General features: G+C 71.7%; 99 protein-coding genes and 3 pseudogenes (1 of these 102 cut by a window edge). 33 read left to right on the top strand and 69 right to left on the bottom strand.

What is annotated here, in order from left to right; all coding sequences use genetic code 11:
- Positions 1-41 precede the first annotated feature (41 nt).
- Both OHS71_RS14825 and OHS71_RS14830 read left to right on the top strand, forming a co-directional pair.
- Positions 42-1,172, top strand: coding sequence for a magnesium and cobalt transport protein CorA (locus tag OHS71_RS14825; RefSeq protein WP_328479850.1), 1,131 nt, complete (start codon positions 42-44; stop codon positions 1,170-1,172).
- A gap of 32 nt (positions 1,173-1,204) precedes the next feature.
- Positions 1,205-1,723 carry a hypothetical protein gene (locus tag OHS71_RS14830; RefSeq protein WP_328479851.1) on the top strand — a complete coding sequence of 173 codons (519 nt, stop codon included), beginning with the start codon at positions 1,205-1,207 and terminating at the stop codon, positions 1,721-1,723.
- Positions 1,724-1,799: 76 nt separating this feature from the next.
- Here OHS71_RS14830 and OHS71_RS14835 read toward each other — a convergent pair whose 3' ends face one another.
- Entirely contained in the window at positions 1,800-2,552 is a 753-nt protein-coding gene (locus OHS71_RS14835) for a hypothetical protein (protein WP_328479852.1), read from the bottom strand.
- A 202-nt stretch (positions 2,553-2,754) separates the two neighbouring features.
- Here OHS71_RS14835 and OHS71_RS14840 point away from each other — a divergent pair, with 202 nt between their 5' ends.
- The 3 genes from OHS71_RS14840 to OHS71_RS14850 are packed head-to-tail and all read left to right on the top strand — an operon-like array spanning position 2,755 to position 5,813.
- Positions 2,755-4,050, top strand: a complete 1,296-nt coding sequence (locus OHS71_RS14840) for a magnesium transporter MgtE N-terminal domain-containing protein (RefSeq protein WP_328479853.1) — start codon at positions 2,755-2,757, stop codon at positions 4,048-4,050.
- Positions 4,040-4,636 (top strand): DUF1003 domain-containing protein, encoded by a 597-nt coding sequence (locus OHS71_RS14845; RefSeq protein WP_328479854.1) that lies wholly within the window; start codon positions 4,040-4,042, stop codon positions 4,634-4,636. The genes OHS71_RS14840 and OHS71_RS14845 overlap by 11 nt, the downstream gene beginning before the upstream one ends.
- Before the next feature lie 43 nt (positions 4,637-4,679).
- Complete coding sequence (locus tag OHS71_RS14850) at positions 4,680-5,813, top strand: Mrp/NBP35 family ATP-binding protein (protein WP_328479855.1); 1,134 nt, start codon at positions 4,680-4,682, stop codon at positions 5,811-5,813.
- 122 nt (positions 5,814-5,935) lie between these two features.
- Here OHS71_RS14850 and OHS71_RS14855 read toward each other — a convergent pair whose 3' ends face one another.
- From OHS71_RS14855 to sigE, 5 genes are all read right to left on the bottom strand, one after another.
- Positions 5,936-6,595 (bottom strand): hypothetical protein, encoded by a 660-nt coding sequence (locus tag OHS71_RS14855; RefSeq protein WP_328479856.1) that lies wholly within the window; start codon positions 6,593-6,595, stop codon positions 5,936-5,938.
- 169 nt (positions 6,596-6,764) lie between these two features.
- Positions 6,765-7,208, bottom strand: coding sequence for a sec-independent translocase (locus tag OHS71_RS14860; protein ID WP_328479857.1), 444 nt, complete (start codon positions 7,206-7,208; stop codon positions 6,765-6,767).
- 278 nt (positions 7,209-7,486) lie between these two features.
- Positions 7,487-9,142 carry a trypsin-like peptidase domain-containing protein gene (locus OHS71_RS14865; protein WP_443047164.1) on the bottom strand — a complete coding sequence of 552 codons (1,656 nt, stop codon included), beginning with the start codon at positions 9,140-9,142 and terminating at the stop codon, positions 7,487-7,489.
- 1,043 nt (positions 9,143-10,185) lie between these two features.
- The gene (locus OHS71_RS14870; protein WP_328479858.1) at positions 10,186-11,136 is read right to left on the bottom strand and encodes an anti-sigma factor family protein; all 951 of its coding nucleotides are present in this window, start codon (positions 11,134-11,136) and stop codon (positions 10,186-10,188) included.
- Positions 11,133-11,849 (bottom strand): RNA polymerase sigma factor SigE, encoded by a 717-nt coding sequence (gene sigE / locus OHS71_RS14875; RefSeq protein WP_328484517.1) that lies wholly within the window; start codon positions 11,847-11,849, stop codon positions 11,133-11,135. The genes OHS71_RS14870 and sigE overlap by 4 nt, the downstream gene beginning before the upstream one ends.
- Before the next feature lie 238 nt (positions 11,850-12,087).
- Here sigE and OHS71_RS14880 point away from each other — a divergent pair, with 238 nt between their 5' ends.
- Positions 12,088-12,786, top strand: a complete 699-nt coding sequence (locus tag OHS71_RS14880; protein ID WP_328484518.1) for an O-methyltransferase — start codon at positions 12,088-12,090, stop codon at positions 12,784-12,786.
- Positions 12,787-12,946: 160 nt separating this feature from the next.
- Here the strand turns inward: OHS71_RS14880 and OHS71_RS14885 are convergent, their stop codons facing one another.
- Entirely contained in the window at positions 12,947-13,114 is a 168-nt protein-coding gene (locus tag OHS71_RS14885) for a DUF3117 domain-containing protein (protein ID WP_003966491.1), read from the bottom strand.
- Between the two features lie 378 nt (positions 13,115-13,492).
- Here OHS71_RS14885 and OHS71_RS14890 point away from each other — a divergent pair, with 378 nt between their 5' ends.
- The gene (locus OHS71_RS14890) at positions 13,493-14,284 is read left to right on the top strand and encodes an enoyl-CoA hydratase/isomerase family protein (protein ID WP_328479859.1); all 792 of its coding nucleotides are present in this window, start codon (positions 13,493-13,495) and stop codon (positions 14,282-14,284) included.
- 150 nt (positions 14,285-14,434) lie between these two features.
- On the opposite strand, the gene OHS71_RS14895 is transcribed toward OHS71_RS14890, so the two are convergent.
- Positions 14,435-15,019: a DNA-3-methyladenine glycosylase I gene (locus OHS71_RS14895; RefSeq protein WP_328479860.1), complete on the bottom strand. Its 585-nt coding sequence runs from the start codon at positions 15,017-15,019 to the stop codon at positions 14,435-14,437.
- A complete protein-coding gene (locus OHS71_RS14900) occupies positions 15,016-15,372 on the bottom strand; it encodes a DivIVA domain-containing protein (RefSeq protein ID WP_328484519.1) in 357 nt (118 codons plus the stop codon). Before OHS71_RS14900 ends, OHS71_RS14895 begins: the two co-directional genes overlap by 4 nt.
- A 130-nt stretch (positions 15,373-15,502) precedes the next feature.
- Between OHS71_RS14900 and folP the strand changes: the two genes are divergently transcribed.
- On the top strand, positions 15,503-16,363 hold the full coding sequence (folP, locus tag OHS71_RS14905) for a dihydropteroate synthase (RefSeq protein WP_328479861.1): 861 nt from the start codon (positions 15,503-15,505) through the stop codon (positions 16,361-16,363).
- A 360-nt stretch (positions 16,364-16,723) separates the two neighbouring features.
- On the opposite strand, the gene OHS71_RS14910 is transcribed toward folP, so the two are convergent.
- Complete coding sequence (locus OHS71_RS14910; protein WP_328479862.1) at positions 16,724-17,482, bottom strand: TIGR00730 family Rossman fold protein; 759 nt, start codon at positions 17,480-17,482, stop codon at positions 16,724-16,726.
- Between the two features lie 182 nt (positions 17,483-17,664).
- Positions 17,665-18,744, bottom strand: coding sequence for a succinyl-diaminopimelate desuccinylase (gene dapE / locus OHS71_RS14915; protein ID WP_328479863.1), 1,080 nt, complete (start codon positions 18,742-18,744; stop codon positions 17,665-17,667).
- Positions 18,745-18,839: 95 nt separating this feature from the next.
- On the opposite strand from dapE, the gene OHS71_RS14920 reads away from it, so the two are divergent.
- From OHS71_RS14920 to OHS71_RS14930, 3 genes are all read left to right on the top strand, one after another.
- Positions 18,840-19,877 carry a heavy metal transporter gene (locus OHS71_RS14920; protein ID WP_328479864.1) on the top strand — a complete coding sequence of 346 codons (1,038 nt, stop codon included), beginning with the start codon at positions 18,840-18,842 and terminating at the stop codon, positions 19,875-19,877.
- A gap of 308 nt (positions 19,878-20,185) precedes the next feature.
- Entirely contained in the window at positions 20,186-20,635 is a 450-nt protein-coding gene (locus OHS71_RS14925; RefSeq protein WP_328479865.1) for an ATP-binding protein, read from the top strand.
- Between the two features lie 380 nt (positions 20,636-21,015).
- Positions 21,016-21,144 (top strand): hypothetical protein, encoded by a 129-nt coding sequence (locus OHS71_RS14930; protein WP_328479866.1) that lies wholly within the window; start codon positions 21,016-21,018, stop codon positions 21,142-21,144.
- A gap of 182 nt (positions 21,145-21,326) precedes the next feature.
- On the opposite strand, the gene OHS71_RS14935 is transcribed toward OHS71_RS14930, so the two are convergent.
- A complete protein-coding gene (locus OHS71_RS14935; RefSeq protein WP_328479867.1) occupies positions 21,327-22,424 on the bottom strand; it encodes a bifunctional succinyldiaminopimelate transaminase/glutamate-prephenate aminotransferase in 1,098 nt (365 codons plus the stop codon).
- 119 nt (positions 22,425-22,543) lie between these two features.
- Positions 22,544-22,864, bottom strand: a complete 321-nt coding sequence (gene fdxA / locus OHS71_RS14940; RefSeq protein ID WP_030669097.1) for a ferredoxin — start codon at positions 22,862-22,864, stop codon at positions 22,544-22,546.
- A gap of 140 nt (positions 22,865-23,004) precedes the next feature.
- Between fdxA and OHS71_RS14945 the strand changes: the two are divergent.
- Both OHS71_RS14945 and OHS71_RS14950 read left to right on the top strand, forming a co-directional pair.
- Positions 23,005-24,033: pseudogene (locus OHS71_RS14945) on the top strand (GNAT family N-acetyltransferase); the annotation flags it as partial.
- Between the two features lie 311 nt (positions 24,034-24,344).
- Positions 24,345-25,187 (top strand): transglutaminase-like domain-containing protein, encoded by an 843-nt coding sequence (locus tag OHS71_RS14950; protein WP_328479868.1) that lies wholly within the window; start codon positions 24,345-24,347, stop codon positions 25,185-25,187.
- A gap of 315 nt (positions 25,188-25,502) precedes the next feature.
- Here the strand turns inward: OHS71_RS14950 and OHS71_RS14955 are convergent, their stop codons facing one another.
- The 8 genes from OHS71_RS14955 to OHS71_RS14990 form a co-directional block, all read right to left on the bottom strand.
- The gene (locus tag OHS71_RS14955; RefSeq protein WP_328479869.1) at positions 25,503-26,120 is read right to left on the bottom strand and encodes a response regulator transcription factor; all 618 of its coding nucleotides are present in this window, start codon (positions 26,118-26,120) and stop codon (positions 25,503-25,505) included.
- Positions 26,117-27,325, bottom strand: a complete 1,209-nt coding sequence (locus OHS71_RS14960) for a sensor histidine kinase (RefSeq protein ID WP_443046952.1) — start codon at positions 27,323-27,325, stop codon at positions 26,117-26,119. Before OHS71_RS14960 ends, OHS71_RS14955 begins: the two co-directional genes overlap by 4 nt.
- Positions 27,322-28,062, bottom strand: a complete 741-nt coding sequence (locus OHS71_RS14965) for an ABC transporter permease (RefSeq protein ID WP_328479870.1) — start codon at positions 28,060-28,062, stop codon at positions 27,322-27,324. The genes OHS71_RS14960 and OHS71_RS14965 overlap by 4 nt, the downstream gene beginning before the upstream one ends.
- Entirely contained in the window at positions 28,059-28,994 is a 936-nt protein-coding gene (locus OHS71_RS14970; protein WP_328479871.1) for an ABC transporter ATP-binding protein, read from the bottom strand. Before OHS71_RS14970 ends, OHS71_RS14965 begins: the two co-directional genes overlap by 4 nt.
- Positions 28,995-29,085: 91 nt before the next feature.
- Entirely contained in the window at positions 29,086-31,560 is a 2,475-nt protein-coding gene (locus tag OHS71_RS14975) for a hypothetical protein (RefSeq protein ID WP_328479872.1), read from the bottom strand.
- Positions 31,561-31,713: 153 nt separating this feature from the next.
- Positions 31,714-32,124 carry a DUF6113 family protein gene (locus tag OHS71_RS14980; protein WP_328479873.1) on the bottom strand — a complete coding sequence of 137 codons (411 nt, stop codon included), beginning with the start codon at positions 32,122-32,124 and terminating at the stop codon, positions 31,714-31,716.
- Positions 32,124-32,999 carry an N-acetyl-1-D-myo-inositol-2-amino-2-deoxy-alpha-D-glucopyranoside deacetylase gene (mshB, locus tag OHS71_RS14985; protein WP_328479874.1) on the bottom strand — a complete coding sequence of 292 codons (876 nt, stop codon included), beginning with the start codon at positions 32,997-32,999 and terminating at the stop codon, positions 32,124-32,126. The genes OHS71_RS14980 and mshB overlap by 1 nt, the downstream gene beginning before the upstream one ends.
- Positions 33,000-33,062: 63 nt before the next feature.
- Entirely contained in the window at positions 33,063-33,257 is a 195-nt protein-coding gene (locus OHS71_RS14990) for a hypothetical protein (RefSeq protein WP_020127941.1), read from the bottom strand.
- A gap of 181 nt (positions 33,258-33,438) precedes the next feature.
- Between OHS71_RS14990 and OHS71_RS14995 the strand changes: the two genes are divergently transcribed.
- Entirely contained in the window at positions 33,439-35,559 is a 2,121-nt protein-coding gene (locus OHS71_RS14995) for a S9 family peptidase (protein ID WP_328479875.1), read from the top strand.
- A gap of 148 nt (positions 35,560-35,707) precedes the next feature.
- Here the strand turns inward: OHS71_RS14995 and OHS71_RS15000 are convergent, their stop codons facing one another.
- From OHS71_RS15000 to OHS71_RS15020, 5 genes are read right to left on the bottom strand one after another with little or no spacing between them, the layout of a single operon-like run.
- Positions 35,708-36,793 (bottom strand): ABC transporter ATP-binding protein, encoded by a 1,086-nt coding sequence (locus OHS71_RS15000; protein ID WP_328479876.1) that lies wholly within the window; start codon positions 36,791-36,793, stop codon positions 35,708-35,710.
- Positions 36,786-37,805, bottom strand: a complete 1,020-nt coding sequence (locus OHS71_RS15005) for an ABC transporter ATP-binding protein (protein WP_328479877.1) — start codon at positions 37,803-37,805, stop codon at positions 36,786-36,788. Before OHS71_RS15005 ends, OHS71_RS15000 begins: the two co-directional genes overlap by 8 nt.
- Positions 37,806-37,812: 7 nt before the next feature.
- Positions 37,813-38,847 carry an ABC transporter permease gene (locus OHS71_RS15010; RefSeq protein WP_328479878.1) on the bottom strand — a complete coding sequence of 345 codons (1,035 nt, stop codon included), beginning with the start codon at positions 38,845-38,847 and terminating at the stop codon, positions 37,813-37,815.
- The gene (locus OHS71_RS15015) at positions 38,840-39,763 is read right to left on the bottom strand and encodes an ABC transporter permease (RefSeq protein WP_328479879.1); all 924 of its coding nucleotides are present in this window, start codon (positions 39,761-39,763) and stop codon (positions 38,840-38,842) included. Before OHS71_RS15015 ends, OHS71_RS15010 begins: the two co-directional genes overlap by 8 nt.
- 6 nt (positions 39,764-39,769) lie before the next feature.
- Positions 39,770-41,404: a peptide ABC transporter substrate-binding protein gene (locus OHS71_RS15020; RefSeq protein WP_328479880.1), complete on the bottom strand. Its 1,635-nt coding sequence runs from the start codon at positions 41,402-41,404 to the stop codon at positions 39,770-39,772.
- Positions 41,405-41,997: 593 nt separating this feature from the next.
- Here OHS71_RS15020 and OHS71_RS15025 point away from each other — a divergent pair.
- The 6 genes from OHS71_RS15025 to OHS71_RS15050 all read left to right on the top strand — a co-directional run bounded on the left by OHS71_RS15025 (position 41,998) and on the right by OHS71_RS15050 (position 49,290).
- On the top strand, positions 41,998-42,987 hold the full coding sequence (locus tag OHS71_RS15025) for an ABC transporter permease (protein WP_328479881.1): 990 nt from the start codon (positions 41,998-42,000) through the stop codon (positions 42,985-42,987).
- A gap of 86 nt (positions 42,988-43,073) precedes the next feature.
- The gene (locus tag OHS71_RS15030) at positions 43,074-44,834 is read left to right on the top strand and encodes an ABC transporter substrate-binding protein (RefSeq protein ID WP_328479882.1); all 1,761 of its coding nucleotides are present in this window, start codon (positions 43,074-43,076) and stop codon (positions 44,832-44,834) included.
- Positions 44,835-44,940: 106 nt separating this feature from the next.
- On the top strand, positions 44,941-45,921 hold the full coding sequence (locus tag OHS71_RS15035; RefSeq protein WP_328479883.1) for an ABC transporter permease: 981 nt from the start codon (positions 44,941-44,943) through the stop codon (positions 45,919-45,921).
- 48 nt (positions 45,922-45,969) lie between these two features.
- Positions 45,970-47,007: an ABC transporter ATP-binding protein gene (locus OHS71_RS15040; RefSeq protein WP_328479884.1), complete on the top strand. Its 1,038-nt coding sequence runs from the start codon at positions 45,970-45,972 to the stop codon at positions 47,005-47,007.
- Between the two features lie 26 nt (positions 47,008-47,033).
- Positions 47,034-48,095, top strand: a complete 1,062-nt coding sequence (locus OHS71_RS15045; protein WP_328479885.1) for an ABC transporter ATP-binding protein — start codon at positions 47,034-47,036, stop codon at positions 48,093-48,095.
- Between the two features lie 409 nt (positions 48,096-48,504).
- Positions 48,505-49,290, top strand: a complete 786-nt coding sequence (locus tag OHS71_RS15050) for an AfsR/SARP family transcriptional regulator (RefSeq protein ID WP_328479886.1) — start codon at positions 48,505-48,507, stop codon at positions 49,288-49,290.
- 65 nt (positions 49,291-49,355) lie between these two features.
- Here OHS71_RS15050 and OHS71_RS15055 read toward each other — a convergent pair whose 3' ends face one another.
- Together OHS71_RS15055 and OHS71_RS15060 are read right to left on the bottom strand one after the other, a co-directional pair.
- Positions 49,356-52,922 (bottom strand): AfsR/SARP family transcriptional regulator, encoded by a 3,567-nt coding sequence (locus OHS71_RS15055; protein WP_328479887.1) that lies wholly within the window; start codon positions 52,920-52,922, stop codon positions 49,356-49,358.
- A 354-nt stretch (positions 52,923-53,276) separates the two neighbouring features.
- A complete protein-coding gene (locus tag OHS71_RS15060) occupies positions 53,277-53,783 on the bottom strand; it encodes a DinB family protein (protein WP_328479888.1) in 507 nt (168 codons plus the stop codon).
- Between the two features lie 97 nt (positions 53,784-53,880).
- Here OHS71_RS15060 and OHS71_RS15065 point away from each other — a divergent pair, with 97 nt between their 5' ends.
- A complete protein-coding gene (locus OHS71_RS15065) occupies positions 53,881-54,621 on the top strand; it encodes a class I SAM-dependent methyltransferase (protein WP_328479889.1) in 741 nt (246 codons plus the stop codon).
- A 205-nt stretch (positions 54,622-54,826) separates the two neighbouring features.
- Here the strand turns inward: OHS71_RS15065 and OHS71_RS15070 are convergent, their stop codons facing one another.
- The 7 genes from OHS71_RS15070 to OHS71_RS15100 form a co-directional block, all read right to left on the bottom strand.
- A complete protein-coding gene (locus tag OHS71_RS15070; RefSeq protein WP_328479890.1) occupies positions 54,827-55,948 on the bottom strand; it encodes an ABC transporter ATP-binding protein in 1,122 nt (373 codons plus the stop codon).
- Positions 55,949-55,993: 45 nt separating this feature from the next.
- On the bottom strand, positions 55,994-57,055 hold the full coding sequence (locus tag OHS71_RS15075; protein WP_328479891.1) for an ABC transporter ATP-binding protein: 1,062 nt from the start codon (positions 57,053-57,055) through the stop codon (positions 55,994-55,996).
- A 34-nt stretch (positions 57,056-57,089) separates the two neighbouring features.
- A complete protein-coding gene (locus OHS71_RS15080; RefSeq protein WP_328479892.1) occupies positions 57,090-58,070 on the bottom strand; it encodes an ABC transporter permease in 981 nt (326 codons plus the stop codon).
- A gap of 123 nt (positions 58,071-58,193) precedes the next feature.
- Positions 58,194-59,999 carry an ABC transporter substrate-binding protein gene (locus OHS71_RS15085; RefSeq protein ID WP_328479893.1) on the bottom strand — a complete coding sequence of 602 codons (1,806 nt, stop codon included), beginning with the start codon at positions 59,997-59,999 and terminating at the stop codon, positions 58,194-58,196.
- A gap of 65 nt (positions 60,000-60,064) precedes the next feature.
- Positions 60,065-61,099, bottom strand: coding sequence for an ABC transporter permease (locus tag OHS71_RS15090; RefSeq protein ID WP_328479894.1), 1,035 nt, complete (start codon positions 61,097-61,099; stop codon positions 60,065-60,067).
- Positions 61,100-61,772: 673 nt separating this feature from the next.
- Positions 61,773-63,680, bottom strand: coding sequence for a translational GTPase TypA (gene typA / locus OHS71_RS15095; RefSeq protein WP_328479895.1), 1,908 nt, complete (start codon positions 63,678-63,680; stop codon positions 61,773-61,775).
- A gap of 163 nt (positions 63,681-63,843) precedes the next feature.
- Positions 63,844-66,087: an ABC transporter family substrate-binding protein gene (locus tag OHS71_RS15100; RefSeq protein ID WP_328479896.1), complete on the bottom strand. Its 2,244-nt coding sequence runs from the start codon at positions 66,085-66,087 to the stop codon at positions 63,844-63,846.
- A 319-nt stretch (positions 66,088-66,406) separates the two neighbouring features.
- Between OHS71_RS15100 and OHS71_RS15105 the strand changes: the two genes are divergently transcribed.
- The 4 genes from OHS71_RS15105 to OHS71_RS15120 are packed head-to-tail and all read left to right on the top strand — an operon-like array spanning position 66,407 to position 70,286.
- Entirely contained in the window at positions 66,407-66,697 is a 291-nt protein-coding gene (locus OHS71_RS15105) for a hypothetical protein (RefSeq protein ID WP_328479897.1), read from the top strand.
- 18 nt (positions 66,698-66,715) lie between these two features.
- Complete coding sequence (locus OHS71_RS15110; RefSeq protein WP_328479898.1) at positions 66,716-67,549, top strand: hypothetical protein; 834 nt, start codon at positions 66,716-66,718, stop codon at positions 67,547-67,549.
- A 32-nt stretch (positions 67,550-67,581) separates the two neighbouring features.
- Entirely contained in the window at positions 67,582-69,519 is a 1,938-nt protein-coding gene (locus OHS71_RS15115) for a fumarate reductase/succinate dehydrogenase flavoprotein subunit (protein ID WP_328479899.1), read from the top strand.
- Entirely contained in the window at positions 69,516-70,286 is a 771-nt protein-coding gene (locus OHS71_RS15120; protein ID WP_328479900.1) for a succinate dehydrogenase/fumarate reductase iron-sulfur subunit, read from the top strand. Before OHS71_RS15115 ends, OHS71_RS15120 begins: the two co-directional genes overlap by 4 nt.
- Here the strand turns inward: OHS71_RS15120 and OHS71_RS15125 are convergent.
- A complete protein-coding gene (locus OHS71_RS15125) occupies positions 70,267-70,599 on the bottom strand; it encodes a hypothetical protein (protein ID WP_328479901.1) in 333 nt (110 codons plus the stop codon). The two genes, OHS71_RS15120 and OHS71_RS15125, sit on opposite strands and share 20 nt — an antisense overlap.
- A 4-nt stretch (positions 70,600-70,603) precedes the next feature.
- Positions 70,604-71,869: a hypothetical protein gene (locus OHS71_RS15130; protein WP_328479902.1), complete on the bottom strand. Its 1,266-nt coding sequence runs from the start codon at positions 71,867-71,869 to the stop codon at positions 70,604-70,606.
- A 93-nt stretch (positions 71,870-71,962) separates the two neighbouring features.
- Between OHS71_RS15130 and OHS71_RS15135 the strand changes: the two genes are divergently transcribed.
- Positions 71,963-74,032 (top strand): hypothetical protein, encoded by a 2,070-nt coding sequence (locus OHS71_RS15135; RefSeq protein ID WP_443046953.1) that lies wholly within the window; start codon positions 71,963-71,965, stop codon positions 74,030-74,032.
- A 25-nt stretch (positions 74,033-74,057) separates the two neighbouring features.
- Here the strand turns inward: OHS71_RS15135 and OHS71_RS15140 are convergent, their stop codons facing one another.
- From OHS71_RS15140 to OHS71_RS15180, 9 genes are all read right to left on the bottom strand, one after another.
- Entirely contained in the window at positions 74,058-76,706 is a 2,649-nt protein-coding gene (locus OHS71_RS15140; RefSeq protein WP_328479903.1) for a SpoIIE family protein phosphatase, read from the bottom strand.
- Between the two features lie 270 nt (positions 76,707-76,976).
- On the bottom strand, positions 76,977-77,438 hold the full coding sequence (locus tag OHS71_RS15145; protein ID WP_443046954.1) for an ATP-binding protein: 462 nt from the start codon (positions 77,436-77,438) through the stop codon (positions 76,977-76,979).
- A gap of 98 nt (positions 77,439-77,536) precedes the next feature.
- Positions 77,537-77,947 carry a (deoxy)nucleoside triphosphate pyrophosphohydrolase gene (locus tag OHS71_RS15150; protein WP_328479904.1) on the bottom strand — a complete coding sequence of 137 codons (411 nt, stop codon included), beginning with the start codon at positions 77,945-77,947 and terminating at the stop codon, positions 77,537-77,539.
- A gap of 30 nt (positions 77,948-77,977) precedes the next feature.
- Positions 77,978-78,193: an SPOR domain-containing protein gene (locus tag OHS71_RS15155; RefSeq protein WP_328479905.1), complete on the bottom strand. Its 216-nt coding sequence runs from the start codon at positions 78,191-78,193 to the stop codon at positions 77,978-77,980.
- 461 nt (positions 78,194-78,654) lie between these two features.
- Complete coding sequence (locus OHS71_RS15160; RefSeq protein ID WP_328479906.1) at positions 78,655-79,407, bottom strand: GntR family transcriptional regulator; 753 nt, start codon at positions 79,405-79,407, stop codon at positions 78,655-78,657.
- A gap of 147 nt (positions 79,408-79,554) precedes the next feature.
- Complete coding sequence (locus OHS71_RS15165) at positions 79,555-80,913, bottom strand: DUF4190 domain-containing protein (protein WP_328479907.1); 1,359 nt, start codon at positions 80,911-80,913, stop codon at positions 79,555-79,557.
- A 222-nt stretch (positions 80,914-81,135) separates the two neighbouring features.
- Positions 81,136-83,025 (bottom strand): AfsR/SARP family transcriptional regulator, encoded by a 1,890-nt coding sequence (locus OHS71_RS15170; protein ID WP_328479908.1) that lies wholly within the window; start codon positions 83,023-83,025, stop codon positions 81,136-81,138.
- 55 nt (positions 83,026-83,080) lie between these two features.
- Complete coding sequence (locus tag OHS71_RS15175; protein WP_328479909.1) at positions 83,081-83,254, bottom strand: hypothetical protein; 174 nt, start codon at positions 83,252-83,254, stop codon at positions 83,081-83,083.
- A gap of 192 nt (positions 83,255-83,446) precedes the next feature.
- Entirely contained in the window at positions 83,447-83,746 is a 300-nt protein-coding gene (locus tag OHS71_RS15180) for a hypothetical protein (protein ID WP_328479910.1), read from the bottom strand.
- Positions 83,747-84,054: 308 nt separating this feature from the next.
- Here OHS71_RS15180 and OHS71_RS15185 point away from each other — a divergent pair, with 308 nt between their 5' ends.
- Positions 84,055-85,050, top strand: coding sequence for a helix-turn-helix transcriptional regulator (locus OHS71_RS15185; RefSeq protein ID WP_328479911.1), 996 nt, complete (start codon positions 84,055-84,057; stop codon positions 85,048-85,050).
- Positions 85,051-85,166: 116 nt separating this feature from the next.
- Here the strand turns inward: OHS71_RS15185 and OHS71_RS15190 are convergent, their stop codons facing one another.
- The 20 genes and pseudogenes from OHS71_RS15190 to OHS71_RS15285 form a co-directional block, all read right to left on the bottom strand.
- The gene (locus OHS71_RS15190; protein WP_328479912.1) at positions 85,167-86,612 is read right to left on the bottom strand and encodes a DHA2 family efflux MFS transporter permease subunit; all 1,446 of its coding nucleotides are present in this window, start codon (positions 86,610-86,612) and stop codon (positions 85,167-85,169) included.
- A gap of 50 nt (positions 86,613-86,662) precedes the next feature.
- Positions 86,663-87,820 (bottom strand): hypothetical protein, encoded by a 1,158-nt coding sequence (locus OHS71_RS15195; RefSeq protein ID WP_328479913.1) that lies wholly within the window; start codon positions 87,818-87,820, stop codon positions 86,663-86,665.
- Positions 87,817-88,464, bottom strand: a complete 648-nt coding sequence (locus tag OHS71_RS15200) for a hypothetical protein (protein ID WP_328479914.1) — start codon at positions 88,462-88,464, stop codon at positions 87,817-87,819. The genes OHS71_RS15195 and OHS71_RS15200 overlap by 4 nt, the downstream gene beginning before the upstream one ends.
- Positions 88,464-90,782, bottom strand: coding sequence for a beta-ketoacyl-[acyl-carrier-protein] synthase family protein (locus OHS71_RS15205; RefSeq protein ID WP_328479915.1), 2,319 nt, complete (start codon positions 90,780-90,782; stop codon positions 88,464-88,466). Before OHS71_RS15205 ends, OHS71_RS15200 begins: the two co-directional genes overlap by 1 nt.
- A complete protein-coding gene (locus tag OHS71_RS15210; RefSeq protein WP_328479916.1) occupies positions 90,782-91,825 on the bottom strand; it encodes an aminomethyl transferase family protein in 1,044 nt (347 codons plus the stop codon). Before OHS71_RS15210 ends, OHS71_RS15205 begins: the two co-directional genes overlap by 1 nt.
- A gap of 135 nt (positions 91,826-91,960) precedes the next feature.
- The gene (locus OHS71_RS15215) at positions 91,961-94,075 is read right to left on the bottom strand and encodes a GNAT family N-acetyltransferase (protein ID WP_328479917.1); all 2,115 of its coding nucleotides are present in this window, start codon (positions 94,073-94,075) and stop codon (positions 91,961-91,963) included.
- Positions 94,076-94,131: 56 nt separating this feature from the next.
- Positions 94,132-94,656 carry a 3-hydroxyacyl-ACP dehydratase FabZ gene (gene fabZ, locus OHS71_RS15220; protein ID WP_328479918.1) on the bottom strand — a complete coding sequence of 175 codons (525 nt, stop codon included), beginning with the start codon at positions 94,654-94,656 and terminating at the stop codon, positions 94,132-94,134.
- 2 nt (positions 94,657-94,658) lie between these two features.
- Complete coding sequence (locus tag OHS71_RS15225; RefSeq protein WP_328479919.1) at positions 94,659-94,949, bottom strand: acyl carrier protein; 291 nt, start codon at positions 94,947-94,949, stop codon at positions 94,659-94,661.
- Positions 94,950-95,004: 55 nt separating this feature from the next.
- The gene (gene fabG, locus OHS71_RS15230; RefSeq protein WP_328479920.1) at positions 95,005-95,757 is read right to left on the bottom strand and encodes a 3-oxoacyl-ACP reductase FabG; all 753 of its coding nucleotides are present in this window, start codon (positions 95,755-95,757) and stop codon (positions 95,005-95,007) included.
- On the bottom strand, positions 95,754-96,782 hold the full coding sequence (gene sbnB / locus OHS71_RS15235; protein ID WP_328479921.1) for a 2,3-diaminopropionate biosynthesis protein SbnB: 1,029 nt from the start codon (positions 96,780-96,782) through the stop codon (positions 95,754-95,756). Before sbnB ends, fabG begins: the two co-directional genes overlap by 4 nt.
- Positions 96,779-97,897, bottom strand: coding sequence for a 2,3-diaminopropionate biosynthesis protein SbnA (sbnA, locus tag OHS71_RS15240; protein WP_328479922.1), 1,119 nt, complete (start codon positions 97,895-97,897; stop codon positions 96,779-96,781). Before sbnA ends, sbnB begins: the two co-directional genes overlap by 4 nt.
- Positions 97,894-100,221 (bottom strand): lantibiotic dehydratase, encoded by a 2,328-nt coding sequence (locus OHS71_RS15245; RefSeq protein WP_328479923.1) that lies wholly within the window; start codon positions 100,219-100,221, stop codon positions 97,894-97,896. Before OHS71_RS15245 ends, sbnA begins: the two co-directional genes overlap by 4 nt.
- Complete coding sequence (locus OHS71_RS15250; RefSeq protein WP_328479924.1) at positions 100,218-101,408, bottom strand: aminotransferase-like domain-containing protein; 1,191 nt, start codon at positions 101,406-101,408, stop codon at positions 100,218-100,220. Before OHS71_RS15250 ends, OHS71_RS15245 begins: the two co-directional genes overlap by 4 nt.
- A 5-nt stretch (positions 101,409-101,413) precedes the next feature.
- On the bottom strand, positions 101,414-101,668 hold the full coding sequence (locus OHS71_RS15255) for an acyl carrier protein (RefSeq protein ID WP_328479925.1): 255 nt from the start codon (positions 101,666-101,668) through the stop codon (positions 101,414-101,416).
- Complete coding sequence (locus tag OHS71_RS15260) at positions 101,649-103,178, bottom strand: class I adenylate-forming enzyme family protein (protein ID WP_328479926.1); 1,530 nt, start codon at positions 103,176-103,178, stop codon at positions 101,649-101,651. The genes OHS71_RS15255 and OHS71_RS15260 overlap by 20 nt, the downstream gene beginning before the upstream one ends.
- Positions 103,165-104,115, bottom strand: a complete 951-nt coding sequence (locus tag OHS71_RS15265) for an ACP S-malonyltransferase (protein WP_328479927.1) — start codon at positions 104,113-104,115, stop codon at positions 103,165-103,167. Before OHS71_RS15265 ends, OHS71_RS15260 begins: the two co-directional genes overlap by 14 nt.
- Before the next feature lie 190 nt (positions 104,116-104,305).
- A complete protein-coding gene (locus tag OHS71_RS15270; protein ID WP_328479928.1) occupies positions 104,306-105,100 on the bottom strand; it encodes an ABC transporter permease in 795 nt (264 codons plus the stop codon).
- Positions 105,097-106,056: an ABC transporter ATP-binding protein gene (locus tag OHS71_RS15275; protein WP_328479929.1), complete on the bottom strand. Its 960-nt coding sequence runs from the start codon at positions 106,054-106,056 to the stop codon at positions 105,097-105,099. Before OHS71_RS15275 ends, OHS71_RS15270 begins: the two co-directional genes overlap by 4 nt.
- 402 nt (positions 106,057-106,458) lie before the next feature.
- A pseudogene (locus tag OHS71_RS15280) lies at positions 106,459-106,728 on the bottom strand (ATP-dependent helicase); the annotation flags it as partial.
- Positions 106,729-106,841: 113 nt separating this feature from the next.
- Entirely contained in the window at positions 106,842-107,708 is an 867-nt protein-coding gene (locus OHS71_RS15285; protein WP_328479930.1) for an IclR family transcriptional regulator, read from the bottom strand.
- A gap of 92 nt (positions 107,709-107,800) precedes the next feature.
- Between OHS71_RS15285 and OHS71_RS15290 the strand changes: the two genes are divergently transcribed.
- The 4 genes and pseudogenes from OHS71_RS15290 to OHS71_RS15305 all read left to right on the top strand — a co-directional run.
- On the top strand, positions 107,801-108,268 hold the full coding sequence (locus tag OHS71_RS15290; RefSeq protein WP_328479931.1) for a hypothetical protein: 468 nt from the start codon (positions 107,801-107,803) through the stop codon (positions 108,266-108,268).
- 77 nt (positions 108,269-108,345) lie between these two features.
- Positions 108,346-109,143, top strand: a complete 798-nt coding sequence (locus tag OHS71_RS15295) for a cyclase family protein (RefSeq protein WP_328479932.1) — start codon at positions 108,346-108,348, stop codon at positions 109,141-109,143.
- Positions 109,144-109,247: 104 nt separating this feature from the next.
- Positions 109,248-110,051, top strand: a complete 804-nt coding sequence (locus tag OHS71_RS15300) for an IclR family transcriptional regulator domain-containing protein (protein WP_328479933.1) — start codon at positions 109,248-109,250, stop codon at positions 110,049-110,051.
- A 22-nt stretch (positions 110,052-110,073) separates the two neighbouring features.
- Positions 110,074-110,328, top strand: a pseudogene (locus tag OHS71_RS15305) (DNA-binding protein); the annotation flags it as partial.
- 363 nt (positions 110,329-110,691) lie between these two features.
- Here OHS71_RS15305 and ychF read toward each other — a convergent pair.
- Positions 110,692-111,780: a redox-regulated ATPase YchF gene (gene ychF / locus OHS71_RS15310; RefSeq protein ID WP_328479934.1), complete on the bottom strand. Its 1,089-nt coding sequence runs from the start codon at positions 111,778-111,780 to the stop codon at positions 110,692-110,694.
- A gap of 461 nt (positions 111,781-112,241) precedes the next feature.
- On the opposite strand from ychF, the gene OHS71_RS41340 reads away from it, so the two are divergent.
- Positions 112,242-112,685 (top strand): DUF6542 domain-containing protein, encoded by a 444-nt coding sequence (locus OHS71_RS41340; protein WP_443046957.1) that lies wholly within the window; start codon positions 112,242-112,244, stop codon positions 112,683-112,685.
- Between the two features lie 31 nt (positions 112,686-112,716).
- Here OHS71_RS41340 and ppgK read toward each other — a convergent pair whose 3' ends face one another.
- Together ppgK and OHS71_RS15325 are read right to left on the bottom strand one after the other, a co-directional pair.
- Entirely contained in the window at positions 112,717-113,463 is a 747-nt protein-coding gene (ppgK, locus tag OHS71_RS15320; RefSeq protein ID WP_328479936.1) for a polyphosphate--glucose phosphotransferase, read from the bottom strand.
- A 49-nt stretch (positions 113,464-113,512) separates the two neighbouring features.
- The gene (locus tag OHS71_RS15325) at positions 113,513-114,562 is read right to left on the bottom strand and encodes a 4-hydroxy-3-methylbut-2-enyl diphosphate reductase (RefSeq protein ID WP_328479937.1); all 1,050 of its coding nucleotides are present in this window, start codon (positions 114,560-114,562) and stop codon (positions 113,513-113,515) included.
- Between the two features lie 252 nt (positions 114,563-114,814).
- Between OHS71_RS15325 and xseA the strand changes: the two genes are divergently transcribed.
- On the top strand, positions 114,815-115,343 hold the start of the coding sequence (xseA, locus tag OHS71_RS15330) for an exodeoxyribonuclease VII large subunit (protein ID WP_328479938.1). The gene runs 707 nt beyond the window's last position; the window shows 529 of its 1,236 coding nt (coding positions 1-529); the start codon lies at positions 114,815-114,817; its stop codon lies beyond the right edge, outside the window.

Raw genomic sequence — 115,343 nt, forward strand, 5'->3', positions numbered from 1 at the left:
GTCGTGGCGGTCTTTCTTTGCTCGTCGCGAAGGAGCCTGCCATGTCGATGATCCGTGACCTCCGTGCCGTTGTCCGCCCCGCCCGCCCCTCCCTGCGCAAGGGGGGCGGGCGTACGGACACCGGCGCCTACGACACCACCCGCGACCCCGCCACGCCGTCGGCCGTCGTCGACTGCGCGGTCTACCGCGACGGGGCACGCGTCTCCTACACGCAGCCGCCGACCCCGCAGCAGGCCATGCGCCGGGTGCGGCGCGACGGAGGCTTCGTGTGGATCGGCCTGCACGAGCCGACCGAGGCCGAATTCGCCGGTATCGCCAGCGAGTTCGGACTGCACCCGCTGGCCGTGGAGGACGCCGTGCAGGCGCACCAGCGGCCCAAGCTGGAGCGCTACGACGACTCCCTCTTCACCGTCTTCAAGACCATTCACTACATCGAGCACGACCGGCTCACGGCCAACAGCGAGGTCGTCGAGACCGGTGAGGTCATGTGCTTCACCGGCAAGGACTTCTTCATCACCGTCCGGCACGGCGGCCAGGGCTCGCTGCGCGCGCTGCGCCACCGCCTCCAGGACGACCCCGAACTGCTCGCCAAGGGCCCCTCGGCGGTCCTGCACGCCATCGCCGACCATGTCGTCGACGGTTACATCGCGGTCGCGGACGCCGTGCAGGACGACATCGACGAGGTCGAGACGGAGGTGTTCTCGCCGGGCCGCAAGGGCACTCCGCGTGGCACGGATGCCGGCCGGATCTACCAACTCAAGCGTGAGGTACTGGAGTTCAAGCGCGCGGTGTCGCCGCTGCTGCGTCCGATGCAGCTGCTGAGCGAGCGGCCGATGCGGCTGGTCGACCCCGACATCCAGAAGTACTTCCGGGATGTCGCCGACCACCTCGCCCGGGTGCAGGAGCAGGTCGTCGGCTTCGACGAGCTCCTCAACTCGATCCTCCAGGCCAACCTGGCGCAGGCGTCCGTCGCGCAGAACGAGGACATGCGGAAGATCACGTCCTGGGCGGCCATCATCGCCGTGCCGACGATGGTGTGCGGGGTGTACGGCATGAACTTCGACTACATGCCGGAACTGCACTGGAAGTTCGGCTACCCGGTGGTCATGTCGGCCATGGTGGCGCTCTGTGTGGGCATCCACCGCACGCTGAAGCGCAACGGCTGGCTGTAAGTGCCCCGCCGCCGTCTCGCTAGGGTGAGCCCATGACAAGAGAGCTGCCGCTCGACCGGGCCCTCGTCGAGGAGGCCACCAAGAAGTCCGGCCTCGTCTGGGTCCGCGGCGACGGTGAACCGGCCGCGCGTGCGCTGTGGCACGTGTGGCACGAGGGCGCGGTCTGTCTGGTCGGCGACGGGCCCGGCGAGCAGCCGCTGACCGGGCTGGCCGAGGGCGGTTCGGCCGAGGTCACCGTGCGCAGCAAGGACAAGGGCGGCCGGCTGGTCTCCTGGACGGCGCGGGTCGTACCGCTGGCACCGGGCTCGCAGGTGTGGGAGGCGGCCGTCGGCGAGCTCAAGGGGAAGCGGCTGAACGCGCCCGACGGCGAGGCGATGACCGAGCGTTGGGCCCGCGAGTGCCGGGTGCTCCGCCTGGAGCCGACGGGGGCGACACTGCCCCTGCCCGAAGGGGATCTGGCGGCACGTCCGGTGCCCTCGCCCGCCACCACCCGTGAGCCGGCGCCGGCGGGGCTGCCGAAGCTGCTGCTGCGAAAGCGCAGACGCGCGTAGCCACCGCCACTCGCAGCCGGTCAGCCGGTCAGCCGGTCAGCCGGTCAGCCGGTCAGCCGGTCAGCCGGTCAGCCGGTCAGGATGTCGGGAGCTGCTTGCCGTAGTCCACCGTCTCGTCCGTCCCGGGCTCCTTCAGGGCGAAGTCCTTGCCCCAGGCGGAGAAGCTCAGCGTTCCGGCCCCTCCGGCGCGCTCCAGGAGCAGCGGGTAGGGCCTGCCCTCCAGCGACACGTCCAGCTTGCCGCCGGACCCGCCGCCGCCGGTGATCCGGATCGTGCGGACGCCGGACTGCTCGTGGTGACCGTCGGTGGCCAGTGTGCCGTGCAGCGTCAGCAGACCGTCGAGGAGGAGGTCCTTGTCCGTGAAGCCGCTGAACTTCTTGTACGAGGGGTCGCCCGTCGGCACCTTGACGTACTTGCCGCCGAGTTTGTCGCCGGCCGCCGTGTCCGAGCCGCCGTCGCCGGACTTGCCGTCCTCCTTGTTCCAGAACGCCGCGTCGGCCTTCAGGTACAGCTGCTCGCCGACCCGCAGCAGATGGAAGGTGGCCCCCTCCGCGGTGACCGACCCGGTGCCGCCGTCCGCCTTCAGCCGCATGTCGAGCTTGTACGTGTGCCCGCTGGTGACCACGCTGCCGGACAGCCGCACCGTGTCCACGCCACCGGCCGCCGCCTTGGTCCTCGCCTGGATCTGCGCCGGGGGCAGCTTGCCCACCCCGTTGGTGCCGGCGTCCGGGTCCTCACCGCACCCCGTCAGTCCCATGCCCACGACCAGTGCGCACATCGCGCTCACCAGCGAGGCCCGGCGAGTTCGGAACTGGGGAATCGCAGTCACAGAGAACGCTGCCTTTCTGCGGGGGTGTGCTGAGCGGCGTACGGCAGCGTACCGGGGCCGCGGACGGCGAACGGAGCCAGTCCGTCCGGACCCCCCACCAGGGCGGATCCGATCGGGACGGGCTAGCCTGAAGCCCGCACGAACGGGCAATTGGGAAAAGAACATCACCGGTGACAGCACTGGCGGACAAGGAGGTGCGGTCATGGCAGCGGGCGCTCCGCGGATCTTCGTGTCGCATCTCTCCGGCGTTCCGGTCTTCGACCCCAACGGAGACCAGGTGGGGCGGGTGCGCGAGCTGGTCGTCGTGCTGCGGGTGGGGCGGCGGCCGCCGAGGGTGCTCGGGCTGGTCGTCGAACTGTCCACGCGCCGCCGCATCTTCCTGCCCATGACCCGGGTGACCGGCATCGAGTCCGGCCAGGTCATCACCACCGGTGTGCTCAACGTCCGCCGCTTCGAACAACGGCCCACCGAGCGACTCGTCTTCGGGGAGCTGCTCGACCGGCGCGTCACGCTCGTCGAGACCGGCGAGGAGGTCAGCGTCCTCGACGTGTCGGTGCAGCAGCTGCCCGCCCGCCGCGACTGGGAGATCGACCGGGTCTTCGTGCGCAAGGGGAAGAAGGCGAGCGCCTTCCGGCGGGCGAAGGGCGAGACACTGACCGTGGAGTGGTCGGCGGTCACCGGATTCTCGCTGGAGGAGCACGGACAGGGGGCGGAGAGCCTCCTCGCCACCTTCGAGCAGCTGCGCCCCGCCGACCTCGCCAACGTTCTGCACCACCTGTCGCCGAAGCGGCGCGCCGAGGTCGCCGCCGCGCTCGACGACGACCGTCTCGCCGACGTCCTGGAGGAGCTCCCCGAGGACGACCAGATCGAGATCCTCGGCAAGCTGAAGGAGGAGCGCGCGGCGGACGTCCTGGAGGCCATGGACCCCGACGACGCGGCCGACCTGCTGTCCGAGCTGCCCGAGCCGGACCAGGAGCGGCTGCTGAGCCTGATGCAGCCCGACGACGCGGCGGACATGCGGCGCCTGTTGTCGTACGAGGAGCACACCGCGGGCGGGCTGATGACCACCGAGCCGATCATCCTGCGACCCGACTCCACCGTCGCCGACGCCCTCGCACGGGTGCGCAACCGCGACCTCTCCCCCGCCCTGGCCGCCCAGGTCTACGTGTGCCGCCCGCCCGACGAGACCCCGACCGGCAAGTACCTCGGTACGGTCCACTTCCAGCGGCTGCTGCGCGACCCCCCGTACACGCTGGTCAGCTCGATGCTGGACGAGGACCTCCAGACCCTGGCGCCGGACGCGGCGCTGCCGGTCGTCGCCGGGTTCTTCGCGACGTACGACATGGTCGCGGCGCCCGTCGTGGATGAGGCGGGCTCGCTGCTGGGCGCGGTGACCGTGGACGACGTCCTGGACCACATGCTGCCGGAGGACTGGCGGGAGACGGAGTTCCACCTCGACGAGGGCGAGACGGAGGGGGTGGGCCCGCATGACTCCTGACCGCGAGACGGGGCGGACCGAGCGCACCCCGGCCGGCGCCACGGCGACGAGCCGCCCCCGGGCCCGTCTGGACCAGCCGCGGCCGCCCCGGCACCGGATCCTGCCCGAGTGGGACCCGGAGGCCTTCGGGCGGCTGTCGGAGCGCATCGCCCGCTTCCTGGGCACCGGGCGGTTCATCGTCTGGATGACGGTCGTCATCATCGCGTGGGTGCTGTGGAACATCTTCGCCCCGCGCGATCTGCGTTTCGACAACTATCCCTTCATCTTCCTGACCCTGATGCTGTCGTTGCAGGCCTCCTACGCGGCCCCGCTGATCCTGCTGGCGCAGAACCGGCAGGACGACCGCGACCGGGTCAACCTGGAGCAGGACCGCAAGCAGAACGAGCGGTCCATCGCCGACACCGAGTATCTGACCCGGGAGATCGCCGCCCTGCGGATCGGTCTGGGCGAGGTCGCCACCCGGGACTGGATCCGCTCAGAACTCCAGGACATGGTCAAGGAGCTGGAGGAGCGGCGGGACGGGCACCGCGAACACGCCGTATTCCCGGCAGAACGGTCGCGGGGACGTGACGTAGAAGACCGGTGACGGGCTTACCGGCGCCCCCACGGGTCGCCGTACCATCGTCCTTATGGCTAGCGAAGACGCGGTGCGCGAGGCACTGGCGACGGTGAACGACCCCGAGATCAACCGGCCCATCACCGAGCTCGGGATGGTGAAGTCGGTGGAGATCGGTGGCGACGGAGCGGTCGCGGTCACGGTGTACCTGACGGTCTCCGGCTGCCCGATGCGCGAGACGATCACCCAGCGGGTGACCGACGCGGTCTCCCGGGTGGACGGCGTCACCCGGGTCGACGTCACCCTCGACGTCATGAGCGACGAGCAGCGCAAGGAGCTGGCGAACGCCCTGCGCGGCGGCCAGACCGAGCGGGAGGTCCCGTTCGCCAAGCCGGGCTCGCTCACCCGGGTGTACGCGGTCGCGTCCGGCAAGGGCGGCGTCGGCAAGTCGTCGGTGACGGTGAACCTGGCGGCGGCGATGGCGGCCGACGGCCTGAAGGTGGGCGTGGTCGACGCCGACATCTACGGCCACAGCGTGCCGCGCATGCTGGGCGCGGACGGCCGTCCTACCCAGGTCGAGAACATGATCATGCCGCCGTCGGCGAACGGCGTGAAGGTCATCTCCATCGGCATGTTCACCCCGGGCAACGCCCCGGTCGTCTGGCGCGGCCCGATGCTCCACCGCGCGCTCCAGCAGTTCCTGGCGGACGTGTACTGGGGCGACCTGGACGTGCTGCTCCTCGACCTCCCGCCGGGCACCGGCGACATCGCGATCTCGGTGGCCCAGCTGGTCCCGAACGCCGAGATCCTGGTCGTGACGACCCCGCAGCAGGCGGCGGCCGAGGTCGCCGAGCGGGCGGGGTCCATCGCCGTGCAGACCCACCAGAAGATCGTCGGCGTGGTGGAGAACATGTCCGGCCTGCCCTGCCCGCACTGCGGGGAGATGGTCGACGTCTTCGGCACCGGCGGCGGACAGTCGGTCGCCGACGGGCTGACCCGCACGACCGGTGCCACCGTCCCGGTGCTCGGCTCCATCCCGATCGACGTCCGGCTGCGCGAGGGCGGCGACGAGGGCAAGCCGGTCGTCCTGACCGACCCCGAGTCCCCGGCGGGCTCCGCCCTGCGGGCCATCGCCGGCAAGCTGGGCGGCAGGCAGCGCGGCCTTTCGGGGCTGTCGCTGGGAATCACCCCGCGCAACAAGTTCTAGGCCGTTCCCGCGCCGGCAGCGGGTCCGGTCCCCCGAACCTCCGTCTCCCGTCTCTCCGTGTCCGTGTACGACAGTGGGGGCGCCGTCCGTGTCGGACGGCGCCCCCACTGTCGTACGGCCGGTCAGGCGTACGTCTCGATGTCCTTGATCATGGCGAAGCCGAGACCGTACGCGCTCATGCCCCGCCCGTACGCCCCCACGTGCACCCCTTGCGAGGTCGAGCCGGCCAGCACCCAGCCGAACTCGGACTCGCGGTAGTGGAAGGGGGTCGGCACGCCGTCGACCGGCAGGGAGAGCGTCGACCAGTCCGCTCCCGCGAGGTCGTCGGCGAGGACCCACGCCGTCTCCGTCTGCTGGTCCAGCCAGTCGTCGCGCAGACTGTGGTCCATCTGGCCCGGCCAGGTGAAGGACAACAGACCCACCCCGGCGAGCCAGGCGGCCGAGGACACGGAGGTGGCCTCCAGTACGCCCGTGCCGTCCGGGCTGCGCCGTACGGGGTTCCCGGCGACGGTCACGACGACCGCGAACTTCCCGCGGTCCTCACCGGCCGTCTCGTGCCGTACGGAGGGCTCGTCGCCGTGTCCGATGGAACCGTGCTCGACGGCTCCGTCGGCAGCGGTGCCCACCTGCATCAGCCAGCGCGGCCCCGTGAAGGCCTCGTCGAGGCCGTACCAGGGGAAGGGTGCCTCCAAGTAGCGGTCGACCGCACGCCGGGCGGGGGGGACCTGCTGTCCACCCTCCGCGGCCGGCGTCTGCGCGACTGCCCGACTCGTCGTCTCCATGTGCCCGGACGCCTCCTCGTTCTCGACGGAACGACCGGCCCGCCCCCCTTCGGGCGTACTCGTCCGCTCCGCACAACAACCAGGCAGCATAGCCACCCCGCTCCGGCCTGCCGGGCAGCCGCCCGGCGCGTGCGGCGTGCGCCCCCTCACACCGGGGGGCGCGAGTGGCTCAGGTGGCGTCCGCGTCGAAGGGCGGACGGTCGTCCTTGCCGGACTCCTCGGGCTTCTTGGTCATGTCGATACGACCGTCCCCGGAGGACACCGCCGAGCCCGAGGCGGAGGTCTCCGTGTCGCGGCTGTGGACCGCGTCGGTGACCTCGGCCATCTCCTTCTTCAGGTCGAAGCCGTTGCGGATCTCCTTCAGCCCCAGCTCGTCGTTGTCCAGCTGCTTGCGGATGAAGGCCTTGGGGTTGAGGTCCTCGAACTCGAAGTCCTTGAAATCCGGCCCCAGTTCGCTGCGGATGTCCGCCTTGGCGCTCTCCGAGAACTCACGGATCTTCCGGACGGTGCGCATCACGTCCTGGATGACCTTCGGGAGCTTGTCGGGACCGAAGACGAGCACAGCGAGGACGACGATCGTCACCACCTCGAGCGGTCCTATGTCATTGAACACCTGAAGCTCCTTGCGATGTCCGCGGTCCTCGGCCCTCGGCCCTCAGTGGTCAGTTCGGGTCTTCCGTGGTCCGGGCCGGGTCCACGGTACCTGTAGCACCTGTCGGACCGGTACCGTCCGAAGGCGTCCCGGTAGGTGTACGCGACCGGTTTTCCGCGTTGTTTGCCTTGTGGGCCCTGGTTTCGGCGCCCGACCTGTGACGTTTCTGTCAATCGCCGGGATCGGGCCGGGAGCCCCGGGAAGGCGCGTTTCGCGCCGCACCGCCCGGCCGCGTCACATCAGCCGCCGCCGGACGAGCCGAGGACCAGGCTGAGGGTGCGTTCCCTGCCGTCCCGTTCGACCGTCAGAGCCAGCCGCTCGCCGGGACGGTGGGCGCGGGTCCTGACGATCAGTTCCTCGCCGGAGTGGACCCTTCGGCCGTCGACCGCCGTGATGACGTCCCCGGCCCGGATGCCGGCCCGGTCGGCGGGCCCGCCCGAGGTGACCGGGGACCCCGCCGTGTCGTCCGCCGTTCCGACCCGGGCGCCGTCACCCGCGTAGTCCATGTCGAGCATGACGCCGATGACCGGGTGGGTGGCCCTGCCGGTGTTGATCAGCTCCTCGGCGACGCGCTTGCCCTGGTTGATGGGGATGGCGAACCCCAGGCCGATGGAGCCCGCCTCGGCGGTACCGGAGTCGGTGCCGTCGTCGGCGGACCGTATGGCGGAGTTGATGCCGATGACATGGCCCTCCGTGTCGAGCAGCGGCCCGCCGGAGTTGCCCGGGTTGATCGGCGCGTCGGTCTGGAGGGCGTCGACGTACGACACGTCGCTCCCGTCCCCGCTCCCGCCGCCGGCGGTGACGGGCCGTTCCTTGGCGCTGATGATGCCGGAGGTCACGGTGCCCTCGAGGTCGAAGGGGGCGCCGATGGCGACCACCGGGTCACCCACCCGGACGTTGTCGGAGTTGCCGAGGTAGAGGGGCTTCAGCCCCTTCACCCCGGTCACCCTCACCACGGCGAGGTCATAGCCGCTGTCCCGGCCTACGACCTCGGCCCGGGCGGTCTGACCCCCGTTGAAGACGACGGTTATCCCGCCGTCACCCCCGGCGGGCTGCACGACGTGGTTGTTGGTCAGGATGTAGCCGAGCGAGTCGAGCACGAATCCGGTGCCGGTGGCGGACGCCTCGCTGCCGCCGACGTGCAGCGTGACGACGCCGGGCAGGGCGCGCGCGGCGATCGCGGCCACGCTGTCCGCGGGCCGCCCGGTGGGCGCGGCGGAGGCCTGCGGAAGCTCCACAGGGCGCAGCCCGCCGTTGCGCTCCAGATAGGCGCCCACGGCTCCGCCGAGCCCTCCGGAGACGAGCGCGACGGCCAGGGCTCCTCCGAGCAGCCTGTTCCGCACCTGCCGGCGCCGCTGCTCCTCGGTGGGTGTTCCCATGCCCGGGTACTGGAGGGGGCCGTCGACGTGTGTCCCTGGGTGCGTGGGCGGTGCGTCGGCGGCTCCGGCGAGAGGGGTGACCGACCAGGGGTCGTAGCGCCGCCAGGGATCGGCCGGAAGCGTCGGGGCGGCGTCCACCGCTGCGGCCTGCCCAGGGACCGAGGCGGACGCCGCGGACACAGGAGACGCGGCAGATACGGAGGACGCCGCGGACACGCCGGGACCGGCGGATTCCACCGTCGTCGGCAGCGTGACAGAGGCGGATACGGCCGGCGCGGTGCCGTGTGCGGCCGGTGCCGACGCAGGGCCGTGTGCGGCCGGGAGCGGAGCAGTGCCGTGTGCGGCCGGGACCGGAGCAGTGCCATGCGCGGCCGGGACCGAGGCGGGCGTCTGTGTCACCGCCGAGGTCGGAGGGGTTGGCGGTGTCGCCGCCCGAGCCGCAGGGGGAGCGGGCATCGCTGGGACCGGTGCGGGCACAGCGGTCAGCGCCGCAGCCGGGGCGGGCGTCGCTGTCATCGCCGGGTGCTGGACGGGTGGTGCGGGCGCCCAGGGGCCCGGTTCCCCGTACGGCGGGGTGCTGTAGGGGTCGGGATCGTGCAGAGGCTTGGGCCGCTCGTCGGCCGTCACCGAGGGCATCCCGACGAGAGCCGCTCCCCCGGACGGAACGGCGTCGGCCCGCCCGACCCCGTCGACCGGGGGATCCGGATCCGCCGGACCGGCGTGGCCCTCGTGGGCCGCCTGCCCGGCCAGGACCGTCCGGTCCGCCTCATCCACCTGATGGGGGGCCGGATCCGCCCGGTCCTGTTCCCCCTCCCCCGCCCGCACCTCGTGGGCCCTCAGGGGGGCTGCGGGTGACAGGGGTACCGCTTCCCCGAGAGGACGGCTCAGTTCGTAGTCGCCGTCACCGCATGCGCCGCCGTCAGTGCTGTCAGCGCCGCCACCGCGGCCGGCGTCGTCACCGCTTGCGGCGCTTCCGGCGCTCTCAGCGCTCTGGGCGCGACCGCCCGGCACCTCGACGTCGGCATCCGCACCCGTGGCATCACTGGCGGGCGTCGGCCGTGAGGGCCGGGCCAGTTCGAAGTCGCCCTCGGGCCCGGTGCCGGTCGACGGCGCGCTGTCCGGGGTCTCCTCGGAGGCGGGCGCCTGGGTCGGCTCCTGCGCCGGAGCCGCGGGACTTCGTGGCCCGGGGGACGCCTGCGGTCGGGGCCGGCTCCACCACTTCGCCCTCGTGGGCTTCCCCTCGTCCATGCTCTCCCCCACTCGAGCCGCCTCACCCAAGGGCCGCAGCGCCGAACCGGCGACACTTCGCCACCGGCCGGCGAACGCCGCCGTCGCGCCCGGCTGCGGGCCGGGCGCGGTCCTTCAGGGATTCAACCAGGTTCCCGGCGGAGCGGTGCCGGGCCCGCGTCAGCGGGCGCTCCGCGCGGAGGGGGAGGCGGTGGCGGGGACGGGTGCGGCGAGCAGACCGGGCCCGGTGGCCACGGGGGTGGCGGTCAGGTCGATCGGCGGGGTGGTCAGGGATTCAACCAGGTTCCCGGCGGAGCGGTGCCGGGCCCGCGTCAGCGGGCGCTCCGCGCGGAGGGGGAGGCGGTGGCGGGGACGGGTGCGGCGAGCAGACCGGGCCCGGTGGCCACGGGGGTGGCGGTCAGGTCGATCGGCGGGGTGGTGCCGAGCGGACGTATCAGCGGGGACATGACCGCGGCGCCGGCCACCATGGGCGAGGTGAGCCGGTGCAGGGCCTGCTCGACCGGACCGGCCGGGGAGGGCACACCGGGCAGCAGTGGCGCGGACACCGCGGTCGGCGCGGCCGGGGTGTCGCCGAGCTGGCCGCCCTGGGAGAGCAGCGGGCCTGCGGAGCGGCGACGCTGGCTCTCCGGTGTCGCGGCCGAGCCCGTCCCCGGCGTGCGGGCCGGTGTCACATTGCTTCCGGAGCCCGAGCCCCCACGGCTGTCCGCGGTGGTGTCGATCGGAGCGACGGTCGTCATACCGCCCAGTGCGATCGCGGCCAGCGAGACCGCGCCGGCGGCGACGAACGCGAAACGCATACCGCGCGAGCGCTCGACGTCATGACGGTCGCCACGGCCGACGGGGTGGATACGGAAGCCCCGGTCCGAGGCCGGTGACAGTACGGAACCGTGGCCGTGGGCCGGTACGTAGCCGAACTCGAACGGCTCGTCCCGGCGCGTTCCTCTCACTGAGAAGACCCCGTCGGCGAACCCGCCCCCGGGAAGCGGCGTACCACCGCCGTCCGGGTCACCTCCCCCGGGAAGCCCTTGGAGGCGGGCCAGGAAACTCTCGGAGGGGGCGGGCGGGGCGACCTCCGCGAAGACGTTCTTCAGCCGGCGCTGCGCGTCGACCTCCGACTTGCACTTGGCGCAGGTCGCCACGTGCGCGAGTACGCGCTCACGGGTGTCGTGACCGAGTTCGCCGTCCACGAGGGCGGAGAGCCGGTCTCCGAGGTGCTGCTCCGCGAGGAGCCTCTCGGCGGCGTTGTGTCGGGATCCACTCACGCGGTCGCGCCCCTTCCTCCTCCCAGAGCGGGAACGCGGGGCACGAAGGAGCGGCGCTCGGCGCGCGCTTCGGGTGAGCGGTGCGCGAGTGCCTTGCGCAGCTGCGAACGGCCGCGGTGGATGCGCGAGCGGACCGTGCCCAGCTTGACGCCCAGGGTCGCGGCGATCTCCTCGTAGGACAGGCCTTCGATGTCGCACAGGACGACCGCGGCACGGAACTCCGGCGCGAGGGTGTCGAGGGCCTGCTGGACGTCCGCGTCGAAGTGGGCGTCGTTGAAGATCTGCTGCGGGGTGGGCTCCTTGCTGGGCAGCCGCTCGGCGGCGTCGTCGCCGAGCGCGTCGAAACGGATGCGCTGCTTGCGGCGCACCATGTCCAGGAAGAGGTTGGTGGTGATGCGGTGCAGCCAGCCCTCGAAGGTGCCGGGGGTGTACGTCGACAGGGAGCGGAAGACGCGGACGAAGACCTCCTGCGTGAGGTCCTCGGCGTCGTGCTGGTTGCCGGTCAGACGGTAGGCGAGCCGGTAGACCCGGCCGCTGTGCATGCTGACGATCTCCTCCCACGTGGGCGGAGTCCACGCCTGCCCGTCCGCGTCGGTGGAGAAGGTCGCGGTCTGGGCGGGGCCGGCGGCGGTGCCGGCGGCCTGGCTGTGGTCAGCAGCGGCGTCGTTCACGGATTTCGGCCTGCCTGCCGACCCGAGAAAGCGCCGCAGCACTCCTCCCCGATCCACAAGCGCGGCCGCACCTCCCCTGTCGGCTCTGGTGGTGATGTCCAGTGGAGCCCCTACCATAGCCACCTCGCCCGTTAGCTCCGGATAAGCGGTTTTACGAGAAATTGATCTGTGCTGACACGGCTCATGCGGCTGCGTCAGGACTTGCTCGGCACCTGGTCCTCCGTCGTGATCCAACCGTGTCCCCCCGTTGTCGTTCCCACCCCTTCAAACGCGCGGTCCCATCTGCGGGTTCCCGGCGGCAACGGATACAGTCACGCCCAGGCATCCACGGGGACAGGAGAGGGTCATTACCGGCAACCGGCAGGCAAGCTGGGCGTTCGCCGACGCCTATGCCGCCGAGGACGAAGCGCTGCACTGGGCCCGTGACCGGGCACGTGAGGCAGGGCTGCGCTCGGTGTCGCCCAGCACGGGCGCCGCGCTTCGGATGCTCGCTGCCACCGTGGACGCGAAGGCGGTCGCGGAGATCGGTACCGGGACCGGCGTCTCCGGTATCCACCTGCTGTACGGGATGCGCCCGGACGGCGTCCTGACGACCGTCGACCCCGAGCCGGAGCACCAGCAGTTCGCCCGGCAGGCCTTCCGCGCCTGCGGCTTCGCCAGCAACCGGGCCCGGTTCATCCCCGGCCGCGCGCTGGACGTCCTGCCGCGCCTCGCGGACGCCGGCTACGACCTGGTCTTCTGCGACGGTGACCGGCTGGAGTTGCTGGAGTACCTCGCTGAATCGTTGCGCCTGCTGCGCCCGGGCGGCCTCGTCGTCTTCGAGGGCGTCTTCGCCAACGGACGCACGGTCGATTCGGGGCCGCAGCCCACCGAGGTGATAAGGATCCGCGAGCTGCTGCGGGCGGTGCGCGAGAGCCAGGAGCTGGTGCCGTCGCTGCTCCCGGTGGGCGACGGACTGCTGTGCGCGGTCAAGCGCTGAGCCCCGCCTTGTGCCGTACACGCCTCACGGGCATTTCGTGGGCGGCTCTTGGGCCTTTCGGGGCGGGCGGCAGCGGCGGCTCCCGGGACGGCTGACCAGACAACCGCTCCGGCACCCAGAAGGATGCCGGAGCGGTCGCAAGAGTAGGGTCGCTTGCGCGTCAGCCGACGACCTTCTTGAGGGCGTCGCCGAGCGCGTCGGCCTCGTCAGGGGTCAGCTCGACGACGAGTCGACCGCCGCCTTCGAGCGGAACGCGCATGACGATGCCCCGCCCCTCCTTGGTCACCTCGAGCGGGCCATCACCCGTTCGCGGCTTCATGGCCGCCATGCTCGTTCCCCTTCCTGAAACCAGCTCATCGCCAAAGCCGACGGCCCCTGGAGGGCAGCCGCGATCCAGCGTGGGACTCGCGACACCGGCATCGAACACATTGCTTCCAGGCCATTATCCCGCATCTCAGGACCCGATGACCAACATCAGTCGGCATCGCTTGGGCAACGCGCGCGAGCAAAACCACTCAATTCGGCGATGTGACTGCGATACTGCACCGCCGCACGGACTTCCGCGCACCGGAATCCCTCCCGAATTCTTTGACGCAGGTCACACGTCGCGTCCGGTCCCCGGACCGTGATCTCCGCCATGCTGTCCTCGTACACCGGACGTACTGACCAGTAGTACGCCGGAGCCGCGACACGGAGGGGAAACGCCATGGCCGACACCGTGCTCTACGAGGTGAGCGACGGGCTCGCGACGATCACGCTGAACCGCCCCGAGGCGATGAACGCGCTGAACATCGCGGCCAAGGTCGCTCTCCGGGACGCGGTCCGGGACGCGGCCGCGGACGACGCCGTACGAGCCGTCCTGCTGACCGCGGCCGGTGAGCGGGCGTTCTGCGTGGGACAGGATCTCAAGGAACACATCGGGCTGCTGGCCGAGGGCTCGCAGCAGGTGATGAGCACGGTCGCGGAGCACTACAACCCGATCGTGCGGGCCCTGACCGAGGCGCCGAAGCCGGTCGTCGCCGCCGTGAACGGGGTCGCCGCCGGAGCCGGCCTCGGTTTCGCGCTGGCGGCGGACTACCGCCTGGTGGCCGACACCGCGTCCTTCAACACCTCGTTCGCGGGGGTCGCGCTCACCGCGGACTCCGGCGTCTCGTGGACGCTGCCCCGGGTCATCGGTCCGGGCCGGGCCGCCGACCTGCTGCTCTTCCCGCGCAGCATCACGGCCCAGGAGGCGTTCGAGCTGGGCATCGCCAACCGGATCGTCCCGGCGGCCTCGCTGCGCACTGCGGCCGAGCAGCTGGCGCGGATGCTGGCCGAAGGACCGACGGTCGCCTACGCGGCGATCAAGGAGGCCGTCGCGTACGGGTTCTCGCACTCGCTCGCCGAGACGCTGGACAAGGAGGACGTGTTGCAGACGCGGGCGGGGGCCTCGGAGGACCACTCGATCGCGGTGCGCGCGTTCGTCGAGAAGGGGACGCCGAAGTACCTGGGCCGCTGACTTTGAGGCCACCGGGTCGACGGGGCCACTGGCCGTCGGGGCCACTGGACGTCGGGGCGGCGAGTGGTGCCGGGGCCGCGGTCGGGTCGTGACCCGTCGCGTGCTCGCGACGAAGCCCCCGTCGCGCCGCCCCGCTCGGCCCCACACTGCTCAGGCGGCTCTGCTGACGCAGCTTTCCAGGTGGTCGTCCACCAGCCCGCACGCCTGCATCAGCGCGTACGCCGTCGTCGGGCCCACGAAGCGCAGGCCCCGCTTCTTGAGGGCCTTCGACAGGGCCGTCGACTCCTCCGTCACCGCCGGGACGTCGGCCAGGGTCCTCGGAGCCGGGCGCCCCGCCGGGTCGGGGGCGTGCGACCAGATCAGCTCGTCGAGGTCGCCCGGCGCCCAGCCGGCCAGCACGCGCGCGTTGGCGAGGGTGGCGTCGACCTTGGCGCGGTTGCGGATGATGCCCGGGTCGGCGAGGAGGCGTTCACGGTCCTCGTCGGTGAAGACGGCGACCGAGGCGATCTTGAAGTCGGCGAAGGCGGTGCGGAAACCGGAACGGCGGCGCAGGATCGTGATCCAGGACAGGCCGGACTGGAAGGCCTCCAGGCTGAGGCGTTCGAACAGGGCGTCGTCGCCGTGGACCGGGCGGCCCCACTCCTCGTCGTGGTAGGTCACGTAGTCCGGCGTGGACAGGGCCCAGGGGCAGCGCAGCGCGCCGTCCGCGCCGGCCAGGGCGCTCCCGTCGCTCACTGGTGGTCCTCCGGGGCCGGCTTCTCCATGGAGACATGGCCGCCGCCGGCCGGGGTCCGGGCGCCGGCGAGGGCGGACTCCAGGTCGGCGATGCGGGCGTCGCGCTCGGCGAGTTCGGCGGCGACGCGGTTGAGGGCGTCGTCCACGTCGGCCATCCGGTAGCCGCGGACGGCCAGCGGGAAGCGGAGGAGGTCGATGTCGGACCGGTCGACCGGGCGGTCCGCGGGCAGCGGGTCGTGCAGCCGCTCGGGGGCGACCTCGGGCAGCGGGCCGGTGCCCTCGCCGCCGCCCACCACGGCGAGTGTCACCGCGGCGACCACGACGGCGAGCGCGATGACCAGGAAGAAGAACATAACCATCGGTGGGTCCCCACGCTCGGTGTGCTCGGAGTGGATGTGCTGGAGTCCGATCGTGCCATGCGGGTCCGGCGGTTAGGGTCGCAGGCGGTGGATGTGCGGAACGTACTAGGAGAGGTCACAGGCGATGCTCAGGCTGGGCAGGCGTGAATTCGGCGCGCACGAGCCGGTGATCATGGCGATCGTGAACCGGACCCCCGACTCCTTCTACGACCAGGGGGCGACCTTCCGCGACGAGCCGGCCCTCGCGCGCGTGGAGCAGGCGGTGGCGGAGGGGGCGGCCGTCATCGACATCGGCGGCGTCAAGGCCGGGCCCGGAGAAGAGGTCACGGCACAGGAGGAGGCGCGGCGCACCGTCGGCTTCGTGGCCGAGGTGCGGCGGCGCTTCCCGGACGTGGTCATCAGCGTGGACACCTGGCGGGCCGAGGTCGGCGAGGCGGTCTGCGAGGCGGGGGCCGATCTGCTCAACGACGCCTGGGGCGGCGTCGATCCGCGACTGGCGGAGGTCGCGGCGCGGTACGGGGCCGGGCTGGTGTGCACGCACGCGGGAGGCGCCGAGCCGCGCACCCGTCCGCACCGGGTGACGTACGACGACGTCATGGCCGACATCCTGCGGGTGACGGTGGGGCTGGCGGAGCGGGCGGTGGCGCTGGGCGTGCGGAGGGAGTCGATCATGATCGATCCGGGGCACGACTTCGGGAAGAACACCCGGCACAGCCTGGAGGCGACCCGGCGGCTCGGAGAGATGGTCGAGACGGGGTGGCCGGTGCTGGTGTCCCTGTCCAACAAGGACTTCGTGGGCGAGACGCTGGACCGGCCGGTCAAGGAGCGGGTGGTGGGGACCCTGGCGACCACCGCGGTGTCGGCGTGGCTGGGGGCGCAGGTGTACCGGGTGCACGAGGTCGCGGAGACCCGGCAGGTGCTGGACATGGTGGCGTCGATCGCGGGGCAGCGGGCACCGGCGGTGGCAAGGCGGGGACTGGCGTAGGTGGCGTGCCGGGGGCCGGCGCGGGTGGTGTGCCGGGGACCGGCGTAGGTGGCGTGCCGGGAGCCGGCGCGGGTGGCGTGCCGGGGACCGGCGTAGATGGCACGGCGTGGCCGGCGTAGATGGCACGCGGGACCGGCGTAGGTGGCACGGCGTGGCCGGCGTAGATGGCACGCGGGACCGGCGTAGATGGCACGGCGGGACCGGCGTGGTTTTCCTCGGCCTCGCCGCCCCTTCCGTTCCCGGCCCTGGGGCCATGCCCCCGGACCCCCGCTCCCGGCCCCGAAGGGGCCTCGCCCTCGGACGCCGGACGCCGGGGCGCCGGACGGGCCGGTCGTACCGCCCGGCGCCCGGGAGACACCGCTAGCGGCCCGCCTCCTTCGACACCAGGGCCACCGCCTCCTCCACGTCGTCCGTGACGTGGAAGAGGAGGAGGTCCTTCTCGGCGGCCTTGCCCTGGGCGATCAGGGTGTTCTTCAGCCAGTCGATCAGACCGCCCCAGTACTCCGTGCCGAAGAGGACGATCGGGAAGCGGGTGACCTTCTGGGTCTGGACGAGGGTGAGGGCCTCGAAGAGTTCGTCCAGCGTGCCGAGGCCGCCGGGCAGGACCACGAAGCCCTGCGCGTACTTCACGAACATCATCTTCCGCACGAAGAAGTAACGGAAGTTCAGACCGATGTCGACGTACGGGTTGAGGCCCTGCTCGAAGGGGAGCTCGATACCCAGCCCCACCGAGACACCGCCCGCGTCGGACGCTCCCTTGTTGGCCGCCTCCATCGCGCCCGGGCCACCGCCCGTGATCACGGCCCACCCGGCGTCGACGAGGGCGCCGCCCAGCCGTACGCCCGCCTCGTACTCCGGGGAACCCACCTGTGTGCGGGCCGAGCCGAACACGCTGATGGCCGGGGGGAGTTCGGCGAGGGTGCCGAAGCCCTCGATGAACTCCGACTGGATGCGCAGGACCCGCCAGGGGTCCGTGTGCACCCAGTCCGAGGGGGCCCGCTCGTCCAGCAGCCGCTGGTCCGTCGTGCTCGCCTGCACCTGATCGCGCCTTCGGAGGACCGGTCCCAGGCGCTGTTCGTCCGGTGGCTGCTTCTTGCCCTCGGGGTTCCCTGTAGCCATGGTGAGCTCCCTCCGTGATTCGGCCTCCCCGGCTCCGGCGTGGCCGGGACCCGGGGAAGTTCGTTCTCCACCTCAGCGTAGATCTACGCGGGTTACGGAGGGGGGACGTCGGCGTGTCCGCCGTGCAGCGCCGAAGGACCGAGCCTCCCCTCGGGCGGCGGGTCGGGCCGTCAGCCGGGCACTCAGGCCGTCAGCCAGGCCCTCAGGCGCTCCTCGCCGGCCAGGATCTTGGCCGTCTCCACGCGTTCGTCCCGCTTGTGCGCCAAGTGCGGGTTGCCGGGGCCGTAGTTGACCGCGGGGACGCCCAGTGAGGAGAAGCGACTCACGTCCGTCCAGCCGTACTTGGGCATCGGGGTGCCGCCGACCGCCTCGATGAAGGCCGCCGCGGCCGGGTGGGAGAGGCCGGGGAGGGCGGCGGGACTGTGGTCGTCGACCACGAACTCCGCCACCCCGCAGTCGGCGAAGACCTCGCGGACGTGGGCGACCGCCTCCTCCTCGCTCCGGTCGGGCGCGTAGCGGAAGTTGACGGTGACGACGCACTCGTCGGGGATGACGTTGCCGGCCACCCCGCCCGTGATGCCGACCGCGTTGAGGCCCTCCCGGTACTCCAGGCCGTCGATGACCGGGTAGCGCGGCTCGTAGGCGGCCAGGCGGGCGAGGATCGGGGCCGCCGCGTGGATGGCGTTGGACCCCATCCAGCTGCGCGCCGAGTGGGACCGCTCGCCCTTCGTCCTCAGCAGGACCCGCAAGGTGCCCTGGCAGCCGCCCTCGACCTGGCCGTCGGACGGCTCGAGCAGGACCGCGAAGTCACCCGCCAGCCACTCCGGGCGGTGCTCGGCGACGTGCTTGAGACCGTTGAGATCGGCGGCGACCTCCTCGTTGTCGTAGAAGACGAACGTCAGGTCGCGGTTGGGCGCCGGGACCGTCGCCGCGATGCGCAGCTGGACCGCCACCCCCGACTTCATGTCACAGGTGCCGCAGCCCCACAGGACACCGTCCTCGTCGAGCCGCGACGGGACGTTGCCCGCGATCGGGACCGTGTCGATGTGGCCGGCGAGGACCACGCGCTCCGCGCGGCCCAGGTTCGTGCGCGCGATCACGTTGTTGCCGTAGCGGTCCACCGTCAGGTGGGACAGCTCGCGCAGGACGGTCTCGATCGCGTCCGCGAGGGGCTTCTCGGCGCCGCTCTCGGAACGGAAGTCGACGAGCCGCGCGGTGAGCGCGGCGGCGTCCAGAGTGAGGTCAAGCGGGGTGTCGGCCATGCCGTCGACCCTAACGCGCCGGTCGAGCGCCCCCGCTTTTCCGCGCTGGGCGCAGGGGACTCCTGCTCCTCCATACTCTCCAGTACCTTGTACCCGTGCCAGAGCCGTCCCCCTCTCCCAAGCGCCGCGGCCGCCTCCTCCGGTTCGGGGCGGCCTGCGTGGTCCTGTCCGCTGTCGCCGGTTATGTCGTGGTGCAGTACGTCTCCGGCGGCACGGGGGATCCGGGGTGCCGGGTCGTCTCCGGCGGCCGGAATGGGGCGACGTACGAGTTCACCCCGGAGCAGGCGGTGAACGCGGCCACGATCACCGCCGTCGGCACCGACCGGGCGATGCCCGAGCGGGCCGTGGCCATCGCGCTCGCGACCGCCCTCCAGGAGTCGGGGCTGCGCAACCTCACCCACGGCGACCGGGATTCGCTCGGCCTGTTCCAGCAGCGGCCCTCGCAGGGCTGGGGCACCGTGAAGCAGGTCACGGACCCGGCCTACGCGGCGAACATCTTCTACGAGCACCTCGCCAAGGTCCGGGACTACACCGAACTGCCGCTCACCGTCGCCGCGCAGCGCGTGCAGCGCAGCGGCTACCCGGAGGCGTACGCCAAGCACGAACCGGACGCCACGGTGCTGGCCGCCGCCCTGACGGGGACGTCGCCGGCCACGCTGACCTGCAACGGCCGCACGGACACCACGTCGAAGGCCACGGGTCCCGACGCGGTGCGGGCGGCGCTGGTCCGCGACTTCGGGCGGGACGCTCTCCGGCAGGCGGGCGGCACCGGATCCGCGGCGCGGGGAGCCTCGTCCTCCGCCGCCTCCTCGGGCGGCGCCGGCGCGCGGTCCGGCGCCGGCTCCGGCGCGCCGACGGCCGGAAGCGGAGGGCGGACCCTGACGCTGCCGGTGACCGAGGACACCACCGCCGGTGGGCGCAGCGCCGGCGAGCGCGGCTGGCAGCTGGCGCACTGGGCGGTGGCCAACGCCTCGGCGCTGCGTATCGAGCGCGTCTCGTACGCGGGCCGGGAGTGGGTCGCCGGCAACACCGACAGCCGGTGGCGGGCGACCGCTGCGACCACGGCGGAGGCCGCCGGGTCCACGGGGGCGGGCGGCGGCGCCGACAGCGTACGGATCGTCACCGCGCAGTAGTACGGGTCCTCACTCGGTCGGGTCACGTGCGGGTCCCCCCGACGGCCGAGTGCTCAGGTTTTCGCGCCGTCACCCCTGTGACCGGCGAGACCCTTGCGAACAAAGGGCTGTGAGGGTTTGACGGACTTTCACACCGGGCGGTTTTTGCCCGCTTTTATCCGCAGCCGATAATGCGACGCATTGCCAACTCTTTACGTCGGCCGTGCGCAACCTTCGCGGGCTTCGAGCGGTAGTCACTGCGTCCGGGCCCGGACAGACAGTCACAGCAGTCAAAGACAGTCCTTGTTCTCTCCCGTCGAAGGAGCATCATGACCCTCCCCCTGACCCGCCGGATCGCCCGTGCCGCGCTGCTCGTCGCAGCAGGAGCGGCCGCCGGGGTCGGTGCGGCCGGCTCCGCGAGTGCGGCTCCCAGCCTTCCCGCCGCTCCGAACCTCGGCGGTCTGACCGCCCTGGACGCGGCGGGCGTCGGCAACACCGTCGAAGGCGCGACGCAGAACGTCACCGGGCTCGCGGGTGAGGCCGGCGGCAAGGCCGTCGAGCAGGCGGTGCCGGCCGCGGGCAAGACCGGCGGCAAGGCCGTGAAGAAGGCGACGCCGACGGCTCAGAAGACGGCCGGCAAGGCGGCGGGCTCCGCCGGGAACCTCCTCGGCGACACGGCGTCCACCGCCACGAAGGGCGGACTGCCCACGGACTCGCTCACCAAGGGCGGGCTGCCCGGCGCCGAGACCCTGCCGGTGAAGGGCCTGCCGCTCGGCTGACGCCAGCGGCCCACCAGCCGGTGACGGGGTCCAGGGAATTCCCTGGACCCCGTCTCGCTGTGCGCGGTGCTGTGCGCCGGCCGGCGCGGCGGTCGCCCCGGTCGCCGCCGCGCGGCCTGCGTGAGGCCCCTGGGCCCCACCACGGAGATCGCCCAGGCCGGCGCCGCTGCCGGCCCTCTCCGGACCCGTAGGCCGCCGAGCCGACAGGGCCGCTGCCGCGGCACCCGCCGGGCACCGTCAGCGGCGCGCGGACCCTCGGCACGGCGGGCGCCGTCACCCCCGGTGACCGGCGTCGCCCGGTCGGCAGCATCGGCCGGGTCGGCAGCATCGGCCGGGTTGGCAGCATTGGCCGGGTTGGCAGCATCGGCCGGGTTGGCAGCATGGGCCGGGTCGGCGGCGTCGGCACGGCGGGCGCCGTCACCCCGGTGACCGGCGTCGCCCGGGTCGGCAGCATCGGCCGGGCCGGCCCGGCCGGCAGCGTCGGCACGGCGGGCGCCGTCAGCCGATGACCGGCGTCGGCCGGATCGGCAGCGTCAGCCCGGTCGGCAGCGGCGACCAGGTCGGCAGCATCGGCCAGACCGGCGACATCAGCCCGGTCGGCCGGGTTGGCAGCATCGGCCCGGCCGGCGGGGTCGGCCGGGCCGGCCCGGCAGCGTCGGCCCGGTCGGGGCCCGCGGCCGACTGCGGTCGGCTAACGGGCGAGTCTTGCGACCGCCGCTGCGATCCGCTCGTCGGTCGCCGTCAGGGCCACGCGGACGAAGGTGTCGCCCGCCTCGCCGTAGAAGTCGCCCGGGGCCACCAGGATGCCTCGGTCCGCCAGGTGGGCGACCGTGGTCCAGCAGGACTCGTCCCGGGTGGCCCACAGGTACAGGCTGGCCTCGCTGTGTTCGATGCGGAAGCCGTGGGACAGCAGCGCCTCGCGCAGCGCCGTGCGGCGGGCAGCGTAGCGTTCGCGCTGCTCACGGACGTGGACGTCGTCACCCAGGGCCGCGACCGCCGCCGCCTGCGTGGTCGCCGACGTCATCATGCCGCCGTGCTTGCGGATCTCCAGCAGCGGCGCCAGGACGGCCGGGTCGCCGGCCAGGAAGGCCGCCCGGTAGCCCGCCAGGTTCGACCGCTTCGACAGGGAGTGGACCGAGACGATGCCCTCGTAGGAGCCGCCGTTGACGTCCGGATGCAGGACCGAGACCGGATCGGCCTCCCAGCCGAGCTCCAGATAGCACTCGTCCGAGAACAGCAGGACGCCGTGCTCGCGGGCCCAGGCCACGATCCGGGTCAGCTCGTCCTTGGAGAGCACCCGGCCCGTGGGGTTGGACGGCGAGTTGAGCCAGAGGAGCTTCAGCCCCTCGGGGTCCAGGTCCGTCGGGTCGTCGTAGACCTCGTACGAGGCGCGGGCCAGACGGGCGCCGACCTCGTAGGTCGGATAGGCCAGGCGCGGGTGGGCGACCCGGTCGCCGGGGCCGAGGCCCAGCTGCGTGGGGAGCCAGGCGACCAGTTCCTTGGAGCCGACGATCGGCAGTACGTGCCGGTGGGTCACGCCACGGGCGCCGAGCCGCCGCTCCACCCAGCCGGTGATCGCGTCGCGCAGCTCGGGCGTGCCCCAGACCGTCGGGTAGCCGGGCGAGTCGGCCGCGTCGATCAGGGCCTTCTGGATCAGCTCGGGGACCGGGTCCACCGGGGTGCCGACGGACAGGTCGACGATGCCGTCCGGGTGGGCGGAGGCCGTCGCCTTGTACGGCGCCAGCTTGTCCCAGGGGAAGGTGGGGAGACGGTCGGAGACTGCGGACACGGCTTCTGGCTCACTTTCTGTACGGCAGCGGCCCCCAGCGGCGAAACGCCTCGGCCCCGCACGGCGATCTGAGGCGATCAGGCCGTACGGGACCGAGGAAGCGCGATCGCGGGCCGCGCTTACTGGTTCTGCGGCGGCAGCGCGGCGATGAAGGGGTGGTCGCGCTCGATCAGACCGAGCTTGCTTGCTCCGCCGGGCGAGCCGAGCTCGTCGAAGAACTCGACGTTCGCCTTGTAGTAGTCCTTCCACTCCTCCGGAGTGTCGTCCTCGTAGAAGATCGCCTCGACCGGGCAGACCGGCTCACAGGCACCACAGTCGACGCATTCGTCCGGGTGGATGTACAAGGACCGCTGGCCCTCGTAGATGCAGTCGACCGGGCACTCTTCGATGCACGCCTTGTCCTTGACGTCGACACAAGGCTGCGCGATGACGTAGGTCACGCTGTCGTTCCTCCTCGATAGGGCGCTGGCGGGCCTCTTCAGGCTCCGCCGCCTGGCGCGCGGGAGCGCGGCGTCGTCGATGCCCACCTCTAGTATCTCCGTTCCTGGGCATGATCCGAACAGGAGGGGTGAACTGACCTGTGGAAATCTCGGCCGCCGGACGCCTCGAGGTCCGCATCACCGCTGCTGACGTGGGCAAACGCGTCTCCGTGCGATGCTTGACCGAGGGTGGTGTCCCCGGGGGGAAATTCACCGACACGGTCGGTGTTCTCACATCATGGGACGACGATGTGCTGGTGATCACACGGAAGGGCGGGGAGAGCGTCCGCGTTGACGCATCCTCGCTGGTCGCCGGGAAGGTGGTCCCGCCCGCCCCCGCCCGCCGCCGGGGCCCGGCCGCCGGTTACGAGGAGCTGGCCCAGGTCGCCTCGCGGGCCTGGCGTCCGCTGGAGAGCGCGCGACTGGGCGGGTGGGAGCTGCGGGCATCGGCCGGGTTCACACGGCGGGCCAACTCGGTGCTGCCGCTCGGCGCGCCGGGCGTCCCGCTCGACGCGGCCCTGGACTTCGTACGGCAGTGGTACGGCGCGCGGGGGCTGCCCGCCTATGTGCAGACCGCGACGGGGGCCGAGGGCACCCAGGAACTGCTCTGCGCGGAGCTGGAGGTACGCGGTTGGGAGCGTGAGGTGACCGCCGAGCTGTGGGTCGGGGCGCTTGCGCCGCTGGCCGACCGGGCGGAGGCCGAGGAGGTGGTCCTTGCCCGGGAGGCCGACGAGGCGTGGCTGGCCCGGTATCAGCGCAAGGGGGTGAGCGAGGTCGCCCTCAAGGTGCTGGGAGGGGGGTCTCCCCGCTCGGGCGAGGCCGAGAGCGGGGGCGGGCCGTCGGTGTGGTTCGCGTCCGTGCCCGGGGGCTCCGGCGGCGCTCCCGCCGCCATCGGACGGTGTGTCGTGGACGGGCGGTGGGCCGGCTTCGCGGCGGTCGAGGTCGATCCGGCGCGGCGACGGCAGGGGCTGGCCGGCCTCGTGATGGCCGCGCTGGCCCGGCGGGCGCTGGCGGAGGGCGCTTCGGCGGCCTGGCTACAGGTCGAGGAGGACAACGCGGCTGCCCGGGCGCTGTACACGGGTCTGGGCTTCACAGCCCATCACGCGTACCACCACTACCGCGAGCCCGCGCCTGGGTCCCCGCCACGATCCACATCGGGATCCGCGTCGCGTTCTTCGCCGGAAACCGCGCCGGAGGCCGCCGCGCCTACCTCGCCCGGGGCCACGGCCGGGCCCGTGTCGGAACCTTCGCCGGAGGCGCCCGCGCCTCCCTCGCCCGGGGCTTCGCCGGTGTCCGCGTCGGAGCCTTCGCCCGAGGTCTCGTCGGAGGCAGGGTCGGAGCGTTCGCCGGGAGACTCCCGGGCGGATTCGACCCAGGCTTCGTCGGAGCCCTCGTCCGGTCCCTCACGGGAATCGTCGGCGGGTACCTCCACGGAGGTTGCGTGAGCGGGTTCGACGCCGGGGAGGTGCGGCTGCGGTTCGCCGAGGAGGCCCGGGCCGAGCGGCCCGATCTGGCGCTGCTGTGCCTGCTGATCGGCGCCGAGCCGGACCCGGAGCTGGACGAGGCCGCACTGGACGCCGCCCAGATCGAGCTGGACCGGCTGGCGGGACAGGTGCCGTACCGGCCCGGCGGGCCGCGGGCGTGGGCGGAGGCGTTGCGGGAGCTGCTCGGCGAACGACACGGGTTCCGCGGGTCGGCCGCGGACTACGAACGGCTGGAGTCGTCGCTGCTGCACCGGGTGCTGGTACGTCGGCGGGGCCTGCCGATCCTGCTGTCCGTGGTGTGGGTGGAGGTGGCGCGGCGGGCCGGGGCGCCGGTGTACGGGGTCGCCCTGCCCGGGCACTTCGTGGTGGGCTTCGGACCGCCCGCGGATCTCGAGCGGCAGGTGCTCGTCGATCCCTTCGACGGCGGCCGGATCCTGTCCGGCGATGACGCGGAGTCGCTGGTCACCGGCGCCACGGGAGCACGGCTCGAGCCGTCGATGCTGACCCCGGCGGAGCCGTTGGACGTGGTGATGCGGATCCTCAACAACATCCGCTCGTGGGCCGCGGCCCGGCCGGAGCGGTCGGATGTGGCCCTGTGGGCCGTGGAGTTGGGGTTGGCCGTGCCCTCGCATCCGGCCCGGTTGCGGTACGAGAAGGGGCAGTTGCTGGTGCGGCGCGGCGACTTCGTCGGCGGGGCGGCCGAGCTGGAGGAGTACGCGGGGCTGGTGGAGATCGTGGACGAGGCAGTCGCCGAGCGGGTGCGCAAGGAGGCGTTCGCCGCGCGGGCCATGCTGAACTGACCTGAGGAGAAGGGCCGTCGCCGTCCGGGCACGGTCCCCCCGCCCGCCTGCTGCTGTCGGCGTCGACGCCCGGCGGGACCGCCGGCGACGCCGACATCTGCACTTGGCACTGGCGCTGGCGCTGGCGCTGGCGAAGCGTGACCGGCCTGGCTGTCGGCGGTCCATCTGTCGGCGGCGGAACCGGCGGCGGCAGAACCGGCGGCGGACTGCCTGCCCCTCACGTGTGAGTGCGGCGCCGAACTCGTCCGCGTGGTGCGTGCGCAGGACGCTGTGGACGCCGTCACCGGCGACGACCGGCCCTTCACAGCCCGCCCCTCACAGCCAGCCCTTCTCCCTCGCGGTCCGCACCGCCTCAGCCCTGTTGCGTACGGCCAGTTTCTGTATCGCCGTCGAGAGGTAGTTGCGGACCGTGCCCTGGGACAGGTGCAGGGCCGCCGCGAGTTCCGCGTTGGTCGAGCCGTCGGCCGCCGCGCGCAGGATCTCCCGTTCACGGTCGGTGAGGGGGTTGGCGCCGCCGGCCAGGGCGGCAGCCGCGAGCGTGGGGTCGATGACCCGCTCGCCCGCCAGCACCTTGCGGACCGCCTCCGCGAGTTGGGCCGCGGGGGCGTCCTTGACGAGGAAGGCGTCGGCGCCGGCCTCCATGGCGCTGCGCAGATAGCCGGGGCGGCCGAAGGTGGTGAGGACGACCAGCTTCAACCGCGGGAGCTCCTTGTGGAGTTGCGCCGCGGCCTCGATGCCCGTCGCGCCCGGCATCTCGATGTCGAGGAGGGCCACGTCGACGTCGTGGGCGTGGGCGGCCGCGAGGACCTCGTCGCCGCGCGCCACCTGGGCAACCACCTCGATGTCGTCCTCCAGGCCGAGCAGGGCCGCCAGGGCCTCGCGGACCATCGACTGGTCCTCGGCCAGCAGGACCTTGATCGTGCCACCACTCATGAGCGGGATCCTACGTCCGGAAGCGGCCCGGCCGGGACCCGGGCGGTCAGCCGGAAGCCACGCCGGACGCGGCCCGCTTCCAGAGTGCCGCCGGCCTTCTCCAGGCGCTCGGTGAGACCCGTGAGGCCGTTTCCGGGGCCCTTGCCCGAGCCGCCGGAACCGTCGTCCTCGACGGAGAGTTCGAGGACGGGGCCGTCCAGGGTCTGACGCCGCACCAGATCGACCGTGCAGCGGGTGCCGCCGCTGTGCCGTACGACGTTGGTCACCGCCTCGCGCAGGGTCCAGGCGAGGGCTGCTTCGCTCTCCTCCGGTACGCCGTCGAGGTCCGGCTCGGCCGGGATCGCCGCGGTGATACCGGCCGCCGTCAACGCGACCTGGGTGCCCGCCAGTTCCGCGGCCAGGCGGGGGCGCCGGTAGCCGGTGACGGCCTCGCGGACGTCCACCAGGGCCTGGCGGCTGACCTGTTCGATGTCGGCGACCTGCTGGGCCGCCTTCTCGGGGTGACCGGGGAGCATACGGCCGGCCAGCTCGCTCTTGAGGGTGATCAGGGAGAGCGAGTGGCCCAGCAGATCGTGCAGGTCCCTGGCCAGGCGCAGCCGTTCCTCGTTGGCGGCGAGCTGGGCGACCGTGGCCCTGGCCTTGCGCAACTCGACGGTCGTGCGAACCAGTTGGCTCACTCCCGTCATCGCGAAGCCGATGAGCAGGACCAGGAGGAGCAGGTTCAGCGCCTCCTCCTCGTCGGTGCGCAGGCCGACGAGGAGCAGCATCGCGGCCGTGCCCGGGATCGTCCAGAACGCCACCCGCAGCGGGAGCACCATCCCGCAGGCCACGGAGACGTAGCAGTACAGGCCGAGCCAGGCGGAGCCGAGGGTGAGGCTGAGGACGGTGGCGAGCACCGCCATGGAGCCGATCAGCGCGGCGACGAGCCTGTCGGGGTAGGGCGCGGCACCCATGTCCCGGAACAGCAGCGACAGGTAGACGGTGACGAAGACCGCCAGCCCCAGCCAGCCGGCCACCGTACCGCCGGTGGTGTGGCCGCCGGTGACGAGGTCGTGGACCGGCGAGCTGAGGAAGACCAGCCAGACGCCGATCCACAGCAGCTTGCGCCGCCACAGCTCACGCGGGGTGCGGGCGGTCTCCCCCAGCGCGATCGGTGACCCCCGCCGGGTCTTCTCGGACAGCAGGTCGTCCGTCATGGCGCTCACGCTTTCAGCGTGTCCTTCCGGTACAGCCAGGCCGCGCCGCCCGTGAACAGGACGAAGAAGACGGCCAGGATGACGATGTCCTTGGCATGCGGGGCCTGACTCTGCTCGATGGACTGCCCCAGGGCAGCGTACGCGTGCGTCGGCACCCACTTGGCTATGTCCTGCAACCAGGTCGGGAAGGTCGTCGTCGGCATCCACAGGCCGCCGAGGATCGACAGGCCGAAGTAGGTGATCATCGTGATCGGGCGGACCGCGTCCCCGTTCGCGAGGTAGCCGATCGCGACGCCCAGGGCGGCGAAGACGAGGCTGCCGGCCCAGATCGCGCCGGTGAGGGCGACCCACTGCCAGGCGTCCAGCCGTACGCCCTTCACGGCCGCGGCCACGGCGAAAACGACGACGATGGAGGGCAGGCTGACCACGGCCGCGCTTGCCGTCTTCGCGAGGACGTAGCCGCGGCCCGGGAGCGTGGTCAGGCGCAACTGCCGTACCCAGCCGCTCTGGCGCTCCTTGGCGATCCGCTCGCTGTTGCCCATCAGGACGGCCGTGAGGGCGCCGAAGGAGGCCATCGAGACCATCATGTAGGTCGGCAGGGTCAGGCCCGTGCCGTCGATCTTCTCCGTGCTGTCGGCGCTGCCCGCGATGAGCAGGAACAGGACCGACGGATAGATGACCGAGAAGAACAGGAACTTGCGGTTGCGCAGGGCGCGGGTGAGTTCCAGCTTGATCAGGCCGTTCACTTGGTCTTCGCCTCCTCGGCGGTGGTGAGGGCGACGAAGGCCTGTTCCAGGCCGAGCCCGGCGACCTCGAGGTTGCGGGGGTAGAGGCCGAGGCCGTAGACCGCGTGGACGGTGGCGTCGGCGTCGGTGGACTGGATGCGCACGGTCCGGCCGGATCCCGCGGCGGAGCCGCTGTGGGACACGGTCAGCGTGGTGAGGAACGGCAGGGCGCGCAGGGCTGCTTCGTCGAAGCCGTCCTCCAGGTCGAAGGCGATCCTGCGGGCGCCCGCCTTCGCCTTGATCTCGGCCGCCGTGCCGTCGGCCAGCAGCCGCCCCCGGTGCAGGACCAGCACCCGGTCGGCGATCGCGTCGGCCTCTTCGAGGTAGTGGGTGGCGAACAGGACCGTGCGGCCCTGGTCGGCCTGCTCGCGCATGGTGGCCCAGAACGCCTGCCGGGTGGTCACGTCCATGCCGGTGGTGGGCTCGTCCAGGACGATCAGGTCGCTGTCACCGGCGGTGGCGAGGGCGAACCGGACGCGCTGGGCCTGGCCGCCGGAGAGTTTGTCGACCTTGCGGTCGGCGATCTGGGTGATGCCCGCGCGGGCGAGCACATCGGCGGTCCGGTACGGCTTCGGGTGCAGTCCGCAGGCCAGTGCGACCAGTTCGGCGACCGTGACCTCGTCCATCAGCCCGCCGCTCTGGAGCATCGCGCCGACCCGGCCTGCGACGATCGCCTCGCGCGGGCCGGTGCCGAAGACGCGGACCGTGCCGCTGTCCGGCTGCTTGAGGCCGAGGAGCAGATCGAGGGTGGTCGACTTGCCCGCCCCGTTGGGCCCGAGCAGTGCCACGGTCTCCCCCGGGCGCAGCGCGAGCGTCAGGCCGTCCACGGCCCGTACGTCCCCGAAGCTCTTGCTCACCTGGTCGAACCCGACCACCGGTGCTGTCGTTGTCATGACAGCAATCGTCCCCCCGGGGGCCGGGCGGGCGGCAGTGTCCGCCGTCCTCGGTGCCGCATGACATCTGTCATGCGGCACCGAGGCAGGGTCAGCTCGGGTCGGTGTCGATGACCCCGGTACGGTCCGTCCTGCTCTTGAGGGCCGGGCGCAGGGCGCTGATGACGTCCTGGACCGTGACGGCCGTCTTCTGACCGGTGCCGCGGCTGATCAGCACACCGTTGAAGGTGCCGCCGTACAGCTCCGTCAGCGCGGCCTGGTCGTAGCTCTCGACGAGCTTGCCGTTGACCGCCTTCACGCGGAGGAACTTCCACAGGGAGTTCTTCGGGCTGAAGGAGACCGAGTGCGCCCCGTCGGTCATGACGGTGACCTTGCCGGACATCGCCGGTTCGGCGAACTCCTTCATCATCCGGTCGACCTCGGCGTTGGAGATCGTCGGCTGCTTCTCGGTCGTCGGCACCTTCACCGCGGTGGCCGTGCCGGTCTCCACCTGGGTGCGGTAGGCCTCGACCACGGCCTCCTGGGCCTTCGCCGCGTCGATGCCCTTGCCGGCCTTGCCGTAGACGGCGACGGCCTTGCCGGACTCGAACTTGATCGTGCCGTCGCCGGCCGAGCCGGAGCCGCCCGCGGCGGACTCGAGGGCCGCCTGGAGCTTCTCCTCGTCGACCGGCATCGCGGGTTCGACCTCACGGTGCTGCCCGAACAGGGAGCCGATCACGGAGACGGGGTTGTAGTCGCTCTTGGCGGCGTCGTCGACCGTGGCCTGGAGGTCGAACTGGAGGCCCGCCTGGTCCGGCTTGAGGGTGACGGTGTCGCCGCCGACGTCCAGCTTCAGTGCCTGGGTGTCCCGCTTGCCGAAGGCGTCCTCGAGCTTCTTGACGGCGTCGTCGCTGGTGCCGCCGCCGATGTCGACGCCGAGCACGGTGGTGCCCTTGGGTACGTCGGAGTGGTTCATCAGCAGGCCCGCGCCATAGAGGCCGACTCCCGCGACGACCACCAGACCGCCCAGCAGGGGCAGCTTGCTGCGGCCCTTCTTCTTTTTCTTCTTCGCGTTCCTGGAGTCGCCCGCGGGCTTGCTCTGCGCGGCCGGCTCAGGCCCCTTCGGCGGGGTGGGCGGCAGGGGGCCGTCGGTGCGGGTGCCGCCGGGCACCACGGGGATGCCGCTGGTGACGGTGTGTCCGGAGACGTTGTCGACGGGACGCCCGCCGTAGCCGCCCGCGCCCGGTTCGGGGGCGGGCTTCTGCGGGGTGAGGATCGCGGTGTCGTCGCTCAGGCCGCCGCCGGGCAGCCGGCCGGTGCCGGGGCCGGCGGCACGCGGACCACCGGGGCCTGCCGGACCACCGGGACCCCCACGGCCGTTGAGCCCGCCGGGGCCGGACGGCGCACCGGGCCCGCCGGGGGCGCGGGTCGCACCGGGAGTGCCGGGCGGGCGCGTCACACCGGGAGTGCCGGCCACCGGGGGCACGATCGGGCCGTCGCCCGTGACGGGACCGCCGGTCGGGCCCGCGGGGCCGCCCTGCGGGCCGCCGCGGCCACCGGGACCGCCGGGGCCTTCCGGACCGTTGAAGTCGTAGGATCCGCCGGGGCCGGCCGGGAGACCGCCCTGGCCGCCCTGCCCGTGACCGCCGTTGGGTGCGCCGAAGCCGTTCTGGCCGTTGTCGGAGAAGTAAGGCAGGTTGTCGCGGCGCTGTTCGGCACCGCCGGCACCCTGACCCGGTCCCTGGCCCTGTGCCGGCCCCTGGCCCTGCACCGGTCCCGTGCCCTGGCCCGGACCCTGCCCCGGCCGCGGGCCGTTGCCGAGTGGGCCGGCGGCGAGCGCCTCGGTCACGTCGAAGGAGCCCGTGCCGCCGCCGTGTCCCGGAGCCACAGGACCGCCGGTGGCGCCGGGGAGTCCCGCGCCGTTGGTGCCGCCCGGACGGGTGCCGCCCGGCACGCTCATGGAGCCGACCACACCGCCCGGACGCCCGTTGCCCGGCCGCGCGCCACCGGGCGCGCCTGCCCCGGGGCCGGCGCCGGTCCCGGCAGCCGGTCCGGGCGTGCCCGCGGAGGGAGCGGGCGGGCCCGCGGGCGCGCCGGTCCCGGCGGCCGAACCGCCCGGCAGACCCGCACCGTTGGTGCCACCGCTGCCCTGACCGCCCTTGGCGGGGCCGGACTTGCGGGGCGCGAACCAGTTGCTCGTCTCCGCGGCGGGCCCGGGTTCGGCGGGCAGCTCGAACGAGCCCGTGTCGGACGAGGAGTGGCCGACGGCGGGCGCGGTGGGCGCCGACTGCGCGTCGGCACCGGCCCGGGCGTTGCCGTCGGCGCCGTCACCGCCCTTGCTCTCCGCGTCCGCGACGGGTGTACGCACCACGACCGGCGGAATCGGCCGCGAACCCGGGATGTTGATGCGGATCCGGGTCGTCAGCGTGGTCTCGGTCTTGCGTTCCTCCGGCTGCGCGGACGAACGGCCCGCGTCCGCGCCGCCCTCGGACACCACAGGGGTGCCGTACGGCGGCGTGCCCGAGGGGTATGCGGCTCCGCCGCGCCCGTTGGGCCCGGAGGACGGACTGTCAGTTTCACGACTCAAGGCAGGTTCTCCAGGTTGGCTCCGCCGCCCGCACGGCCTCACGGGCAGCTCGGCGGCGCGCACCACCATACTGGCCACTTCTGGCCCGTATCCCACGACCGTCGGGGAAACCCGCACGGGACTCGCACCGTCGCGCCACGGTGAAGTGGTACGTCACTTGCCAAGTCGGGCGTCGCCGCCGACCGGTTGCCGCCCCGAAACAATGGTGGCGCAGATCACAGCAAGTGCCATGCCGCCGAGCAGGAAGAGGTAGGAACCGCCTCCTGCGCCGAACAGGAAGTCGCCTTCGGGCCGGCCCGCGGTGCACAGGATGACGGAGATCATCCAGCCGGCGGCGGGTGCCACGGCCCCGGCACGGCTGCCGAGCGCGCGCGCCCCGCCGAGGAACAGCCCGGCCGCGCCGACGAGCGCGAGGAGCAGTCCGCCCGGGAACCAGCCGGCCTGGACGAGCGCTCCGGCGAGCCCGGTGAGTGCCCCGAGCAGGAGGAGTCCGACGTAAGCAACGATCCGCCCTGCGGAGGGCATCCGCGGCGGCTGGGCGAGCATCGATCCACGGTCGGACATCAGACCGCCTCCGCCGCGTCACCGGTGCCGGCGAACAGGTCGGTCTCCCTCTTCCCGGCGGGTTCCCCGCGGACGAGTTCGTAGTACTCGGTCGGGAACAGGGGCTGCGCGAGCTCGTTCGAGAGGGCGAAGTACCGCTCACCGGGCGCCACTTCCACCTGGGTGGCGTGCGCGCGCATCGCGGCGGCCTTGGCGGCGGTGTACCCGGGGCCGCCGTCGATCTCGGCGGTGACCCGCTCGTCGTCCACCACACCCGGCACGTCGGACACGTCGGCGCTCATGGCGAAGGGCAGCGCAGGCAGCTCCTCCCGGAGCCGGGCGAAGGCGGCCTCGGCGACGGAGCGCGGGACGCGGTTCCAGTACACCTTGGGGATGCGCCACCCGGCGTCCTCGGCCAGCTCCGCGGCCCGCATGGCGACGCGGTGGGCCTGGATGTGGTCGGGATGGCCGTAGCCGCCGTCGTCGTCGTAGGTGACGAGGACGTGGGGCCGTACCTCGAGGATGATCCGGACGAGGTACCCGGCGGCCTCGTCCGGGTCGGCCTGCCAGAAGCAGGCGGGGTCGTCGTTGTCGGGAAGGCCCATCATCCCGGAGTCGCCGTAGCGGCCCGCACCGCCGAGCAGGCGGAAGTCGTCGACGCCCAGTTCGGCCATCGCCGCCGCGAGTTCACCCTGCCGGTGCTCCCCCAGGGCGGCGCCGGTCAGGTGCCGCAACTCCGGCGGGATGACCTCACCGCGTTCGCCGAGGGTGCAGGTGACCAGGGTCACCCGGGCGCCCTCGGCCGCGTACCTGGCCATGGTCGCGCCGTTGTTGATCGACTCGTCGTCCGGGTGCGCGTGCACCAGCAGCAGACGCCGGGAGGACAGTTCCGTCATGTGCCAACCCTACGAGGCGGGCATACATCTCCCGCGCAGGGGCAGACGCAGGGTCGGCACGCGTCAGAACTTGATGCTGCCGATCATGCTGGCCACGCTCGTCGTCAGGTCACTGATCGTCGGTGCGATCGTCGAGGACGCGAGGTAGAAGCCGAGCAGGATGCAGACGACCGCGTGACCGCCTTTCAGCCCCGACTTCTTGACCAGCAAGAAGACGATGATCGCCAGCAGCACCACCGCCGAAATCGAGAGTGCCACGGCGGTTCACCTCCAAGGACCCGGGAACGTGGGGGCAAAAGCAGAACAAGGGAACGTGTAAATCCATACATCAGCCAGCAGGTTCATACCCACACAGCGCTAGTGATCATAACTATGTGTGGGCGCGCATCTCGCGGCGCACAGCCGCACAAGGGGGTCGCATGGCCAATATGGTCGGAGGATGACGACCGAGTCCGACTCCTTTCCCCGCAGGCACGCCCGCACCCAGCGCTTCACCCTCGGCGCGCCGCGTTCGTTCGCGGTGGCTCCCGACGGCTCCCGGGTCGTGTTCCTGCGTTCCGGCTCCGGCACGGACCGCGCGGGCGCGCTGTGGGTCCTCGATCCGGCGGACGGTACGGAGCGTCCCGCCGCCGATCCCCGCGCCCTGCTGGGAGGCGCCTCGGAGGACCTCTCGCCCGAGGAGCGCGCCCGTCGTGAGCGCAGCCGTGAGGGCGGCGCCGGGATCGTCGGCTACGCCACCGACGGGGCCGTCGAGCTGGCGTCTTTCGCCTTGTCAGGGCGGCTTTTCACGGCCGAACTGCGGGCCGGGACGGCGACCGAACTCCCGGTTCCGGGGCCGGTGATCGACCCCCGGCCGTCCCCCGACGGCCGACTCGTCGCCTACGTCGCCGGAGGCGCCCTGCGGGTGGTGGGCGCCGAGGGCGAGGACGACCGCGCGGTCGCGGAGCCGGAATCGGACCCGGTTTCCTATGGATTGGCCGAGTTCATCGCGGCTGAGGAGATGGACCGTTCGCGCGGCTTCTGGTGGTCTCCGCGATCGGACCGGCTGCTGGTCACACGCGTGGACGACACGCCGGTGGAGCAGTGGTGGATCTCCGATCCGGCCCAGCCGAAACGTGACCCACAACACGTGCGCTACCCGGCTGCCGGGACGGCCAACGCGGAGGTGCGGCTGTTCCTGTTCGGGCTCGACGGGGTGCGCACGGAGGTCGTCTGGGAGCGGGCGCGCTATCCGTATCTGGCGCGAGTGCACTGGTCAGGGGCGGGAGCGCCGCTGCTGCTCGTCCAGGCGCGCGACCAGCGCAGTCAGTTGTTCCTGGCGGTGGACACCGAATCCGGGGCGACCCGGATGGTGCACGCCGACGAAGATCGGATTTGGCTCGATCTTTTCCCCGGGGTGCCGTGCTGGAGCCCGTCGGGGCAGCTGGTCAGGATCGCCGACGAGGGCGGCGCCCGGGTGCTGGCGGTGGGCGAACGTCCACTGACGGGAGCTCAGCTGCACGTGCGGGCGGTCCTCGACGTGACGGCCGACGACGTGCTGGTCGCCGCCTCGGCCGGGGCGGACGCGGCGGCGCCGGAAACCGGTGAGGTGCACGTCTACCGCGTCAACGAACTCGGCGTCGAGCGCCTCTCCCAGGAGCCCGGGGTGCACTCGGCGGTGCGCGCGGGGAACGTGACCGTCCTGGTGTCGGCGGTGCTCGGCCGGCCGGGCAGCGTGACGCGGGTGCTGCGGGACGGGAAGCTCGCGGCGACCGTCCGTTCCCATGCGGAGGATCCCGGCCTTCCCCTGCGCGCAGTCCTCACCGAGGGGGGCGCACGGCGCATCCCGTGCGCCGTGCTCATGCCCTCGGACTACGTCGGTGACACCCCCCTGCCCGTCCTCATGGACCCCTACGGCGGCCCGCACGGGCAGCGGGTGCTGGCCGCGCACAACGCGCACCTGACCTCGCAGTGGTTCGCCGACCAGGGTTTCGCGGTGATCGTCGCCGACGGCCGGGGCACCCCGGGCCGCTCGCCCGCCTGGGAGAAGGCGATCCGGGACGAGGTGGCCGCGGTCACCCTGGAGGACCAGGTGGACGCCCTGCACGCGCTCGCCGAACGCTTCCCGCTCGATCTGACCCGGGTGGCCATCCGCGGCTGGTCCTTCGGCGGGTACCTGGCGGGACTCGCGGCGCTGCGCCGTCCCGACGTCTTCCACGCGGCGGTGGTGGGCGCCCCGGTCACCGATCTGCGCCTGTACGACACGCATTACCAGGAGCGCTATCTCGGCCACCCCGGGGAGCGGCCGGAGGTCTACCGGCGCAACTCGCTGATCGACGACGAGGGCCTGGTGGACGCCGTCGAGCCCGCCCGTCCGATGCTGATCGTCCACGGGCTGGCGGACGACAACGTGGTGGTCGCCCACTCTCTGCGGCTGTCCTCGGCCCTGCTCGCCGCCGGCCGCCCGCACGAGGTGCTGCCACTGTCCGGGGTGACCCACATGACCCCGCAGGAGCAGGTGGCGGAGAACCTGCTCCTGCTCCAGCTGGATTTCCTCAAGCGCGCCCTGGGCCTCGGCTAGGCGAAAAAACGGGCCGGGAGACATGGCGCTCCCGGCCCGTTTACGGCACCCGCACGGCCGTACGCTGTTCACCCTGACGCGTCCGTATATCGGAATCGGGTCGGTCAAGTTGCCTGCGTGTTAACGCGGTTGCTCAGCAAATATGCTCTTATACGCCGTCGTCGACATGATCACCCGGTGCTTCCTCCGGCGGGACCACCTGTTTCTCCTCCGCGAAGTGACATGCCGAGTCGTGTGCCGCGGGGCCGGTCACGAGCCGGAACTCCGCGGGGACCGCGAGCACCGGTACCTCCAGGGCGCACCGCTCCCGCGCCTTCCAGCAGCGGGTGCGGAAGCGGCAGCCGGAGGGGATGTTCGTCGGGGACGGGACGTCACCCGCCAGGATGATCCGCTCCCGGTGCTCCCGCGCCTCCGGGTCGGGAACGGGGACCGCGGAGAGCAGGGCCTGGGTGTACGGGTGCGTCGGATGGTCGTAGATCTCGGCGTCGCGGCCGATCTCCACGATCCGGCCGAGATACATCACCCCCACCCGGTCCGAGATGTGCCGGACGATCGACAGGTCGTGGGCGATGAAGAGGTAGGAGAGGTCGAACTCGCTCTGCAACCGGTCCAGCAGGTTGATCACCTGTGCCTGGACCGACACGTCCAGCGCGGACACCGGTTCGTCGGCGACGATCACCTCCGGGCGCAGGGCCAGCCCCCGCGCGATCCCGATGCGCTGCCGCTGGCCGCCGGAGAACTGGTGCGGGTAGCGGTTGATGTACTCGGGGTTGAGCCCGACGACGTCCAGCAGGTCCTGGACCTGTCTCCGCCGGTCGCCCTTGGGCGCCACCTCGGGGTGGATCTCGTACGGCTCCCCGATGATGTCGCCGACCGTCATGCGCGGGTTGAGGGAGGTGTACGGGTCCTGGAAGACCATCTGGATGTTGCGCCGCACCGCCTTGAGGGCCTTGCCGGACAGGCCGGTGATGTCCTCGCCCTTGTAGCGGATCTCCCCCGCTGTCGGCCGCTCCAGGTTGACCAGCATCTTGGCGACCGTGGACTTGCCGCAGCCTGACTCGCCGACGATGCCCAGGGTCTCGCCGCGGTGCAGGGCGAAGTCGACGCCGTCGACCGCCTTGACCGCTCCGATCTGCTTCCTGAACAGGATGCCCTGGGTGAGCGGGTAGTGCTTGACCAGCCCGTTCACCTCGAGGATCGGCTCGGCGGCCGAGGCCGTCGGGGAACTAGCCATGCAGGCACTCCCTCCAGAAGTGGCAGGCGCTCGTGCGGTCCGCCTCGGACGTGGCGACCCCGCGGGACCCGTCGGGCCCGTCGCCGGCGTCGGCCTCGTACAGCGGGGGCACGTCCGTACGGCAGACGTCCCGGGCCATCGGGCAGCGCGGGTTGAAGGCGCAGCCGGACGGGATGTTCATGAGGTTGGGCGGCAGGCCCTTGATGGCGTAGAGCTCCCGGCCCTTGTGGTCCAGGCGCGGAATGGAGTCGAGCAGGCCGCGCGTGTAGGGGTGGGCCGGGGCCTTGTAGATGTCGTGCACCGGCGCCGACTCGACGATCCGGCCGGCGTACATGACCGCGATCCGGTCGGCCACGTCGGCGACCACGCCCAGGTCGTGGGTGATGAGGATCAGCCCCATGTGGTACTCGCGCTGGAGCTCCGCGAGCAGGTCCATGACCTGGGCCTGGACGGTGACGTCCAGGGCGGTGGTGGGTTCGTCGGCGATGATGAGCGCCGGTTCCAGGGCCATCGCCATCGCGATCATGATGCGCTGGCGCATACCGCCCGAGAACTGGTGCGGATAGTCCCTGACCCGTTCCCGGGCGCCCGGGATGCGCACCCGGTCCATCAGCTCCACGGCCTTGGCCCGGGCGTCCTTCCTCGACATCCCCCGGTGCACGACGAACATCTCGCCCAGCTGGTCGCCGACCGTCAGCACGGGGTTCAGCGACGACAGGGCGTCCTGGAAGATCATCGCCATCTCGGCGCCGCGGACCTTCCTGCGCTCCTCCTCCTTGAGCCGCAGCAGGTCGTTACCCCGGAAGAGGATCTCGCCGCCGGTGATCCGGCCGGGCGGCATGTCGAGGATGCCCATGATCGCCTGGGCGGTGACGGACTTGCCGGAGCCGGACTCGCCCAGCACGGCGAGTGTCTCGCCCGCGTCCACGCCGTAGCTGACCCCGTTGACGGCTCGGGCGATCCCGTCCCGGGTGCGGAACTCCACGTGCAGGTCGCGTACTTCGAGCAGCATCCGGCCGTCACCTCAGCTTCGGGTCGAGGGCGTCGCGCACCGCGTCGCCGAGCATGATGAACGCCAGGACCGTGACGGCCAGGGCGCCCGAGGGCCACAGCAGGGCGTGCGGGGCGTTGCGGATGTAGGGCGAGGCGGCGGAGATGTCGATGCCCCAGGAGACGGTCGGCGGCTTCAGTCCGACGCCGAGGTAGGACAGGGTCGCCTCCAGCGCGATGAACGTGCCGAGCGCGATGGTCGCCACGACGATCACCGGGGCGACCGCGTTGGGCGCGATGTGCCGCAGCAGCAGCCGGGAGTGGGAGGCGCCCAGGGCCCGGGCCGCCTGGACGTAGTCGTTCTGTTTGGTGGTGATGACCGAACCCCGGGCGATCCGGGAGATCTGCGGCCAGCCGAGCAGGACCATGAACCCGATGACCGGCCAGACCGTGTTGCTGGTCACCACGGAGAGGAGGACCAGGCCGCCGAGGACGACCGGGATGGCGAAGAAGATGTCGGTGATCCGGGACAGGACCGAGTCCCCCGCCCCGCCGAAGAACCCGGCGAGACCGCCCAGCACGCTGCCCAGCAGGGCGACGCCGAGCGTGGCCAGGACGCCCACCGTGACGGACGTACGGGCGCCGTAGACGACGCGGGTGTACACGTCGCAGCCCTGACCGTCGAAGCCGAACGGGTGGCCGGGCTGGGAGCCCTCCTGGGCTTTGGCGAGGTCGCACTTGAGGGGGCTCAGCCAGGTGATGGACGAGGGCCACAGGGAGATGAAGACCAGGAAGAGGATGACCAGGCCGGCGATGATGAAGACGGGGTTGCGGCGCAGGTCCCGCCAGGCGTCCGACCAGAGGGAGCGGGCCCGTTCGGCCGAGGCGCCCCCCTCGGCCGGCCCCGCGCCCGGTGGCCCGCCCGGCGGCGGCGGCTCCAGGGTCTCCCCCTCTGCCGTGGCCAGGTCCATCGCCCCGCCCATGCCGGTGTCGGCGACGGCGCCGTCCTCCGGGGTGCGGCCCGCGCCCGGCAGGTGGTGCTCCGGCGGCGTCGGCTCAGGCATAGCGGATCCTCGGGTCGAGTACGGCGTACAGCAGGTCGACGAGCAGGTTGGCCACCAGGAAGACCAGGACGAGGACGGTCACGAAGCCCACCACGGTCTGGGTGTTCTGACGGAGGATCCCCTGGTACAGCTGGAAGCCGACGCCGTGGATGTTGAAGATGCGCTCGGTGACGATGGCGCCGCCCATCAGGGCGCCGATGTCGGTGCCGATGAAGGTCACCACGGGGATCAGGGAGTTGCGCAGCAGGTGCCGGGTGACGACCCGGCGGCGGGGCAGCCCCTTGGCCACGGCCGTCCGGACGTAGTCGGACCGTCTGTTCTCCGCGATGGAGGTACGGGTCAGGCGGGTGACGTACGCCAGCGAGACGGAGGCCAGCACCAGACCCGGCACGATCAGTTCGCCGAAGGTGGCGTCCGAGGAGACCGACGGTTTGATCCACCCCCATTCGACGCCGAGCAGCAGTTGGAGCAGCAGGCCGGTGACGAACGTGGGGACGGAGATCACGACCAGGGTGAGCAGCAGGACCCCGGAGTCGACGGGCCGGCCCCGGCGCAGACCCGTCACGACGCCGAGGGTGATGCCGATGACGATCTCGAAGAAGATCGCGACGAGGGTCAGCCGGATGGTGACCGGGAAGGCCGTCGCCATCAGCTCGGTGACCGGCTGGCCGTTGAACGCCGTACCGAAGTCTCCGGTGAAGACGTTCCCCATGTAGGTCAGGTACTGCTGCCAGACCGGCTTGTCGAGGCCGAACTCCTTCTTCAGCTGGGCGGCCGTGGCCGGATCGCACTGCCGGTCACCGCACAGGCCCGCGATGGGGTCGCCCATCACGTTCACCATCAGGAAGATCAGCAGCGTGGCGCCGATGAACACCGGGATCATCTGGAGCAGACGCCGGATCACATACCGGCCCATGGCGGGTCAGCTGACCTTGATCTCGTTGTAGACCGGGACGGAGAACGGGTTGAGCTTGACGTTCGAGAGCCGCTCCGAGAAGCCGGCGCTGCCGTTCTGGTACCAGAGCGGGATGGCGGCCATGTTGTCGCGGACGACCTCTTCGGCCTGCTGGAAGATCTGCACGGCCTTGGCGGTGTCGGTCTCGGCGTTGGCCTGGTCGACGAGCTTGTCGAAGTCCTTGTTCGACCACTTGCCGTCGTTGGAGGAGGCGTTCGTGTAGTAGAGCGGCTGGAGGAAGTTCTGGATGAGGGGGTAGTCCATCTGCCATCCGGCGCGGAAGGGGCCGCTCATCTTGCGGTCGCCGATCTGGGTGCGGAAGTCCGCGAACGTGCCGACCGGGTTGCCGACGCAGGCCTTGTCGTTGCCGAGTGCGTTGTTGATCGAGTTGCAGACCGCGTCGACCCACTGTTTGTGCGATCCGGTGTCCGCGTTGTATGTGATCTTGACCTGTCCGCCGGGCAGCCCGCCGCCCTCCTGGATGAGCTTCTTCGCGGCCGCGGGGTCGTACTCGCAGGCGTCCCCGCACAGGCCCTCCTTGAAGCCGCCCTCCTCGCCGAGCACCGGGGAGGTCCAGTCGGTGGCGGGGGTGCGGGTCTTCTGGAAGATCGTCTCGGTGATCTGCTCGCGGTCGATCGCACGGGACAGGCCGGTACGCACCTTGTCGGAACCGGTGGTGTTCCACTTCTTGTCGTAGAAGGGGAAGGCCAGGGTCTGGATGATGCCGGCGGGGGTGTTCAGATAGCGGTCGCCGAGGTCGTTCTTGACGTTCTTGAGCTGGGCCGCCGGCACGTCGTCGACGAGGTCGAGGTTGCCGGCCAGCAGGTCGGTGTAGGCGGTGTTGTTGTCGGTGTAGACCTTCAGGGTCACGCCGCCGTTCTGCGCCTTGTCGTCACCGGGGTAGCCGTCCCACTTCTTCAGGGCCATCTGGGAGCCCTTGGTGTAGGAGTCGATCGTGTACGGCCCGTTTCCGACGGGTTTCTTCAGCCAGCCCGCGTGGTCGGTGAAGAAGGCCTGGGGCAGCGGGGCGTAGGCGGGGTAGCCCAGGGTGTCGGGGAAGGTGGAGAACTTCTGCCGGAGCTTGACGGTGAAGGTCTTGTCGTCGACGACCTTGAGCCCGGAGAGGATGTCGGCGGTCTGCTTGCCGCCCTCGGCGGGGTGGGTCGCGGGGTAGCCGTCGATGTACTCGAAGAAGTAGGCGTTCTTCTGGTTGTTCTTGAGGCTCGCGCCGTAGTTCCAGGCGTCGACGAAGGATTTCGACGTCACTTTCTCGCCATTGCTGAACGTCCAGCCGTCCTTGACGGTGATGGTGAAGTTCTGGGAGTCCGTGGTCTCGATCTTCTCGGCCAGCATGTCCTCGGCCGCCCCGGTCTCCGGGTTGTACTTCTTCAGGCTCCGGAAGATCATGTCGAGGACCTTCCCGCCCTGCACCTCGTTGGTGTTGGCGGGCTCCAGCGGGTTCTGCGGGTCTCCCCAGGAGGAGCTGAGCACCGCGCCGCCGTCGCCGCTGCCGCCGCTGCTCCCCCCGCCCCCGCAGGCCGTCGCAGCGAGTGCTGCCGCCACCGCGCATGCGGCCCACTTGGCGTGCGTGGCTCCACGCATGGATGCCTCCTCATTGACCGCGCTTTACCCGAGCGCTGTGCCGTCAGCACCGAAGCACTGATCCATTACCGGCCAATATCAACGTAAAAATGCGCATACCGCACACGGGCCGCGCCCAACCGGAGGCCATCGGAGGGCTATTCGGGGGACGGCACAAGTTGCAGCGGACACCGACAGCAGCATCCTGGCGGGGGGTCGAAAAGGATCTTCTTCGCAGGCGACAATGGATCTCGGTGCAGCCTGCAACGGATCACCGGCTTCCGTTGCCGAACCGTTGGACTACGACCACGAGATGTACGCATTCCGACACCCAGGGGTCCGAATATCGAACTCCTTGCCCGTTTCGCCCAATTAGTCCGGATTCGGACACGGAACGATTACGGCGCGCTACACGCGTAGCTACGGTTCGGTCAAGCAGAGGCAAAGAAAGTAAAGAGAGGACCAAGGGAGACCAGATTTTATTGACCGTGAACGAATTGCGTTGAAAAAGTCCGGCGTAGCCCGTAGGGAGTGCCCTGCGGAGTCATCAGACCCTCCCTTGGGCCAGGAGCACCATGACCCCCCCAACTCCATCAGCGGCTGCCCCGCTTGAGGTGACCGACGAGAGCGTCGAGAAGTCGGCGGCTTCCGACGTCTCGAAGGCCAACGAGAGCCGTTCTCCCGGTCGACTGGCCTGGAAGCGATTCAAGCGCGACCGCACCGGTGTCATATCCGCCTATGTCGTGATCTTCTTCTTCGTGATCGCGATCGCTGCTCCGCTGATCGCCAAGCTGTACGGCAAGAACCCCTACACCACGTACGCGAGCCAGCGTCCGGAGCTGCTGAACGCCTTCGCGTACCCGTCCGGGCCGAACGGCGGCATGAGCCCCGAGTTCTGGTTCGGCATCGAGCCCCAGCTCGGCCGCGACGTCTTCACCTTCCTGCTCTACGGCATCCGGACCTCCCTGGGCATCGCGGTCGCGGCCACCCTGCTGACCACGATCCTCGGCGTCGTCATCGGCGTCACGGCCGGCTACCTGGGCGGCCGGACCGACTACCTCGTCGGCCGGATCATCGACATCCTGCTGTCGTTCCCGTCGACGCTGTTCTTCATCGCCTTCATGCCGGTGGTCTACGGACTGTTCGTCGCCGCCGACGAGGACGTGCCGACCTCGCTGCGCGCCACCTGCCTGATCCTCGTGCTCTCCGCCTTCGGCTGGGCCTCCATCGCCCGACTGCTGCGCGGTCAGGTGCTCGGGCTGCGCGAGCGGGAGTTCGTCGAGGCGGCCAAGGTCACGGGTGCATCACCGCGCCGCATCGTGTTCAAAGAGCTGCTGCCCAACCTGTGGACGCCGATCATCATCCAGTCCACGCTGATGCTTCCGGCCTACGTCACCGCGGAGGCGGGTCTCGCCTTCCTCGGGGTCGGCATCATCGACCCGACCCCGGACTGGGGCGTCATGATCCAGCGAGGTGCTCAGTTCTACACCGAGGACATCACGTTCATGCTCTTCCCGGGCCTGTCCATGGTGATCTTCGTCCTCGCCTTCAACCTGCTCGGCGACTCGGTGCGTGACGCACTCGACCCGAAGTCCAAGCGGTAGGCAACTCCAGCGCCATACTCCCGGCCAGGTTCAACGACGTCCGGCTGGTTCCCTCGTCCCGATTGACCTCGACAGGCAGGCTCACCATGTCTTTTTCCCGCAGAAACTTCATGATCGCCACCGGCGTGGCCGCGGCCTCGACCACGGTGCTGTCCGCCTGTAGCAGCAGCAGTTCCGGAAGTTCCTCGAAGGACGACGCTCCCAAGGTCAGCGGCTCGAAGACCACCGAGATCCCGGTCGGCACCAAGGCCGACTCCACCGGCCCGGCGCCCGAGGTCCCGGGTGCGGTCAAGGGCGGGACGATCTACTCGCTCGACCAGTTCGACATGGACCACCTGGACCCGGCGCAGATCTACGTGTCGACCGAGGGCGCCATCACCCGGCCGATCTCGCGCGGTCTGACCGGCTACAAGATCGACGAGAAGGGTGGCACCACCCTCGTCGGCGACGCCGCGACCGACCCCGGCACCATGAAGGACGGCGGCAAGACCTGGACCTTCACGCTGAAGGACGGTCTGAAGTGGGAGGACGGCACCGAGGTCACCGCGGCCGACGCCCGCCACACCTACGAGCGCCTCTTCGCCACCTTCGTCACCGAGGGTCCCCGCTACGTCCAGGACTTCCTCGAGGGCGGCGACAAGTACAAGGGTCCCTACGAGGGCAAGAGCCTCGCCTCCATCGAGGTCGACGGGAAGAACATCACCTTCCGTCTGAAGGAGCCCCGCACCGACTTCAACTACACGCTGGCGATGCCGGGTTACGGCCTGGTGGCCAAGGCCAAGGACACCAAGGAGAAGTACGACAAGCAGCCGTTCTCCTGCGGTCCTTACCGGATCGAGAGCCGCAGCATCGGCAAGTCGATGACCTACGTGCGCAACGAGCACTGGGACCCGAAGACCGACTCGATCCGTAACGCCTACCCGGACAAGTTCGTCTTCCAGTTCGGCTTCGAGCTGCTCGCCTCGACGGACCGCTACATCGCGGACTCGGGCAACGACAAGTACGCGATGTCGATCTTCAACGAGGTCGCGCCGGAGCGCATCGCCCAGGTGCTCACCAACGCCACGCTGAAGAAGCGCGTCCTCACCCAGGTCGACACGGTCACCTACTACTGGCCGATCAACATGACCCGGATCAAGGACCTCAAGGTCCGTCAGGCCATCAACTACGCCTGGCCGCACCAGCAGCTCCAGACCATCCGCGGCGGCGCCTCCACCAGCGAGCTGGCCACCACCATCCTCAGCCCGGTCACCCCCGGCTACACCAAGTTCGACCTCTACGGCGTGGACAAGAAGCCGGGCGGCGACGCCGCCAAGGCCAAGGCCCTGCTGAAGGAGGCCGGCAAGGTCGGCCAGAAGCTGGTCATCGCCTACCAGCAGTCCGACAACGCGGTGAAGAGCGCCGTGGCCATCAAGAACGCGCTGGAAGAGGCCGGCTTCACGGTCGTCAACAAGCAGGTCGACAAGTCGACCTTCTACACCCAGATCGGCAAGATCGACAACGACTTCGACCTGTTCGCCGCCGGCTGGAGCCCGGACTGGCCGGGCGGCTACTCCGTCTTCTACCCCTGCTGGAGCGGCAAGAACATCGGCGACGGCCGCAGCAACTACGCGCAGCTGAACGACCCGACCATCAACAAGGCGATCGACGCCGCCGCCAAGGTCGCGGACGTCAAGGAGGCCAACAAGGCCTGGGGCAACATCGACCGCATGATCATGGAGCAGGCTGCCGTGGTGCCCGACTACCACTCCATCCGCAACTGGATGCACGGTTCCAAGGTCGGCAACGTCGTGTACGACGGCGGCAACACCTGCATCGCGCTCTGCAAGCTCTACGTGATGAAGTAATCGCGGCACCACCCGTCCCAGGGGCGGCCATCTCGATGGCCGCCCCTGCGGCCCACCCCCCTCTCTGCCTCCCGGCGACGGCGCCCCGTCCGGAAAGTCACGCCTCATGCTCCGCTTCCTTGTCCGCCGAGTCATCGGCGCGCTGGTCATCCTCCTGATCATCAGCGCCGTCACCTTCTGGCTCTTCTACGCCGTGCCGCGTGACCCCGCCATGATGTCCTGCGGCAAGAACTGCACGCCCGACGTGCTCGCGCAGATCCGGCACAACCTGGGCATCGACAAGCCGATCCCGGTCCAGTACTGGCTGTGGCTCGTGGGCGTCTTCGCGGGACGCGACTACCCCGGCTACGACTACTGCAACGCGCCCTGCCTCGGCTACTCGTTCGCCAACCGCGAGCCGGTCTTCGGCACGATCATGGACCGGCTGCCGACGACCCTGTCGCTCGCCTTCGGCGCGGCCATCGTCTTCCTCGTCCTCGGCATCGGCGCGGGCATGATCGCGGCCCTCAAGCAGGGCAAGTTCCTGGACAAGTTCGCCAGCTCGGCCTCGCTGCTCGGCTCCTCGCTGCAGATCTACTTCGTCGGCTACATCGCGATGTTCTTCTTCGTCGCGAAGCTGGGCGTGCTCGACCAGCCGTCCTACACGCCGATCACCGACGACCCGATCGCCTGGTTCTCCGGACTGCTGCTCCCCTGGCTGGTCCTGGCGATCATCTTCACCGCGAACTACACCCGCATGACCCGCTCCCAGCTCGTGGAGCAACTCAGCGAGGACTACGTCCGTACGGCCCGCGCCAAGGGCCTGTCCCGGGCGAACGTGTTCTTCCGGTTCGCCTGGCGGGGCGCGATGGGCCCGATCGTCACGGTGTTCGGCATCGACCTGGGCACGCTCATCGGCGGTGCGATCATCACCGAGTCGACCTTCAGTCTCCAGGGCATCGGCCGGCTCGCGGTCAAGTCCGTGGACCAGAGCGACCTGCCCATGCTGCTGGGCGTGACTGTCCTGGCCGCCGGTGCGATCGTGTTCTTCAACATCGTCGTCGATGCCGTCTACGCTCTCATCGACCCGCGGATCCGGCTCGCCTGACCTCCGCCAAGCCCCCTACCTCTCGCATCACCCCCCAGGAGCGTCCCCGTGACGAGCACCGATCAGCAGCCCTTCCTCTCCGTCAGGGACCTGAAAGTCCATTTCTCCACCGAGGACGGCATCGTCAAGGCCGTCGACGGGCTCTCCTTCGATGTGCAGAAGGGCAAGACGCTCGGCATCGTCGGCGAGTCGGGCTCCGGCAAGTCGGTCACCAACCTGGCCATCCTGGGTCTGCACGACCGCGACCGCACGGCGATCGAGGGCGAGATCCTGCTGGACGACAAGGAGCTGCTGACCGCCTCCGAAAAGGAGCTGGAGCGGCTGCGCGGCAACAAGATGTCGATGATCTTCCAGGACGCGCTGGCCTCGCTGTCGCCGTACCACACGGTCGGACGGCAGATCGCCGAGACGTACCGCAAGCACACCGGCTCCTCCAAGAGCCAGTCGCGGGCCCGGGCGATCGAGATGCTGAAGCGGGTCGGGATCCCGCAGCCTGAGGTCCGGGTGGACGACTACCCGCACCAGTTCTCCGGCGGTATGCGCCAGCGCGCGATGATCGCGATGGCGCTGGTCTGCGACCCGGAGCTGCTGATCGCCGACGAGCCGACCACCGCTCTCGACGTCACCGTCCAGGCGCAGATCATGGACCTGCTCAAGGACCTCCAGCGGGAGTTCGGCACCGCGATCATCTTCATCACGCACGACCTGGGGGTCATCGCCGACATCGCCGACGACGTCCTGGTGATGTACGGCGGCCGGTGCGTGGAGCGGGGGACCAAGAAGGAGGTGCTGCGCAGCCCGCAGCACCCTTACACGCTGGGCCTGCTGAGCTCGATGCCGAGCCTGGACCACCCGGTGGACGTCCCGCTCAACCCGATCCCCGGTTCGCCGCCCTCGCTGCTGAACCCGCCGACGGGATGCCGCTTCCACCCCCGCTGCACCTTCGCCGAGAAGGTCGAGGGGGGCCTGTGCTCCACGGAGCAGCCGCCGCTGAAGATCGCCGACGGCCGGGGTTCCGCCTGCCACCTGACCGCCGACCAGCGGGCCGAGTATTTCTCCGACCTCGCCGGCAGCGCGGCGAACTGACGTACAGAAGACGGGATTTCACCACCATGAGCGACACCACCCCCCTCCTGGACGTCTCCGGGCTCACCAAGCACTTCCCGATCAAGGGCGGCTTCCCGATCCGGCGTACGGTCGGTGCCGTGCAGGCCGTCGACGGGCTGGACTTCCAGGTCCTCGAGGGCGAGAGCCTGGGCCTGGTCGGCGAGTCCGGCTGCGGCAAGTCGACGACGGGCCGGCTGATCACGCGGCTTCTCGAGCCGACGGGCGGCAGGATCTCCTATCGCGGCGAGGACATCACGCACGCGGGCCGCAAGCAGCTGGCGCCGATCCGCTCCGAGATTCAGATGATCTTCCAGGACCCGTACGCGTCGCTGAACCCGCGCCAGACGGTCGGCAAGATCATCTCCGGTCCGATGGAGATCAACGACATCCACCCGGCGGGCGGCCGCGAGGCCCGCGTGCGCGAGCTGCTGGAGATCGTGGGTCTCAACCCCGAGCACTACAACCGCTTCCCGCACGAGTTCTCCGGCGGTCAGCGCCAGCGCATCGGGGTCGCCCGCGCGCTGGCCCTGCAACCGAAGCTGATCGTGGCCGACGAGCCGGTCTCCGCGCTCGACGTGTCCATCCAGGCCCAGGTCGTCAACCTGCTCCAGAAGGTCCAGCAGGACCTGGGCATCGCGTTCGTCTTCATCGCCCACGACCTGGCCGTCGTACGGCACTTCTCGCAGCGGGTGGCGGTCATGTACCTCGGCCGCATCGTCGAGATCGCCGACCGCGACGACCTGTACGGCAACCCGCGCCACCCCTACACCCGGGCGCTGCTGTCCGCGGTGCCCGAGGCCACGGTGCAGGACGAGGGAGTCCCGGGCCGTGAGCGCATCCGCCTCGTCGGCGACGTGCCCTCGCCCATCAACCCGCCCTCCGGCTGCCGCTTCCGCACCCGCTGCTGGAAGGCGACGGAGAAGTGCGCGACGGAGGCGCCGCCGCTGGTGCAGGTCGAGGGCAACAAGCCCGGCCACCTGACGGCGTGCCACTACCCCGAGACGGCGGATGTCGTGGCCACCGTGCCGGCTCCCCGTCTCGCCAAGGACCCCGAGGCGGCGGCCTGACACACCCCTTTTCGTCAGCCGCCCCCTTCCGGAGCGGACTTTCTCGGCCCATTGACCCGAGCCCATGAACGTCCGGTCCAGGGGACGAAGGCCCGCGCTCACCCGGCGCGGGCCTTCACCGTTCCCGGCCCAGGGGGCCTGGGGGCCCGCAGGGCCTCCAGGGGCGCGGGGAACTGCGCGATCAGCACGACGCACCCGCACCTGAAACACAGACCGGAACCACCCCCCAGGGGCGCGGGGAACTGCGCGACCAGCCACGACGCACCCGCACCCGCCGACGCACCGCACCCCGCCCGCACAACCCGCCGCGTCCCCGCCCGGCCGGCGGCAGCCGTGCAGCATCCATGCGCCAGCCGAACACCCCGCGTGCACAGTGGTGACTCGAGTGGTTCGAGGCACGGGGGAGCACATGGAGATTCAGCTGCTGGGATGTGTCGAGGCGCGCGCCCGCTCCGGCGACAAGCTGCCGCTTCCGCACGGCACCAAGCTGCTGCTGGCGGCGCTGGCCTGGACCCCCGGCGCCTTCGTGGCCGACGAGACGCTGATCGAGCGGGTGTGGCAGGAGCGCCGGCCCCAGCATCCGCGGGACGCCCTGTACATCCAGGCCACCCGGCTGCGAAAGGCGCTGCGGGCCGATGGACAGCGGACCGACGGATTCGAACTGGTCCGCAAGCGGGGCGGCTACGTCCTCGCGATCGACGAGCGCTGCGTCGACACCGCGCGGTTCCGTGCCCTGGTCCGGCAGGCGCAGCACGACGCCCGCGCCGGGGACACCGAAGCGGCCCTCGACCTCTACGGGCGGGCCCTGGAGCTGTGGCGGGGCGAGCCGCTGTCCGACGTACGCACCGCCTGGGCCGAGACGGCGAGGGTGACGCTGCGGCGTGAGCACCGCGAGGCGCTGATCGGCAGCACCGAGCTGTACCTGCGGGCGGGGCGGCACGAGGAGTGCCTGCCTCAGCTGCACTGGCTGGCCGAGATGCACCCCTTCGACGAGAAGGTCACGGCCCTGCTGATGCTCGCCCTGCACCGCGGGGGACGGCAGGCGGACGCACTGCACTGCTTCCAGGCGCTGCGCCTGCGGATGGTCGACCTGCTGGGCTGCGAACCCGGGCCGGACCTGCGGTCGCTGCACGCACGCGTGCTGGCCCGCGACCCCCGGCTGCGGATCGGCAGCGCGTACGCCACGTCCGTCTGAGCGACGCCGGCCGGAGTGCCGGGGCCGTTGTTCCGACCGGCCGGCGGTGCAGCCGGCAGAGCGGTTCAGCCGGTCGGGCCGTCGAAGTGTTCGGTCAGGTACAGGGTGAGGCGGGACTCCGCGTCCGGAGGGAGCTCACGATGACGATGCCGGGGCAGCGGACGGTGCGGAACGGACGTGCCGGGAGGGGGCTGGATGCCCAGCGTCCCGAACAGCGTGGCCGCCTGCGTCCTGCTCTCCCGCGCCGACACGGTGTCACCGTGGGCCTCGTGGGCGCGGACCAGGGCCCCCACGGCACGGGCGTGCAGAAGTCGCTGGCCGGAGGCCCGGGCCAGGGCGGCCGCCCTGGTGGCCGCAGCGCGGGCCCGGGTGCGGGGCTCGTCGGTCCGGGCGTCCGCCGAGGCCTCGGCGCCGAGGCCGAGACCGGGCTCGGCACGGCTGTGCGGCCGGGTGCCGGTGCCCGGCCCGGTGTCCCCACCGGTGTCCGGCGTGGCGTCGGCGCCGGGCTCGGGGCCGGTGGCGGCAACGGTGTCCGGAGTGCCGGCGGTGCCCGCGTCGGTGGGGGTGTCGTCGTCGGTGACGGTTTCGGGCCCGGGTCGGGGCTCGGGCTCGGTGTCCAGGAGCGTGAGGGCGGTGGTGAGGTGGACGCGGGGGAGGTTGAGCGGGGTGCCGTCGGCCGCGAGCCGTTCGGCGCGCTCCAGGTGGCCCAGGGCGTCGGCCGGACGGCCCTGGGCGCGGGCGAGATCGGCGCGGGCCAGCAGGACCTCCACGAGACCCGCCCGGTGACCGGTGCGCTCGGCGATCTCGAAGGCGGCGTCCAGGTGTGCGGCCGTCTCCTCGGCGCGGCCCGCGCGCAGCTTCACCGAGGCGACCCCGACCAGGCTGTCGACCTGGCAGTTGCGGTTCTCCACCCGCCGGGAGACGGCGAGGGCGTCCTCGTACGCGAGGAGCGCGCGGTCGTCCTGGCCCGCGTCGGCGCGGACCCGGCCCAGCGCCTCCAGGGCCACGGCCTCCGTGTAGGTGGACCCGGAGTCGCGGGAGACCAGGAAGCAGGTGCGCAGCGCGGCCGTGGCCTCGTCGAACCGGGCCTGCTTCTGCCGGACCAGGGCGAGGTTGACGAGGGCCATCGCACGGTTGTGGTGGATCGTTTCGCCGATCAGGTCGAGGGCCGCGCACGCCGCCTCCTCGGCCGCGTCCAGGCGGCCCAGGGCGAGGTTCAGCGACGCCGTGTTGATCAGCATGATCTCCACGTTCTTGACGTTGTCCAGGGTCCGGTAGAGCGCGAGGGCACGGTCGTAGCAGGGCAGGGCGCGCCGCAGTTCGCCCAGGAGCTTGAGGGTGACGCCCTTGCCCTGGAGGCTGCCGGCCTCGCCGTAGGTCCAGCCGGCCCGGCGCGCCAGTTCCTCCGCCTCCTCGTACTCCGCCAGGGCGCCCCGCAGGTCGCCGTTGCGCCAGCGGGCGCTGCCCAGGGAGAGGCACATGGAGGCCTGGCCGACGTCGTCCCCGCCGCGGGCGGCCACCTCCCGGGCGAGGGTGGCGAGCCGCATCCAGTCGGAGAGCGGACGGCGGTGGTGGAAGAGGTCCTGGAGCGCGTCCACCAGCCACCACACGTACGGCGCCGGACCGTGCTCGGCGGCGTGTCCGATCGCGGCCGCGATGTCGTCCCACTCGCCGTCGAACCAGGCGTAGGCCTCCTCGGTCCCGGCGAACGTCCTGGGCAGGGAGCCCTCGACGGCGGCGGGGCGGGTGCGCATCACGTACAGGCCGGCCGTGGCGGCCGCGTTGACGACGCTCTGGAGGTAGTGGTCGAGGACGCGGGTGACGGCGGCGGCCCGCTCCTCGGGGGCGTCCTCGGCGGCCGTCCGGTCGCGGGCGTACTCGTGCACGAGGTCGTGCCAGGCCGGGCGGCCGTGCTCGACGTCGCGCAGCAGATGGACCCGCTGGGCCAGCCGCAGCAGGTCGGCCAGGCGACGTTCGCCGGTCCCGGCGGCAGCGGCGGCAGCCGGGACCGACCGGCCGGTGCCCGGCAGGACGCCCAGCGAGCGGAAGGCCCGCCGCGCCTCGTCCGGCAGCACCCCGTACGACAGGTCGAGGGCGGCCCGTACGGCGACGGACTCCTCGCCCTCGACGTGCAGCCGGGCCAGACGCCCCCGGTCCGCGAGGTCACGGACGTAAGCCCGGATACTGCCTGGCCGGTCGCCGATCCAGGAGCCCGCGACGCACAGGGCGAGCGGCAGACGGTCGCAGAGTTCGACGAGGCGTGCCGCGGCCTGCGGATCGGCGGCGACGGCCTCCGCGCCGACGGCGCCGCTGATCAGTTCCAGTGCCGCGGCGCTGTCGAGGACGTCGCAGGTCACCCGGTAGGCCCCGTCCAGGGTGACCAGGCCGCTCAGCTTGTCCCGGCTCGTCACCAGCGTCAGCGAGCCGGCCGAGGCGGGCAGCAACCGCCGTACGGACGACGCGTCGGCCACGTCGTCGAGGACGACGAGCACCCGGCGGTCCACCAGCAGCGTCCGGTACAGCGCGGTCTGCGCCTCGGCGCCCAGCGGGATGTCGCGCGGGGCGCAGCCCAGTCCCTGGAGGAGCAGCGGCAGGGCCTCACCGGGGGTCATCGGCTCGGCGTTGTCGAAGCCCCGCATGTCCAGGAAGAGCTGGCCGTCGGGGAAGCGGTCGGCCACCCGGTGGGCCCAGTTCAGCGCTAGGGCGCTCTTGCCGACGCCCGCCGGCCCCACGATCAGGGCTAGCGGTTCGCCGTTGCGCAGACAGGAGTCGAGGCGGTCCAGTTCGCTTTCCCGGCCCACGAAACGGCGTGGTGTGGGCGGTAGTTGGCGCGGCACGGGGCGCTCGGGCACGGGTGCGGGCGCCGGCCGCTCGGGCGGGGCGCCGCCCCCTCCCAGCAGCCGCCGGTGCAGATCCCTCAGGTCGGCCGAGGGCTCCATGCCGAGTTCGTCCACCATGCGCCGGCGCAGCGCGGTGTACAGCTCCAGGCCCTCGGCGCTGCGGCCGTCCCGGTGCAGGGCGCGCATCAGCAGGCCGTGCGGGCGTTCGCGCAGCGGGTGGGCGGCGGTCAGCCGGAGCAGTTCGGCGATGGCCTCCCGGTGCCGGCCGGTCTCGATCCCCGCCTCGGCCACACCCTCCCGGGCCACGAGGTGCAGTTCGGCCAGGCGTTGGCGCTCGGCCTCACGCGTCGCGACGTCCGACAGGTCGGACAGCGGCTCGTCCCGCCACAGCGCGAGGGCCTGTTCGCCACAGCGCCGGGCCGTGCGCCACTCGCCGTCGGCGGCGGCCCGCGAGGCGTCCCTGATGAGGTTCTCGAAGGCCAGCAGGTCGAGTTCGTCGGGTCCGGCGTGCATGACGTAGCCGGGCCGCCGGGTGGTCAGCAGTTCCGTCCCCGCCGGGCCGAGCGCGCGCCGCACCTCCGCGACCAGGGCCCGCACCCGTGCCGCGCCGGCGCCGGGCGGCCGGTCGTCCCACAGGCACTGGATCAGCCGTTCGACGGAGACGACCTGGTTGGCGTGCAGCAGGAGCACGGCACACAGCGCGCGTTGCCGGCCGGTGAGTGCGACGGCCCGTCCGTCGATCTCGACGTCCAGCGGTCCGAGCAGGCGGAACCGGGGCCGTGGGGTGAGCATTCACAGAACGTAGTCCAGGGGCGACGGCCGGGCAACGCCGACCTTCACGAACGGGAACGGCCCCGCGCCCGGACGTCGGTATCCGGCCAATCGCGTCGAGCGCACGGAGGGCGACGCGGCCGCGGCCGGCAGCGGCCCGGGTGCGGACGTCCGCGCCGGTCCGGCTCCGGCTCCGCAGCCGGAGCGGGGCGGGCGCGCCGCAAGTCCCCCGTCGGTCGCCCGCCCCGCATCCGAAGTCTCGCCGTGCCGCCTTTCCGGGCCCTTTCGGCGATCTTTCATCGGTCTTTCAACCGTCCCGACCGGCGCAAACTCGCCCCAGGCGACGGGGCCGTCGGCCGCAGCCGGGGAACGCGGTCAGACGCCGGTGCGACCGTCGATCAGTTCGCGGAGGACGTCCAGGTGGCCGTTGTGCCGGGCCGTCTCCTCGATCAGGTGGAGGAGGATCCAGCGCAGGTCGACATGACGGCCGCCGCTCGACGCTCGCTGCGCCCTGGTGCCGAGGTCCTGCCCGGCGACCAACTCGCGGTGCCGCCGCGCGTGTTCGGCGTACTCGTCGAGCACCTGCGCCAGCGGGAGGTCGACGGCGATGCGCATCTCACGGTCGGGGTCCTCGTCGGTCCACGGTCCCTCGTCCTCCTCTCCGAGGAACACGACCCGGAACCAGTAGTACTCGACCCAGCGCAGATGGTTGACCAGACCGCTGGGGGTCATCAGCGGCGAACCCGGCAGCGGCGCCTTGCGGGCGTCCGCGTCCGAGAGGCCCTCGCACTTGGCGCGGGCGGTGTCGCGGGCGTAGTCGAGGAAGGTGGTGAGCTGCGTGCGCTCGTCCCACGCGGGGGGCATGTCGTCAGTTCTCGTCATCGCGGGGAAGCATGTCCGGCCGTCGGCAGGCTTGTCGAGGGAATTGAGAAGTTCTGGATCTTGTCCTGGGCCGCACCCGGTGTGGCAGACTGCCGCGGTGGTCGATCATTCGTTCGCGGATCTGACACTCGCCGCGCTGTACGACAGCATCAATCCGTGGGGGCCGGACGACGACTTCTATCTAAGCCTGGTGCGTTCCGCCGACGCGGTGCTCGACGTCGGCTGCGGCACGGGACGGCTTCTCGCACGGGCGGCGGCGGACGGACACCCGGGACGGCTGACGGGCCTCGACCCCGCGGCCGCGATGCTGGTCCAGGCCCGGCGCCGGGCGCCCGGCGTGGAATGGCTGCTGGGAGATCTCCACGCCCGTCTGTGGCAGGGCGACTTCGACCTCGTCGTCATGACGGGCCACGCCTTTCAGGTGCTTCTCGGCGACGAGGAACTGCGCACCGCTCTACGGGCCGTGCGGTCCGCCCTGGGCGACGGTGGGCGGTTCGTGTTCGAGACCCGCAACCCGGCCGCGCGGGCCTGGGAGCGCTGGACGCCTGACCGTGTCCGCGAGGTCACCGACGCCGACGGCCGGGCCGTACGCGTCTGGCACGAGGTCGAGGGCGAACCGTCCGGCGACCGGGTCACGTTCACCGAGACCTTCGCCTGCCCGGACTGGCCCCGCCCCCACACCAGCCGCGCCACCCTCCGCTTCCTCACCGCGGGGCGCCTGACCGGATTCCTGACGGAGGCGGGGCTGCGGGTCGAGGAGCGGTACGGCGACTGGGACCGCAGCCCCCTGACCTCCACGAGCCCGGAAATCATCACGGTGGCAACCCCGGTCGGATGACACCGACCAGCACTTCACCGCCCCGGCCCCCGGGTCCCCGACAAGCAGCCCTCCGCAGAAGCCGGGGCGCCCCGGAAACCGCCGGAACCAGGGCCTGTCGTTTGGATCACCCCGCAGACGCGGGGGCCGGCACACGCAGCTGCCCCCGCTCACCGGCATCGACAAGTCCCGCCGATGCCCTGCGAGCTGATCCGAACGACAAGCCCTACCCGCTGCCTTCTTCCAGCGCCGCCAGCGCCGGATCCAGCACGATGTCCTCCTCGCGTGCCTCGATCGTCGGCTCCTCCGGGAAGTGGCAGGCCGTCAGGTGACCCTCGTGGTTACCGGAGATCCGGGTCAGCGGCGGCTCCTCGGCCGCGCACTTGTCCTGCGCCTTCCAGCACCGCGTCCGGAACCGGCAGCCCGAGGGCGGGGCGATCGGCGACGGCACGTCCCCGGCGAGCCGGATCCGCTCACGGGCCGCCGTCTCCCCGCCGGACACGTTCACCTCGGGGACCGCGGAGAGCAGCGCGTGGGTGTACGGGTGACGCGGCCGGGTGTAGATCGAGTCGCGGTCGCCCACCTCGATGATCTTCCCGAGGTACATGACGGCCACCCGCTGCGAGAAGTGCCGTACGACGGCCAGGTCGTGGGCGATGAACAGGAACGCGATGCCGAGCTCCCGCCGGACCTGCTGGAGCAGGTTGACCACCTGGGCCTGGATGGACACGTCGAGCGCGGAGACCGGCTCGTCGGCCACGATCAGCTTCGGCTCGAGCGCCAGCGCGCGGGCGACCCCGATGCGCTGGCGCTGGCCGCCGGAGAACTCGTGCGGGAAGCGGTTGTAGTGCTCGGGGTTGAGGCCCACGATCTCCAGCAGCTCGCGCACCCGTTTCTCACGGCCGCCCTCCGGTTCGATCCCGTTGACCTCCATCGGCCCGGAGATGATCTTGCCGACGGTCTGCCGGGGATTGAGCGAGGAGTAGGGGTCCTGGAAAATCATCTGGATCTCGGACCGGATGGGCGCCAGCTCCCGGCGCGAGGCGTGCGAGATGTCCTGCCCGCGGTACCTGATCGTTCCGGCCGTGGGCTCCATCAGCCGGGTGATCAGCCGACCGGTCGTGGATTTGCCGCACCCCGATTCCCCCACCAGGCCGAAGCTCTCGCCCGCCCGCACGTTCAGGTCGATGCCGTCCACGGCCTGCACCTGACCGACCGTACGCCGGATCGGGAAGCCGCCCTTGACCGGGAAGTGCTTGGTCAGCCCCTCCACGACGAGCAGCTGTTCCGCCGCGCCGTCGGCGTCCGCCTCGCGCGGGGCGGGGAGAACGGGTTCCTCTTTCTTCACGTGCTCCTCCTGGCCTTCTTCACGTGCTTGCTCCTCAGGTCCTGCCTACCCCAGTCCGGGCTTGATCTCGTCCACGAAGATGGTCCGTTTCTGTTCCGCCGTGAGGTGACAGGCGGAGGCCCGGTCGGGGGCGAGCGCGGGACGTTCGGTGACACAGCGGTCGCCGCCGACCCGGTCGCGGAAGGTGCAGCGGGGATGGAAACGGCAGCCCGAGGGCGGGTTGAGCAGCGACGGCGGGGCGCCGGGGATGGGGGCGAGCGGGGTGTCAAGGTCCGAGTCCAGCCGGGGCATGGAGTTCAGCAGACCCCAGGTGTAGGGGTGCTGCGGTGAGCGCAGCACCTGCTCGGTCGTCCCTCGCTCGACCGCGCCGCCCGCGTACATCACCATGATGTCGTCGGCCATGTCGGCGATGACCCCCAGGTCGTGCGTGATGAAGATGATCGCGGTGCCGAACTCCCGCTGGAGGTCCTTGAGCAGGTCGAGGATCTGTGCCTGGACGGTGACGTCGAGAGCGGTGGTCGGTTCGTCGGCGATCAGCAGGTCGGGGTCGCAGACCAGCGCCATCGCGATCATGGCCCGCTGCCGCATGCCGCCGGAGAACTGGTGGGGGTAGTCCTTCGCCCGTTCCCGGGGGTTGGGGATGCCGACCTTGCCGAGCATCTCCACCGTGCGTTCCCAGGCGGCCTTCTTCGAGGCGCCCCGGTGCTTCATGTACGGCTCGGCGATCTGCCGGCCGACGGTGTAGTACGGGGAGAGCGCGGTGAGCGGGTCCTGGAAGATCATCGCGACCTTGTTGCCGCGCAGTTTCTCCAGTTCCGCCTCCCGGGCCGTGGTCAGCTCCTGGCCCTCCAGCAGGATCTCGCCCTCGACGGTGGTGAACATCGGGTTGTGCAGACCGAGAACGGTCAGGTTGGTGACGGACTTCCCGGACCCCGACTCGCCGACGATACCGAGGGTGCGACCGCGTTCGAGGTCGAAGGAGAGCCCGTCCACGGCCCGGACGACACCGTCCTCGGTGGTGAAACTGACGTGCAGGTCGCGCACCGAGAGGAACGCGCCCGCGCCGGCCGGGACGGGCGCCCCGGCCTCCTTGGTCACAGTGGTCACGACAGAGCTCCTGACGACAGTCCGGGGAAACGGCCTAGGACAGCCGTACGCGCGGGTCGATGAAGGCGTAACAGGCGTCGACGACGATGTTGCACAGCAGGATCACCGCGGCGGCGAAGAGCATCACGCCCAGCAGCAGCGGCAGGTCGCTGAACTGCACGGACTCCACGGCGAGATGCCCGAGTCCGGGCAGTCCGAAGGTGTACTCGGTGATGATGGCGCCGCCGAGCATCGAGGAGAGGTCGATGCCGAGGATCGTGACGATCGGGATGAGGGAGCCGCGCCAGGCGTACCGGAAGAAGACGTACCGTCGGCTCATCCCCTTGGCGCGGGCGGTGCGGATGTGCTCCTCCTGGAGCTGTTCGATCATGGAGGAGCGCGCCATACGGGTGTACTGCGCCGCGAAGATCGTGGACAGCACGACCCAGGGGATCATCAGCCCGGAGAACCAGGCGACGGGGTCCTGGGTGAGTTCGGTGTACCGGGGTTCGTCGAAGAGGTGGGTCTGGTACACCAGCACGGCGAGGGCGAGCGGTCCCAGGAAGTAGATCTGCATCGAACTGAGCACCATGGAGCCCGCGGTGAACGACTTGTCGATGAGCGTGCCGCGGCGCCAGGCGGCCAGCATGCCGGTGCCGAGTCCGACGAACAGGAAGACGACGGTGGCGCCCAGCGCGAGGGAGACGGTGAGCGGCAGCCGGTCCATCAGGGTCGACCAGACCTGCTCGTTGGTGTGGTACGAGTAGCCGAAACAGGGGGCGGGGCAGGGGCCCTGGGCGAAGTCGCTGCGGCCCGCGATCAGCCCGTGCAGAAAGATCCAGAACTGCTCGGGGATCGACTTGTCGATGCCGAGCGTGCGATGGATGTTCTCCAGCGCGTCGGGGGTGCACGTCTTGCCGCACATCAGCAGCGCCGGGTCCCGGGGCATGCCGAAGAACAGCAGGAAGGCGACGACGGTCAGCAGGATCAGGATGACCAGCGAGCCGAGGGTCCGGCGAAGAAGGAAGCGCAGCATCTCAGTGGCAGCTTTCGGGCTCGTAAGGCCGGCTCAAAGGGCCGTCTCGAAGGGCCGTGCGGGCCGGTGCGCCCCGTCGCGGAAGGGGGACGGGACGCACCGGGCGCCGCGCTCAGGACGGGGCTACTTCACGAACAGCCTGCGCGGGTCGATGCCACCGATGACGTCGTCGTACACGAGGCCGCCGATCTTCGAACCGGCGATCTGGGTCTGCTTGTAGTACGCCGTCGGGATGTTGGAGACGACGTCCTTCACGATGTACTCGTTGATCTTGTTCCAGGCCTCGGCGGCCTTGACCGGGTCGGTGATGGTGCTCGCCTCGTCGATGTCGGCGTTGACCTTCGGGTCGTTGATGTGCGAGTAGTTCGCGGCGCCGTCCTGGATCTGGCGTCCGTCGTAGAGCGGCGGGATGACGGTCGAGGAACTCGGCCAGTCGGCGCCCCACGCGGTGTGGTAGATGTCGAAGTTGTTGCTGACCTTGCCGACCTGGTCGTAGTACGTCTCCGCCGGGATCTCCTGGCGCTGGACGTCGAAGCCGGCCTTCTCCAGACCGGCCGCCATGGCGGTGGAGTACTGCTGGCCCTCGGGGGTGTTGATGTAGCCGAAGGTCAGCTTCAGACCGACCTTGCCGGCCTTCTCCAGGAGCTCCTTGGCCTTGGCCGGGTCACCGGCCGGCTTCTTCTTCTTGCCGAACGGGTCGAAGTTCGGGTTGTAGCCGGAGACGGTCGGACTGATCAGACCGCCGGCGACCTCGCGGGCAGCCGTGCCGCCGAAGGCGCGCACGAACGGGGTGATCGGCAGGGCGTAGGCGATGGCCTCACGGACCCTCTTGTCCTGCATCTCCTTCTGCGACATGTTGATGTCGATCTGGCCCACGTAGGGCTGGTAGCCGGAGACGGTACGGGACTTCAGCTTCGCGTCGGCGAGGATCTTGGACAGGTTCCCCGCGTCGACCTCGTTGTTGAAGCTGACCGCGGTGGCGTTGGCCCCCGAGTCGTCGAGGATGGCCTTGGTCGAGTCCTCGAACTGCTTGTTGAACGCGAAGTTGAACCGGTCGATGTACTGGTGCCGGATCGGGTCGGTCTTCGCGTCCCAGTTGGTGTTCTTCACCAGGACCATCGACTTGCCGGACTTGAAGTCCTGGATCTTGTACGGGCCCGACGTCATCGGGGCCTTGTCGTACTTCTCCTTGGTGTCCTTCTTCTGCGAGACGAGCGAGTAGCCGGCCATGGCCAGCGCGTACGGCAGATCCGGCTTGGGCTTCTTGAACTTGAAGACGACCGTCTTCGCGTCCGGCGTCTCCAGGACGGTGTCCGGCAGGTGCTTGCCGCCGTACGGGCCGCCCTTCAGCAGGTCGCGGTATGCCGTGCCCGGTGTGTCGGCGAGCCACTGCTGGATGAAGGTCGGGCCGTTGGCGACGAACGGCGCGAACAGCCGCTCGAAGGTGTGACGCACGTCGGTGGCGGTGATCGCGGAGCCGTCGGCCCACTTGACCCCGTCCTTCAGCGTGTACTTCCAGGTCTTGCCGCCGTCGGTGGTGGTTCCGCTGTCGGTGGCCAGGTCGCCGACGACCTCGTGCTTCTTGCCGTCCTCGCCGGTCGCCTTGTAGCCGGTCAGACCGCGGTGGATGAGCTGCGACAGCGCCATCTCGTCGGAGACGTAGATCTGTGCGGGGTCGAGATGCGCGTAGCTGTCTCTCTGGAGAACGGAGACCGCGCCTCCGGGCTTCGCTCCGGGGACCTCGGCGGCCGGGCCGGTCGAGGCCTTCGCGTCGCCGAAGTCGATGGAGGACTGCTGCCGTTGGGCGTTTTTCTTGTCGTCCTTGTTGCTGCCTTCCTTGCTGCCGCCCTCGCTGCAACCGGAGAGCACGAGCGCTCCCGCAGCGGCCAGCGAGAGCGCGGCGTACGCGCGGCGTCCACCCATACCCATCACTCGTTTCCCACCCATCTCTGTGAGTCCAGCAGTCTGTGAGGCCAAAGAGCGTGATGTGCGGATCAGCGCGCCGTCTTGGGGTCGAAGGCGTCCCTGACCGAGTCCCCGAGCAGGTTGAACGCCACGATGAAGATGATCATCGAGATGCCGGGGAAGAACATGTAGGTGATGTCGTTCTGCATCACGAGTTCGGTCGCCGCCTTGGAGAACATCTGCCCCCAGTCCGGCGTCGGTTCGACCAGTCCCACGCCGAGGAAGGACAGACCGGCCTCGGCGGTCACGAAGTTGGGCAGCATGTAGGTCGCCTGCACCAGGATCGGCGTGACCACGTTGGGCAGGATCTCCTTGCGGATGATCCGCCCCGGTGGAGCCCCGCTCACCTTCGCCGCCTCGATGAACTCCCGTTCCCGCAGGGCGAGACTGGTGCCGCGCAGGATGCGGCCGAGGCTCATCCAGCCGAGGAACCACTGCACCGAGATCAGCGCGACGACCCGGACGTAGACGGGCGTCTCGTCGCGCGGGCTGACGAACAGGGAGACCACGACCGGCATGCTCGCGATGAAGAACAGCTGGGCCGGGATGGCGAGCAGGAAGTCGATCACCCGGCTGATCAGGAAGTCCGTGCGGCCGCCGAGATAGCCGGCCGCCACACCGAGGACGATGCCGGTCAGCACGGTGGCGACGGTGACCGCGAGGGAGATGCCCAGGGAGTTGCGGATGCCGTAGAGCAGCTTGGTGAAGACGTCGTAGCCGTTGCCGGGTTCGAGGCCGAACCAGAACTCGCCGCTGATCCCGCCGTTGGGCTGCACCGGCACACCCGCGCTGTCGAACAACTCCGGGCGTTCGTCCGCGAACACGGTGTACGGGTTCTTGCCGTAGAGCTTCGCGATCAGCGGGGCGAGAACGCCGATCAGGAAGAAGAACAGCACGACGTAGGCCGAGATCACGCCCGTGCGGTCCCGCTTGAAGCGGAGCCACATGAGCTGACCGGGAGACCGGCCCACGGGCGCCTCGGCCTCGGTCGCCGCCGCCGGCTCACGGTCGCCGTCGACCACGACCGACGTACCGCCGCCCTCGATGTCGGTAGGACTTGTCACAGTTCGCCCATTTCACTTCACGGGTGTGGGTGTGCCGAGCCGGCGGCGGGCGTGCGAAGTGCGCGCGGACGCCGGTCGGTTCATGAAGGGACGCCGGAGCGCGCCGGACGGGCGGCACGGAAGAAGCCGCAGCCGGACGCGCGTAGCCGGACGGCCGCGGTCGGCGGCCGGACGCTAGGTCAGTGACACTCGCCGCGGGCGGGGGCGGGCAGACCGGCGAGGGACCGCTTGGGCCGCTTGAGTGGCATGGGGATCCTCCTTGTGACTCCACGTGTTCACCGACAGGAGGGGGCGCTCGTCCGACCTCCGACACCCCTGACGGAGGGTCAGACACCCCCTGGTGCTCGCGAGTCGGCGCTGTCCCCACAGCGCGAGACCCATTGACCCGAGCGTTACGCGGCTAACTATCTGGCATGCGTCAGGTGCCGACCACCGTCTTTAAATCTCAATTCAGTCACGGCTGAGGCCTAGATCTTCCAAAATCCGGACAAAGTCTCTGCCGCGAGAAGGCCGCGAAACGGACTTGTTACATGGCTATCGGGCGAGGATCACCGCATTACGGACAGCTGTCGCCGTCCGGGTCCCGGAAAACGGGTTGCGAAAAGCCCGGGCGCCCCCACGAATGGGGACGCCCGGGCTCCGGAGTGCGCTGCGGTGGCGAACTACCCGCGGATCAGCCGTGCTTGGCGCGGCTGGCGGTACGGGCGCGGTCGCGCTGGTCGAGCACGACCTTGCGGATGCGAACCGCTTCCGGGGTCACCTCGACGCACTCGTCGTCGCGGCAGAACTCCAGCGACTGCTCGAGCGACAGCTTGCGCGGCGGCACGATCGCCTCGAACGAGTCGGCCGACGACGACCGCATGTTCGTGAGCTTCTTCTCCTTGGTGATGTTCACGTCCATGTCGTCGGAGCGCGAGTTCTCGCCGACGATCATGCCCTCGTACACCTCGGTGCCGGGGTCGGTGAACAGCACACCGCGCTCCTGGAGGTTCGTCATCGCGAACGCGGTGACGGCGCCCGAGCGGTCGGCGACCAGCGAGCCGTTGTTACGGGTCGTCAGCGTGCCGAACCACGGCTCGTGGCCCTCGTGGATGGAGTGGGCGATACCCGTACCGCGCGTACCGGTCAGGAACTCGGTACGGAAGCCGATGAGACCGCGCGAGGGCACGACGAACTCCATGCGGACCCAGCCCGAGCCGTGGTTGGACATGTTGTCCATCCGGCCCTTGCGGACACCCATGAGCTGCGTGACCGCGCCCATGTGCTCCTCGGGCACGTCGATCGTCATGCGCTCGACGGGCTCGTAGACCTTGCCGTCGACGTCCTTCGTGACGACCTGCGGCTTGCCGATGGTCAGCTCGAAGCCCTCACGGCGCATCTGCTCGACCAGGATGGCCAGCGCCAGCTCGCCGCGGCCCTGCACCTCCCAGGCGTCGGGACGCTCGGTGTCCAGGACGCGCAGCGAGACGTTACCGACCAGCTCACGGTCGAGGCGGTCCTTGACCTGACGGGCCGTGACCTTGCGGTCCTTGACCGCGGCCTTGTTCTCCGCGCCCTTGCCGGTGCCACCGCGGCCGACCAGCGGCGAGGTGTTGGTGCCGATGGTCATGGAGATGGCCGGCTCGTCGACCGTGATGAGCGGCAGCGCGATCGGGTTCTCCGGGTCGGCGAGGGTCTCGCCGATCATGATCTCCGGGATACCGGCGACGGCACAGATGTCACCGGGGCCGGCCTTCTCGGCGGGCTTGCGGGTGAGCGCCTCGGTCATCAGCAGCTCGGTGATGCGCACGTTGGACATCGTGCCGTCGCGCCTGATCCACGTGACCGTCTGGCCCTTGCGCAGCTCGCCCTGCTCGACGCGGAGCAGCGCGATACGGCCGAGGAAGTTGTCGGCGTCCAGGTTGGTGACGTGCGCCTGGAGCGGGGCCTCCACGTCGTACTCGGGGGCCGGGACGTGGGACAGGATCGTGGAGAAGAACGGCTCCAGGCTGTCGCTGTCGGCCGGGACCGTGCCGTCCTCCGGCTTGGTCAGCGAGGCGACGCCGTCACGCGCACAGGCGTAGACGATCGGGAACTCGATCTGGTCCTCGTCGGCGTCGAGGTCGAGGAAGAGGTCGTACGCCTCGTTCACGACCTCGTCGATGCGCGAGTCCGGGCGGTCCGTCTTGTTGATGCACAGGATGACGGGCAGGCGGGCCTGGAGCGCCTTGCGCAGCACGAAGCGGGTCTGCGGCAGCGGGCCCTCGGAGGCGTCCACCAGCAGCACGACGGCGTCGACCATCGACAGGCCGCGCTCCACCTCGCCGCCGAAGTCGGCGTGACCGGGGGTGTCGATGATGTTGATGGTGATGACGTCCCCCCCGTCCTTGGGGTGGTACTTCACCGCCGTGTTCTTGGCGAGGATCGTGATGCCCTTCTCACGCTCCAGGTCGTTCGAGTCCATCATGCGGTCGTCGAGCGACTCGGCGGCGTGCGCGGCGAAGGCGCCGGCCTGCTTGAGCATGGCGTCGACCAGAGTCGTCTTGCCGTGGTCGACGTGGGCGACGATGGCTACGTTGCGAATGTCGTGGCGCGTGGCCATAAAGCGGCGTTCTCCCGGAGTGTGAGGGCGACCCTGCTGCGTACGTCTGTGTTACGCGGGCCCTGCCGGGCTTTGACACGCCACGGCCTCACCCCATGGTACGTGGCCCGGCGGGGGACGGCCTCCGCAGGGCCACCCGGCTCACTTCGCACGCACCCCGCGCTCAGTTTCCGGACGGGCTCGCGGAGGCCTTCGCACCCTTCTCCGAGCCCTTCTTCAGGAAGCCGATGTCCTGGTAGACGGGGGTCTGGAAGCCGAAGGCGCCCGCGTTGACCACCGTCTTCCGTACGGCCGTGAGCTGAGGGCGCTGATAGAGAGGAATCGATCCGGCAGCCGCCCAGATCCGGGAGTCGGCCTTGCGGATCAGGGACCGCTGCTCGTCCTTGTCGAGGGTCGAGGCCGCCTGTTCGAACAACTGATCGACCTGATCGGTGCCGATCCGGGTGTAGTTCTGCTCGACGCTCAGCGAGCCGTCGGCGGCCGGCACCGGCTTCGCGTAGATCGGCCGGGCGTCGGTGGCGGGGAAGGCGGACGCCGGCCACGAGTACAGGGCCAGGTCGTACTCACCGGAGGCGACGTGGTCCTTGAAGTAGCTCTCGTCCGGGACCTTGGTGATGTCCGTGCCGATACCGACCTTCGCCAGCATCCTGGTGATCCGCTCGGCGACCGCGGCCAGGGGTTCGGACCCGGGACCGGAGGGCAGCACGAACCGCAGGGTGAGCGCCTTGCCGTCCTTCGCCAGCGCCTTGGCCGGGACGCCGACCGGTGCGGCGGTGCCCTTCGGGGCGGCCGTGCCCTTCGGGGCGTAGGCGCCGGCGGCCCCGCCCCGGCTGATCTGCTGGTACTGCTTGCCCTCCTGGGCGAGCTGCTGTCCGTCGCCGCTCCTGCGCGCGTTATCGCCCCGCGCGGCCTGCCGCCTCTCCTCGCGGCTCACACCGGCGGGCGCCTTGTCGTCCTCGCCGACGACGTACGTGCCGTCGTCGTCCGAGGAGTCCTCGTCCTTGCCGGCCTTCTTCCCCGCCGATCCGGCCGCCTTCTCGCCCTTCTCCTGCTTCTTGACCGGACCCCCGGGCACCCATCCGGCGTCGGCGAGCAGCGCCTGCGCCTCGGCGGTGTCCTGGCCGCCCAGCGCCCCGCTGTTGTCGGCGTACGCGTCCTGCCCGGCCAGCGCCAGGTGGCTGCCCACGGGCTCCGCGGGCAGCCCCAGCGGCTTCAGCACCACCTTGGCCAGTTCCCTGCGGTCCAGCGCCCGGGCGACCGCCCGGCGCACGCGCTCGTCCGCCAGCGGCCCGTCGGCGCCGTTCAGGGCGAGCTGGGTGTACGCCGGCTCCAGCGATCTGCGCACCTCGAACGCGCGCAGCGCCTTCTGCTGCCGTTCCCACTTGGCGACGGCCTTGCGCAGCTCGGCGCGGGCCTCGACCTCGTCCTCGGCCGTGTCCTCGTCCGAGCCGTGGGCGAGGGCCCAGGAACGCAGCTCCTTGGCGGCGGTGCGCCCGGAGCCGGGACCGGCGAGCGGCCCGGCCGTGCCGTTCGCGGCGCCGTCGACGCGCTGTGCGGCGGCCGGGTCGATCTCGGCCAGATCGATCTTCCCGGCGGCCAGTGCGGACGCCCGCTCGGTCCTCGGGACCGCCGTCAGGACGATCTCGGAGAGCTTGGCCGGCCGGCCCCACCAGCGTGTGTTGCGGGCAAGACGCACCTCGTGGTTCTTGCGGTCGACCTTCTTCACCACGAACGGCCCGGCGGTCACGTTCAGCTTGCGGCGCGCCCCGTCGTTGAAGGCGTCGGGCGTGCCCATGACGTCCTTCGGGTACAGCGGCGAGAACAGCGACCGCCAGTCGGCGTACGTCCGCTTGAAGGTGACCCTGACTTCCAGGTCGTTGTCCCCGCGCTCGATCTTCTCGATGCGGTCGTAGCCGGCGTTGCGGGCCGTCCAGTAGGCGCTGTCCTTGCCCGACAGGGCACGCCACTGGGCGGCGAAGTCGGCGGCGCCGATCTCCCGGCCGTCGCTCCACACGGCCTGCTGGTCGAGTTTGTACAGGACGACCTGCTTGGGTTCGGTCTCGACGACCTTCGCGGACTCCAGGTAGTCGGCGTCGCGCTGCGGCCGCCCGCTCGCGTCGAGCCGGTACATCGAGGGCAGCACGGCCTGGGCGACCCGGGTGGTCGTGGCGTCGGCGTCGGACTGGAAGGTGTTGAAGGTCTCCGGCACCGTGTCCACGGCCCAGCGCAGGGTGCCGCCCTCGGCGACCCGGGCGCGGGCGGCCGGGGCGATGTCCTGGCGGGCCAGGGGCTTGCCCGCCTCGTCCGCGGAGCCGCAGCCGGAGAGCAGGGGCACCGCGAGCGCGCCCGCGGTGAGGAAGGCGACCGAGCGCATGACCGCGCGCGGGCCGACGCCGTCGTGGGACATCTCTGCTACCTCCGGTGAGCCGCTGCCGCCGGTGACCCGGACACCCCTGGACACATGGACGCGAATGCGCCGACGCGGGTGCGTTTTGATCACGTTTGGCGGTATTTTGGAGTTGATCAGATCTACTGCTCACTGAAGAGGAAAGGGTTCGCCTGCCGTGGGCGACACGGCGGCGGGGCCGGCCAAGGCCACTCGTGCGGAGCAACGCACCCGCCAATCGCTGCACACGCCTTCACATCCACCGGTGTGACGCGCAACACTCGCAGGCGCATGAACGTTGCCGTCCAGGGCCCAGCCCCCACGGAAGCGAGGACTTCTCATGTCCGTGCACGACGACCTGACCACGGCCCAGCGCTGCCTCGACGACCTCTCCCGGTCCGTCGGCCGACTGGAGCAGCAGCTCGGCAGTTCCGGCCTGGAGATGCGCCGGGTCCGTACCGACGCCGAACACCTGAGGGAGAGCGTCGCGCTGCTGCGCGATGCCGCCTCCCACCCCGGCTCGTCGCGCGGGCCCGAGCTCGTCACCATCCCCGACACCCCGTACGACGACTCCCTGTGGATCGACACGGACGACGAGGGACTCGGCGCCCGGGGCCGGCACGCCCCCTGACCCGACCGGAGTCCTGAGTTGGCCACTGGTACGGAACCCTCACCCACCGACCACCGTCCCCCGAGCGGCGTACGCGGCGCCGGACGCGCCGCGATCGCCGCTCCCCATCTACGGACCGACCGCTGGTGGCTCGCCCCCGCGGCCACCGCCGCCGGGCTGCTGGCGTTCGTCGTCTACTCGACCTGGCGCGCCTTCGCGAACGCGCACTACTACGCGGCGCCGTACGTCTCGCCGTTCTACTCCCCGTGTCTGGCGGACAACTGCGAGACGATGCGGCACGGCCCCAACGCGGAGATCTTCGGCGCCTGGTGGGGCCTCTCGCCCGCGATCCTGATCCTCGTCTTCCCGCTCGGCTTCCGCCTGACCTGCTACTACTACCGCAAGGCCTACTACCGCGGCTTCTGGGCGTCCCCGCCCGCCTGCGCGGTGGCCGAGCCGCACCGCAAGTACACCGGCGAGACCCGCTTCCCGCTGATCCTCCAGAACATCCACCGGTACTTCTTCTACGCGGCGATCGTCGTCGCCGGGATCCTCACCTACGACACCGTGCTCACCTTCCGCGACGAGCACTACGCGTGGGGCCACATGGGCCTGGGGACCCTGGTCTTCCTGCTGAACGTCGCGCTGATCTGGGCGTACACGATCTCCTGCCACTCCTGCCGGCACATCGTCGGCGGTCAGCTGAAGCACTTCTCCAGGCACCCCGTGCGCTACCGGGCATGGCGGCTGGTGGGGAAGCTGAACGCCCGTCACATGCTGCTGGCGTGGGCGTCGCTGGTGAGCGTGGCGCTCGCCGACTTCTACGTCTATCTCGTCGCGTCCGGTGTCTTCGACGATCCGAGGTTTTTCTAGATGCTGCCGAACCTGATGAGTGGGGCCTGCTGATGTCCGTGGTCGACCGCCAGGAGTGGGACGTGGTCGTGGTCGGCGCGGGAGGCGCCGGACTGCGCGCCGCCATCGAGGCCCGCGAGCGCGGCGCCCGCACCGCCGTCATCTGCAAGTCGCTGTTCGGCAAGGCGCACACCGTGATGGCCGAGGGCGGCATCGCGGCGGCGATGGCCAACGCCAACGAGCACGACAGCTGGCAGGTCCACTTCCGCGACACCCTGCGCGGCGGCAAGTTCCTGAACCAGTGGCGGATGGCCGAACTGCACGCCCAGGAGGCCCCGGACCGGGTCTGGGAGCTGGAGACCTGGGGCGCGCTCTTCGACCGCACCAAGGACGGCCGGATCTCCCAGCGCAACTTCGGCGGCCACGAGTACCCGCGCCTCGCACACGTCGGCGACCGTACGGGCCTGGAGCTGATCCGCACGCTCCAGCAGAAGATCGTCTCGCTCCAGCAGGAGGACCACCGCGAGACCGGTGACTACGAGTCCCGGCTGAAGGTCTTCCAGGAGTGCACGGTCACCCGCGTCCTCAAGGACGGCTCCCGGGTGAGCGGCGTCTTCGCCTACGAGCGCGAGACCGGCCGGTTCTTCGTCCTCCAGGCGCCCGCCGTGGTGATCGCGACGGGCGGCATCGGCAAGTCCTTCAAGGTGACGTCGAACTCGTGGGAGTACACGGGCGACGGCCACGCGCTGGCCCTGCTCGCCGGTGCTCCCCTGCTGAACATGGAGTTCGTGCAGTTCCACCCGACGGGCATGGTCTGGCCGCCGTCGGTGAAGGGCATCCTCGTCACCGAGTCGGTGCGCGGCGACGGCGGGGTGCTCAGGAACTCCGACGGAAAACGCTTCATGTTCGACTACGTCCCCGACGTCTTCAAGGAGAAGTACGCCGAGTCGGAGGAGGAGGGCGACCGCTGGTACGAGGACCCGGACCACAACCGGCGTCCGCCGGAGCTGCTCCCCCGTGACGAGGTGGCACGGGCGATCAACTCGGAAGTGAAGGCGGGCCGCGGCTCCCCGCACGGAGGGGTCTTCCTGGACGTGTCGACGCGGATGCCGGCCGAGGTCATCAAACGCCGGCTGCCTTCCATGTACCACCAGTTCAAGGAGCTGGCGGACGTCGACATCACCGCGGAGGCCATGGAGGTCGGACCGACCTGTCACTACGTGATGGGCGGCATCGCCGTCGACTCCGACACGGCCGCCGCCCGCGGGGTGCCGGGGCTGTTCGCGGCCGGCGAGGTGGCCGGCGGCATGCACGGCTCCAACCGGCTGGGCGGGAACTCCCTCTCCGACCTGCTGGTGTTCGGCCGCCGGGCGGGACTGCACGCCGCCCGCCACGCGGCGGACCCGGCCGAGAGCCGCCCGGCGGTGGACGACGAGCAGGTCGCCGCGGCGGCCGCCGAGGCACTGCGGCCGTTCTCCGCGGAGGGCGCCGGCGACCCCGGCGGCCGGCCGCCCGAGAACCCGTACACCCTCCACCAGGAACTCCAGCAGACCATGAACGACCTGGTCGGCATCATCCGCCGCGAGGGCGAGATGGAGCACGCCCTGGAGAAGCTGGCCGAGCTGCGCGTACGGGCCTGGCGGGCCGGGGTGGAGGGGCACCGGCAGTTCAACCCCGGCTGGCACCTCGCGCTCGACCTGCGGAACATGCTGCTGGTCAGCGAGTGCGTGGCCCGGGCCGCCCTGGAACGCACCGAGTCGCGCGGCGGGCACACCCGTGAGGACCACCCGGCGATGGACCGCGCGTGGCGCAACGTCAACCTGCTGTGCGCGCCGGCCGGCCCCGGTGACGGCCCGGCGGAGGCGGACCCCCTGCGCGGCCGGATCACCCTCACCCGCGAGACCACCGAGCCCATCCGCCCCGACCTGCTCGCCCTCTTCGAGAAGGAGGAGCTGGTCAAGTACCTCACCGAAGAGGAGCTGTACGAATGAGCAGCTACGACGCCCACTTCAAGGTGTGGCGGGGTGATGTGCGGGGCGGCGGACTGGACGACTTCGACGTCGAGGTGAACGACGGTGAGGTGGTGCTCGACATCATCCACCGCCTCCAGTCCACCCAGGCGCCCGACCTGGCCGTCCGCTGGAACTGCAAGGCGGGCAAGTGCGGTTCGTGTTCCGCGGAGATCAACGGGCGGCCCCGGCTGCTGTGCATGACCCGTATGTCGGTGTTCGACCGGGAGGAGACGATCACCGTCACGCCCCTTCGTGCCTTCCCCGTGATCCGTGATCTCGTCACGGACGTCGGCTTCAACTACCGCAAGGCGCGGGAGGTCCCGGCGTTCGTGCCGCCCGAGGGGGTCGGCCCCGGCGAGTACCGGATGTTCCAGGAGGACGTGGACCGCTCACAGGAGTTCCGCAAGTGCATCGAGTGCTTCCTGTGTCAGGACACCTGCCATGTCGTGCGTGACCACGAGGAGAACAAGACGGCGTTCGCGGGCCCGCGCTTCCTCATGCGGGTCGCCGAACTGGACATGCACCCGCTGGACGCGGCCGAGGAGAGCGGCCTGGACCGGCGGCGCACGGCCCAGGACGAACACGGCCTCGGCTACTGCAACATCACCAAGTGCTGCACGGAGGTCTGCCCCGAAGGCATCAAGATCACGGACAACGCGCTCATCCCGCTGAAGGAACGCGCCGTCGACCGCAAGTACGACCCGCTGGTGTGGCTGGGCTCGAAGATCAGGAGGCGGTCTTCGTAGACGCCGGGGGCAGCCCGGGCGTGCGGCCGGGCCGCCGGGCGAGCGCCTGCACGCCGAGCCCGGCGAGGTTGAGGGCCATCCCGGCCGGCGGGACGTAGAAGTCCACCGTCCGGCCCTCGGGGGCCAGCGGGCCCAGGAAGAGGAAGACGCCGATACCCAGGGCGCTCATCAGGGCGCCCGCCCCCCACAGCCGCGGCCGCGTCACCAGGCCGCGGCTGCGCGGCGGCACCCACTCCAGGGTGACGGCCGCGATGCCGAACGCAGCCATGATCGTCACGCAGACGACACCCGTACCCACCAGTGCCCAGTACATGCGCTCATGGTCCCGCCGTCTGCGGTGCACGCAAAGGGATTTGACCCCGTGATGGCCCTGTTTCCCCAAACGACATGCCCTGACGGACCCAGCCCTTCTCGTACGACGTCCAGTCCTGCTCGGTGGCCGCGAAGTCCACGTAGGCCGCGACGCCGAAGTTCTCACGGTGGGCGTCGGTGCGGGACAGACCCAGCCGGACACCCCGGACGGCGGCGGCGACGGTCTCGGCATGGTTCCAGTGGCCGAACCGGTTCTCGTGGTAGAAGGGCAGGCCCATCAGCAGATCGGTGGAGCGCGGGGTGACCTCCAGGGCGAGGGACGTCTGCTGGGCGACGTATCCGCCGTAGGTGCTCTCCAGGGGCTGCATGGTGTCGTACGACATCACGGCGATCTGGTCGACGCGGCGGGCGACCTGGCCGAAGAACTTCTGCGACCACCACTTGGGGTGGCCGGCGGTCGTGCCCCAGAAGGAGTGGAAGCCGGGGATCGGGTCGATCTGGTGGGCCGCGACGGAGAGCTGGGCGCCGCGGGCACGGGTGACGGCCCGCAGGGAGTCGAGGAGGGTGAGGTAGTCGCCGTCGTCGGAGTGCAGCGGCTCGAGGTCGAAGTGGGCGCCCTGGAAGCCGGCGGCGAGGATCTCGCGGGTGGACCGCACGACCGCGGCGCGGGTCTGCGCCCGCTCCAGCCGCATGCCGTCCGGGCTCTCGGTGGCGAGGACGTCGCCCAGCCAGGCCTGGACGCGGAGCGTCGGCGCCTCCCGGTGGACAGCGGCGATGAACGGCCCCGCGTCGGCGTACGCGGACGCCGGGAGCGTGCCGTCGTGCTCCAGAGGGCCGGCGTGGACGTAGAGGTCGCGGATGCCGGTGTCCCGGAGCCGGGCGGCCAGGGCCTTGACGTCGGCGTCGGTTTTGCGGCCGTCGACCCAGGCGTGGCCCAGCCAGATGGCGTCCTTGCCGCGGGAGTACGTGCCGTCGGCCGGGTCGCCCAGGTAGTTCAGACGAAGGGCGGTCTCGGCGGCGAGGACCGGGGCGAGGAGGAGCAGCACGAGGGCGAGGGCACACCGACGCACCAGCCGCCGACGGCGCCTCTTGGCCTGCGCCGCGGGCGACTCGGTCCGCGCGCTCGCCGTCACCGCCGCGGTCGCCTCTCCCGGCTCCGGCCCCGCCGCGGTCTCCGTATCCGTCTCCGAATCCGTGTCCCTCGCGGCCCCCGCCCCCGTCCCTGACCCGGTCTCCGTCTCGGTCTCCGTCTGGCCCGGTGGCCGTTCCATCGCGGTTCCCCCTCGCGTGTGTTCCGCCCCACGGTCCCCACCTCGGGTGTATCCCGGTCGCGGGCCCGTTTGCACGGCCATACGCTCCCGAATGTGACCTCTTCCTTGCTCCGGGGCCGGCGGCGGCGTGCGACCTCGCACATATCCGTGCGGGTGGCCCACGCCGTGCTGGGCGGTGCGGTCGGGGTCGTGTGGCTGGTGTTGCCAGGGATGACGTCCGGTGACGACGCTCCGGTTGCGATCAAGAACCCGGTGCACGGCGCGCGTGCCGCCGCGGCCGAGGACGACGAGCGGTCCACCGTCGACCTGGTGCTGCCGCTCGTGGCGGTCGGCGCGGCCGGCGCGGTCGCCGGTTACGGGTACGTCCGGCGCGTACGGCGCGCCCGCGTCCGGACGACTCCCGGGGACGCCGGCAGCCCGCCGCCGAGGATCTCGCCGCCCCTCACCGCCCCCGACGAGCAGGCCTGCGCGGCACTGGTCGAGGCGGACAACCGGGTCCGGGCGGCGCGCGACGAACTCGGTTTCGCGCAGGCGCTGTGCCCGGCGGAGGAACTGGAGGACGTCCGCCGGGCCGTGCGCGAGGCGGAGACCGAACTCGCCGCCGCGTTCCGGATGCGGCAGCGGTACGACGAGGGGGTGCCGGCCGAGGAGGACGCCCGGGGGCACGCGCTCGCCGGGATCGTGGGACGCTGCGACGAGGTCGGGCATCGGCTGGACGCCGTGTCCGACGGGTTCGGACGGCTGCGGGGGCTGGACCGGGGCGTGGGTGAGGCGTTGGCCGTCGCCGAGGGCCGGTTCCGGGAACTGGCGGGGCGTACGGGGGCCTCGGAGGCAGTCCTCGCCGAGCTTCGGGCCCGGTACGCGCCGACCGCCACCGCGTCCGTCACCGGAAGCGTCGAACAGGCCAAGGACCGCCTGCTGTTCGCCACGGTCCGGCTCAACCGGGCACGCCAGTCGGCCGACGCGGGACGACCGGAGCCGGCGGTCCGGCATCTGCGCGCCGCCGAGGGCGCCGTGAACCAGGCCGCCGTCTTCGTCGAGGGCGTCGACCGGCTGGCCGCCGAACTGAAGGAGGCGGAGCGGACGGTGCCGGCCGCCCTCACGGGCGCGGAGGCGGAACTGGCCCGGGCGAGACAGCAGCTGTCCCCGCCCCCCACGCCCTCACTCCCACCGGGGCCCCGCGCCGACGCCCCGCACACCGGCGGCCCCCGCCCGGGCGGCCCGCACACCCGCGGCCCGCACACCGGCGGGGAGGACGGACACCGGCCGACTCCCGACCCGACCGGCCCGGCACCGGCCGACCCGTCACAGGTCGAACCGCGGCCCGGCGCTACGGCGCACGCCTCAGGTGTGGACCGCCCGACCCCCCACCCGGCCGACCCGCACCCGGCCGAACCGTCCCGCCCGTCAGCACAGCCCTCGGACCGACACCCGCCGACACCCCGTCCCGCCGACCCGACCCCCGCGCAACCGCACCCCACCCCATCGCCGCCCGCCTCAGATGTAGACCGGCCGACCCCCCACCCGGCCGGACCGCACTCCGGCCCGTCGCCACAGCCGTCGGGGCGACACCGGCGCACCCCCCACCCCGTCGGCCCGAGCCCGGTGCCGGCCCCGGGTCCGGTGTCACCGCACCTCACGGCCGAGGCGCGGGCGGTGGCGGTGACGCATGCCGATGCCGTGCTCGGGTCCGTGCGGCAGGAGTTGACGGGAGGGCGGGCCTGGGATCCCGTCGAGGTGTTGCGTCGGGTCGTGCGGGCGGCCGCGCCGGTCGCCTCGGGGCGGGCCGGGGTGCTGCCGGCCGCCGCCCTGATCACCGCCCGCATCTCCACCGCGGCCGCTGCCGACTTCGTCGCGACGCACCGGGGTGTCGTCGGAGCCGCCGCACGGACGCGGCTCGCGGAGGCGGAACGGCTTCTCGCGACGGGAGACCCGGCGGACCGCCCGCCCGCCGACATCCTCGCCCTGGAGGCTCGAGAGCTGGCCGAGCTCGATGTGCGGGCGCACGGGAACCCGTACGCGGGCGCCGAAGGCACGGCGGGCACCGGCGGGGCCGTGCTCGGTGGCATCGTCCCGGCCGAGAATCCCGAGAACGGGACGCCCGCGGGCTTCGACGGCGGGGCCGGGCCCGCCCGCACGCTTCAGGCCCCCGAACCCGGGTGACCGTCCGCCGGAGCCGGGAGCGGGGTCAGAACAGGCTCAGCAACGCCTCCGCCGGGTCGGCAAGACCCGTCTGGCCGTCCGGCAGGGGCAGTTCGAACCACACCGTCTTCCCGCGCGGGGTGCGGCGCGAGCCCCAGGCCGCCGACAGCAGGCCCACGAGCTGGAGGCCCCGGCCGCCCTCGTCGGTGTCCCGGGCCCGGCGGCGGCGCGGCTGGACGAGCCCCGCGTCCCAGACCTCGCAGACCAGCGTGCGGTCGAGGAGCAGCCGGAGCCTGATCTCGCCCTCGCCGTACCGCAGCGCGTTGGTGACCAGCTCGCTGACGAGCAACTCCGTCGTGTCGACGAGGGGTTCGAGGCCCCAGGAGAGCAACTGGCCGCGCGCGTACTCGCGCGCGCGCCCCACGCTGCGCGGCTCGCGCGGCAGGGTCCAGTCGCCGACGGAGTCGGCGGGCAGGCCCTGCACACGGGCCATCAGCAGGGCGATGTCGTCCTCGCCGTGGTGCGAGTCGAGGGTGTTGAGGACGTGGTCGCAGACGTCCTCCAGGGGGGCGGAGGGATCGGTGAGGGCCCCGACGAACGCGTTGAGGCCCTCGTCCAGCGGATGGTCGCGCGATTCGACCAGTCCATCCGTGTAGAGCGCGAGCAGGGCGCCCTCGGGGAGTTCGACCTCCACCTCCTCGAAGGGTTCGCCGCCCACGCCGAGCGGCATGCCCGGCGGCACGTCGAGCATCAGCGCCGGCTCACCGGGTTCGACGAGCACCGGGGGCAGGTGACCGGCGTTGGCGAACGTACAGCGCCGGGTCACCGAGTCGTAGACCGCGTACACGCAGGTCGCGAGGTACACCTCGGACAGGTCGGCCTCACGGGGGCGCCGGGCCGCCCGGGTGGCCTGCTGGACGCCTCCGGGGGTGCCGAGGCCGCGGGCGATCTCGTCCAGCGCGGAGAGCACCTCGGCCGGTTCCAGGTCCAGCAGCGCCAGCGTCCTGACCGCCGTGCGGAGTTCACCCATCGCGACCGCCGCCCGCAGACCGCGGCCCATCACGTCGCCCACCACCAGCGCCGTACGGTGCCCGGGCAGTTCGATGACGTCGAACCAGTCGCCGCCGACCTCGCTGGGGCGGCCCATGGAGACGTTGCCCGGCAGGTATCGGCAGGCGATGTCCAGACCGGACGCCACCGGGTCGCCGGGCGGCAGCAGCGACCGTTGCAGTATCAGCGCCCGTTCGTGCTCGCGCCGGTACAGGCGCGCGTTGTCGATGCAGACCGCCGCCCGCGCCGCCAGCTCGACGGCCAGATCGCGGTCCCGGTCGCCGAACGGCTCGCTGCCCTTCGTCCGTGAGAACTGCGCGAGGCCGACGACGGTGTCGTGGGCGACCATCGGGACGGCGAGGGTGGACTGCACGAGGCCGCCGTCCTCGCCGGGGACGGCCTGCGGGCGGGCGGTGCGCAGGGCGTCCGCGCAGGGCGAGTTGAACGGGAAGTGGTGGACCGCGCCGACCGCGACGGCCGGGCCGGAGCCGGGGAAGGGGGCGTCGGAGACGGCGGAGGAGAAGGCGACCCGGCGCAGTTCGGCGCTGCCGTCGGCGAGGCCGGGCGGGGTCTCGTCGCCGGCCAGGAGACCCTGGTAGAGGTCCACGGTGGCGAGATCGCAGAAGCCGGGCACGACGACGTCGAGGAGTTCGCGCGCGGTCGTCTCCAGGTCGAGGGAGTTCCCTATGCGGGCGCCCGCGTCGTTCAGAAGGGCGAGATTGCGCCGGGCCGCGGCGGCCTCGCGGGCGGCGGCGCGGCGGGCGGTGATGTCGGTGCCGAGCCAGGCGATGCCGATGGGGCGGCCGGTGCCGCTGTGCACGCGGTACAGGTTGATCGACCAGTGCCGGCGCTCGTCGGAACCCGGCACGAAGCCGGTGACGTGCATGTCCGTGATGGAGTCGCCGGTCTGGAGGACCCTGCGCAGCGTCGCGCTGACCCGGTCGGCCTCGGACCGGGGCAGGTAGTCGTGGACGCCCTTGCCGCGGTGGTCGTCGGGGGTGCCGCCGAAGATGGAGGCGAACCGATGGTTGGCCCGGCGGACCCGCAGGTCGGGGTCGATCAGCAGGAAGCCGAACGGGGATTGGCCGAAAATGGCCTGCGAGGCGGCGAGGTCGGTCTCGATGCTGCGGAGCGTGCGGACGTCGACGACGATGCAGACGGCGGCCTTGTCGCCGTCCAGAGTGCGGGTCGGCATGACGTACACCTCGGCGAGGCCCTTCTCGCCGCGGCCGCCGCCGGGCACCGGGTCCGGCATCCGGAACGGCACCACACCGGTCCACTCCCGCCCGTCGAGGATCTCGGCCATCTTGCGCTGACCGCGTTCGCGCAGGTCGGGGTCGATGAAGGCGTCGATGGGGTCCATGCCGACGGCCCGGTCCGCGGAGATGCCGAAGATCTGCTCCGCGCGCAGACTCCACTGGTCGACGAGGCCGTCGGGACCGATCGAGAACGAGGCGACCTTGATGTAGTCGTAGATCGAACCGGGCGGACTGCTCTGCCACATGGCGTCACCCGGCGTCGCCGACTCGTCCGGGCCGTCGGCGAGGCCGTGCGCGGCGCCGGCGGCGAGCGCACTCGCGGCCCTCGCCCTCGCGCCGCCCGACGGGTCCTCGGACTCCGTGGCCTTCGCTGGTATCTCGCTCACGCGAACCGTCCCCTCCAGCTCACCGCGTCCGGCACCGGTCACCGGCGGCGGCTGCCCGCAGTATCCAGCACTACGGGTCCGCACGACACGGTGTTCACGATCACAGCACGGTCCAGGTGCTTTTCGGACCGTCCCGCGACAACACTTCCAGTCTTCTAACCAGCGGACACGCCCTCGAACCACCTCTTCCTCGACCGGTCGGCGACCGGAACCGAACGGGCGACACCGCAGGCCCCGCTGTACACCGGCTCATCCCCGCGGAACGCCCCCTCAACCCGGCACCGCCAGTTCGAACCAGACCGTCTTCCCGGTGTCCCCGGGCCGCGTGCCCCAGCGGTGCGCGGAGGAGGCCACCAGTTGCAGTCCGCGCCCGGTCTCGTCCTCGGGTCGGGCGACCCGCTCGCGGGGCGGGTCCGGCAGCGGGTCGGAGACCTCGACCCGCAGGATGCCCGCCAGGGCGGCGGGCCGGACCAGACGGACGCCGATGGGGCCGGTCGCGTGGCGCAGGGCGTTGGTGACCAGCTCACTGACCAGCAGCGCGGTGATGTCGCCCAGGCTGTCGAGGCCCCAGTCGTGCAGCTGGCCGCGGACGGCGCGGCGGGCGGTGCGCACCGCACCCGGGTCCGCGGGGAACGTCCACTCGACGCAGTCGCCGTCGGTGTCGATCACGCCGATCACTTCCCGGGCCAGCGAGTACACCCATGTCCGGTTTCGTGGGGTTAGTTGCCCCATACCCGATATTGCCTGGGTGGTACCGCGGGACAGGGCGCACGGTGGCACGAACGGCGTACGGACCGGACCTCCCCGGCCCGCCGTGCTCTGCGCATGCCTCAGCCGGCGTCGGCGCCGAGCTTCGGGAGGGCCTCGCGGACCGCGGGCACGTCCTGGTCCAGCCAGTCGACGTCCCAGATCTCGGCCGGGGTGAGCCAGCGCAGCGCGTCATGGTCCTGGAGGGGCTCGGGCGGGGTAGAGCCCGGGCGCAGACGGGCGGTCCACACCTGAAGGACGTACGGCGACCGAAGGGGCCACTCCCCCGGGACGCGTTCGACGGTCTCGGTCTCGACGCCGAGCTCCTCGCGCAGTTCGCGCACGAGTGCCGCCTCGGGCGCCTCGCCCTCCTCGACCTTTCCGCCGGGCAGTTCCCAGCGGCCCGCGAGTTCCGGGGGTGCGCTGCGGCGCGCGGCGAGGAGGCGGCCGGCGTCGAGCAGGGCGGCTCCCACCACCACGATCCGTTCCGTCATGCGCCGGAGCCTACGGGACCCGGCGGCACGTCAGTTCCGGGAGCCGTCGCCGTTCTGCGCCTGGGCCTGGCTCTGCCCCTGGCCGATGCGCTCGACCCAGTAGAGCTGCTTGTGGCCGCGGCTGTCGAGGCTGTCTGCGATCTTCTGCGCCTCGTCCCGGCTCGCGTATCTGCCCACCCGGTAGCGGTTGCCGTTGTCGTCCTGGCGTATGACCAGCCAGGGCAGGGAGATGGTGCTGTCGTTCATCGCACCCCACGCCCCCTTCTCGCCCCGGCCCGCCCGGACCCCGTCCGCGGCGCGTCCTGCGCGCCGCCTTCTGAGGAAACCGCAATCCGCATATGCCCGAGCGTACGCCTTACCTTTACGCACCGAACACGACTTTGCACAAAGAGGTACGCAACCAGCCAAGACGCAGGGGGCGCACGGGACCGAACGCGCCGTGCGTGCGCCGCGATGCATCCGGTCGGCGGGGTTGCGGGCACCTGGTGGGCGACCTGCGGGAACAACCGGAAACGACCGGATTCCGACGGCCCTCGGGCCGCCCGGTGGCCGGGCGATACCGGGGGCAACTGCCGGAAGGGTGTGCGCCGCCCCGGCGGATGCGCTACCGCCCCGAGCGGCTCCCTCCGCCTCCACCGCTCCACCCCCGCCGACGGAAGGCGGCGGCCCCGCCCTCCACGCCGGACGGCCCCCGGCCGCCGTGGCGGTCACTTCACCGGCAGGTGGTACGCGACCCGGTAGCGATCGGCGGGAATCACCACGTCGGCCGTCTCGACCGGGCGGCCCGAGGCGAAATAGGTGCGCTGGACGACGAGGACGACATGCCCCGGGACGCCGCCGAGGGAGAGAAGCTCCTCGGCCAGGCCGGGCCGGGCGCCGACCTCCTCCGTGACGTTGTCCACGATGACGTCGATGGCGCGCATCCGCTCCACCACGCCCATGCCGCCCAACGGGCCCTCCTCGGGCAGCATCACGGGCGTGCGGCCGGTGACGGCGAGGGGTTCCCACGAGGTGGAGAGCATCATCGCCTCGCCGGCCTCCCGGAAGACGTACCTGGTGCACATCACGCGGTCGCCGGACGCGATGCCCAGCCGCTCGGCGACACAGACGCTCGCCTCGACCTGCGCACTGCTGGACTCCCAGGTACCCCGCGTGTGCGCCTCGGCCTGCTCCTGACGGAACGGCGTGGCGCCGCTCACGGGGCGGTACCCGGAGCGGGAGATGCGGCGCGGCACGGGCCGCTCGCGCACATACGTCCCGGATCCGGAGCGGCCCTCGACCAGTCCCTCGGCCATCAGCACCTTGCGCGCCTCGAGGGCGACGGTGTCGGAGACGCCGTACTCCTCGCGGATTCTCGCCTGGGAGGGGAGCCGGGTGTGCGGTGGCAGCGACCCGTCGGCGATCTTCTTGCGGAGATCACCCGCGACACGCAGATACGCCGGCTGCTCACCGAATGTCACTGGCCACTCCCATCAGGTTGTACAGACAGCTACAGCCTGGCAACCGTGGGTTGTACCGTGCAAGCAAAGGCCAGAGAATCACTCGATGTGATGACAAGTGCCCGGGAAACCGTTTACCCAGGCACTTTCTCCCCGCTGTGGGCGCGATCACACATCCAGGCCGCTGTCGCTGCCGCCCCCGCCCGTGCCGCCGCTCCCGCCGCCGGAGTCCCCGTCGTAGGTCGGGACGGTGGTGGCCAGGCCCAGAGCCTCGCGGGCGGTGACGGTGGTGTCGCCGTCGACGTACTCGTAGGCGGTGTCGTAGTGGTCGTAGAAACCGGCGGCGTCGGTGGCCTTCGCCGCCGCCGCCCACTCCCGGGCCGCGTCCCGCATGTCCTTCACCAGGGCGGCCACGGGCTTCTCCCGGGCCGGCGTCATCCAGTTGTGGGTGCCCAGCTGGTCCGCCTGGTCGCCGGTCGCCTCGCCGGCCTCGCCGGCCCAGGTGCGGTTGCCCGCGAGGTCCTCCTCGGCGTACTCCTCCGGCTCCTCGACGAGGACCTCGTCGAGTGCGGCCATCGCCTTGAGAAAGGCGAACTGGTCGGCGTCCAGCGTCGTCGCGTCGGCGCGCAGCGAGCCGGTCAGGGTGCCCTTCTCGTCCACGTTGGCGAAGACGCAGGTGATCTCGCGGTCGCCCTGACTCCAGCTGTCGGCGGTGGGCGTGAGGTAGTAGACGTCGACCTCGTCGGTCAGCGCCCAGGTGTCCATGGCGTAGGCGCCCTGGAGCGTGTAGCACTTGTCCTCGGCCACGTCCGTGATGTGGTCGTCGCCCGGGAAGCCGCCTCCGGGGAGCGGGACCGTGGCGAACACCTCGGCGTCGTGCTCACCGGCGCAGGCCACCTCGTCGACGTCGTAGACGTCCTCCTCGAAGGTCTCACCCGGCACGTCGAAGCAGTCGCCCTTGGCGAGCGAGAGGCTGGAGTTGCCGCTCGCGCCCTCCTTGAAGCCCTCCCAGAAGTCGGACGAGCCGCCCGTGGCCAGCAGCAGGACCCAGAAGGCAAGGCCGACGAAGGACAGGACGGAGCCCGCGATCGCCATGCCCTTGCCGCGCTCCCCCCGCTTCCTGATCTGCACCAGCGCGATGATCCCGAGTACCAGCCCGACGGCCGGCAGGAAGCAGAGCGCTCCGAGGACGAGGGAGGCGATGGCCAGGCCGTTGACCGGCGAGGGCCGGCCGAAGGGGCTGTAGCCCTGGCCCCAGACGGGATAGGGAGCACCGCTGTACGGAGCCTGCGGGTAAGGCCCCGTCGGGCCGGGTCCCTGCGGACCGTACGGGCCCTGGGCGTACGGGTCCTGTGGGCCTTGGCGGTACGGATCCTGCGGGCCCTGGGCGTAGTGGTCCTGCGGGCCCTGGGCGTACGGGTCCTGCTGGGGCGGGGCGAACGGGTTCTGCGGATACGGGCCCTGCGGCTGCGGAGGCTGGTACGGGTCCTGGGGCTGGTGCGGCCCGGGAGGCGGGGGTATGGACACGGGTACCGTGCTCCTGGTTCAGACGGTTCAGGCAGTTCAGGCGGCGGGCGAAGCGCTTGCCGAGGTAGTTGATCAGACGCCTCGGTCAGTCTGACAGGGGGCTCTGACAGCGGGTCGCGGCACTGGCACCGGTTCCGGCGGTGGCGTCGACCGGCGCACGTCCCTCGTACGACTGCGCGCATCGTAAGCGCGGCACCGGTGGCGACGGAACGGAGATTCCGTTCAGGCCGCCGCCCGCGCCCCCTCCGCCGCTCCGGCCGCCACCCTCACCTCCGTCCCCGTCCCCGTGCGCACCGTCTCCTCGACGAGCAGTTCCCGCGTGCAGTCGCGGATCAGGCCGTGGAAGGAGAACCGGGCCGGGGTGTCCTCCCGGATCAGGTTGTTCTCGATCAGCGCGTCGAAGTGGTGTTCCACGTCCCCGGCCGGCAGACCGGTCACGAGGGCCGCGTGGGCGATGTCGTAGGAGGCGGACGGCAGGAGACTGATCTGCCTGCTGAACTCCCGCTCGGACGCGCTCAGATGGTCGTACGACACCCGCAGCACGGCCATGAGGTCGCGGTCGGCGGTCCGCAGACAGCCGGCCCGTTGCGCCGGCTGCGCGAGGCGCTCGACGAGGTCGGCGACGGCCCACGCCGGACGGTCGCGCAGCCTGGTCGCGGCGATGCGCAGGGCGAGCGGCAGCCGGCCGCACAGCTCGACGGCCCGCGCCACCTGGGCCGGCTCGCGCGCCGCACGCGGCTCTCCGACGATCCGCCGGAACAGCGTCACGGCGTCGGCCGGCGGCAGCACGTCCAGGCACAGCGGCAGGGCACCGTCCAGGGCGGTGAGCTTGCGCCGGCTGGTCACCAGCACCAGCGTCCCGCCGGTGCCCGGCAGCAGCGGGGTGACATGGGCGGTGTCCGCCGCGTCGTCGAGGACCAGCAGACAGCGGCGGCCCGCCAGCCGCGAGCGCCACAGGGCGCTGCGCTCCTCCAGGCTGGACGGGATCTCCTCGGCGGTCAGGCCACTGGTCTGGAGGAGGACGGCGAGCGCCTGCTCGGTCGGCACCGGCGAACGGGTGGCGCTGAAACCGTGCAGGTTGATGAAGTACTGGCCGTCCGGGTAGAGCTCGGTGACACGGTGGGCGAGGCGCACCGCCAGCGTCGTCTTGCCGACCCCGCCCATGCCGTCGATCGCCACCATCACGGGCGAGCCGCCCGGGTCCTGTGCGGCGAAGGCCGACAGGGTGGTCAGTTCGGCCGTGCGGCCCGTGAAGTCGGTGAGGTCGTGGGGCAGGTAGTGCCTGCCGTTGCCGGGCGGTGCGGAGGGCCCCGTGCCGCGCTCGTCGGGCGGTTCGGCGCCGGCCGCCGTGAGGGCGGGCCCGCCCGGGCCGTGCAGGTCCGGGGAGTCGGCGAGGATCTCCGCGTGCAGGGCGCGCAGCCGGGGGCTCGGCTCCAGGCCGAGTTCGTCCACCAGGAACCGCCGGCCCTCGTCGTAGACCGCGAGGGCGTCGGCCTGCCGGCCGCTGCGGCACAGGGCGATCATCAGGCTGCCGCGCAGGGCGTCGCGCAGCGGGTACTCCGCGATCAGCGCGTGCAGTTCCGCGACGAGCGACCCGGTCTCGCCCAGCTTCAGGCGCAGCGCGACGAGGTCCTCGACGGCGGTCAGCCGCTGCTCGCCGAGCTTCACCGCGGCACTGGAGACGGCCGGGCACTGGATGCCGGCGAACGCCTCCCCGCGCCAGAGGTCCACTGCCGACTGGAGCAGCCGGACGGCCTCGGCGTACCGGTTCTCGCGCTCCGCCACCCGGGCCGCGCGCACCCGGCCGAGGAACCGGTGCGCGTCCACGGCGTCCTCGGGTACGACCAGGCGGTAGCCGACGTCCACGGTGACCAGGCTGGTCCCGCTCGACGCGGAGAGAATGCGGCGCAGGTCGCGGATCGCGTTGTGCACCTGCGGACGGGCCGACGACGGCGGGTCCTCCCACAGTTCGTCCACCAGCGCGTCCATCGGAACGACCCGGTTGGCGTTGAGGAGCAGCAGGGCGAGGAGCCGCTGCTGTCGCATGCCCCGGACGCGGACCGGTGTGCCCGACTCACGCAGTTCCAGGGATCCCAGGACCAGGAATTCCATTTCTTCTGTCCCCCGATGTCTTTCAACTCGGTTCAGCACGTGCCCCCGTGAATGTTCAGGGGCCCCAGGTGACATCGCCGTCGGTGTGGTCCCCCGCGGTGGTGCGGAGGTCGCTCTCGACGGCGTGCGTGAGGTTCTTCGGCGAATCCGTGACAGTCACCGTCATCGCCGTTCCACCGAGGACGATCAGTGCGGCGGCGATGATTTTCGAGACACGGGTGCCCTGCATGGAATTTCTCCTCGCTCAAGTGAGTGGAATTCCGGAACGAATTGCTCCGGACTCTTCGGCGGAATCTCCGGTGGCTTTCGTTCCGTCGATGGCTCAACTCTGCTCGACCGGGGGGCCGGAGGGAACAGCCGACGGCTGGACGGAATGTGCAGCGTCCTAACCCGTCCACCCCGACCTGGGGAAACGCAGGGCTCACGCGTCCCACCAGGGACCGGGCACCAGCACGGCCCCGGAGGCCGCGACGCCGTAGCCGAGCAGGTCCGGGTGGTGCTCCACGGCCCGCCGCGACAGCCGCGCGGCGCTGTCCTCGGCCGCGGCCAGGGAGTCCGCGAGGAGGAAAAGGCCCAGGGTGAGGCCCTCCGCGGCACCGGTGTGCACGGAGACGTGTTCCAGGCCGTCGCTTTCCTCGGCGCAGGCATAAATGATCGCCGCGAGATCGGGTAGGGCGGGCGCCTCGGCGGGGGCTCGCAGGCGCACGTGGATGAGATACATGACTTCATCTTCCGCGCTGTTCACCAGCGGCGGACCGGCTCACGATGGACGCTTTATGCCATGGCATAAAGCGTCATACGGAAAGGGCCGACGGGCGGCCGCGAATGGTGCGCGGACGGCTCTCGCGCCGGCCGGGGAGCCTCCGGGTCAGCACTCTGGCACCACGAATGGTTGAAAGCCGAGCTATTGGCCGGAACCGGCCTCCGTGCCGCCGAGCCGCCATCCGCAGTTCAAGGTCAGTAAGCTCGGGGGCACTGAGTTTCGAACACAGTGTGTGCAGTGTGTGACAGCAACAGGGGGACTGCATCATGTTGGACGTTCTGGGACTGGATGCGGAGGCAGAAGCCATCTACCGGTGGATGCTGGCCAATCCACTGGAGGGCATCATCGTCCTCGTGTCCCGGCTCGGGCTGCCGGAGGAACGGGTCCGGGCGGGCCTGGACCGGCTCAGCGAACTGGCGCTGATCCAGCCGTCGGCCCGACAGGGCATAGGGTTCCGGGCCGTCGGCCCGGAGACCGCCATGGAGGTGCTGCTGGCGCGCCAGCAGGCGGAGTTGGCCGCGCAGCAGATGCGCGTGGAGAAATCCAGAGCGGCGGCGGCACAGCTGATAGCCGAATGCTCCTCGCTGCGCCCGCGGGGCATCGACACCGACTCCGAACAGCTGGACGGCCTGGAGGCGATCCGGGACCGGCTCGCGGAGCTGGCCCAGTCGGCGCAGGTCGAGGTCGCCACGTTCGCACCGGGCGGCGCGCACCGGGCCGAGGACCTCCAGGCCAGCCGCGCTCCCAACTCCGCCCTGCTGGACCGAGGGGTGCGGATGCGGACGGTGTATCTCGACAGCGTGCGCAACCACGCGCCCACGCTGGAGCACGTCGGCTGGCTGCACTCCCGCGGCGGACAGGTCCGTACGGTGCCCGAACTGCCCGTCCGGATGATCATCTTCGACCGGTGCAAGGCGATGCTGCCGGTCGACACCAGCGACGCCCGGGTCGGCGGGGTGGTGCTGAGCGGCGCGGGGACGGTCGCGGCCCTGTGCGCCCTGTTCGAGAGCGTGTGGAACATGGCGACGGCGCTGGGCAGCACCCCGAAGTGCGAGGCGCGGGGCATGCCTCCGCAGGAGCGGGCCGTGCTCAAGATGCTCGCCCAGGGCTACACCGACGAGGCCATCGCCAAGCGCCTCGGCGTCTCCCCGCGAACGGCCCGGCGCACCGCCGCCACGCTGATGGAACGCCTGGACGCCCGCAGCCGTTTCGAGGCCGGGGTGCACGCCGTCCAGGACGGCTGGCTGCCCTCCTCGCGCTGACCGCCGGAGCCGACGGGCGGCCCCGTACCCGCCGGGCGCACGGGCCCTGTCCTCCCATCCCCGCCCGCCGTGCCCCGGGCACGGACGGCGGGAGTGCGACGACAGGGCCCGTGCGCTCACGCGGGCGTCGCGCCGGCGCGTGCCTCCTTGCGGTCGGCGAGGAGCAGGGCCAGGGCGGGCAGCAGGGTGACGGCGTAGATCACGAGGACCCAGCCGAACGAGTGGGCGAAGGCGCCCGGCACCAGTCCGTGGCGCTGTCGGGCCGCCTGCTCCAGGACCACCGTGACCACGGCGAGGGCCACGGTGCCGCCGATCCGCTGGATCAGGTTGAGCTGCGCTGAGGCGTCCGGGATGGACCGGGGACCGATCGACTGGAAGGCCCGCGTCATCGCCGGCACGATCGTCAGTCCCGTTCCCAGGCCCCGCACCACGAGGCCGGCACACAGCAGCACGTACGACGTGTCCGACGACAGCGTGGTCAGCGGCACGGTCGCCAGCATCGTCAGACTGATGCCGACCACGACGGTGCCGCCACCGCCCAGCCGCTTCATCAGCACTCGGCACAGCCAGGCCGCGGTGACCACGCCGAGGCCGCCGGTGGACATCAGCAGGCCGGTCGTCACGGCCGTCTCGCCGCGCGCGGTCTCGAAGTAGAGCGGGATCAGCATCATCGGCGAGTACAGGACGAAGCCCAGGCAGAAGATGTTGACCGCGGCCGTCCGGTAGACGCGGTGCGCGAAGAGACGCACGTCGAGCAGCGGGAAGGCCGCGCGCAGTTGCCGTACGACGAACACGGCACCGCTCGCCACCGCGAGGGCCAACGGGACCAGGATGGCCGCCCCCGCGTCGAGGGCGTGGTCGGAGAACGCGTGGACGGCCAGGACGGTGCACACCGTGCAGGCCGCGCAGGACACCAGGCCGACCACGTCCAGCGGCTTGGCGGCGCCCTCCCCCGGCGGGTCCTTGCGGACCCAGCGAAGGGTGACGAAAAGCAGGGCGGCGCAGAGCGGGACGTTGACCACGTACACCGCGGACCATCCCCCGGCCTCGACCAGCAGACCGCCGATCGTCGGGCCCAGCAGCGGGCTGATCAGCATGACGCTGCCGTTCAACGACTGGACGCGGCCCAGGTGTTCGCGGGGCACGCCACTGGTGAGCAGGATCGTCGACACGGGGGTGAGCACACCCGCGGCGGCGCCGGCGAGCCCGCGGGCGGCGATCAGCTCGGGCAGGGTCTGGGCGGACGCGCAGGCCGCCGAGCCGAGCGCGAACAGCACGGTCGCGGCGGCGAAGACGCGCCGTACGCCGAACCGCGTGGCCAGCCAGCCGGTGGCCGGCATGGTGGCGGCCAGCGCCATCAGGTAGGCGGTCACCACCCACTGGACCTGGCCGATGGAGCCGAACCTGGCCGTGGTCTCGTGCAACGACACGTTGACGATGGTGGTGTCGAGCAGGGCGAGGAAGCCGCCGGTGATGGCCGCGGCCATCGTGACGACGGTGGGGCCCGAGGCGGTCCGCGGAGGGCTCGGCGCGTCCTCTTTTGTCTGTTCGGTCAGTGCCATGGGTGGGCGTCCTTCACAGGGCGGTGGAATCGACAGGGAGGTGAGGCAGGTCAGTTCGCGCCGGTCAGCGAGTGTTCGATGTCGTCGAGGACCGTGCCGGCCGCCTCGCGTGCGCCGGGACGCTCACGGCACGACAGAGTCAGTTCGGTCTCGTCGCCGATCTGGCAGGTGCTCAGGAACATCTCGGCGTAGGGCACGAGCATCGGCAGCGTCGAGAAGGCGGTGGGCCGGAACCGGCCGGTGCGCAGGTCACCGGTGTCGATCCGGCCGTGGTCGGAGATGATCGCCGTGCAGGGGAACCGGCTGCCGTCCAGTTCCCGCGCCTCGCGCAGCGAGTTGGCGAAGGGGTTGCTGCGCAGGAAGTCCCCGTCGAGCGAAGCCACTTCGCGCTTGGCGAGGAGCGCGCGGACGATCTGGCCGTGCAGCCGTTTCCAGCTGTCGTCGCGGTGCAGGTCCAGCACCAGCCGGGCGGTGAGGTTGGCGGTGGAGCGGACGGTGCGGTCGTGGCGGCGCAGGTCCACCGGCACGATCAGCCGCCCCGCCTCGCCGGCCAGATGGCGGGAGAGGGCGGCGGCCACCCGGGCGGTGACCGCCGACGGGACCGCGCGCACCCGCCGCCGTATCCACAGCGGGGTGCCGTCGGACGGCCCGTCGCCCAGGATCGCGGGCAGCCCCTCCAGCCGGGCGGGCGGCTCGGCGGGCGCGACCTTCCCGGCGGCCGTGCGGAAGTAGGTGTCGTCGACGAGGGACGCGGCGCCCACCGGCTCCTCGCCGCGCAGCACCCGGAAGACGTCGGCGATCCACTGCCGCAGGCCACGGCCGTCGGTGACGATGTGACTGGCGCGCACGACCAGCCGGGTCGACGGCCCGTCGGTGAGGCCGACCTCGCAGACCGGGCCGGTGACGACATCGAGGTCGCGGTGGAAGAAGGGATCGTCGAAGCCGGTGCCCCCGGGGAGTTCCGTGACGGGCGGCGGCGGGCCGTCCGCGCGCCAGGCCGCCCCGCGGCGCCGGACCGCCAGGCCGGGGCTCGCGAGGGTGGCGGCCCGTATCGCGTCCCGCAGTTCGTCCGGGTCGATACGGCCCTCGCCCTCGACGACCATCTGGATCAGCTGCGGGGTGCCCGTGGCCGCGGCGTTCAGATAGCCGCGCTCGATCTGCGAGATACGGCGGGTGTACGGCCGTACGGCGGCCGCGGTCGCTGTCATGCGGGCTCCAGGGTCGGGGTGTTCATCCGGACGAGGGCGGGGGCGTCCGCCGCGAGGGCCAGGTGCATCCGCGGGCCGACGATCGACGAACGCACCTGGTACGAAGCGACGTTGGTGGGGCGCCAGCCCGGCCGCCACGCGGGCAGCCGGACCCCGGCGAAGGTCTCCTTGGTGAGGTGCGAGGCCTTGATGAGCGCCTCGCACTCCGCGAAATCCCTGATCACCGCCGGCTGCCGGCGGCCCAGCAGGGCGCCGAGCCACTGCATGGCGGCAGGGCGGTCGCGCTCGTCCTGGAGGTCCACCCCGATGTTCAGCGGGTCGGCCGCCAGGGCCACCGCGCTGTAGCTGTCGCAGTGGGCCACCGAGACGGTGAGGCCGTGGGCCGGGACGCGCCAGCGCTTGTGGGTGTCCCTGGTGAGGTCCCGGGCGGTGATGCCGAGGCCGTACACCTCGGCCACGGCCCCGATGATCAGGGCGCGGCCGGAGGTGCTGAGGCGGTGGCCCATGTGGTCGCGCGGGAGGTGGGGGTGGTGGGTGACGAGACAGTCGATCACCGCCGGCCGGTGCGGGTGCGGGCCGCCCGGGGCGCCCCGGCCCGGGTCGAGGAGGGACCGGTCCATCACCAGCCCCATCAACGTCCCCATCACGCACCCGTGTCGAAGACGGCCGCCGCGTAACTCCCGCCGTAGGCGAAGCTGGAGAGCAGGAGCCTGCCGACGGGGTCCGGGGCGGTGAGCGCCGCCACCAGGCCCAGGGCGCCCGCGCTGCCGTAGGTCTCCCCCACCAGCGCCTTCGGGGTCACCGTCGGGCGGTCCGACAGTCCCGCGAGCCGCAGGGCCCGGGACTGGGCGGTGTCGACCAGGCTGTAGCCGGAGGCCGCCGACACCACGGTGTCGATCTCGCCGGGCCCGACCCCGGCCTCGGCCATGGCGCCGCGCAGCGCCCGGGCCCAGGCCTCGCCGTCGCGGCCGAGGCGGCCGATGCCGGCCGGCTCGCCGGAGGCGCCGTAACCGCGCGCCGTCGCCAGGACGTCCGCGCCCCGGGCGGCGGCCGACCGCTCGCTCTCCAGCAGGATCGCCGCCGCGCCCTCGCTGAGCACCATGCCGCTGCGGCCGCCGGGGACCACCGGTCCGGTGCGCGCGTAGCCGGGGAGGCCGGCCTGCGTGGCCAGGGCCTGTTCGGGGAACTCGTCGGCGACCACGACCATGATCCGGTCGGCCATGCCGCGCGCGATGACCCGGGCGGCGAGCTGGAGGGCCAGGACGGAGCTGGTGCCGCCGTTGGCGATCGTCGCGGTGTAGCCGCGGTAGCGGTGGAGCATCGCCACATGGCCGGCGGCCGCGTTGACGACCGTGTTGGCGAACAGCGCCGGGTTGGCGCCGCTGATGCCCTGTTGCAGAACACCCTTGTGGAACTGGAGCACCGACGTGACCGGCCCGTAGCCGGTGGCGAAGACGATGCCCGTCCCCTCGGCCTCGGCCCGTGAGGGCTTGCCGTGCCGGCCGTAGAGGTCGGCGACCGCTGCGGCGGCCAGCAGGCTGAGCGGGTCCATACGGCGGGCCCGGCTCGGGTTGATGCCCCGGGCGGCCGACTTGACGTCCACCCGTCCGACCGGCACCTCTCCGACGCCTTCGACGTGTTCGGTGGCGGTGAAGCAGGCGCGTCCACCGCCGAGGGCGGCCACCAGGTCGGCGGTGCTGCCCGCACCACCGGCCAGCCCGGCGACCCCGGTGACGACGACCTCGTGGACCTGCTCGGTGCGGCGGGGGGCCGAGCTCGCGCGGCCCGGCCGGTTGAGGACGACGGAGGCGTTGTTGCCGCCGAACGCGAAGGAGTTGGAGATGACCACCTCGGGCCCCGCCCCGGCGCGGCCGGTGTCCGGGATGACGTCCAGGCCGAACGGCTGGGCGACTCCCCGGGTGTTGATGGTCGGCGGCAGCGTGCCCCGGTCGATGGCCAGGGTGCTGACGACCGCCTCCACGGCCCCGGCCGCCCCGAGGGTGTGGCCGAGGATCGACTTGGTGGAGCTGGCCGGCGGCACCGAGGCGCCGAACAGGAGCTTCACGGCCTTCGGTTCGGAGGCGTCGTTCGCCGGGGTGCCCGTGCCGTGCAGGTTGAGGTAGTCGACGTCCTGCGGGGTCAGGCCCGCCGTGTCCAGGGCCTGGGCCATGGCGGCGCAGGCGCCCTTGCCGCTCGGGTCGGGGGCGGTCTGGTGGTAGCCGTCGCAGGAGAGGCCGTAGCCGCCCAGCTCGGCGAGGACGCGGGCGCCCCGGGAGGCCGCGCGGTCCGCCGCCTCCAGGACCATGAACCCGGCCCCCTCCCCGAGGGTCAGGCCCGTGGACGCGGACATCGGCGAGCACGGCTCCGGGTCGAGCGCGCCCAGGGCGCTGAACCCGTACGCCGAGAGCGAGGCGAGCGGATCGACGCCGCCGCAGATGACGTGGTCGACGTCCCCCTTCCACAGCAGCTCGGCCGCGTAGCCGAGGGCCACGGCGCTGGCCGCGCAGGCGTTGGACAGGACCACCCGCGGGCCGCGCAGGTCGAACTCCGCGGCGATGTAGTCGCCGACGCAGGGCAGTTGGACGGCGGCCGCCCGCTCCGCGTCGAGCCTGCCCTCGTGGACGAGGTCGGCGTGGACGCTCTCCAGTGTCGGCATGGCGCCGAGGCTGGAGCCGACCACGACCGCGACCCGGTCCCGGTCGACGGTGTCCAGGTCGAGTCCGCTGCTCTCCAGGGCCTCCCGGATGGCGGTGGCGGCGAGGCCGTAGCAGCGGTCCACGTCGGCCGGCTGCTCGCCGGTGACCATGCCGGCCCACTCGGTCAGCAGCTCGGAGGTGTCCATGAGGGTGTTGGTGCGGATGCCGGAGGTGCCGGCCGCGATGGACGACCAGCCCTTCTCGACGTCGTCACCGGCACCGGTGATCAGTCCCAGGCCCGTCAGCGCGATTCTCGGTGTGGACATCAGGCGATCCGGGTGGTGAGGGAGCGGGCGATGACACGGGGCAGGGTCACGGTGCGCAGCGGGCGCTCGGCGGTCTGCTCGTCCTGGGCGGCCAGTTCGAGGCCGGAGACCCAGAACGGGGCGTCGAGCAGGGCGAAGACCAGTTCCTCCTCCGGGTTGGCGGAGGGCGCCTGCCACAGGACCGTGCCGATCTCCCGGCCGGCCGCCGTCACCTGCGTGCCGGCCGTGAACCGGCTGTCCGCGGGCGCGGCCAGGGCGGTCAGGCGGGCGGTCCCGGCGGTCGGCCTGACCAGGTCGTCCGAGCCGCGGAACTCACCGACGCGGTTCCAGTCGATCATCCAGGAAAGGTCGGCCTCGGCCACGGACAGCCCGGCGAACCCGGCGGCGTAGACGGCCATGCCGGCCTCGGCCTGGACCCGGGCGAGGCCCTCGGGGCCGACGGGCGCGCCGTCCTCCTGCGCGGCCGCGGCGAGCACGGCCCGGTGCGCGGTCTCGGGGGCGTTGCTGAGGAGCAGGTAGCCGTACTCGCCGGTGGTGCCGACGCGGGCCAGGTGGGCGAGGGCGGCCGGGTCCTCGGGCAGCGCGGCCTCGGTGACGGCGTGCAGGGTCAGGCCCGAGATGTCGAAGTCGACGAAGCGAGCCGCAACGGACCAGGCGGTCGGGCCCTCGAACGCGGTGGCGGCCCAGCCCTCGGGCTCGATGTCGATCTCGACGCCCTCGGGGACGTCCAGGCCGTCCAGGTAGCCGCGCAGCTCGTCGGCGCTCACCTGCGTGCGGGGCAGCAGCCAGGCGTCCTCGCCGATCTCGAAGTGCAGGAGGATCGCGAACGGCGTGCCGTCGGCGTTCAGGGCCAGCACCTCGCGGACCGAGTCCGGCTCGACGAAGTCCCCCGACTTGGCCAGGAACTGGTCGAGCAGCGACAGCCGCTCGTCGCCGGAGACGCGGACCAGCGGGGCGTCGATCCGGTAGGCGCCGATGGTGGTGCGCACGGTGGCGTAGTCGTCCGACGCGGTACGGAGGGCGGAGACGGTGGTCGTGGTCATGGTGTGCGGTTTCCTCTCGAATGACATGAGTCAGAGCTGGATGACGGTGGTTCGGGACTGGATGGGCCTGCCGGCCGGGGTGCCTGCCGGTCGGGGGTGCTCCGGGACCGGGTGGGCCCGCCGGTCGGCGGTGGTTCAGGGCCGGGTGGGTCCGCTGTGCACGGCCAGCTGCCAGGCGCTCGGCCGGCGGCCCGGGGACACGCAGCCGATCAACAGGCCGGAAGGGGTCGTGCGCAGGACGAGTTCCGCGTGCGCGCAGGCGTCGTCCGCGGGCCGGCAGTCGAGCCAGCTGCCGTCGGCGAGCCGTACGGTGGCCGCGGTCGCCCAGATCTGGCGGAAGCCGGCGGAGTCCAGCTCCCACCGGGTGCCGGCCGAGTCGAGCACCACGGTGGTCGCGCGCGGTGTGTTCGGGGTGAGCCAGAGGACGATCTCCTCCTCGCTCTCCGGGGCCTGGAGTTCGGCCCGCACCGGCTCGGCGGGGTCCTCGGGGGCGGTCAGCTCCCAGCCGATCCGCTCGCGCGGGGCGAACAGGCCGAGCGGGTGCTTCTCCTCCCAGCGGGCCGGCCGTACGCCCCAGCCGAGGCCGCTCGCACGGCCGAACCGGCTGTTCTCCGCCGTGACCCACATACCCGCCGTCCAGCGCGGGTTGTAGCCGAACACCCGCGTGCGCGGGTAGGGGCTGCGCAGGACCTTGGTGGCGCCCTCCTTCCACGAGGTGACGCCGGCGGCGGAGGCGTGCAGCTCCAGCCGGCGGGCCGCGCCAGGCTTCCCGGCCGTACGGCGCCGGGCGTCCTGGTCGCCGTGCGGACCGTCCAGGGGCGCCGGCCGTACGGCGTCGGCCCCCGCGTCGGCGGTCCGCGCGTCGGCCTCGGCGTCAGTGATCAGCGCGTCGGCCCCCGCAGCCGCCGGGTGGAAGACGGTCCGCAGGCGGGCCACCCCGTCCGGGCCGGGCGTCAGGCCGCGCTCCAGCAGCGTGCTGTGGATCAGCCGGACCGGCTCGCGGACCGGCAGTCCGATGCCGCAGGACGTCCCCTGCCAGGCGAGGTCCGTGCCGACCGGGACGACCTGGGAGGCGGCGACCGCCTCCGAGGCGTCACGGACGCCGAGGCCGAGACCGATCGGATGGCGCTCGCCGTCCGGGGGGACGAAGGTGCCCTGCCGCAGGCCGACCGTCTGGAAGATCCGGCCGGGGCGGCTGGTGAAGACGAAGTCCTGCCGCAGGGTCCCCTCGGTGAGGGAGACCGTGCCGACGACCTCGTCCTCGCCGCACCGCTCGGTGATCCGGACCCCGTCCCCGACGGGGACGATGTCGAGGTCGCGCGGCTCTCCCTCGCGCCAGCCCGCCGGGCGGTCGGCCCGGCAGCTGGGCCAGGTGGAGACGAACACCGGCCCGTGGTGCCCTTCGGCCAGCACCGACAGGGTGCCGTCGTCGCCGTCCACCTCGCAGACCAGCCCGTCCGAGCCGAACCGGTGCGGCTGCGGCCGCCGCGGTGCGCGCACCCGGTACGGCGGCTCGGTGAGCCGCAGCGCACGGCCGGCGCCGTCGGGCCCGGTGACCTGCGCCTCGCGTACGACGCCACGGTCGACGTCGACGCTCGCGTCGATCCTGAAGTCGCCCAGCGCCAGGTGGTAGTCGACGGTGCGGACGCCGTCCACCGGGCGGACGTCGGAGCGCAGTTCGTCGTCCCGTGCCTCGGTGACCGTGCCGAAACTGTTCAGGCCCCCGAGGGCCGACCTGACCTCCGGCCCCAGGTCGGCGAAGACGCTGCGCAGGACCAGCGGGATGTAGTTGTGCAGTTCGACGTTGCCGTCCTCGCCGGGCACGGTCTGGCCCACGGAGACGCATCCGACGCGCCGGTAGAGCTTGAACGCCACGCTGTTGGCCGGGTTGACGGTGAGCCGCAGCACGAGGCAGCCGGACTGCACCATCCACTCGACGGCCTCCGTGAACAGCCGGCCGGTGATGACACCGTTGCGGTAGGCCGGGGCGACGAAGAACATGTCGGCGATGAGCTCACCGGCGCGGGCGGAGCGGCGGCCGGTGTTGTGGAACAGGCCGAAGGTGCCCACCACACGCCCGCCGTCCACGGCCACGAGGAACGTTCCCGTGTCCCGTTCGGCCAGCTCGCGCTCCAGCTCGTCACCGGTGATGCCGCCCGCTACCGGGTTGGGGTTGTCGCGGTGGCGGTTGTAGAGCGCCGCGATGTCATGCGCGTCGCCCTCCTGGTACGGGCGGATCGTGATGGACATGCCTCACCTCCTTTTCTTCGGGTGGGAGAACTGCGGGTGGCAGTCGTACGAGGGGGTCAGGCCTTGCGGCCGGTGGTGACGATCAGGGAGCCGGCGGCGGCCAGTTCCGAGCCGACGCTCGCCCGCACCGACACCTGCCGCAGACCGCCCAGCCGCTGGCCGAGCTTGGCGTCCAGGGTCAGCTGGTCGCCGGGGACGACCAGCCGCGAGAACTTCATCGAGCTGATGGAACCGAGGTAGCCGACGCTCTCGGAGGGGTCGCCGCCGCCGGGCGCCCCGGCCGCCGCCTCGGCTGCGGCCGTTTCGATGATCTCGGCGACGTACACGACGGCCACCAGCTGGGCCATCGCCTCGACGATCATCACGCCCGGCATGATCGAGTGGTCGGGGTAGTGCCCGGCGAAGAAGGGCTCGTTCACCGAGACGCTCTTCACCCCGCGCCCGGAGACTCCGGGGACGACGTCGTAGGCGCGGTCGATCATCAGCATCGGCCAGCGGTGCGGCAGCATCCGCTTGATGTCGTCGGAGGAGTAGCTGTGCTTCTGCCTGGGCCTCGTGGGGGCCTCTGAGGTGACGGTCATGCTCAGACCTCGCGGGCTTCGATGAAGTCGACCAGGGCGTTGATGGAGCCGAAGGCCTCGAAGTCGTCGTCGCTGATCAGCACGTCGTACTCGTTGTTGACCATGACGACGATCTCCAGGGTGTCCAGCGAGTCCATCTCCAGGCCGCGGCCGAACAGCGGCTGGTTGTCGGAGACGACGGCCGGCTCGACGTCCAGGCCCAGGCGGTCGATGATCATCGACTTGACCTTCATGTTCTTCTCCAGGCGGGTCTCGGCCTGGGCACGGATGTCTTCGAAGGTGGCGACAGACACGGTGACTTTCCTTCCATAGGGGAGCAAATACTCTGAAGAAATGGCTGATTGACGACTAGTTGGGGATCATTCCGCCGTCGACGGTGAGCACCTTGCCGGTGATGTAGGAGGCGGCGGGCGCGGCCAGGAAGGCCGCCGCCTGGGCCACTTCGGCCGCGGTGCCCATCCGGCCCATCGGGATGACCTGGAGGGCCTCCTTCATATGGGCGGGCGGCACCTTCTTGACCATGTCGGTGTCGATGAACCCGGGTGCGACGACGTTGACCCGGATGCCGCGCGGGGCGACCTCGTACGACAGCGTCTTGGCCATGGCGATCACCCCGCCCTTGCTGGCCGCGTAGTTGGCCTGCCCGGCCCGGCCGGCGATGCCGCTCGTGGAGGCGATGAAGACGATCGCGCCGCCGCTCGCGTACATCTGCTTGGTCGCCTCACGGGCGGTGTAGAAGGTGCCGGTGAGGTTGGTCGAGATGACCTCCTGCCACTTGGCCGAGCTCATGGCGGCCAGGTGGCCGTCGGCGGTGACACCGGAGTTGAGGACGGCGACGTCCAGCCGCCCCCAGGCCGCCTTCAGCTGCTTGTACATCGCGGCGACCTGGGCCTCGTCGGAGACGTCCGCCCGGATCGGCAGGGCCTCCCGCCCGAGGGCGCGGATCTGCTCGGCGACCTCCTCGGCCTTCGCCGCGTTGGAGCGGTAGTTGAGGGCCACGTCACAGCCGTGTTCGGCCAGGGTGAGGGCGATCGCCGCGCCGATCCCGCGCGAGGCACCGGTGACGAGGGCCTTGGTGCCCTCGGCGAAGAGGGCGCTCATGCGGCCCTCCCCGCAAGCGCGGCGGTGACCCGGTGGCTGCCGGGGTCGAAGCCCTCGGCCTCGGTGCCGAGGCCGGCCGCGGTGGCGGCCTTCAGGACGGCCCGGGCGACCGCGAGGTCGAGGATGCCGAGCCCGAAGGGCGAGAAGACGATCGTGCCGTCCGTGGCCGGCGGCTCCGAGCAGCCCAGCACGCCGGCGATCTCGGCGTGCACGAACTCCCGGTGCCCCACCTGCTGTTCGGCCCTGTGCAGCGAGGTCCCCTCGCGGACGGCGTGCTCGATGTCGTCGACGACGTTGTACGCGCCGAGCACCGAGTCGGTGCTCAGGTCCCGCAGCGACAGGTGCAGGATCACCTGGCCCGACGGGCGGTCGGGATACGTGGCGAGGTCGAGCCAGTACGTCGAGTCGGTGGTCGCGATGCTCACCGTGCGGGCGGCCAGCGCCGCGGCGACGTCACCGGTGCGGAAGGTGATCCCCGGGTACTCGCTCTCCAGTTCGGCGGCGAGGACCTCGGCGCGGCCCGGGACCACGTCCTGGAGGGTCACGGTCTCCAGTTCGGGGTGGGTCAGCGCGAGGAAGGCGAGGACCCGCTGGTTGATCGTGCCGCACCCGACGAGTCCGGCCGTGCGCACCGGACGGGAGCCGTGCAGCGCCCCGCTGGCGAGGGCGGCGCTCGCCGCGGTCCGGGACGAGGAGATCTGGCTGCCTTCCAGCAGGGCCTGCGGGTAGCCGGTGTCGAGGTCGTTGAGCACCTGGACGGAGGAGGCCCGCTGGAGGCCCTGCTCGACGTTGGCGGGGAAGGACGAGATCCACTTCAGGCCCATGACGGGCTCCGGGCCGCCCAGGTAGGCGGGCAGGGAGATGATGCGCGAGCCGGCGGGCCGCGGCGGGCGCAGGAAGCTGGAGAACGGCACCTGCGAGTGGCCCTGGCCGTGCAGCACATAGGCGGTGCGGACCGCGTCGAGGACGGCGGGTCCGAGGCCCGTCAGGGCCTGGTGGACGTCGTCGCGACCGAGAATCCTCATGACTCACTCCTTTCGGGATCGGTGGGGTGGAGACCTGCGTGCTCGGGACCGGTGGGGCCCGGGTGGGTGCGGCCGGGGTCGGTGCGGCCGGGGAGCGGGAAGTCCTTGAAGCGGTCCTCGACCCAGGAGTCGGAGTAGACGGTGTCGAGGTAGCGGTCGCCGCCGTCGGGAAGCACGGCGACGCAGGTCGCGCCGGGTTCGATCCAGGACGCGGCGGCCTGGAGCGCGGCCACGACGGCGCCGGAGGAGCCGCCTGCGAGGACGGACTCCTGGGCGAGCAGCTGCCGGCAGCCGCGCACGCAGTCGAAGTCGGTGACCTTGACGACCCGGTCCGCGAGGCCCGGCCGCAGCAGCGCCGGCACGACCGCGGCCCCGTGTCCGGGGATCGTGCGCCGGTGGCCGTACTCCCACGGCTCCGGCGGCCCGAAGATCACGCTGCCGACCGCGTCCACCGCCACCACGCTCGTGGTCAGGCCGTGGTCGCGGATGTACTCGGCGCAGCCGCGCAGTGTCCCGGTGGTGCCGGCCGCGAGGAAGAGGTGGTCGGGGCCGCCCGGGAGGGCCTCGTGGATCTCCCGCATCGTGTGGTGGTGGGCCCGGGAGTTGTACTCGTTGGCGTACTGGTTGGGCCAGTAGGCGTCCGGGACGCTCGCGAGGAGCGAACGCACCCGCTCGATGCGGGCCGGCAGGTACTCGCCGGTGACCGGGTCTCGGTCGACGACCTCGACCTTCGCGCCGTACGCCCGCATGATGGCGGCGTTCTGCGTGGTGGTGCGCGGGTCGACCACGCAGATCAGGTTCAGCCGGTAGAAGTTGCACAGCTGGGCGAGGGCGATGCCCAGGTTGCCGGAGGAGGACTCGACGACCGTGGAGACCCCGGGGACGAGCTTCCCCGTCCTGATGGCGTGCTCGATCATCGACTTGGCGGCGCGGTCCTTGATGGAGCCGCCCGGGTTGAAGCGCTCGCACTTGGCGTACACCTGGAACCGCGCGGGCGGGAACAGGCGGTCGAGTGCGACCAGGGGGGTGCCGCCGATCGTCGCGACGATGTCGGGGTCCCGGGATCGGGTGGCACGGACCGCGAGGGCCGCGCTGTCGGAGGCGAGGACGGTCATTCCGGCACCTTTCTGCTGATCTGGAGCCGCAGTTCGCTGACGAAGCGCTCACCGTCGGCGTCCGGCAGCCAGGAGTCCTCCGGAGCCGGCAGCGGCTCGCTGAGGGTGATGACGGCCTCGGGGTCGAGCCGGCGCGCGGCGCGGACGAGGTTGGCGAAGGACAGCACCAGCGTCGGGCTGGTGAAGTCGACGAGGGACGGCTTGGTCTCGTCGGGGAACTTGACGAAGAGCAGGTCGGGCAGGGTGTGCTCGGCCGCCCACCGGCGGACGGCGAGATAGTCGCGCTCCCGGTCGGCCTTGTCCGGCAGGCCCGTTCCGGCCACCGGCAGCCGCCAGGTCTCCCGGAAGACGACCAGGCCGTCGAGGGTCACGCGCGGGGCGTGGGCCCGGTCGAGGCCGATCTTGAAGGCGTCCGCGGCGATGATCGAGACCGGCACCGCGAGCAGTTCGGCGATGCTCCAGACGCCGCCGTCGGGGGTGGTGGCGGTGACCGTGCCGTCCTTCTCCGCCAGGCCGACGGACGCCGCCGGGTCGACGCGGGCGCGGTCGTCGTACGGGGCCCGGGTGAAGCCGATCAGCCGGTCGCCCGCGCCGATCGGGGCGGGCACCATGCGGCCGCTGTTGCGCTTCCACTCGACCGGCAGCAGCGGCACCAGCCGCCGGGCGCCGATCGCCGTGTTCACCTTGTCCCGCAGCGAGCCGGAGTCGGTGGTCCAGTCGAGGAACGGCAGGTCCAGCGTGGCCAGACAGGCGTGCAGTTCGCCGAGGACGGTGGTGTGGTCGCCGGCGTTGAAGGCGTCGACGGACCTGGCCGCCACCTGGAGGTCGGGGCTGTGCACGGCGAGGTGCGCGGAGCGCACCGGGCCCGTCGCGAAGACCTCGCGGGCCCGCTCCTCGAGGTCGGACACCGACAGCCGTACCGGGTCGCGCTGTTCCTCGTCGAGGTTCAGCACCTGCCGCCACTTCTCGGCGAGTTCGCGCGTCGCGGTCCGCACCGGGGCCGCGTCGTCGCCCCAGAAGAGACCGAGCACCTGGGTCCAGACGTCGGCCAGGGTGACGTCCCCGCGGCGGCGGGCCGCGGCCTTGCGCACGAATCCGGCGACCTCCGCCTCCGCCAGTTCGGCCAGCCGGTTGCCGAACCAGTCCGCCGCGTCCGCGACCAGGGCCAGCGGACGGGCCAGCCCGTCCAGGAAGTCCCGCCCCAGGTCCATCCGGCAGTCGCGGAGGGAGTCCTGGTAGACGAGGGTGCGGCCGGCGTACGCCTTGCCCTCCTCGCGGGAGGCCGCCTGTCCCGTCGTACGGACGAAGAAGTCGTCGAGCCGGTCGAGCGCGGCGACGAGCTCCTCGGCGGTGACCGCCGCGTCGATGCCGTCGCGCAGCCGGTCGAGTGCGGTGAGGACCGCGTCGAAGCGGACGAACAGTTCCGGGTCTGCGATGCCGGCCACCCGCCGCCGCAGCACCTCCTCGGCACGGACGTCGACGGGGATGTTGGCATCCCAGGTCAGCACCCGCTGCCGCAGCAGCCGGGTGAGGATCTTCTCCACCCGTTCCCGTGCCGTGGCCGGGTCCCAGCCGGTCGCCTCCGCGATGGCCTCGCCGCTGCGGTCGCCGTCGGCGAGCCGCAGCACCTGGACGTCGTCCTCGCGCAGCCGCACCGTACGGCCGCCCTGCATGACGAGCCGGTCACCGGAGAGGTGCACATCGGGCCGCAGCACCGGCGGGAACCACCAGCGGGCGCCCGGCTGCCCCGCCATCCAGTCGGCCAGCGCGGCCACGGTCCAGCGTTCGAGGAACGTGCGGCTGCGGGAGGTGAGCGACGGGCCGACCTCGAGGTCGACGGCGCGCTGCCCCTGTCCGACGGAGATCCACGCCCCCGGTCCGAAGAAGCCGATGGTGTCGGCCTTGGCGCAGTACCGCAGCCAGTACATGGCCAGGGTGCGTTCACGCTGCCGGCGCTTGGACTCCTTGCCCTTGCGGGCGGCCAGCGAGTCGAGGATCTGGTAGACGGTGCGGTTCTGCCAGGCGATGGCGGTGCGCACCCGGTCGTCGGTGGCCAGGCGGGCGAGCCGCCCCGCCTCGGCTTCGGTGTCGGCGCGGTAGGCGGCGCCGAAGGTCTCCAGAGCGTCCGCCGGGCCGCCGGCTTCCACCAGCGCCGCGGCCCGGGCCGCGCGCGGGCCGCCGAGCAGGTCGAGGCCGGAGACCGGGAAGCCCGCGCTGCGCAGCAGTCCGACGCCCCATACCTGCCACTCGCTGTCGCCGAGCCGGTACGACGGTCCGAAGGCCGTCCAGTCGAGCGTGCGGGTCGCCTCGAGCGTGCCGGTCATGCCGCCGCCCCTTCCGCCGCGCCCCGGCCGAGGGCGGCCGCCAGCCGGGAGATGCCCTCGGCGATCCGCTTCCTGGGCACGTGGCTGAAGCACAGCCGGAGCGCGTCGGCGTTCTCGCCGCCGATGCCGAAGTGGGCGCCGGGCACGAAGGAGACCCCGTGCTCGGCCGCCGCGGCGGCGAAGGTGTTCGTGTCGACGCCGTCGCGGTTCCGCAGCCAGATGTAGAAGCCGCCGTCGGGGCGCTCCCAGGTCCAGGGACCTCCGGCGCCGAGTTCGGCGTCCAGCGCGTCGGCCATCAGTGCCGACCGCTCCCGGTAGCTCGCCCGGTAGGCGTCGATCAGGTCCGTCCAGCCGGATCGTGTGTGGAAGGCGGCGAGGGCCGCCTGGGCGAGTGCCGACGGGGACAGCGCCATGATCTCGGTCGTACGGCGCAGGGTGCCCGCCAGTTCGGCCGGCGCCGCGATCCAGCCGCAGCGCAGCCCCGGCGCGAACACCTTGGAGAAGGTGCCCAGGTAGATCACGCGGTCGGGGTCGAGGCCCTGGAGGGTGTCGGTGGTCCGCCCGTCGAAGCCGAGCAGTCCGTAGGGGTTGTCCTCGACGACCAGGAGGTCCAGCTCCCGTGCGACGGTGAGCAGTTCCTCGCGGCGGGTGACGGAGAGGGTCGCGCCGGTCGGGTTCTGGAAGGTCGGGTTGCAGTACAGGAGGCTGGCGGTGCGGCCTTCGGCGCGCAGCCTCAGCACCGTCTCGCGCAGTCCTTCGGGGTCGAGCCCTCCGGCGTCCTCGGGCACGGTGTGCAGATGCAGTCCGGCGGTGCGGAAGGCGGCCGCGGCGCCCGGGTAGGCGGGGGTCTGGCACAGGACCGTGTGGCCGGGGGCGGCGAGGCCCAGGGCCACCGCCATCAGCCCCATCTGGGAGCCGCCGGTCGGGACCAGGTTCTCGGCCGCGGCGTGCGCGCCCTCACGGGCCATCAGGTCGGTGATCGCCGGCACCAGGGCCGCGGCGACATGCGGGGTGGTGTACTGGAGCGCGAGCTTCCCGCCGAGCCTGACCAGCCGGGAGAGCTGGGCGGAGATGACGTCCAGCGGCAGGACGTCCAGGTCGGGCAGGCCCCCGGCGAAGGAGATCACGTCCCCGCCCCGCTCGAACAGCCGCGGCATCTCCACCTCGGGTCGTGTGTCGGTCCACATGGCGGTCAGCTCCCGGCTCTGGCCGGCAGGGCGGCGGCCAACTGGTCCTGCACGGAACGCAGCAGCCCGGCGGAGGAGGTGAGTGCCGGGTCGGCGAGGACCTCCGGGTCGATCTCGATGCCGTACTGCTCCTCGACGGCCATCACCAGGGCGATGGTCTGAAGCGAGTCGACGCCGAGGTCCACGAGCGGGGTCTGCGGGTCGGTGACCGTCACGGCGCAGATCTCCTCGACGAGCTGGTCAAACTGCGACTGGTTCATGGCTGGTCCTCGTCTGTGCGGGCTGTCGGGTCGGCTGGGCGCAGGGGTGGCTGTCGTGGGCGCGGACCAGCAGTTCGGCGGCCTTGCGGTCCGGTTTGCCGTTCGCGGTCAGCGGTACGGCGTCGATGGGCACGATCCGGTCGGGCAGGCGGGCCCGGTCGAGGCGCTGCCGCAGCCGGTCGCGTACCTCGTCGGGTGTCAGGGAGGTCTGCACGGCCAGTCGCAGGGGGGCGTCCTCGGTCTCGGGCCGGAGCGCCACCGCCGCGAGCACGCCGGGGATCCGCTCGGCGGCGTCCTCGATCTCGGTGAGCCCGAGGCGGATCCCGCGCCGCTTGATCATGTCGTCGTCACGGCCGACGAAGTAGAGCCGGCCGTCCTCGTCGAGGTAGCCCTGGTCGCCGGTGTGGAGTTCCAGCGAGCCGTCGGCGCGGGGGACGTAGCGGTTCTGCGCCTCCAGCGGGACGCCCCAGTAGCCGGCCATCACGGTGGCGCCGTGGACGACGATCTCACCGACCTGGCGGGGCCCGAGCTCCTGTTTGCCGCCGTCGACGATCCGGACCCGGTCGCCGGGGATCGGCCGCCCGACCGAGTCGGGGTGGGCGGCGTACTCGGCGGGGTCGAGGATCGAGATGCGCTTGCACTCGGTCATGCCGTACATCGAGGCGAACGCCGATCCCGGGAAGACCTCGAGGAGTTCGGCCATGACGGCCCGGCCAGGGCGGGCGCCCGTGTTGGTGAACAGGCGCACCCCGGTGGGCCGTCGCAGCTTGCGCTGGAGCAGGGCCAGGATCTGGGCCAGCGAGGGCACGAGGGGAACGACGGTCACCCCGTGCCGCTCGATCGTCCGCAACAGGCCCCGGTCGCCGCCGCGTTCGGCGAGAACGAGGGTGCCGCCGGTGCGGGCGCACAGCAGGGCCTGGTAGAGGCCGTAGTCGAAGGAGAGCGGAAGCCGGCACAGCACCACGTCGTCGGCGGTGTAGCCGAGACACGCGCCCACGGCCTCGACGGCCGCGGTCATCTGCCGGTGCGGGCAGACGACGCCCTTCGGGCGGCCGGTGGTGCCCGAGGTGTAGATCAGCATCGCGACACCGTCGTCCGGGACCCGGGCGGTGAAGCCGTCGGCCGGGGTGTCCTGGATCTCCTGCCGGGCCCGGCCCACCGGGACGGTCCGCCCGACCCGCTCGCCGGCGCCGGGCGGGCAGATCGCCAGGGCGGCCGAGCAGTCCTCGACGATGCCGGCGACCTGGGGGCCGGTCAGTTCGGGGTGGACGGGGACGAAGACGGCGCCGATGCGCAGGGTGGCGTAGAACAGGGCGAGGAAGGTGCGGTCGTTGCCGCCCGTGTGGACGACCCGCTGGCCCGGGGTGATGCCCTGGGCCCGCAGCCAGCCGGCCGCACGGTCGATCTCCCCGCCCAGTTCGGCGTAGGTGAGGCTGCCGTCGCCGTCGACGACCGCGAGGTGGTCGGGGCGCTCGGCGCGGGCGCGCTCGAAGAGGTCAGACACCGGCATGGGCGGGTTCCTCCTCACGGGCGCTCTCGCGGGCGCTCTCGTCGATGCGCACGAGGGCCTTGCCGATGTCGCGGGCCGTGTTGACCTGGAGGACGTCGAGTTCGGGATGCCGTCGTTTGAGGATGTTGGCGAGGGTGCGGGCGGGCGGCAGGGACACCGTCGGTCCGGGTCGCAGCCGGGCCAGGGTGTGCAGGCACAGGTCCCAGCGCACCGGGCGGACCACCTGGTCGACGAGCCGCCGGCGGACCTCCTCGGGATCGGTGACGACCTCGCCGTCGGCATTGGAGAGCAGCGGCCCGCGGGGGGCGGCGAATGCGGTCGCGGCGGCCGCCTTCGCGAAGACCTGCCGTGCCGACTCCATGTACGGGGTGTGGAACGCGCCCGCGACCGGCAGGGGTTTGACGGTCGACTCCGGCGGGGGTGCCGCCGCGAGCTGCCGGAGTCCTTCGGCGGACCCGGCGGCCACGATCTGACCGGGCCCGTTGAACGTGGCCGCGTACAGGCCGAGTTCGGCGATCCGCGCCTGCACGCGGCTCTCGTCGCCGCCGACCACGGCCGCCATCGAGGTGGGCTCCTCGGCACAGGCCGCGGCCATCGCCCGGCCACGGACCGCGGCCAGCCGTACCGCGTCGACGGGCGTCAGGACCCCGGCGTAGGCGGCGGCGGTGAGCTCGCCGACCGAGTGGCCGGCCGTCACCGCGGTGCCCGCCGTCGCCAGCGCCTCGTGGGCCAGCAGGCCCAGGGCGACCAGCAGCGGCTGGGTGTTCTCGGTGCGGGCGATCTCCGCGGCCGAGGCCCGGGTGCCCAAGTGGACGAGGTCGCAGTCCGCGGCCTGCGACCAGGCCCGTACGCGCTCGGCGTGGACGGGGTCGCGCAGCCAGCCGGCGAGCATGCCAGGGGTCTGGGAGCCCTGACCCGGCGCCATGATTGCGAACATGTGTTCTATCCCCCTTTCGTGTTGAGCCCGTCGCGCGGCGCTGGGCCGGCGGGCGGTGGGTGGTGGATGGTGGATGGTCTTCGGTGAGACGAGGTGGAGCAGGGCGAGCCGGCGCGGGGAGCGAGGTGCGGCAAGGCGGGGGCGCCTTGCCGACGGCCCGCGCTACGGGCGGCGGCCCGGCCGGCAGGCGTTACTGGCGGCCGGTGCTCTTCGCGAACCGGCGGACCGCCATGAAGGCGAACCCGGCGAACCAGGCGACGGTGTTGAGGACGGCTCCCGCCAGACCGGAGTGCTCGCCGCTGAAGCTGTAGCCGTCGGTGAGGGCGTACCGGGCGAGGGTCGACACGCCGTACATCGGCGTGTACCGGGAGATCTCGAGCATGGTGCCGCTGAGCGGGATGAACAGGTTGCCGAGGAAGGCCAGCGCGGTCATCGTCAGCCCCGGCATGTGCATCACGACGTCGGGCTTGAGGGCCAGGCCGAGCGAGATGCCGAGCGCGGCGAAGACCGCGGCCCCGAGCCAGGCGACGACCAGGGACGTCACCCATACCCGGGCATCGGCGTGCGCGCCGGTGACGACGCCCAGCACTCCGACGATGGCCACCGGCACGGCGGCCACGACCACCGAGCACAGCACCTTCACGAGCAGGTATCCGGGCGGGGCGAGCGGGCTCAGCGCGATCGTGCGCATCCAGCCCGCCGACTTCTCGACCGAGATGGTGGCCGCGGAACTCACAGCGGCCATCGCGGCCCCGTACACGGCGAGGCCGATCATCATCCAGACCGCGAAGTTGCCGTGCGGCAGCGTGCCGTGGGCCGGGGCGGTACGGAACAGGGCGAGGTAGAGGACGGCCGGCAGGAGGAGGGTGAAGATCGTGGTCTGACGGTTGAAGCGGCGGGCCAGCTCGTAGCGGACGAAGGTGGGGTTGACTCCGCTGAACGACGAGGCGCGGACGCGGGCGGGCGGCATGGTCGAGGTGGTCATCGCGGGCCCTCCTGGCCGGTGCGGCCGGCTTGCGTGATCGCCATGAACGCCTCTTCCAGGCTGCGGGGGGCGACCTCGATCTCGGTGGCGGAGGTCCGGGTGACGAGCAGCCGCAGCAGGGCGTCGGAGTCGGTGGAGTCGAAGTGGTGGCGCGCGCCGCGGACCGTGACGGAGCGGACCGACGGGGAACCGGCCACCTCGGCGGCGTCCTGCGGGCTGATCAGGGCGGAGACGGTCCGGCCGCTGACGCGGGCGCGGATCGACGACGCGGACCCGTCGGCGACGACCCGCCCCCGGTCGACCAGTACCACCCGGTCGGCGAACTGGTCCGCCTCCTCCATGTAGTGCGTGGCGAACAGGACCGTCATGCCGCGCCGGGCGTCCTCGCGGACGGTGGCCCAGAACTCACGGCGGGCCGCCACGTCCATGCCGGCGGTCGGCTCGTCCAGCACCAGGAACTCCGGGTCGGACAGCAGCGCCACCGCGAACCGCAGCCGCTGCTGCTCACCGCCGGAGCACTCGGAGACCCGGCGGTCCCGCAGCCGGGTGACACCGGCCCTGCTCATCACGGTCTCCGGGTCGGCGCCGGGGTGCAGCGAGCCGAGCATCCGCACGGTGGCCTCGACGGTCAGGTCGGGCAGCAGTCCGCCGCTCTGGAGGACCGCCGCGACCCGTCCGGCGCGCACCGCCTGCCGTGCCTCCTGGCCGAACAGCTCCACCCGGCCCGAGTCGGGCCGGGTGAGCCCGAGGAGCATGTCGATCGTCGTCGTCTTGCCCGCGCCGTTCGGTCCCAGGAACGCCACGACCTCGCCACGCCGGATCCGCAGGTCCAGCCCGTCGACGGCGGCGAACTCCTCGCCCTTGGCGTCGGCGAAGCGCTTGACGACCGTGCTGAGCACGGCGGCATCCGGGGACGTCACCTCCCCCGACGCCGGGCGGAGTTGGGTTTCGGTCATCTTCAGGTCCTCACGATCCGGTGGGGGGCGGCTTGACGAGAAACACTCTTGCGCCCCCCGCTATCCGCCCGAACCGACGCGGCTATCGCTGCCCTATCGAGCCTGCGCACGGCTGGAAAGAGCGGTCGCGCCGGCACGGTCTCACCGCCCGGACCTGGTCGGATCCCCACGGTTGCCCCATGACCGCACCGTGAGCCTCCGTACGTACGACGAACCGACCGGCGCCTGCGCACCCGCCGGCATTCCGGGGCACCCCGAAGCGCCACGTGTCCTTCGGGACCGGCCCGGACCTCGACGCACTCGCCCCGCCTAGCGGCGGCCGGCGAGCACCGCCTCGGGACGGGAGGCTCACTCGGCCGCCGTGAGCGTCCCGTCCGTCATGCCCAGGCGTTCCTGTTCCTCCTGCCGCAACCGGTAGGGGCCCGCCTCGAGAACCCCGCCCACGGTGCGCAGCCCGCTCTTCTCGACGCTCCCCAGCCGCAGCCGCCCCTCGGTGACGTCCTGGAGCCGGGCGACCGGGATGGCGTCGAGCTCCCGCTTCACCGCCTCATCGTGGATCTTCAGCGCGGCCCGTACCGCATCCACCGCCTTCTCGTGGTCACCGACCAGCGCCCGCGCCGCCTCGAACAGCCGCGTTCCCCTCGCGACCGTCTCCCGCTCGTCACGCCCCACGCTCCCGCCCCCCTCGCGCCTCCCGGCATCCTTCCACCGCCCGCCCCGGGCCCGTCGGGCGTCGGCCGCGCCCGGCGGATCCCCCGGAACCCGCGTCCCGGCGGGCGCGCCCGTCACGCCCCGCGCAGCACCGTCTCCAGGTGGCGTCCCCAGCGCAGTGCGGTGGCCACGATCTCCCTGGTTCGGGGTTCGAGGCGGCCTCGCGGTCCCACGACCTGCACGGCGGCGACGACCTCGTCCGTGAAGTCGCGGACCGGCACGGCGACCGAGTACAGGCCGGGCTCGGCCTCCTCGTCGACGATCGAGTATCCGCGCCGGCGGGTCAGTGCCAGCCGGCGCAGGAAGTCGTCCAGCCCGGTCGGTGTGCCGGGGCCGTGGCGGACGAAGTCGGTGCGGGAGAACACGGCCGCCACCTCGTCGTCGTCGGCGTCCATCAGCAGGACCTGGCCGCAGTCGCTGCAGTACGCGGGGTAGGGGCGGCCGATCCAGGAGCCGAGCTGCCGGCTGCCGGGCGGCACCCGTTCGGCGACGGTCACGGTCGTGTCGCCGACCAGCACACCGAGGTAGCAGCTCTCGCCGGTCTCCGCCGCCATGCCCTCCAGGGCCGTGAGTCCGTCGGTGCGCAGGCGGTGAGCCGTGAGCTCCCGGGCCGTCGTGTAGAGCCGCCAGTGGGGTGCCACGGCGCCCGAGACCTCGTCGCGTGCGACGAAGTCCTCCGCTCCCATGGCGGTGAGCGCGCGGGAGAGCTGGCTGCGGTCGCGGCCCATCTGGCGGGCCAGTTCGGAGACGGACGCGGCGGAACCATGTCGCCGGCCGCCGGCGGTGCCCCGGGCGAGCGCGGACATGACGTCCAGGCCTTTCGCCACGCTCGAGTCCACGTGCCCCTCGTACTCCTCCGTCGCCCCGGCACGCCCGTACGCCAGGGTGCCGTCGCCCTGCTCGCCGTTCCGCACTGTACCGCCGCCTCTCCACAAGATCATGAACTGTGCAGCATTTACATCTTGCCGTGCATTTAATGCACGCCTAGCATCCTGTGCAGCAGCTGCCGCCGAATACCGAGGGATGTATGCGCATGGCCACGACGACTCCGCCGCAAGCCGCCGAACGAGGCGGGGAGCCCGCGGTCACGTCCGTACGGCGCCGCACGGTGCGAAGGGTCAAGGCGTACTGGCCGGTCTCGGAGGCGACCCTCACCGCCTGCGCGCGCGGCGATCTCGACGCGCTGCGCTCGGACGAGTCCTTCGCCTCGCTGCTGCGCGTACTGGAGGACTCGCCCGAACTCGGGGACTTCGGCGTGTACGGCGACGTCTTCGAGGTGACCTTCGGCGCCGAGGGCTTCACCGTCCGGTCCGGCGCCCGCCCCGCCCTCGGCTCGGTCGGCGGGCGGGTCCTCTCCGCCACCGTCGCCGTGACCACGTACGTCGACGCGGTGACGGACCGGGACCTGTCCCGGGTGCTGGCCCGCCTCACCGACGCCCACCCCTGGGAGATCCCGGTGATCGAACTCTCCGCCCCGCTGGAACTCGTCTCCCGGGCCTGACCCGCCCCGCCGGGCCCGCCCCCGGCCGACCCTCCGCGCGTCGCCCCTACCCCGTCCACCCAGAGGACCTGGCACCCATGACACCGAACACCGCCACCGGCCCGGCCGCGACCGCCACCACCGGCGCCGAACCGCCGCTGTGGGCCCTGCACCGGGAACTCACGGCGACGACGGTCCGCACGGACCTCACGCACGCCTTCCATCCGGGGCAGCCGCACTTCCCCGCCTTCCCGGACGAGAAGCGGGAGACGCCCTTCGACATGTCCCGCGGCGACGGCTTCACCGTGCACCTCCACACGATCGTCGGCCAGTGGGGCACCCACGTCGACCCGCCCGTGCACTTCGTCGCCGGTGCCCGGACCCTGGACGAGATACCCGTGGAGGAGATGATCCTGCCGCTGGTCGTCCTCGACATCGGTGAGCGGGTCGCCGCCGACCCCGACGCCGTACCGACCCTCGCCGACATCGCCACCTGGGAGTCGCGCCACGGCCGGATTCCGGCCGGCTCCTTCGTGGCCCTGCGCACCGGTTGGAGCCACCGCTGGCCCGACCCGGACGCCATGGCCAACAAGGACGAGGCGGGCGTGAGCCACTGCCCGGGGTGGTCCGCCGAGGTCCTGCGGTACCTCTTCGAGGACGCCGGTGTCACCGCCATCGGCCACGAGCAGACCGACACCGATCCCGGACTCGCCACCTCCGCGGGTGACTTCAGCCTGGAGCGCTACGTGCTGGCACGCGACCGCTGGCAGATCGAACTGATGGCCGACCTGGACCGGGTGCCCGAGGCCGGGGCCCTGATCGTCGCCACCTGGCCCAAGCCCCAGGGCGGTTCGGGCTTCCCCGCCCGTGTCTTCGCCCTGCATCGGGCGGTCTGAACCCAGCGGTCCGAACCGGGTTCGGATCCCGTGACGCGAGGAGCTCCGGTCGGCCGCGCGGCCGACCGGCCTGGGGCCCGCGCACCGCTGGTTATAGTGCGCGGGTGACGACGAACGAGCCCGCGCCCGGGCCGACGGCGAAGGGAACTGCCTCCTCGCTGCGCATGGCCCTGCGGATCGTCAACACCGTGCTGGAACGGGAGACGTCGGGCCGGACCGGATTCAACGTGAGCAGGCTCGCCGACGAGGTCGGCGTCGAGCGCAGCAAGGCGTCCCGGACCACTCAGGATCTGTGCGACAAGGGCTTCCTCGAACGCCGGGAGGACTCGACGCTACGGGCCGGCGGCGCCTTCTTCGCCACGGCGGCGTCCCTGCACCCCGGCCTGGTCCGCGGCAGCCGCCCGCTCCTTCGCCGCCTCGCCGTCACCCACGGCGCGGGCGCCCGGCTCTCCGTCCTCGACGGCGTCCAGGTCAGGCTGGTGCGCGCCGAGTCGGCCTCGGGCATCGCCCACGAGCGGCTCGCCCCGGCGAGTCTGGTCACCCCGTGCTGGTGCACCGGCGCGGGGCGCGCACTTCTGCTCGACCACACCCCGGGGGAGATCGCCGCGCTCCTGGACGACTACGAGCTGATCGGGGTGGGCGGCCCCGAGGCGGCCCGTTCCGTCGAGGAACTCGTCGCCGCCAACGACCGCGACCGCCTGCGCGGCATCGTCACGGCGCGGGGCGAGTTCGAGCATGGTGTCATCGAGTACGCCGTACCCGTGCGGGACGCCGACGGACGCATCCGGGCCGCGCTGTCGGTCGTGGGCAGACAGCACGACCTGCTGCCGCACGAGCGCACGATCGAAGCGGATCTCGCCACGGCCGCCGCCACGCTGGCGGGCGCCCTCGACGGCGGGGCGCGGTAGGGACAGGACGGCGAACGGGGCCTACGCGAAGACGGACACCACCCGGCCGCACCGGGTGCTCTCCCGCCTTCAGGTCCAGGACGTCACCCAGGCAGACAGCCTCACCGCGGTGCAGCTGCTGAGCGACGCCGGTGGTCTGCACGGACACAAGTACGCCATCGATGCTCTCGTCGCCGCGATGGCGCTCCGCGTCCCGGCGCCCGTCCTGGTGTTGGCCTCGGACCGCGATGACTGGTCGAACCTGTGCGGCGACCGCGTACAGATCTTCGACATCTAAAGATCAGGACTGGGTGACATGCTCAGCCATCAGGCCGGCGCCGAGCTGCCCGCCCACGCCGGCATCGCGGCGGGACAGCAGCACAGGGCCGGCGACACTGCGGCCATTTCACGCGGGGCAATGCGTCTCGACATTTCTGGGGTGCATCTCCCGGCAGAGCACCCGTGTGAAGGCGTGGCGTTCGCTGCGAGGTGGTTTCCGGGCGCATTCAACGGATGAAGCCGCACCCGCCCGCCTGTCGCATCGGGAGATCACTGCCCGAGAGCCAGCACGGGAAAAAGATCAAGGGCCCGACCCTCATGAGCCGGACCCTTTCCGACCTGGATGTTTACCCAGATCAGCGAAGTGGTGCTAAGTCACCGGCTAGACATTGAACCGGAACTCCACCACGTCCCCGTCCTGCATGACGTAGTCCTTGCCCTCCATGCGGGCCTTGCCCTTGGCGCGGGCCTCGGCGACCGAGCCGGTCTCCACCAGGTCGGCGAAGGAGATGACCTCCGCCTTGATGAAGCCCTTCTGGAAGTCGGTGTGGATGACGCCGGCGGCCTCGGGAGCGGTGGCGCCCTTCTTGATCGTCCAGGCGCGGGACTCCTTGGGGCCTGCCGTGAGGTACGTCTGGAGGCCGAGGGTGTTGAAGCCGACGCGGGCGAGGGTGGCGAGGCCGGGCTCCTCGGCGCCGACCGACTCCAGCAGCTCCATCGCGTCGTCCTCGTCCAGTTCGGCGAGGTCCTGCTCCAGCTTGGCGTTGAGGAAGATCGCCTCGCCCGGGGCGACCAGGGCGCGCTGCTCGGCCTTGAAGTCCTCGTCGACCAGCTCGTCCTCGTCGACGTTGAAGACGTACAGGAAGGGCTTCGTGGTGAGCAGGTGCAGGTCGTGCAGGAGCTCCTCGTTGCCGGAGCCCTGGGCGATGCCCGCGGAGAACAGGGTGTCGCCCTTCTCCAGGATCTCCTTCGCCGACTCGACCGCCGCGACCTTCGCCGCCACTTCCTTCTTGATCCGCGACTCCTTCTGGAGGCGCGGGAGAACCTTCTCGATCGTCTGGAGGTCCGCGAGGATCAGCTCGGTGTTGATCGTCTCGATGTCGTCCTTGGGCGAGACCTTGCCGTCCACATGGACGACGTTCTCGTCCTTGAAAGCGCGGATGACCTGGCAGATCGCGTCGGACTCGCGGATGTTCGCCAGGAACTTGTTGCCCAGGCCCTCACCCTCGCTCGCGCCGCGCACGATGCCCGCGATGTCGACGAAGTCGACGGTCGCCGGGAGGATCCGCTGCGAGGAGAAGATCTCGGCCAGCTTCGTGAGGCGGGCGTCCGGGACGCCGACCACGCCGACGTTCGGCTCGATCGTGGCGAACGGGTAGTTGGCCGCCAGCACGTCGTTCTTGGTCAGGGCGTTGAACAGGGTCGACTTGCCGACATTCGGCAGACCGACGATTCCGATCGTGAGCGACACGTTGCGACTTCCCGTGGTGAGAGGGCCGGAGGGCCAGTTCCCGAAGTGAGAGGGCCAGGGGCCAGAGAGCTGACCGGTCCACCAGTTTACGGCGTGCCCGGCGCCGACCCGGCGGACCTGTCGAACGCATGGCCAAGCTCCCGCTCACGGCGTGTCCGACACCCGATTCGGCACATAAAACGACCTAAGTTGGTCCTGTGGAGCAACACAGGACGCGCCCCCCGGCCCGAGGCCCCCGCCGCGACGCCCCGCCCCTGCCACCGCTGCCCCCGCAGGCGGACCGGGAGGCGAGCCGCGGGCGGTCGCACCCGGCGGGCGGGGACGCCGGGGCGGCCCGCGGGGATGCCCGGTCCGCGGCCCCCCGCTCCGGCGGGGACCGGCCCTCCCCCGCCGGGCGACGGCCCGCGCCGGCCCTGGCGCGGACGGCGGGAACGGCACGCACCGCGGAGGCGGCGCGCCGCATGCCGAACCCCCGGCTCACCGGGCTGGGCGGCGGACTGTTCAGCGGAGCGCTCATGTTCGCGGTCGGGTGCCTGGACCAGCTGCTGTTCGGCGCCTCGCTGACGGTGTACAGCGTGCTGTTCCTGCCGGTGTGCCTGCTGACCGCCCTGTGGGTGCGCGGAAGCGACCTGCTGTCCGCGCCGGTGGTCGCGCCGATCGCCTTCGCCGTCGGGCTCCTGCCCGTGGCCGAGGGCGGGAACGGCATCGGGGCGCGGCTGATGGGGCTGGTGACCGCGCTGGCCACACAGGTCGGCTGGCTGTACGGCGGGACCCTCGTCGCGGGGGCGGCCATCCTGGCCCGCGGACTGCGCCGGGCGGCGGCCCGCCGTCGGACGGCGCACCGCCACTTGCCGCCGGCCGCCTCCCGCCCCCGGGCGGCCGCCGCCCGCCGTCCGCAGGGCTGATCTCCCCAGCCCCCGGGGGCCCGGGCGGGCCTTACTCTTCCTTGGCCGCCCGCATGGCCGCTCCCACGATGCCCGCGTTGTTCTGGAGCTGGGCCGGCACGATCTCCGCCCTGATGCCCTCGATGAGGTGCAGGAACTTGTCGGCCTTGCGGCTGACGCCGCCGCCGATGATGAACAGCTCGGGCGAGAAGAGCATCTCGACGTGGGCGAGGTACTTCGTGACCCGGCGGGCCCAGTGTTCCCAGGTCAGCTCGCCGTCCTCCTTGGCCTTGCTGGAGGCGCGCTTCTCGGCGTCGTGCCCGTGCAGTTCCAGGTGACCGAGCTCGGTGTTGGGGACGAGCACACCGTCGACGAAGAGGGCGCTGCCGATGCCCGTGCCGAACGTCAGCAGGACGACCGTGCCGCTGCGGTCACGGCCGGCGCCGAAGGAGACCTCCGCGACGCCCGCCGCGTCCGCGTCGTTGACCACGGTCACCGGCAGGCCGCCCAGCCGCTCGCTGAACAGGGCGCGCGCGTCCGTGTCGATCCAGCTCTTGTCGACGTTGGCCGCCGTGCGGATCGTGGAACCCCCGGTCACCACGCCCGGGAAGGTCAGGCCCACCGGTCCCGTCCACCCGAAGTGCTCGACGACCTCCCGCACGCCGTCGGCCACGCCCGAGGGCGTGGCCGGCTGCGGGGTGAGCACTTTGTGACGTTCCTGGGCCAGATCGCCCTTGTCCAGGTCCACAGGGGCGCCCTTGATCCCGGATCCACCGATGTCCACGCCGAAGATCTGCATGGCCCTACGTTACGACGGCGGACGGACGGTCACGCGGCCGAGGGGCGCGTCAGCTGTCCTCGGCCGGCCCGGCGGGCGCCGAGCCGGACACCGCGCCGCTGCCGCCGCGCCCGGCCGCCAGTGCCGCCGCCTCCTCGCGGAGGTCACGGCGGAGTTCCTTGGGCAGCGAGAAGGTGATGTGCTCCTCGGCCGCCTTGACGAGTTCGACGTCGCCGTAGCCGCGCTCGGTGAGCCAGGCCAGGACCTCCTCGACGAGGACCTCCGGGACGGAGGCGCCGGAGGTGACGCCCACCGTGGTCACCCCGTCGAGCCAGGCCTCGTCGATCTCGTCGGCGAAGTCCACCAGGTAGGCCTCGCGGGAGCCGGCCAGCTTGGCGACCTCGACGAGCCGCTTGGAGTTGGAGGAGTTGCGTGAGCCGACCACGATCACCAGCTCCGCCTCCGCGCCCATCTGCTTCACGGCGAGCTGACGGTTCTGCGTGGCGTAGCAGATGTCGTCGCTGGGCGGGGAGATGAGCTGCGGGAACTTCTCCTTCAGGGCGTCGACCGTCTCCATGGTCTCGTCGACCGAGAGGGTGGTCTGGGAGAGCCATACGATCTTCGACGGGTCGCGGACCTCCACCTTGGCGACGTCCTCGGGGCCGTCGACGAGCTGGATGTGCTCGGGTGCCTCGCCGGAGGTCCCGATGACCTCCTCGTGGCCCTCGTGCCCGATGAGAAGGATGTCGTAGTCCTCGGCTGCGAAGCGGACGGCTTCCTTGTGGACCTTGGTGACCAGGGGGCAGGTGGCGTCGATGGTGGCGAGCCGTCCGCGCGCGGCCTCCTCGTGGACGACGGGGGCGACGCCGTGCGCGGAGAACATGACGATGTTGCCCGGCGGGACCTCCTCCGTCCGCTCGACGAAGACGGCGCCCTTGCGCTCCAGGGTCTGCACGACGTACTTGTTGTGGACGATCTCGTGCCGGACGTAGACCGGCGCCCCGTACTGCTCCAGGGCCTTCTCGACGGCGATCACGGCACGGTCGACGCCCGCGCAGTAGCCCCGGGGGGCGGCGAGCAGGACACGGCGGCGGCCAGGCGAAGCAGTCATGTGTCCCATCGTAAGGCCGTGTGCGGCCGCCCTCGGCGTACCCGGGGACTCCGCCCCGGGCCCCCGGTTCGGCCCCGGACGGGCTTCGTCCTCGATCCCGCCCGGTCCCTCGCCCGCTCTCGCGCCCTCTCTGTGCCTCGCTCGCGCGGAAGGCCCCGTGGCGGGCCGGTGTGCGCCCCCTCCGTGTTCGAAGTGGCGGAGCCGCCGGGCTCCGAAGGACGCTCACCGGGCTTGTCGGTCGTGGCCGATACTCTCGTCCGCATGGCTGTGAACACGTCCGCGGACGCCCCGTTGCCCGTCGGCGAGGTCTCGCGGCTCATCGGAAGCTGGATCGACCGGCTGGGCGCGGTGTGGGTCGAGGGGCAGATCACCCAGTTGTCGCGCCGTCCCGGCGCCGGCGTGGTGTTCCTGACGCTGCGGGACCCCTCGCACGACATCTCGGTGAGCGTGACCTGCTTCCGGCAGGTCTTCGACGCGGTCGCGGACGTCGTGGGCGAGGGCGCGCGGGTCGTCGTCCACGCGAAGCCGGAGTGGTACGCGCCGCGTGGCCAGTTGTCGCTGCGGGCCGTCGAGATAAGGCCGGTGGGGGTCGGCGAGCTGCTGGCACGGCTGGAGCAGCTGAAGAAGGCCCTCACCGCGGAGGGCCTCTTCGCCCCCGCGCGGAAGAAACCGCTGCCCTTCCTGCCGCAGCTCGTCGGTCTGGTGTGCGGGCGGGCGTCCGCCGCCGAACGGGACGTCCTGGAGAACGCCCGGCACCGCTGGCCCGCCGTCCGCTTCGAGGTGCGCAACG

Source organism: Streptomyces sp. NBC_00377, from assembly GCF_036075115.1.
Classification (GTDB): domain Bacteria; phylum Actinomycetota; class Actinomycetes; order Streptomycetales; family Streptomycetaceae; genus Streptomyces.

Coding starts and splice junctions, on each gene's coding strand:
- dapE (WP_328479863.1), bottom strand. CDS start 18,744: ATGGCCGACACCCCGCTTGACCTCACTCTGGACGCCGCCGCGCTCACC.
- typA (WP_328479895.1), bottom strand. CDS start 63,680: ATGGCCACGCGCCACGACATTCGCAACGTAGCCATCGTCGCCCACGTC.
- OHS71_RS15115 (WP_328479899.1), top strand. CDS start 67,582: ATGTCCGTGGTCGACCGCCAGGAGTGGGACGTGGTCGTGGTCGGCGCG.
- OHS71_RS15000 (WP_328479876.1), bottom strand. CDS start 36,793: ATGGCTAGTTCCCCGACGGCCTCGGCCGCCGAGCCGATCCTCGAGGTG.
- fabG (WP_328479920.1), bottom strand. CDS start 95,757: ATGAGCGCCCTCTTCGCCGAGGGCACCAAGGCCCTCGTCACCGGTGCC.
- OHS71_RS15145 (WP_443046954.1), bottom strand. CDS start 77,438: ATGGGGCAACTAACCCCACGAAACCGGACATGGGTGTACTCGCTGGCC.
- OHS71_RS15285 (WP_328479930.1), bottom strand. CDS start 107,708: ATGATCTTGTGGAGAGGCGGCGGTACAGTGCGGAACGGCGAGCAGGGC.
- OHS71_RS14980 (WP_328479873.1), bottom strand. CDS start 32,124: ATGTCCGACCGTGGATCGATGCTCGCCCAGCCGCCGCGGATGCCCTCC.
- sbnB (WP_328479921.1), bottom strand. CDS start 96,782: ATGAGGATTCTCGGTCGCGACGACGTCCACCAGGCCCTGACGGGCCTC.
- OHS71_RS14925 (WP_328479865.1), top strand. CDS start 20,186: ATGACCCTCCCCCTGACCCGCCGGATCGCCCGTGCCGCGCTGCTCGTC.
- OHS71_RS14825 (WP_328479850.1), top strand. CDS start 42: ATGTCGATGATCCGTGACCTCCGTGCCGTTGTCCGCCCCGCCCGCCCC.
- OHS71_RS15190 (WP_328479912.1), bottom strand. CDS start 86,612: ATGGCACTGACCGAACAGACAAAAGAGGACGCGCCGAGCCCTCCGCGG.
- OHS71_RS41340 (WP_443046957.1), top strand. CDS start 112,242: ATGCCGAACCCCCGGCTCACCGGGCTGGGCGGCGGACTGTTCAGCGGA.
- OHS71_RS15005 (WP_328479877.1), bottom strand. CDS start 37,805: ATGCTGCTCGAAGTACGCGACCTGCACGTGGAGTTCCGCACCCGGGAC.
- OHS71_RS15020 (WP_328479880.1), bottom strand. CDS start 41,404: ATGCGTGGAGCCACGCACGCCAAGTGGGCCGCATGCGCGGTGGCGGCA.
- OHS71_RS15085 (WP_328479893.1), bottom strand. CDS start 59,999: ATGGGTATGGGTGGACGCCGCGCGTACGCCGCGCTCTCGCTGGCCGCT.
- OHS71_RS14955 (WP_328479869.1), bottom strand. CDS start 26,120: ATGAGTGGTGGCACGATCAAGGTCCTGCTGGCCGAGGACCAGTCGATG.
- OHS71_RS15325 (WP_328479937.1), bottom strand. CDS start 114,562: ATGGGACACATGACTGCTTCGCCTGGCCGCCGCCGTGTCCTGCTCGCC.
- OHS71_RS15295 (WP_328479932.1), top strand. CDS start 108,346: ATGACACCGAACACCGCCACCGGCCCGGCCGCGACCGCCACCACCGGC.
- OHS71_RS15215 (WP_328479917.1), bottom strand. CDS start 94,075: ATGTCCATCACGATCCGCCCGTACCAGGAGGGCGACGCGCATGACATC.
- OHS71_RS14890 (WP_328479859.1), top strand. CDS start 13,493: ATGGCCGACACCGTGCTCTACGAGGTGAGCGACGGGCTCGCGACGATC.
- OHS71_RS15210 (WP_328479916.1), bottom strand. CDS start 91,825: ATGACCACGACCACCGTCTCCGCCCTCCGTACCGCGTCGGACGACTAC.
- OHS71_RS14970 (WP_328479871.1), bottom strand. CDS start 28,994: ATGACAACGACAGCACCGGTGGTCGGGTTCGACCAGGTGAGCAAGAGC.
- OHS71_RS14830 (WP_328479851.1), top strand. CDS start 1,205: ATGACAAGAGAGCTGCCGCTCGACCGGGCCCTCGTCGAGGAGGCCACC.
- OHS71_RS15015 (WP_328479879.1), bottom strand. CDS start 39,763: ATGGGCCGGTATGTGATCCGGCGTCTGCTCCAGATGATCCCGGTGTTC.
- OHS71_RS15060 (WP_328479888.1), bottom strand. CDS start 53,783: ATGACGAGAACTGACGACATGCCCCCCGCGTGGGACGAGCGCACGCAG.
- OHS71_RS15205 (WP_328479915.1), bottom strand. CDS start 90,782: ATGTCCACACCGAGAATCGCGCTGACGGGCCTGGGACTGATCACCGGT.
- OHS71_RS15035 (WP_328479883.1), top strand. CDS start 44,941: ATGCTCCGCTTCCTTGTCCGCCGAGTCATCGGCGCGCTGGTCATCCTC.
- OHS71_RS15100 (WP_328479896.1), bottom strand. CDS start 66,087: ATGTCCCACGACGGCGTCGGCCCGCGCGCGGTCATGCGCTCGGTCGCC.
- OHS71_RS14900 (WP_328484519.1), bottom strand. CDS start 15,372: ATGTTCTTCTTCCTGGTCATCGCGCTCGCCGTCGTGGTCGCCGCGGTG.
- OHS71_RS15195 (WP_328479913.1), bottom strand. CDS start 87,820: ATGACAGCGACCGCGGCCGCCGTACGGCCGTACACCCGCCGTATCTCG.
- OHS71_RS14995 (WP_328479875.1), top strand. CDS start 33,439: ATGACGACCGAGTCCGACTCCTTTCCCCGCAGGCACGCCCGCACCCAG.
- OHS71_RS15155 (WP_328479905.1), bottom strand. CDS start 78,193: ATGAACGACAGCACCATCTCCCTGCCCTGGCTGGTCATACGCCAGGAC.
- OHS71_RS15290 (WP_328479931.1), top strand. CDS start 107,801: ATGGCCACGACGACTCCGCCGCAAGCCGCCGAACGAGGCGGGGAGCCC.
- OHS71_RS15270 (WP_328479928.1), bottom strand. CDS start 105,100: ATGACCACCTCGACCATGCCGCCCGCCCGCGTCCGCGCCTCGTCGTTC.
- OHS71_RS14850 (WP_328479855.1), top strand. CDS start 4,680: ATGGCTAGCGAAGACGCGGTGCGCGAGGCACTGGCGACGGTGAACGAC.
- OHS71_RS15200 (WP_328479914.1), bottom strand. CDS start 88,464: ATGGGGACGTTGATGGGGCTGGTGATGGACCGGTCCCTCCTCGACCCG.
- OHS71_RS14840 (WP_328479853.1), top strand. CDS start 2,755: ATGGCAGCGGGCGCTCCGCGGATCTTCGTGTCGCATCTCTCCGGCGTT.
- sbnA (WP_328479922.1), bottom strand. CDS start 97,897: ATGACCGTCCTCGCCTCCGACAGCGCGGCCCTCGCGGTCCGTGCCACC.
- OHS71_RS15260 (WP_328479926.1), bottom strand. CDS start 103,178: ATGCCGGTGTCTGACCTCTTCGAGCGCGCCCGCGCCGAGCGCCCCGAC.
- OHS71_RS15050 (WP_328479886.1), top strand. CDS start 48,505: ATGGAGATTCAGCTGCTGGGATGTGTCGAGGCGCGCGCCCGCTCCGGC.
- OHS71_RS14845 (WP_328479854.1), top strand. CDS start 4,040: ATGACTCCTGACCGCGAGACGGGGCGGACCGAGCGCACCCCGGCCGGC.
- OHS71_RS15130 (WP_328479902.1), bottom strand. CDS start 71,869: ATGGAACGGCCACCGGGCCAGACGGAGACCGAGACGGAGACCGGGTCA.
- OHS71_RS15150 (WP_328479904.1), bottom strand. CDS start 77,947: ATGACGGAACGGATCGTGGTGGTGGGAGCCGCCCTGCTCGACGCCGGC.
- OHS71_RS15055 (WP_328479887.1), bottom strand. CDS start 52,922: ATGCTCACCCCACGGCCCCGGTTCCGCCTGCTCGGACCGCTGGACGTC.
- OHS71_RS15105 (WP_328479897.1), top strand. CDS start 66,407: ATGTCCGTGCACGACGACCTGACCACGGCCCAGCGCTGCCTCGACGAC.
- OHS71_RS15180 (WP_328479910.1), bottom strand. CDS start 83,746: ATGTATCTCATCCACGTGCGCCTGCGAGCCCCCGCCGAGGCGCCCGCC.
- OHS71_RS14885 (WP_003966491.1), bottom strand. CDS start 13,114: ATGGCGGCCATGAAGCCGCGAACGGGTGATGGCCCGCTCGAGGTGACC.
- OHS71_RS15175 (WP_328479909.1), bottom strand. CDS start 83,254: ATGCAGGGCACCCGTGTCTCGAAAATCATCGCCGCCGCACTGATCGTC.
- OHS71_RS14910 (WP_328479862.1), bottom strand. CDS start 17,482: ATGGCTACAGGGAACCCCGAGGGCAAGAAGCAGCCACCGGACGAACAG.
- OHS71_RS15245 (WP_328479923.1), bottom strand. CDS start 100,221: ATGACCGGCACGCTCGAGGCGACCCGCACGCTCGACTGGACGGCCTTC.
- OHS71_RS14865 (WP_443047164.1), bottom strand. CDS start 9,142: ATGACAGCGACGCCCGCCCCGGCTGCGGCGCTGACCGCTGTGCCCGCA.
- OHS71_RS14855 (WP_328479856.1), bottom strand. CDS start 6,595: ATGGAGACGACGAGTCGGGCAGTCGCGCAGACGCCGGCCGCGGAGGGT.
- fabZ (WP_328479918.1), bottom strand. CDS start 94,656: ATGACCGTCACCTCAGAGGCCCCCACGAGGCCCAGGCAGAAGCACAGC.
- OHS71_RS15045 (WP_328479885.1), top strand. CDS start 47,034: ATGAGCGACACCACCCCCCTCCTGGACGTCTCCGGGCTCACCAAGCAC.
- OHS71_RS15185 (WP_328479911.1), top strand. CDS start 84,055: ATGTTGGACGTTCTGGGACTGGATGCGGAGGCAGAAGCCATCTACCGG.
- OHS71_RS15030 (WP_328479882.1), top strand. CDS start 43,074: ATGTCTTTTTCCCGCAGAAACTTCATGATCGCCACCGGCGTGGCCGCG.
- ppgK (WP_328479936.1), bottom strand. CDS start 113,463: ATGCAGATCTTCGGCGTGGACATCGGTGGATCCGGGATCAAGGGCGCC.
- OHS71_RS14930 (WP_328479866.1), top strand. CDS start 21,016: ATGGGCCGGGTCGGCGGCGTCGGCACGGCGGGCGCCGTCACCCCGGTG.
- OHS71_RS15125 (WP_328479901.1), bottom strand. CDS start 70,599: ATGTACTGGGCACTGGTGGGTACGGGTGTCGTCTGCGTGACGATCATG.
- OHS71_RS15265 (WP_328479927.1), bottom strand. CDS start 104,115: ATGTTCGCAATCATGGCGCCGGGTCAGGGCTCCCAGACCCCTGGCATG.
- OHS71_RS15250 (WP_328479924.1), bottom strand. CDS start 101,408: ATGTGGACCGACACACGACCCGAGGTGGAGATGCCGCGGCTGTTCGAG.
- folP (WP_328479861.1), top strand. CDS start 15,503: ATGCTCAGGCTGGGCAGGCGTGAATTCGGCGCGCACGAGCCGGTGATC.
- OHS71_RS15255 (WP_328479925.1), bottom strand. CDS start 101,668: ATGAACCAGTCGCAGTTTGACCAGCTCGTCGAGGAGATCTGCGCCGTG.
- OHS71_RS15120 (WP_328479900.1), top strand. CDS start 69,516: ATGAGCAGCTACGACGCCCACTTCAAGGTGTGGCGGGGTGATGTGCGG.
- OHS71_RS15170 (WP_328479908.1), bottom strand. CDS start 83,025: ATGGAATTCCTGGTCCTGGGATCCCTGGAACTGCGTGAGTCGGGCACA.
- OHS71_RS15080 (WP_328479892.1), bottom strand. CDS start 58,070: ATGCTGCGCTTCCTTCTTCGCCGGACCCTCGGCTCGCTGGTCATCCTG.
- OHS71_RS15275 (WP_328479929.1), bottom strand. CDS start 106,056: ATGACCGAAACCCAACTCCGCCCGGCGTCGGGGGAGGTGACGTCCCCG.
- OHS71_RS15010 (WP_328479878.1), bottom strand. CDS start 38,847: ATGCCTGAGCCGACGCCGCCGGAGCACCACCTGCCGGGCGCGGGCCGC.
- mshB (WP_328479874.1), bottom strand. CDS start 32,999: ATGACGGAACTGTCCTCCCGGCGTCTGCTGCTGGTGCACGCGCACCCG.